Here is a 115,343-nt window from a genome sequence, read left to right as displayed (position 1 = left end):
TGAATCGGTTATTGGTATTGGAGGTGTGGCCAGAAAGTCACCCTTTATCATGCAGACCTTGGCCAACGTTTTGAATATGCCAATTAAAGTAGCCGAATCTGATCAGGCACCTGCTTTGGGAGCAGCCATCTATGCGGCCACGGCAGCTGGGGTTTACGAATCCGTAATTGAAGCAAGCAAGGTTATGGGCAGTGAATTTGAAGCGGAATATTTCCCGCAGGCTTCCCAAGTGGAAACCTATGCCAAATTGATGGAGTCCTATAAAGCACTCGGTCAATTTGTGGAAGAACAAACGAATAAAAAAGCTTAAAATGTCAAAATATAAGTCGCTGAAAGAAGAATGTTACGAGGCCAATATGGAGCTCAATGCTCTAGGCTTGGTCATTTATACGTTTGGCAATGTAAGTGCAGTCGACCGGGACAGTGGTGTTTTTGCCATTAAACCCAGTGGTGTACCCTACGAGAAACTGAAACCATCGGACATGGTGATTTTGGACTATGACAACAATGTAGTGGAGGGTGATTTACGGCCATCGTCTGACACCAAAACCCATAGTTACCTCTATAAAAACTGGGAAAATATTGGTGGAGTTGCCCATACCCATGCCATGTATTCGGTTTCTTGGGCGCAGGCGCAGAAGGACATTCCCATTTTTGGAACCACGCATGCAGATCATCTTACCCAAGACATTCCTTGTGCACCACCAATGACCGATGAGCTGATAGAAGGCAATTATGAGCACAACACTGGAATCCAGATTTTGGACTGTTTTTCATCCCGAAACTTGGATTACAATGAAGTGGAAATGGTTCTCATTGGGAATCACGGTCCTTTTGCCTGGGGCAAAAACGCAGCCAAGGCCGTGTACAATACTAAAGTATTGGAGACCGTGGCCCAGATGGCTTATTTGACGCTTCAGATAAACCCCAATGCCCCTAGATTAAAAGACTCTTTAATAAAAAAACATTATGAGCGTAAGCATGGTAAAAACGCCTATTACGGTCAATGACAATCAATAAGTAGATAAATGAAAATAGCTGAAAAGGAGATTTGGTTTGTAACAGGAAGCCAACATTTGTACGGCCCTGAAACACTAAAACAAGTGGCCACAAACTCAAAGAATATTGTGGATGGATTGAATGAATCTGGGAATCTGCCCATTTCTTTGGTTTTTAAACCTGTGGTGACCACTCCAGATGAAATTACCGCTGTATGCCGGGAGGCGAGCAATGATGTAAATTGTATTGGGGTGGTGGCATGGATGCACACCTTTTCTCCATCAAAAATGTGGATAGCCGGACTTACCGTGTTGAGTAAGCCATTATGTCATCTTCACACCCAGTTCAATGCAGAAATTCCATGGGAAACCATTGATATGGACTTCATGAACTTGAATCAATCTGCCCATGGAGATCGGGAATTCGGTTTTATGATGACCCGTATGCGCAAAAAACGGAAGGTTGTGGTAGGACATTGGAAAGATGCGCGCGTGCAGCAAAAACTGGCCGTTTGGTCAAGAGTAGCGCTAGGCTGCCATGAACTTCAAAATATGAAAGTGGCCCGTATTGGGGACAACATGCGTGAAGTGGCCGTTACGGAAGGTGACAAAGTAGCCGCTCAAATGCGTTTCGGAGTTGCTGTGAATGCCTACGATTCGTCTGATATTACTAAAATTATTGATACGTTAGATCAAAAGTCAACTGACCAATTGCTTGAAGAATATGAATCAAGCTATACCTTAACGGATGCCCTTAAAAAGGGAGGCGCTCAGCGAGAATCTCTTGTAGAGGCTGCCAAAATTGAATTGGCACTGCGTACCTTTTTGGAGGATGGTGGTTTTAAGGCCTTTACCGATACATTTGAGAACTTGGGTGCATTGCGCCAATTACCGGGGCTTGCAGTTCAACGCTTAATGGCCGACGGGTATGGTTTTGGTGGAGAAGGGGATTGGAAAACCGCTGCCATGGTCAGTGCCATGAAATTAATGGCCAAAGGATTGGAAGGGGGTACTTCATTCATGGAAGATTACACTTACCACTTCACCCCAGAAAAAGATTATGTGTTGGGCTCTCACATGTTGGAGATTTGCCCGTCCATTGCCAGTGGAAAACCCTCCTGCGAAGTACACCCGTTGGGTATCGGAGGTAAGGAAGATCCTGTACGTTTGGTATTCAATTCTCCTGCTGGTGATGCACTTAATGCTTCTTTGGTAGATATGGGAAATCGATTCCGTTTGATCGTAAACGAAGTTGAAGCCATTGAACCTATGGCAGATTTGCCTAAATTGCCGGTTGCCAGGGTACTGTGGGATGCCAAACCCAACTTGGATGTGGCTGCCACCGCTTGGATATTGGCCGGTGGAGCGCACCATACGGTGTATACGCAGGCATTGACCACGGAGTACATGGAAGATTTTGCTGATATTTTTGGTATAGAACTTTTGGTAATTGATGCCGAGACACGAATTAGAAGCTTCAAAGATTTAATTCACGCCAATGAGGCTTATTATCATTTGTTTCAGCATAATATGTAGCACATAAAAACTAAAAAATTAACTGAACGAACTAAAATGATGAAGACAATTCAAGCTTCTTTACTGTATTTTGTTTTTCTTGCAGCACTATTAAATATAGGGTGTAAGGAAAATAAAAAAGAAAACCAATCTGAAACAGAAATGGTGAAGACGGAATCAGAGAAAAACCATATTGAAAAAAGTGCCTTTGGCGAAACACCCGATGGTCAAAAAGTGGAGAAGTACACCCTGAGTAATGACAATGGTATGGAAATCGATGTGATCACCTACGGTGGAATCATCACCCGTTGGACGGCTCCCGATAAAAATGGAAACTATGAGGATGTGGTCCTCGGGTTCAATGATTTGGAATCTTATTTTGGGGACGTTCCCTATTTTGGGGCGTTGATTGGAAGATATGGCAACCGAATAGCTAACGGTCAGTTTTCGTTGGATGGTGAAACCTACACTTTGGCCAAAAACAATGGGCCAAACCATTTGCATGGGGGTGTCAAAGGATTTGATAAGGCAGTTTGGAATGCCAAGACAGAAAACACTGATGATGGCGCTTCATTGGTGCTTACCTATACCAGTGCCGATGGTGAAGAAGGGTATCCCGGAAAGCTCGATGTAAAAGTGACTTATACTTTAACAGGAGATGACCAATTGGATATTCATTATGAAGCGGTGACTGATAAGCCCACTGTGGTGAACCTAACACAACATAGTTATTTCAATCTTTCCGGAGATTTCTCCCAAGATATTTTGAATCATGAGGTAACCCTAAACGCTTCTGCCTATTTACCCGTGGATGCAGGGTTGATTCCCACAGGCGAACTTCGTCCTGTTGAAGGAACTCCGTTTGATTTTACAGAACCGAAAGCGGTTGGAAAAGAAATTAATGCCGATAACGAACAAATTAAAAGAGGCGGGGGTTACGACCACTGCTGGGTACTCAAAGAAACTGAGGAAAACTTGGGCTTCGCAGCATCTGCCTATCATCCAAGAACAGGCCGTTTATTAGAGGTCTATACCGATGAACCAGGAATTCAATTCTATACAGGTAATTTCTTGGACGGTAGTTTGACTTCAAAAAATGGAGGAACCTATGGAAAGCGTTCAGGACTTTGCTTGGAAACCCAACATTATCCAGATTCTCCAAATCAGGAAACATTTCCAACAACACGATTGAATCCTGGAGATACCTATAGCTCCCACACTAGTTTTAAGTTCTCAACCAAATAAACCACTATCATGCAGACATTGGATACTTTTGATTGGATTTCCATATCCATCTATTTTGTGGTGCTTTTAGGGATTGCGGTTTGGGTTATCCGAAAAAAGAAAGAAAACACCGAAGACTATTTCCTTGCGGGTAGAAATGTGGGGTGGTTCGTAGTCGGAGCATCCATTTTTGCCTCTAATATTGGGTCAGAACACGTTGTAGGGCTTGCTGGAGCAGGAGCAGGTGACCGTTTGCCCATGTTGATTTATGAAATTCAAGCCTGGGTCGTATTGATTTTGGGATGGGTCTTTTTACCATTCTATGCCAGGGCTGGGGTGTTTACCATGCCTGAATTCTTGGAAAAACGTTTTGATGCCCGTTCCCGATGGATTTTATCCGTGTTTTCAATTGTAGCCTACGTGCTCACCAAAATTTCTGTTACCATTTATGCTGGTGGAGTTGTAGTTTCCGCTTTGTTGGGGATCGATTTTTGGACCGGTGCCATCGCTACCGTTGTATTAACAGGAATCTATACTATTTTGGGTGGAATGCGTGCGGTGGTTTATACCGAAACGCTTCAAGCCATTATACTGATCATTGGTGCTGCAGCCCTTACTGTAATTGGATTGGATGAAGTAGGTGGTTGGGAAAGCATGAAGCAGACCGTTACACCGGAATATCTGAATATGTGGCGCTCCGCTTCGGATCCTGATTTTCCATGGCCACCACTTTTGATTGCAAGTACAATTACTGGTATTTGGTATTGGTGCACGGACCAATATATTGTGCAACGCGCACTAACTGCCAAAAATATTAAGGAAGGAAGACGAGGAACCATTTTTGGAGCTCTGTTGAAATTAATGCCCGTTTTCTTGTTTTTGATTCCTGGGGTTATTGCCTTGACCTTGAAAATGAGAGGACAATTGGAATGGGACACTCCAGACCAAGCCTTCCCTGTATTAATGAGTAATTTATTGCCATCCGGGTTACGAGGATTGGTTGCTGCGGGTCTTTTGGCAGCCTTGATGAGCTCTTTGGCTTCCGTATTCAACTCGTGTTCTACCTTGTTTACCGTTGACATTTATAAAAAATTACGCCCCAATACTCCAGAAAAGAAATTGGTAAGAACAGGACAGATTGCTACCGTAATCGTTGTAATCATTGGTATTATCTGGATTCCTATTATGGCCAACATATCAGGAGTACTCTATGAATACTTACAGAGTGTACAATCGTACATTGCACCACCCATAACGGCGGTATTCCTTTTGGGTATTTTCCACAAACGAATTAATGCCCAAGGTGCATTTGTCACCTTGGTTGTGGGATTCATTGTTGGTGCCCTTCGAATTATATTGGAATTGGTCAAAGGCTCACTGGACCCCAACAGCTTTTGGTTTATGTTGGGAGATATGAACTTCTTGAGCTTTGCGTCATGGTTTTTCCTTTTCTGTATCATTTTGATATTGGTGGTGAGTTATGCCACTGCTGCGCCATCTGAAGAAAAACTGAAGAACTTGACATACGCTACCATTTCTGAGGAAGAAAAACAAGCAAACAAAAACAGCTACAACTGGAAGGATATAGTCATATCCATTTTAATTGTGGCCATTGTAATTTATGTAATGGTTTGGTTCAATGGAAAGTAGGTAGGTACTGTTGAAAAGAGATTAAAACCAGAAAAATAAAAGAATCTCCCTGAAAAACAGGGAGATTCTTTTTTGTAATTACCTAGATCATTATCTGCAATACGTCCTGATGTATTGATCGGTAAAAATATATGACTTGTTGTAATCCACTAAAAATCGGCCCGTACTGAATTGGCAGTCAAAGCTGAGCACATCACCTTCTTTAATTTGATTAAAATCCAGATTTGGCGCCTCTGTAGGATTGCAGGTAATGGGTTTTGAGAAATCCTCCAAAAGATTTTTGGCAATGGAATTGGTTTCGCTTTTTAGCTCGTTCAACAATTCGGAGGAAATGGATTGTTGCTCCAGCAATTCACTGTCCACAAATTCTATATCCCGGCCAATGGCTTTTCCAGACCGATGGATTTCACCATTATCAATGTTAAATTCGGTTTTAAAGAACGTGTGTACGTAGGCTATTTTTACATAGTTGGCATCCTCTTCTAAATTGGACTCCAAGTACGAGGTACTCAATTTTGGATTGTTGCCTTTGGTTAAAAAGGAATCAATGGGAACCTCGCGTTTGTCATACCAAATTTCATGTTTTTGGTATTCATAGCCCTCAAAGGATTCGCCACGATCATCTTTTTCGTCCATGCAGCGAGCGTACATCACCACCTCTTTTGCTACATAATGGAACCCGTTTCGCTCTCTAAAAAAAGGAATCTTATATTCGTCTTTCAGTATCCATTTTCCTTGATATTTGTAGCAGGGGTAGTAGCAATCTTCGGGGAGTTCCTTTAATTTCACATAAGGCTTTATGTAATTGTTCTCAAAGCCCCATTTCAACATTTCGTAACGAGTTTGTTGCGATGGCAGCTGCTGTTTGGGTTCGTTTTTTTGCTTTCCAATAAAGTAGTACAGGGTAATCCCCAATCCCAATACCATAGCCCCAAGAATCCACATCAAAATTTTTCGAGTAGGGTTTGATTTTATGGCTCCGTCCCCTAATTTGGTTAATTTTCTGCGAAGTTGGTGCACATCCAAAAGCCGTTGTACGTTACGAAGTGCCCGCGTCAACTCACCTTCCGATGCCGTGTTGTTTATTAATCTGGAAAATTGCGAATCACTATAAAACAAATCCCGGGCAATCTTGGAATTGCTCGTAGATTCAAACTTGTTGTTTTTGGCATCATAGTGCCCATAATGATGTTCAAGTTTCGAGATAAATTCAGCATGAATTTTATTTATCTCTTCTTCTTTGCTCATTTACGTTGGTTGAAAATTGATAAAAATCGATAAAAATTATTAAAACAACAATAATATTAATGAATTGTTATATAATTGTTAATCGAAGGCACATAATAATATCAAAATATCAATTCTTTGATTTTTTCAGTTTTTCACTTCTAACTAATCAAACTTAAAACATTTAAAATGAAATTCAGACTAGAGCATGCATTTTTGCTACTTGCAGTCCTTTCCACTCAACTTGTACTTTCACAAAAGAGCATTTCTGGAACCATAACCGATGAGAATGGGATGCCCATGATCGGGGTTTCCATTGTTGAAGAGGGGACGACCAACGGAACAGTATCCGATTTTGATGGGCTGTATTCCATTACCGTTAAAGATGAATCCTCCCAACTAATGTTCAGTTATATTGGCTATACTCCGGTGACTCGCGCTGTTGGTTCGGGAAATACCTTGGATGTTACCATGGTGGAGAGTGCTGAGGCCCTTGATGAGGTTATTGTTACCTCACTTGGCTTTAGGGAACGGAAAGATGATCTGGGATATGCCAGTTCCACAGTTTCTGGAGACAAGATTAGTGAGTCTGGTGAGACAAATGTGCTCAACAGCCTTTCTGGGAAGTCCTCCGGAGTGCGAATCACCAGAAACTCGGGCGACCCTGGTGCTGGGGCCTATATCCAGATAAGGGGTTTGTCATCCATTACCCGGAACAGCCAGCCCCTTATTATTGTGGATGGTGTGCCCATTAGCAACGATGTTCGTGGAAACAGTGACAGCGGTGGTGTTAACCAAGAGTCGCGGTTAAATGACATCAATCCCAACGATATTGAGTCCATTACTGTGCTTAAGGGTGCATCTGCTGCTGCATTGTGGGGTACGCAGGCCTTGGGAGGTGTGGTCAACATTACCACCAAGAGCGGAAAGTTCAACAGTAAACTTTCTGTGAGCCTAAAAAGCACCTATTCCTATGATGAGATTAATAGAAAATATCCCTTGCAAGATCAATTTGGGCAAGGTGATAATGGGATTTATAACCAAAGAGCCCGTGATTCTTGGGGTGATAAGTTATCTGAAAGATCGGGTGGCTTGGACGAATTGGATACCTCGGGCGAGTTTTATATTGACCAAGCTGGTAATGTCTACTATCCCATCTTGACCAAAAACTCAAGGGAGACCTTCCACAACTCAAATTTTGATCAAATCTTTGACAATGGGCATTTTTTTGAAAACAACCTCAGCATTAGTGGAGGTAACCAAAAAAGTTCCATGTTCTTCAGCTTGGGGGATTTGGATCAGCAGGGAATTATAAGGAACAATTCAGATTATAGACGAACCACCTTGCGGTTCAATGCGCGGCACAATTTCACCGATGCCATCAGCTTAAAAATAAGCTCATCCTACTCTCGCACCAAATCCAATAGAATTGAAAAAGGGGCCAACAGTTCCGGTCTGTACCTAGGATTGTTGCGGAACCCTGTGGGGTTTGACATTACAGGGTATCGTGGGGACTATTATGCCAATAGCGATGCCACTCCGGTGTCTAACCGGCATAGATCGTATAGGGAACCTTTGGGTGCCGATGGAACTGCTACTTACAACAATCCACTATGGACTATCAACGAGCAGGAAAACTTGGCCAAGGTCAACCGTTTTATCACCAATGTGGAATTGACAGCAACACCCAATGACTGGTTGACTCTGATTGGTAGGGTGGGGTTAGATCACTACAGTGAAAAAAGGAACGAATTCTTTACTCCAGGGTCTGCTTCGGGAGCCTTCAGTTCTGGATACATCAGCCAAGAATTGGCCACCAATACCATATTTAATATGGACTATATTGCCAAAACCGCTTTTAATTTGACAAGCGATATCAGTGGTGATTTCTTGCTGGGATTCAACTTTAATGATAAATCAAGGGCGGTAAACGGATATGTAGGAACAAATTTTGTGCAGTTCTTGGATGTGGATAGTGGCATTAGGGATGTGGATAACATCTTGCCAGAAAATATTGCAACAACCAGCACCCAAGGTCAAGAGCGTACCGTAGGTATCTATTCCTCTGCATCTTTTGCATTGTATGACATGTTATTTTTAAATGGAACTGTGAGGGCAGAATCGGCCTCTACTTTTGGAGATGCGGACAACAAAGCCTTTATTTTTCCTTCTACCTCTATAGCATGGCAGTTTTCACAACTTGAACCCTTTAAAGAGAGCACGGTATTCTCCTTCGGTAAATTAAGGGCTTCGTATGGTGAAGTTGGGGTGCAGCCCGCACGATACAATACCTCCAATGTGTATGTGTCACCCACATTTGGTGATTCTTACGGTGGTGGTCTCAACTTGGGACTGTTCGGCAATGGGGCTTTTGTGCCAAGTTCCAGTCGTGGGAACAGCAACCTTAAACCAGAGCGTAAAAAGGAAGTTGAACTGGGTGTGGACCTACGTTTTTTCAGGGATAGATTGTCCTTGAGCGGGACATACTTTGCCAATGTTACCGAGGATGTTTTATTGGAGTTTCCACAGGCAAATTCAACGGGATATACCTCGGTCTATACCAATGGCGCAGAGATTGAGAACAAGGGATATGAATTTGACTTAGGTTATCGCCTAATTGATACCAAGAATTTTTCATGGACAGTGGATGCCACCTATACCCAAGTTCGAAACAAGGTGACCGATCTTGCGGGAATTGAATCCTTGAATCTGGGAGGACTTTCAGCAGTGAGTTCAAGAGCAGTGGAAGGTCAACCATTAGGCGTTCTTTGGGGCTCCAGAACACTTCGGAATGAAGATGGCTCCATCGTCTATGACGAATACGGGTTTCCTGAACAAGACCAGTTGGAAGGTGTCATCGGTGATCCAAATCCGGATTGGCAAGGGTCCATTGCCTCAAGCATTTCCTATAAAAACCTCCGCTTGTCTGTTTTGTTCGAGACCTACCAAGGAGCCGATATTTATGCAGGAACCAAATCGGTTATGCGCGATTTGGGAACGTGGTACGATACAGCCAATGAGGTCACCGCTACCCGAAACTATTTTACATGGGATGGTAACATCATCAACATTGGGGAGACCTTTCGAGGAAATGTGGGCGATTTTGGAGCTGGCCCCGTGGCACTTACCGAAGCATGGTACAATGGCGATGGAGGATTTTTCAGTAACGGAAATGATGAACTTTATATTGAGGACGGATCATGGACCCGGTTGCGGGAATTGAGTTTGGCCTACACCCTGGACAATAATTGGATCAAAAATTCCATCGGACTTCAATCTGCCGAAATATCACTTACTGGTAGAAACTTATTTCTTTGGACAAAATTTGAAGGGAACGACCCGGATACCAACCTTTCTGGTATAAGTGCGGCAAGGGGAATTGAATATTTCAACAACCCAAGTACAAAATCGTACCTCGTTAGCCTAACCCTAAACTTCTAATTGAAAAAAACACGACAATGAAACGTTATATATCCATTTTCATACTTTTTGCATTACTGGTGTCTTGTAGCAAATTGGTCGATGACCTGAACAATGACCCCAATAATCTTACTGAGAGTTCCTACGGAACGGTCCTAACCGGGGCCCAAGTGGGTAATATCCTATTCCAGACCGGTGAATCAGCCCGAAGAGCTTCCATATTTGCAGGTCAATATAAAGGGATAGATAGACAGCATGAAGGGTTTTCCCAGTACTCGGTAACCACCAGTGATTTTGATGCACTTTGGAATGATGCCTATGTAAATGCCTTCAGAAATGCACTTGTGGCCGAAGAGGTATCCCTAAATGAAGAAGTTGGTCCAGTGGCCCAGGGCATAACTTTGGTCCTTCAGGCTCAGATTGCGGGGACCATTGCTTCGCTTTATGGGGACATCCCATTTGGGGAAGCGGGAAACGTAGCCATTACCGATCCAATTTTTGAAGGACAAGAAGCCGTTTATGGTAAGATTCAGACGTTGCTGAACACGGCAATTTCACTTTTGGAGCAAGGTACAGGAAGACCAAGTTCTGGTTCTGATATTTATTTGGATGGAGATGCCCAAGCTTGGATTGAGGCTGCATATACCTTAAAAGCACGCTTTTTTATGCACACCAAGAATTACCAAAGTGCTTTGAACGCAGCATCCAACGGAATTAGTTCCATGGATAACAGCATGTACGGACCGCATGGTACCGCCGCGGAAAATTTTAATCTCAACTATCAGTTTTTTGCAGTGGAGGTTCGTCAAGCCGATGTAGTGGTTTCCGATTTTATGGCAAGTTTGATCGACCCCAATGCTGGAAATCCCATTCCAGCAAACTATAGAGGCAATGCAAAAACAGATGAAACAGGGCGATACAATTTTCTATTGGCTACTACGAGCACTGGAATCCAGCCCAATATTACTGATGGATTTGCCTCGCAGGATGCTCCGGCACCTTTGGTGACCTATGAGGAAAACTTGCTCATCTTGGCCGAAGCAGGTTTCAGGGTCAACGGTTTTGCTTCCGGTCTTTCCAATTTGAATGATTTTAGGGCATTTATGAATACAGGGGGGTATCTTTTTAATGCAGACCCAGCCCAAGTGTTATACGAACCTTATGTGGCTGCGGATTTTGAAGCAGGTGGAATGGAAAACCCAGATAATATTAGCAGGGACAATGCTTTGTTGCGTGAGATTTTGGAAGAACGCTATGTTACCCTTTTTGGGCTGATTGAACCTTTCAATGATACCCGAAGAACAGAGGGTGAAACCGTAGTAAGGGTGCCTATAACACCTAATACCGGAAGTCAGTTGCCACAGCGATTTTTGTATCCGCAATCAGAAATTGACCGGAATACCAATGTTCCAAGCCCAATTCCCAACTTTTTTGATGAAACCCCTGTTAACCAATAGGATTACATAAAATATGAAACTAAAACACATTCAAAATTGTTGCATTGCGCTCTTGTTGCTGGTGGTATTGATGCCAGTGAACCTCAATGCTCAAGAAAAGAAAGAAACGGTCAAGATATTGTTTGTAGGCAACAGCTTTACCTATTTTTGGAATATGCCGCAATTGGTGAGCGCCATGGCCGAAACCCAAGGAGTTTCCATAGCAGCCTACCAATCCACCGTAGGTGGAAGCAACCTGGAACAACATTGGAAAAGAGAAAAAGGTACCAAGACACGGGAGCTGTTGGAAGAAAAAGAGTGGGATTTTGTGGTTTTTGGGGACCACAGTTTAAGCACCATTGAAGCTCCGGAACGTTTCAGGGAATATGGGGCCAAGTTTGCAGAACTGGTTCGTTCCAAAGGAGCCGAACCCATTTTTTATATGACATGGGCGTACAAATCCAACCCTTTGATGCAAGAAGCCATTACCAAAGGATATATGGACCTTGCCACCAAGCTCAACGCCAAAGTGCTTCCCGTTGGGCCGGTTTACATGAGAGCAAGAGAGTTGCGGCCCGACCTAGAATTTTATTTTGATGATAAACACCCATCCCCTGATGGGACCTATTTAATTGCGCTTACCATTACCAAAATGCTAACAGGAGAATCGGTAAATACCATCCCAGATCGGCTTACCACATTGGACATTAATGACGAAAAACTGTACTTGTGTTTTGTGCTGCCACCGACAGGGGATTTTTTGAGACAATTGGTAGAGGAAATGAATTTTGAATCCTTTAAAACCCAAAGATGAACTTTTCGAAAAAGCATATCTTTTTAATGGCCGGACCTTTGGCCTTTCTCATATTACAAGGGTTCAATCCCCCGGCAGGGATGCCTGACAGTGCATTTAGTATGTTGGGCATTACATTATGGATGGCCATTTGGTGGGTGACTGAGGCCATCCCAATCGGGGTCACGGCACTTTTACCCATCATATTGTTTCCGTTGACTGGGGCGGTTGATTTATCTACCACCACAGCCTCCTTCGGACACAAATATATCTTCCTGTACATGGGTGGGTTTATGTTGGCCATTGCCATTGAAAAGTGGAACCTCCATAAACGGATTGCCCTTCATGTCATCCGACTGATCGGAACTAACGTATCAAAAATCATCTTAGGGTTTATGGTGGCCACCGCATTTTTGTCCATGTGGATATCAAACACGGCCACTTCGGTGATGATGCTGCCCATTGGCATGTCTATTGTGGCGCAATTAAGGGATAATCCTGCTACCATTGAGGACGAAAACCTGATTTTTGGTAAGGCCTTGATGTTGGGCATTGCGTACAGTGCTTCCATTGGGGGTATTGCCACTTTGATCGGTACCCCGCCAAATTTGGTCTTTGCCGGATATGTGGAGGAGGTTTACGGTATTGAGATAACATTTTGGCAATGGGCCAAATGGGGATTGCCTATAGCCATTCCACTATTGTTCATCGCTTGGATTTATCTCACCCGTTTTGCCTTCAAATTCAAACAAAAAGAATTTCCCGGAGGCAGACAGGAAATCAATCAGTTACTGAAACAATTGGGCCCTATGAAGAAGGAAGAAAAAATCATCTTGGGCATCTTCATCCTTACTGCGTTTGCATGGATTGGCCGCTCATTTATCCTACAACCCTTTTTTCCCGCCATTGATGACACCATAATTGCCATGTGTGCGGGAATATTGTTGTTCACAATTCCAGGGAGTGATAAAAAAGAACCCTTGATCAATTGGGAAGACGCTGTAAAATTACCCTGGGGCATTATTCTTCTTTTTGGGGGAGGTATGGCATTGGCCTCTGGGTTTGAATCGACCGGATTGGCCGCTTGGCTGGGCAACCAGATGACCCTTTTGCAAGGTTTGGCGCTTATTGTATTGGTGGTGGTAATCATAGCTTCGGTCAATTTCATTACCGAAGTAACCTCAAATCTAGCAACAACGGCAATGTTGCTCCCAATTTTGGCACCTATTGCAGTTGGATTGAACATTAATCCCTACATCTTAATGGTAGCCACAACGGTAGCGGCTTCCTGTGCTTTTATGCTTCCTGTGGCAACACCTCCCAACGCTGTGGTGTTTGGATCGGGATATTTGAAAATATCAGATATGGCCAAGAGCGGTATTTGGATGAACATTTTTTCCATTGTCTTCCTTACCCTTATGGTGTACTATATGTTGCCTCTTGTTTGGGATTTCCATCCCAGGGAGTTCAGCGACTTTATTATGAATAAAATTACCAAATGACAAACTAAAAATTACTAAACATGAAAAATCATAAAAACCCAATATGGAGCATAGTCATTGCACTGGTGCTATTGTTTATGGGATGTAATGACGATGATGAAGGCACTGTGTTTGAAGACAATGTCTTAACGGTACTTACCACCAATATTACCGAAACGGATTTTGAAACACCTGTGGAGGATGTTCCGGTGGCATCTTCCATTGAAATCATCTTTTCCCACAGTCTGGATACAGATGCCATAACATCCGCTTTGGATTTTACATCAGGTTCGGGCACTGTTGATTATGACATTGAATTTTCAAATACCAATTCCACAGTAACCTTGGTTCCCACCACATTGGATTATGAAACCAGTTATACGATTTCATTGACTGAAGGTACGTATGGAACCAACGGAGAAACATTGAGTGGTCCTTTTTCAATAAGTTTTTCTACAGCGGCATTTGTTCCACCTACTTTATCCCTGTCCAGCGATATTGCCGAATTGGAGGAAAATAGTGCCACAGCAACCATCACGGCAACCTTGAACAAAGAAGCCAACAGTGATGTAACAGCAACCATTGTTTTTGATGGAACGGCGACTAAAGGTTTGGATTACAGCATTTCAGGAGAGGAAAATATCACCATTCCCCAAGGTTCGTTATCCGCTTCAATTTCCATCACTACTATTTTGGATGGAGAAAATGAAGGCAATGAGACCATAGATATTTCATTGGAAAATGTAACCAATGCTTTGGGTGATTCCGAAGGAATATCCCTGATAGTCATTGAACAATTGCCAGCCCTATCTTTAAAGGGAATTATGGCGCTTACCTGGGATGGTTCCGGAACCAATGATGGTAAGGCCATTCACTTGGTGGCCAATCAAGATATAGCCGATTTGAGCCTTTATGGATTGGGAACGGCCAATAACGGAGGCGGAACGGATGGCGTTGAGACGGTACTTCCTGCCATTGCAGTCGCAGCAGGGGATGATATCCTTGTCGCAAGGGAAATTGCCTTGATCTCCACGTATTTCGGTGGATGTATTGATGAGTTTGAACATGTGCTCCAGGCAGAATCGGCCATCAACCAAAATGGCGATGATGCCATTGAACTTTACCAAGGTGATGTTGTAATAGAAACCTATGGTGATATTAATGTAGATGGCACTGGCGAATCTTGGGAATATTCGGGTTCTTGGGCTTACAAGTTTGATGGCTTTTGGACCACAGGTGGAGTAGATTGTTCCGTAGGCTCCACTACGGTGGATACTTTGGGCTGTCCGTATCCTATCTGTTCCGAGGCACTTAGCTTAAAAGGGGTATTGGCCCTATTGTGGGATGGTAGTGGAACCAATGGAGGCAAAGCTGTTCATCTAAAGGCCAATAAAAATATCCCAGATTTGAGCATTTACGGCATTGGTGTTGCCAACAATGGTGGAGGTACCGATGGAGTGGAATTTGTTTTACCGGCCATTTCCGTTGAAGAAGGGGATGACATCCTGCTGGCTCGTGAACAAGCGACCATCGCGGCCTATTTTGGAGGTTGTATAGATTCTTTTGAACACATCATAGAAACCGAATCCATGAATCAGAATGGTGATGATGCCATTGAGCTTTTCAATGGAACCACCGTAGTGGAAACCTATGGTGATGCCAATGTGGATGGTACTGGGGTGAGTTGGGAATATTCAGGCTCTTGGGCTTATCAAGATGGTGGAATTTGGACCGTTGGAGGCCTGGATTGTGCTGTTGGGTCCACCACAACACAAGAATCAGCATGTGTGTACCCGGCCTGTAATTAATGATATTTAACAGCTTATTTTCTAAAAATGAATAGAAAGAAATTGATAAAAAGTATTCAACTGTTGTTTTTGAGCAGTTTGGTCCTATATTTTACGGGATGTAACGAAGACGACGCTGTCTCTGGTTCCTTGAAGGTGATTTCGGTAAAGTTGAATGATGCTCCCCTTGAGAACAATATGCAGAATGTTCCCTTGAGCAGTACCTTTGAGATTGTATTTTCGGCCATTGTGGACCCCAATAAGTTTGAAAGTGCATTTTTCTTGATGGCCGGGGCCGAAAATATCCCCTACACCGTGGAGTATCTAAATCAATCCACCAAAGTCTTGATCAATGTTGAGGATATGGCCTTAGCAACGGAATATACCATTGGTTTGGACTCAGGAAATATAGGTTTGGAGGGAAAAGTACTGACCACGGGTGTTGCCTATACCTTTACCACGGCAGCTGGAAATGTTAAGACACCCTGCTTGTCCGCATCGGAGGATTGCATCCAACAGTTGAGTTTTATGGATAATGCTGATCAACCCTTATCCTTTGAGGTTTACGCCAACCATGATTTTGTGGACGACCCTGAATTTGTTTGGGATTTTATCGACAAGGTAGTGGTTGTGGTACATGGCGCGGAACGCAATGCCGATGAATACTATGGATATATGCTCAATGCATTGGAGAGTGTGGATATGGAATCAACCACCTTGGTAATTGCACCCCATTACCAAGATGATTCAACAGCACCGACAGATGGTTTGGTCTGGAACGATTCTAGATGGCGCGAAGGTGCAAATGCAGGAAATGCCAATGCTTCCATTAGTTCATTTACGGTTTTGGATACCTTGGTGAATCGCTTTTCCAATTTGGACAAATTTCCAAACCTGAAGACCGTTCTTATTGCCGGTCATTCGTCCGGGGCAGCCTACACGCAGCACTACGCCTTGGCAAACCAGGTTGAAGACGCACACCCAGCTCTCAATTTTCAATATGTAGTAGCCAATAATCAATATTTCTATTATCCAGATGGACAGCGTTATGATGAAGGTGCTGGAACGTTTTATGAGCCTATGGATTGTGCCGGATATACGTATTGGCCCTATGGATATGAATTTGCAGTATCGTATTTGGATGGTGTTGATGCCGCTACCTTAACAGCGCAACAGGTCTCCAGAAATACAATTTATTTACTGGGCAGTGATGATATATCCACTACGGGTACACTGAACACCACCGATTGTCAGGCAACTTTGTTGGGTTCAAATCGATTTGCACGGGGAGAAAATATGTTCACATATATGGAAACCTTTTATACCTCAACCCATAACCATAGAAAAATTATTGTGCCCAATGTGGCGCATGATGCCAATGGCATGTTCAATTCCTCGGAGTTTAAGCAATATGTTATGGAATTTGAGTAAAATCCAAAAGGATTTTGTTATTGATTTGTTTGAGTTAGTAAAAAAAGGATGGCTTTTGGCCATCCTTTTTTATTCTCAACCCATACTGTATTTTATGACTTTATTTTCTTATCCAAAAGGATTTGAAGCTCACTTTTCTTCAACTGGTCGTTAAAGGTCTTGATTTCCACGTTCATGAACCTCTTGAATCTGGCATCAACATCTTTTAACCTTTTGTTGAAAATTGAATATACATCTTCTTGTTGGTCCGTGGGTTTAAAATCTACGCCGTATCCCGTAATATCACTCGCCAATGAGCTCAATCGGCCGTAAAGTTTCATGGGGGACCTAAAGGCATCTTCGCGGGCACCTGTTAAATGAATGTCGTACAATGTGCCCGCTATCGACTCTGCCAAAACCCGAAGCTCTTCTGCTTTTTTTGAATCAGCCTTATTTTTTAATTGAGGGATAACCTCGTTCAACTCGGCACGTATCGTTTCAATATCATTGATCATGGTCACAGCAAGATTCATAGCATCGCGCAGTTCCAACGAAAAGGCCACTTGTTTTTCAATATCTTCCAGACTACCTTCGGTAGACGGGTCTTTTAATACTTCCACTTCTCGAATGTATTCCTTGTCATCTACAATCAATTTGACTTTGTAAACACCGGGAACCGTTTTTGGCCCATATTGTCCGCGCATCAAATCCAAGTCCCAGGTCACTAAGGGTCGCCACCCTTCTCCGTTGAGCTGCACCCATGGTCTTCCAGGAGGTGTTGACTGCAGTTTGGGTTTATAGGTGGGTTCATATCTTAGGTCCCACATGACGCGGTTCACGCCAGCCTCTTTCTTTCCTTCCAGCGTCCTGATAAGGTCATCGGTTTCGGATAGAATCTGAATTTCAACCTTCTCATGGTCATCATCTGCCAAATAATAGTTGATATCAGCACCGTAGGCTGGATTTGTACCAGCATTCAGACTGGGTCCATCCGTTTTTATACTCTGTTTATCTTGAAAGCGGTAGGCTTGGCGCAAACTGAACAAATGAGCGTCCTTGCCCTTGGCATCCATGTCGTATTCCCGCAACGGTGCAATATTGTCCAAAATGTAGTAGCCCCTTCCATAGGTTCCCACTACCAAATCATCAAAACGTTCTTGGATTTCCAACCAATAGACTGGGGCAGGGGGAAGGTTGTTTCGCAAACGCATCCAACTTGCTCCATCATTGGTGCTGATGTAGATTCCATTGTCGACCCCAAGGTAGAGCATGCCCTCCCTTTTTGGGTCCTCTTTAATGACGTGTGCAAAACTGTGCACGGATTTTGGAACGTTGCCGCTCACCAATTTCCAGCTTTGGCCATAATCCGAAGTCTTATAAATATAAGGATCAAAATCACCCATCTGATGAAGATCTACGGCGATGTAAACTGTACCTTTTGTAAAGTGGGACACCTCAATATTGGTCACTGTGCCCCATTTAGGTAAACCGGTAATGTTTTGGGTCACATTGGTCCAGGTCTCACCGCCGTCCCGTGTCAAATTTACTTGCCCATCATTACTTCCAGTCCAGATAAGGCCCGGTTCCAATTTGGATTCCACAATGCTAAACAGTGTCGCTCCATCAAAGGTCATTAAGTTATCTGTTGCAATTCCACCAGAACTTTTTTGATGCGATTTGACGTTTAAGGTCAAATCGGGACTAATGACCTGCCAACTTTGTCCATTATCATCACTTATGTGTACAAATTGACTTCCTACATATACACGGTGACGGGTATGGGGCGAAAACGCCAAAGGAAAGTTCCAGTGCCAGCGGTATTTGAGCTTACCGGGTTCCCATCCGTACCCAGCTTCAGGCCAAACCCGAACGTCCTGGGCATGACCGGTTCTGGCATTGTAACGTTGCAAACCACCGTCGTAACAACCAGACCAGACAATATCATTATCAAAAGGGTCCGGTTGTGCGAATCCACTCTCACATCCACCTACACCTTCCCATAGACCCAGAGGAATATAACCTTGCAAACTATTGCTGGGACCTTTATAGGAATACCCATCTTGACGGTTTCCATAAACGTTATAGGGTATTTGGTCATCCACTGCGGCGTGATACATTTGCGCAATGGGAAGGACCACTCGTTGAAAACTTTCACCATGATTCAAGGTGATACTGGCACATCCATCATGGGCCACCATCATACGGTCTGCATTGATGGGGTCCAACCAAATATCATGATTGTCACCACCGGCAGCATATCCTCCGGATATGGTTTTTCCGCCATCCTTGGAAGTACTGAATTTTACACTGGCAAAATAAAGTTCGTCAGGATTGGCAGGAGAAACAGCCATTCGGGTGTAATACGGAGCCCGTTCCGCAATGTCATGGTTACGGGTTTGAAGTGTCCATGTATTTCCAAAATCCTCGGAGCGATAAAGGGCAGGGCTGTCAATTTCAAAAAGTGCGTATACCACATTGGGCTGGGACGGGGCAATCGCCACTGCCGTTTTACCAACAGGATTATCTTTTCCTCCGGGCAAACCATATTTGGATAGGGATTCCCAAGTTTCACCGCCATCTGTGGTGCGATAAACTCCTCCGCCGGGGCCGCCACTGTTCAATCCCCATGTATTGATGTGTATGGACCACATCCCCACTAAAAGTCGGTCTGGGTTTTTTGGGTCGATGGCCAATTCTGCCGCACCCGTGTTTTCATCCACAAAAAATATTTTTTTCCAGGTTTTTCCACCATCAGTGGTTTTGAAGACGCCACGGTCTTGCTGCGGTCCATAGGTATGGCCCAATGCTGCGGCATATACAATATCAGGATTGGTAGGGTGTACGATTACCCGCCCGATACGCCCTGTTTTTTCCAATCCCATTTTTTTCCAGGTCTTTCCGGCATCTTCAGATTTGTAAATACCATCACCCATAGCATGGGCAGGACGAATGACAAAGGTTTCTCCTGTTCCCGCCCAAACAATATCTGGATTTGAGGGAGCAATGGCCAATGACCCGATGGAAGAAACGTCTTGGTCATCAAAAATGGGCTCCCAGTTGATACCTCCGTCAGTAGTTTTCCAGAGCCCACCGGAGGCAGCTCCGATGTAATTGATCATTGGGTCACCGGGTACACCTGCAATGGCAATGGCGCGATTGCCTTCGGGACCGATAAAACGGAATTCCAAATCATTGAAGACGGTTGGGTCGGTTTGGGCAAAAGAGGTCAAAAAAAGAAATAAGAAAAGGGGAATCAGGGGAAATTTAGGTTTCATAGTTGGTAATTCTGACTTAAAGCTACATAAGATAGTCAATAAGGCACTATAAATTACGGGCTTCCTTTATTTTTAGAGGCTTTTCGGAAAAATGGTAAAACTGTTCAAGATTTTTGAAACTGAACTCATAAAAACCAATAATGCCCTATTTTTCCATGAGGCTGCCAATAAATGGAATTGATATTATATTACCCTTCCTCCATACCTGCGTAATGTGCATCAAATTATTTATCTGAAGGAATGGGGATGTCAGTTACATTGACTTCCTTAACGGTTCGCCCTTTGGCGATTAAAAGTCTCAAGTCTTCCAAAATTAAATACAGACAGGGTACAATAACCAATATGATGGTGGTGGCAAAAACAATCCCGAACCCCAAAGAGATGGCCATGGGAATTAGATAGAAAGCCTGGCTTGATGTTTCCAAGATAATGGGAGCGAGTCCACCAAAAGTGGTCATTGTGGTCAAGATAATGGGTCGAAACCTTCGCAGACCTGCTTCGTGGATGGATTTGTAGATGGGGTCACCTTCTTTTCTACGTTTGTTGGCATAGTCTATCATAATAAGAGAGTCGTTGACAACAACCCCGGATAAGGCGATTACTCCCATTAAACTTACCAGTGATAGATCGTATCCCAACAAAATATGACCAATAACGGCCCCAACAATTCCGAATGGGATGGCGAACATAACGATCAAGGGTTGCGAATAACTACTGAAGGCAATGGCAAGCAGTGCATAGATCAGGAGCATTGCAATGGCAAATCCAGCCCGAAGAACACTCGTACTTTCACGCATGTCGGCTTGGCTACCCTCAAAACTCCAAGTTATTCCGGGAAAATCGGCCCGAAGCTGGGGCAACGTTTCTTCTTGAACCTTGGCTATGACCCTTCCCACAGAATTGGCAGGTTCCACATCCATACCCACATTGACCACTCTTCGGCCATCGCGGCGGTTGATGTTGGTGAACGCTTCCTGTTGTTCAATTTCTACAACATCAAATAATGGGACTTCGACCCCATCTGGTGTTCGAAGTAAAAATTTTTCCAGATTTTTGATGTCTTTTCGTTCGTGCAAGGGCAGCTTCACCCGAACTTCAATTTCGTCCATCCCACGCAATTGCCGCATGGCCAGAGCACCAAAGAAGGCATCCCTGACCTGTCTTCCAACTTCATCCGAAGTAAGCCCAAGATTCCTTCCTTGGGGCAACAGCTTAAAATTGAATTGTGTTTTTCCTTTGTTGTAATTATCGGTTACATCACGGGTATTGGAAAAAGCCTGCATCCGGTTTACAAATGCTGTACTGGCTTCCTCCAACACATCAATGTTAGAATGGCTAAGGTCGATGCTGATGGCCTGACGGGCTCCGCCGGGACCTCGTTCAGCTTCAAAGGTGATTTGGTCCACACCTTCAATATCCCCAATATTGTCCCGCCAAAGGGCAATGACCTCACCGGCGGTAATATTTCTTTGATCTGGGGGAAGCATCACGATTTCAACATCGATAAAATTCTGTCCCCGAACGTTGGTTTTGATGCCTTCGGCAACTTCATAAAGATTATGCTCCTCGAACATACGTTGCGTGGCTTCCGAAATGTCATGAGCAACCTTAGCGGCTTGGTCTGGGGTGGTGCCAACGGGCAATCGAACACCAGCTTCAATTTCATCGGCGGCAACCTCAGGCATCATGATCATACCCATGTGACCACTGTAACCGTAGCCACCTACAATCAATAACAAAGTCACGGCGATGCTCAGCGTAATGTATCGATGTTTTAAGCAGATATCCAACAAGGGACGGTATCGTTTCTCTATGAAATTGTCAAAGCTCTTTGCAAAATTTCGTTGCCACCCTTCCAATTTCAACACCCACTTATTTTTGTTTTTCTTCTCTTTTAAATGGCCCAAGTGTGAAGGGAGTATGAACAAAGCTTCAAGCAGGGAAACAGCCAAAATAACAATGACCACAGCGGGCAAGGGCTGCCAGAACTTTCCAGTTTCTCCGGGCATGAAGAGCAGGGGAACAAAGGCAATGATGGTAGTGATGATACTAAAAATAACGGGTAATGAGACATCTTTGGTCCCGGCAATGGCGGCTTTCATGGGGCTCAACCCTTTTTGACGGTATTCATACACATTTTCCCCCACAACAATGGCATCATCCACCACAATCCCAAGTACCACCAAAAACCCAAACATGGAAATCATGTTTACACTTACTCCGATTAAGGGTAGAATGATCATCCCACCAATAAAGGAAATGGTCATACCGATCATGACCCAAAAGGCCAATCGATATTCTAAGAACAATGTCAGAATGATCAATACAATGACGATGGCGAGGATTCCATTTTCAGTGAGTAGCGACAAACGTTCTTGATAATCTGCTGCGCGGTTGCTATCGGTACGGAAGTTGATTCCCGGTGGCAGTTGGTAATCCTTTAAAATGTTTTCCACCACCTTGGCAATTTCCAAGGGTGATTGGTCACCAATCCGGAAAATTTGAAGTTCCACATAATTGGATTGGTTGAATTGACCATGAAATCCAGTTTCTTCAAAACCATCGGTAATTGTGGCAATGTCTTTTAAGTACACTTTAGCCCCTGATGGCGATGACACTATGGTGATATTTCCAAATTCTTCCGCCCATTGTTTTCGTTCCTGCATGCGCAGGAGAATTTCACCACTTTGGGTCTGAACGGCACCGGCAGGGACATCGTTACTGCTCTGTTGGATGATGTCGGCCACTTGGCCCAGTGTCAGGTTGTATTTTTGCAGGTTATTTCTTGGGATTTCAACACGGGTCTCAAAGTCGGGAACATTGTTAAGTTCCACTTGGGTGATTTCGGGATTACTAAGCAAAATGGTACGTAAACGTTCCGCGATTTGGCGCAAGGTCCAGATATCGGCATCCCCATAGATACCAATTTGGAGAACATCCCGTTGCCGGGAACGCAGGCTAACTTCGGGCCGTTCAATATCATCCGGAAAGGTGCGGATACGGTTTATGGCCTGATCAATGTCCTGAAATGCTTTCATGCGTTCAGTGCCAGCAACCAATTCTATGCTGACCTCTCCGGATCCTTCATTGGCCTGAGAGACAATTTCCTTGATGCCCTGCACCCCACGAACCGCTTCTTCAACAGGTTGGAGTACTCCTTGTTCCACCTCGGCAGGAGATGCCCCAGGGTAGGCCACTGAAACCTCCACAAAATCCAACTGAAATTCAGGGAACACCTCTTTTTGAATGGTATACATGGTAAACAGACCACCACCAATCAACAACAGCATCAATAAATTGGTGGCAATTGAATTACGGGCCATATAGGCTATGGCACCTTCCTTTCTCGGCGATTTTTTGTTGTCTTTATTCTCCTCCTTCATCCTATTCCTGTGTTTGAGTGGTGGGTTCATTGCTTTTGGTACGGAGATCAATGCCATCCGTTACGGTACTGAGGTTCGTGGTCACAATCATTTCACCTTTGTTCAAACCTTCACTGATGTAGGAATGTGTATCATCGGTCAATACAATTTCAACATCACGAATTTCCAACTTAGCATCTTTCATGACCCATACGGTTTCATTGCTTCGAACAAAATCCCGGTTCAGACGTACTACATTTTCAACAGGGTTAGCCTGAATATGGACTTCAACAAAGGTTCCTATCATTAGTTTTGGTTGATTCTCCATGGCTTTTGTGGTGGATAAGGGGTCTTGGACTTTAACTAGAACCCGAGCCAATCGAGTTTGCCCCTCAAGGGCACCAATTTGTTTGTCCAAATACCCTTCACGATAGGTATTGGGTGGCCAAGCTGTTGGATTTTCAATTCGTACATGGGAACCTTTTTCAGTATCGTCATTGGGGAAATCCAGCCATTGTATTTTGGAAACGGGAACGGCAGCGGCTACCCAATAATGTTCTGTACCTACAATTCTCCCCAAATCGTCTCCTTGTGAAACTTGGGAGCCCTTGGTTACGTTTTGACTTAAAATATGGGCATCAAAAGGGGCACGGATGGTAGTTCGGTCCAGATTAAGTTGCGCTTGGTCAACTGAAGCTCTAGCTGCATTGATGTTGGCCTTTACAGCATTGAGTTGCGGTTTTCTAAGGACCAATTGCCGTTCCTCTTCAGAAAGAGGATTGCCTCCAAAAAGCGAGTCGTTGGCTATGAGTTGAAGGTCTTGTTCTGCTATTTGTTGTCTTCCCATTTCGGTGGCCAGCGTCGTTTCTGACTGCAACAATTCACTTTTTCTGAGCTCCAGTGTGTTTCTGTAATCCGAAGGGTCAATCTGCAATAGCACTTCATCCTTTTTGACAAATCCACCAGGGGTAAATGCGGGATCTCTCCGTATAATTTGCCCTGACACCAATGGACTTAGGATGACATCTTCAACTGGTTGAACGGTACCTGTGGCCACGATGGTGGGTTCAAAAGTGCCATACTCCACTTGGATTACATCAACCAGAATGGCGGTTTCGATGGAAGCACCCTCTCGTTGTGCTTCGGGTTCGGTGGAAAAAATAAGTGTTGTGATCAGCGCACCACCTGCCAAGATGGCCAAACAAATCCATAGTATTTTTTTACTACTCATACAGTTCTTTTACGTTTCGGTTTTGATTTTCAAGACCTCTGCCTGTTTCAAAACTTCCGGCCAGTGCGCGGTACAACCCAACCCGAATCTGAATATGTTGGAGTTGTGCCGAAACAAAGTCCCTGCGTAGCTGCTGTTCTTGGTCTAGACCTACCAATACGTCCAAATATGGACTGAAGCCGTTTAAGAATTCCACCCGCAATTGCTTGTTGCTTTTTTCCGCAAGCTCCAATTGCCGCTGAATGTTCTCCAACCGTTGCTTCTGCATGATATCCTGTACAAGAGCATTTTCTACTTCATGAAAGGCAGTTAGGGTAGTTTGTCCGTATTGGTAAAGGCGTTGTTGTTTTATGGCGAGGGTCCTGTCCACTTCGGCATTTAACTGTCCACCGTTGAATAGCGGGGCCAATATGTTTCCGGCCAAGGAATAGGCCCAATTATCAAAAAGATTTTCAAAACTGTTGGAACGCAGTTGCCCTCTTGCACTTACTGAAATTCTCGGATATTTGCTACGAACCGCTGAAGCCCAATCTTGATCGGCAGCCAGTAATAGGGCATACGACTGTTGAAGGTCAGGTCTTCTCCGCACAAGTTCAAGCGGTAGACCTGTTTCTGGCAGTTCTGGGACCTTGGGCAAGTCAATTTTATGAAAAGGTAAACTATCTTGTGGTTGCTTTCCCAAGAGTACGGCCAACTGATTTTCCAAGACTTGCACATTGGTTGAAAAAATGATTTGCTGTTCTTTGGTGCTCTCGAGTAATTGACCTTGTCTGAGAATGTCCACAGCCCGTATTTGTCCTCCTGTAAATCGGGAGCGGATGAGTTTGATAATGGCTTCGTTTGTTTCAATCTGATTTTCGGTGATTTTTAATTGTTGCTTGGCAGCGACCAATTGGTACCAAGTTGAAGTGATTTCAGCGGAGAGTGAGATGGCTGCGGCTCGGTAATCGAAAAGGCTGGCTTCGGCCCTAAGTTTTTCAGCTCTAACGGCGGTCCCGATTCGGCCCCAGAGATCTAGTTCGTAGTTGGCCAAAAACCCCAACTGCGTATTTTCTCCTCCCACAAAATCGGGTTCGGGTAAATTAATGGCCGATTGTGCCGATGCATTGATTTCGGGCCATTTACTGGAAGCTTGCCCCTTTACCACCGCTTTGGCGGCCATAAATTGTTGCCAAGTTGCCGCCAAATCCAAATTAGATTGCATGGCGCTGTCAATCAATTTATTCAAATTTTCATCTTGAAAAGCATGCCACCATTTGTCTTCAATAATAGCGGAACCAGTTTGGGAGAATTCCTTTGGTTCTTTAATGGGAAGTTCAGTATTTGAGAATTTAGGCGCGCAATTCACCATCAGAATCAAGATAGAGGCGAAAAGTAGCAATGGTTTGTATTTGGCTAATCGTACCAACACGTGTTTTTAAGGAATGGTTTCTATTTCTTTAAAATAATTTTTTTGGTGAGAAACTATATTAACAAAAACATAATTGTTTATGTAGTAGGAGTGGTTTTGGCGTGGAAGAGTAGAAAATCAAGTAAGTATTTGCATGTTTTGAATGTGTTTTTTTGATTTTTTGCGAGAATCCAAAAGTTTTAACAGGACTTGTCAAATAAATATGGGGTAACCAAGTTTAATGCATACAGACATAAACCCCAAATCTAATCTTTATGAAAAAGCTTGAAAAGATTATCCTTTTGACTTTATCACTGACAGGTGTTATTATTTTGCAGTCCTGTAGTTCTGATGATTCTCCCACACAGATTTCAGATACCTATATTCGATTTTCCATAGATGATACTGATTATGATTTTTTAGACATTATTACCGCAGAATCCCTATCCATTACCTTCAATGGAAATAATGGTGAAGGATTGACCGATGTTGGAGATACCCGAATCAGTCTTTATTTGCCATTGGATATCACTACCGGAGATTTTGATATTGAGGGAGGTGCATTTGGTGGGGATTACAAGATTTCATTTACATCAGAACCCATGGGATTTGATTTTAATTTTGCCCAAAGTGGAAATATCAATGTAACCAGTGTTTCTGAGGATTATGTTGAAGGAACCTTTACTGCTACAATTACTTCAGAAACAGATGTTACCATAACGCTTACGGATGGTGAGTTTAGGGCACTGATGATAGATTAGGAACTAATAATAACCTAAAGCACAAAAAATTTTGGGCTTTTTTTGTTGGAGTATTATGTAGGTGTATTCTATTGGTCAAAACCCCAATAAATAGGGGTGTTACTGGCCTTCGTAAATTTATGCTCACTGAATAGGTGACTTGTTATAATTATTTCCCAAAATAGGATAAATATATGGTTTTACTATTTGATGATTTTGTAGCCAAAAGGAGACCTGTATTTGGTTTGCTTTACTCCTAACCCTAAAAATTGGCCTTTATTGGGATATCATTCGTTCCATAAATCTGTAATAGGGCCATAACCACATGGATTCAACGGCATTTGATCATAGGCCTTAACCTCTTGGGAATGCACTCCGTATAATCTTTTGGCCGTTTCTTTAATGGCATTTACCATGTGTTTATATGGGCGGTCGGTCACATCGACTAGACCACAATTATAATTCTCGCCATCATAAGATCGGCCTGTAACATCTTGATCGGACCTCATCCAAAAACTCAGCCTCTTCAAACGGAATCAATTGCGCTGCCATTTCCAAAACAGATAGAATATAGACATCCGGTTCCACAATGGCAGTATGGTTTCCGGAATTGGGATTGTCCAAGGCCAAAATACAGACGTTAAGTAGTGACTCCACTTTAAAAAGCGGGTCGCAATAGCCTTTGACCCGTAAATGGGTGGCACTAAAATCCTTTTTCTGGGGTGTCAACGAACCAAAATAAGTTTCCAAAGAGAGGTCTAGGTTTTCTAGAGCAATGGTTTTTACTTTTTCCATACAAGATGATTTGGGTTTTATTTTTCCAAAGGAAATGCATAATGTTGAAAAAGATGTCATACAACAAGTTGACACTTGTTTTCTTACTAAAATATTGGGAAGCATTCTTGGGCTAAGTGCTCAAAAAGAGTGCAACCAATCTGATTTGGCCAGAGCTTGACTCGATGGAGTCTCATGACTGAAAGCAAAACCTTTTGCAAAATGGCAGAAGTACCTGTGGAACTACTTAGTGTATTCCTTAGTGAAAAACCAGTTGCAACCGCCTTGGGGGTAAAGCTATCCAAGTTGATAGATTTTTGAAATACAAAAAACCACCCGAAGGTGGTTTTCAATGTGGAGCCGGAGGGACCAGAACCCACCTCTTAAAACCCCTGTAAATAAAGACTTTCTAGCCCTTCGAAATTTTTCGCTCACCGAATAGGTGACTTTCTTACCGATTTAGGGCAAATTGCGGAAAAACCCTATTTTTTTTAAGGGAAATCTGTAATCTAATTTGAGTTTCATTTGTTAAATTCAAATGCTTCAAAATTACCTCCTAACACTATTCTGATTGCTTTGACAAAAATCCCCTTGAAAGGGAAAATAACCAAAATAGATAGTGGTTTACCTTGTCAATGTGGTTTACGTCGAATAAGCAAATCTGATCTAAGAAAAATTCTATGGCAATTGGAAATCATGTATAAGTCGAATCGAAACCTAAGTAATTTTGAAAAAACAACAATTAAAAAACTTATTACTGACTACCTCTTCCCTACTATATGGTTTCATCGCAATAAGTCAATCTGAAGTAGTCCATTCTGGAAATCTGGAGGGGTTAACATACGATTACGCTACTAAGAAATTAGAAGGTTCGCTACCTTTTGATGAATTCACCTATTTGCTAATCAAAAAAGGGGGTGGTGATTTTTACGATAAGGCCTTTTTGTATGAGATTGAATACGTGAAAGAATCAAAAAAAGAAAAAGATACTGTATGTCCGTTCCCTACTGATTCTTGTGGTGAGGAAGCACAGATTATTGAGGATAGCTCTGATAAAGATCCAAAAAAAGTAAGAAGACCAAAATACAAGGAGGTAATGTCTAATAAATGGCAGACTAAGATATTTTATTCTGAAGAAGAACTAAATTGCTTTATAAAGGAAAAGAAAAGAAATCCTTTCGAACAAAAGGGAAAAATTAAAAAAACCTCTGATGGAAAATATGAAATAGAATTTCGTACAGGTTATTATGCTCCTTTACAGAACCTAGGGTTCAAACAATTTGGAGAAAATGGAAAATCCATTAAAGCCATCATCTCTCCATTAAAGCCAGGCAAGCTTTATGAAATTGTTGTAAACAGAAAACTCAAGGATAACGAAATCTCTTTGGTTTATGAATACCTTGATCTATATAGAAAAGGCAGTGTGCCGAAAGTCAATGGACAGGTAGACCTTTGCAAGGCAAAGGATTTTTATGATAGTAGAATTGTAGTCTTGGAAAGTAGATTGGTTAGAAGAATCCACAATCTTACCATTTTTCCCGAGAAGCATAAAGATTTTGTTGATTCCATAGTTCGTAAAAAACTATACACTTCAATTAATGAGGATTTACTGCCGCAATTTATAATTCCAAATGAGCATATATATCCAAGTGACAATCTGATAAGTGAAATAGGCGCTAAAATAAAGGCGGAAGAGTTGGATTTTAAGATCTATACGAAGTGGATGTCTTTGTTTAGGAAATCTGATGAGAACAATGATAAAGAGATTTTAAAAGTACTTAACGGAACTAACTATCCAAAATCAAAATCATTTGACTATCACACTATTTCGAAAAATTTGAAAAAGAATAGCGACAGTCTGGGTTTGCTCAAATTTGAATTGGAAAAGTTGTTGATATTAGACAATTCAGATACCGTTAACGATTTTTACAATGATTTTTTTGAAACCTTTTATAAAGCGGTTACTGACAACTATGAAACTGTCGACAGTTACGACAAGAAAGTTAAGAAAGAGTTTAACAGATCACTTGGCGTATCGGAATTATTGAGTATCAGTACTAGGGGAAAAACATTAAAAACAGCAAACTCCAAAGTTTTAGTTCCGGATTTTGGATTTGTAAATGCTTTTGCACACAATCAAACAGGTGAGATTAGGTATTTTGCGAGACCATATTTTGGTTTAAACATTCACTTTCGAGGGATTAATAAAGAGCAAAGATTAGGGGAAATTATGGATAAATCGTTTCGTCATCGCTTTTCAATAGCAATTGGAGTTACTATTGGAAAGATTGAAGCACAAGGATATACAGATCTTTTTAATGGTATCAGCCCGATGACTGGATTAAACATGCGTGTTTCTAGACAAATTCGATTTGGACTTGGAACGCTTTGGTTGAGGGAAAATGAAGCTAATCCAATAATTGATGAGTCTAGAGTGCAGTTTGCTCCTTACGTCAGTATGTCTTTAGATTTTGGGTTGTTCGAACAAGCAGGTAAATTGGTAGGTAATGTTTTTTAAAATGAAAAATTTAGCTTTTTTAGGATTGCTCCTTATAATAGTTTTTAATTCATGTACCGATGAAGTTGTTTTTTCCGATCTAGTGGAAATTGAGCAAAGTCGAATGGAATGGATTGCAAATGGTTCCGATACCTTATCATTTTCAATTACGTTTAATAGTGAATCAGTTATTGATAAAATCTCCGCAGAGGCAACAATTAGCAATGGGACTTTTGTTGAAAACGATATGACCACGTTAACTTTTGTTCCTAAGAGAACTCCAGACAATACCATCGAAAGCAAGATCATTGTAAAGTCTTCTACAAACAATTCGGAAAGTACCATTGAGTTTAATATTAACGAGTTCAAGGAAGAGTTTACGATTATGTCAAATCCTTCGACTCCTTCAAAAATTGAGTTATCTGCGTCTGCATTTTCGGTTCAAAGTGAATTTGGGGATGAAATAAACCTTACGGGTACCGTTAGAAATTCAGGGAACAAGATGGTTAGTCAAGGCGTTGGAGTACTGCTGGAAGATATACTCGAAGATGGACAACCGGTAAACGGAAGATTCAGAAATGCCGCATTAAATACTAATTCTAATAGTCAGATTTCGGCGATTTATACAGTTGGCAATATCTTATCATATCAGGATATCTATATAGTGGCAACGGTCTTGGACGAGAACAAGAACAAAACAGAAATAATTGATAGTGTTCAAATATTTGTTAACCCAAAGGAATAAAAATGGAACAAGAGAAAATTAAGAAAGCAGTAGAACTTATAAATGAAATTTTAAAGGAGGCTAACAGAGAAGAGTTACAAGTAGATAGAATACTATTGAAAAACCGAAATATGGATTTGGAAAATATAAAGGCCGCAGCGGCCTGTTGGATTGATCCAGTCACTGGCAAGATTAGCTGTTAATCAGTGTTCCTATACTGGACTTAATATTAAAATTGTCCAACTATGATTTAATCTTTGGATGGTGACGATAAAGTTGGTTTTGGTAAGGTTCTCGGTAACCACTTTTTGACCTTAATATTCTTATCCAAATTATATTTGTTTTGATTGTTCTTGAAATAGGAGGTATGAACTTTCAACCCCACTAATTAAATGTCCAATATTATTTGGGCTTGTGCTCATATATATTTTGTGCTCAAAGAATAGCTGACTTTTTAATATGAAAAGATAGATATTCATGGCTGTACTAAATTCAACGCTTATTTGATTCGATGCAACCTTTTGTCAATTAAAGCAATGAATTTCCTTTTTTGTTTTTCCTTTAAAAAACTTTCATCAATAAGGAAAGGCCATTTTTTTGTACCACTTAAAATTCTGGCCCAAAGGTTTTCGATGGCTTTTATGGGAATATGTGCTTTGGCCATTGCCCCATTAAAATCTGACTTTGTGATTTTCCTTTTTTTACCGTTCAAGGTCAAGGCCAGTTCCTCTGGGTCGTCAGGGATTACCAATTGTGCCGAGATCATGTCGTAGGCAGGGGCAAGGGAGTAAGAATCTCGATTGGTTGATATGAGGGAGAAGTTTTTTAGGTGCATATCATTGTTACCGATCAGGAATGAAACAATGACCTGTTCGTAGAATCGGACGATATCAAATATAGGGTTCTGTGAATAAGCGATGATGGCCTTGGCAATCCGCTCATAAGAGCCTCTATATTTGTGTTCAGTAAGGCGCTCAGTGAACTGGCATGCATCTTCCATAGCAAATTTATTACCCTCTGAATCCCTATCTATTCTTCGGGTCAGGTAGGCCAGATGTCCATCCTTTAACCGAATCAATATAAAGGGCACTGTATCAATTCCACAAGCCTTAGCCATCAACATTGAAAGGGCTTCCGTTTCGGGCATTTGGGGGTATTCGGAAAAGGGTGGTTTTAATATGTACCTTCCATTTAAGGCCCCCACTATAGTGAGCCTGGACTTGTTTTCATCTGTGAAACCCAATGAAAGCTTAGGCTGTACCCCGGTAACTATGACACGTTGTGCCACATTTTCTCTGGCCAGTTCCTCAATCTGTGACAGCTCATAATCCAATTCAAGTACTGGTGTGTCGTTTTGCCAAAAAGCCTTTAGACAGTCTGGATGATATAAACTCCCTTCAGGGAAAACAGGTTTTTGACAGGCCAGACAGTTGCTCATTTTTCCAATACACTTATGTTGCCGATACAATCCTTACAGGTGGCCAATAAAAGTCCCATCCTATCACGGGGATTCAGTTTCCAATTTTTATGTGCAATATCCAATAACCATCCTTCCGGGATCAGACCATCAAAAAAGGGAAACAAATAATCTGAATGATAGGTTTTGTTCCTAAGGGGCAACGTCAAAGACACGGCAATGGGATTTTCTGATTCCAGATAATCCTGTGAATAGGTAAAGTGGTATCCTTCCTCGTCCTCTTTTAGGGTTCCTGCTACGTTATTGTTCACCCAGATTTCTCCTTGTCGCATCACTTATTGGTGTAGGGGTTAATTCATGTCCAAAAAATAAAAGGACCTGATTGATTTTGTCCGTCATCAGATTGGGTTTTCCCTGCTCCAATTCACGGACAAAACGTAGTCCCACCCCTGTGGTGTCGGAAAGTTCGAATTGGGTCAGGTTAAGGTCCTTCCTTCTCTTGCGAGTGAACTGTGCTATGGGATTATTTCTATTCCATTTCCTCATTACTATACCTTTTCGGGTGCAAAATACGAATAATATTTAAAATTACACCTAAAAGGGTATAAAAAATATTGTTTTAAGAATATTATACCTTTTCGGGTATGCAACAAGCACGGAAAAAGTGCATTGTTTGGTCAAACTTGAAAAATGCACACATGTGAGGATAAATCGAATTCCCTGCCTATTCCCAACTTTGGATTCTACTTGTATTAAATAAAAGGATTCCATTGCTTTTAACACTTCACGGATTGGACCCACAAGGAAATTTAAGGCAAAAGTGGAATCCTTGGTTGCTGAGACAGCCCATTATGATAGGTTCAGCAAGTTGTTGCTCGACAGAAAACAGAAGAACATTATTACCAAACATAAAAGGGGTATCCGGCTTCGGTTGGAGGACATGGTCTATTATGGGAGGGAAGTGTACTTGGTCCTCGGGATACGGAATAGCTCGGGAATCGATTTTGAGGTGGACCGTTTGGAAGTCTTTCGCATCAATGGGAGCGCCAAACGAAGGGCCTCCTATCAGGAAATCCCCTAGGAACCCATCCATAAGTATGGGGTGCCGAACAGGGTCAAGAATGGGGAGATGGTACGGTTTATCCATGTCCTGCCCAAGTTTGTACTCGGTGATAGAGAACGTTTGAAATTGGTTCTGGAAGAACTGCACGGTGCTAGGCGGGTGGAGTTGAGGCAATAGGTTTTTTGTAATATGTTAAAAAGGGACCTAAAAGACGAGCTTATTGTTGTGTGTTGGATGTAAGCGTTTGTGGTCGGTGAATTGATTGTTCAGGTTCAAATCTGCAGGTATTTTAAGTTAAACAAAATTTGGCGAACATTGGATTGTTTATCAAGAGCACTCAGCCATAGTCAATTAGCTCCTGCTTCAAGTCATTCGTTACAATGTTCCATATTGAAATGGGCACTATCCATGATGTTGGCATATACCATTGATTTTTATTCGGTGTGCTCAAAATTTCTATTTAATTTCTCCAATTTTATTTTTTAAGCAGGTTTATCTCAATATGAGGAATATAAAGGAAAAGTTAGCCTAGAGTTCAATTGGATTTGGCTTATATTTAAAGATATTTTTCCAATTCTATGGATTTTAGAATTGATGAATGCTTTTTTATATAACGTTTTAAAAATCCTCGATTTTATGATGAAATGGACACTATCGGTATTGTTCCTTATCGCTGTCAAGGTTTCGATGGCCAATGTCACCCTACCTTCGGTATTTTCAGATCATATGGTCCTCCAGCAACAAGAAGAGGTGAAAATCTGGGGATGGGCCAGCCCGAATGAGGTAATCACCATATCTCCCTCATGGACCCAAGAAGTTTATGCCACCAAGGCCGATAATCAGGCGCATTGGGAACTGCTTTTGAGAACACCTGCGTATGGCGGCCCCTATAGCCTAAAAATTGTGGGCAACAATGCGATTTTATTGGAAGATATTCTAGTGGGAGAGGTTTGGTTGTGTTCTGGACAGTCCAACATGGAAATGTCCGCCAGTTGGGGAATTGACAATGGGGATGATGCGGTGGCTCAGGCCCAACAGCCACAGATCCGGTTTTTTAATGTTCCAAAAAAGTCAGCGAATACACCCCAGGACAATGTGCCTGGCCATTGGGAGGTTTGTACCCCTGAAAGTATGAAAACCTCCAGTGCGGTGGCGTATTTTTTTGCTAAAGAACTAGGGAAGGAGTTGAGGGGTGTACCTGTCGGACTGATTGTGTCCGCCTGGGGAGGAACACCCGCGGAGGTCTGGATGCCCGAAGAAACCATTGAAAGCAACAGTGTGATTGCATCGGCGGCAAACCAATTGACCCCAGTGGTATGGGGTCCCGTGGAACCTGCAAGGGCATACAATGCAATGATCCATCCTTTGGTGGGATTTGGATTGGCCGGAACACTGTGGTACCAAGGTGAGGCAAACACTGGATCACAGGTTTATGACAAGACCCTTGGGAGCTTGATTGAGTCTTGGAGGGCATTGTGGAAAAAGAATTTTCCTTTTTATTTCGTTCAGATCGCCCCTTATCAATATGGAGAGGGCAATGATAACGGGGTGGAGATCAGGGATGCACAAAGACGGGTGCTTGACCAAGTTTCCAATACCGCAATGGTGGTGATCAGTGATGTTTCCCCAGTAGATGACATTCACCCGAAGGACAAAAAATCAGTTGGTGAAAGACTTGCCAAGGTGGCCTTGAAAAAACATTACACCACTATTGATGGTTTGGTTGAAAGTCCCTTGTTCAAGCAAGTTACTTTCAATAGGAATAAGGCCATAATTTCCTTTAGGCATGCAAAAGGTCTTTATGTTAAGGATAAGAAATCCATGTTCGAGATAGCGGGCCATGACAAGAAATTCTTTCCAGCAACTTTTGTTGTCCAAGGGGAAACGATTGTGGTTTCGTCCAAAAAGGTCAAAGACCCCAAATATGTCAGGTTTGCATGGGGCAATACCCTACAGGCCAATGTTTTCAACAGGGCCAATCTGCCTGCATCAAGTTTTACCACGTTGCGGTGAAACCTTTTATTAGCTTAAAGACGAAGAGGAACATAATCCGGTCATTAAGCGACCACAAATTGTAAAGATTCACATTGGGACATAAAATGGATGTTAAGAAATACACAAAGCGGTTCTTTCCAGTGACCCTTGCAGTATTGATCTTTGGCATTTTTTATGTGATTTTGTTCTTCCCCAAGAGAAACCGAGAGATGATTCGTGTTGCGGATGAATATCAAATGTATTGCGGCAGTTGTCACATCGCTCCCGAACCGTCAAATATTCCAAAAGCTATTTGGGAAAAGAACGTGCTGCCCGAAATGGCCGCACGGATGGGATATCGCTATGACGATTTCAACCCCTACAAGTATTCTATAGAAGAGAACCATTATGTTCGATTGAGCAATGCGTATCCGGAAGAGCCCATTTTGGACAGTGTGACATGGGAAAGGTTGCGGGATTATATTCTTAGTCAGGCTCCGGATAGTGTTCCCAACCTACCAATACGAAAGGGAAGATCTTCAAAACTTGTTCAATTTGATGCCGTACCAAGGAAATTGGACATGGGTCCTTCCGGTGGCATCGTCAACATTGGATTTGATCCTGCAAGTGGAAGGGTGTTCATCGGGGATGTGTTCGGTCAGGTTCATGAATGGCAGAAACCATCGCCCATGGCTGAATTTTTTGAATCACCAGTGGTTTTAACTGTCCTAGGGCAGGATACCCTTTATATCACGGAAATGGGGAAAATGGGGCCAAGTGAGATTCCAAAAGGGAAAATGTACCATGCAAGTGGCGGGGCCATCCCCGGAATGGAAAAATTGCATAGACCTGTTTACAGTCAAGTGGTTGATTTGAACGGGGATGGCCAAAATGAAATACTTGTTTGTGAGTTTGGGCACCTTACCGGTGAACTTTCCCTATTTGTAAAAAAAGATTCAACATTCGCCAAGAATACATTAATGCAGTTGCCAGGGGCCATAAAAGTGGATATATTGGATATTGATGGTGACGGGAAAAAAGATATCATAGCGCTGTTTTCCCAAGGCAGGGAGGGAATATACGCTTTTGTCCAAAAAGACGACTTACAGTTTGATGTCGAACGGTTGATTGGGCTTCCCCCCGAATATGGCCTTAGTTGGTTTTCCGTGTTGGATTACAATAAAGATGGTCATTTTGATATTGTCACGGCCAATGGGGACAATGCAGATTATTCCAATTTTCTAAAACCATACCATGGGATTCGATTGTACTTGAACAATGGTGCAAATCAATTCACCGAAGAGTGGTTCTATCCCATTAATGGTGTGACCCGGGTTTTGGCGGATGATTTTGACCTGGATGGGGACATTGACTTTGCCACGATGTCATTCTTCCCAGATTTTGAAAACAATCCAGAAGAGGGATTTGTTTACCTGGAAAATCAGGATGCCATATCCTATAGTTTTATACCCTATGTCACCGAAAAGGCAAAGACCGGGAATTGGCTTGTCATGGATAAGGGAGACTTTGATAAAGACGGGGATGTTGACCTTATGTTGGGAAACTTTAATGTGTTGAAGAGTCTATCATTTAGGGAAGAAAATGATTTTGACATTTTATATCTTGAAAATAGGACGATCCACAAGCAGCTGTAATTGAACTGACAGCCAAAATACATGCTTCCCTCAGGTCAACAGGTTTCCATCTTGATCCCATTCCGCTGTGGTGTTCCGTTGGCTTTGGTCCACGCATTTTGCCAACCACTCCTCGTCGTAGGAAATACCATGCTGGGCCAAGATATGGTCTGGCACTCCATCCCATACATTGGGTGTGTTGCCCTGATACCCCAATTCCTCAATTCCAATTTTGGAAGTGTAATATCCCGTCAAGGTAAGATTTCGCAACAGGGAAAAGAACTGTTTTTCGAGAGGTTGCTCTTCATCTGGTATCACCGGGTCCGGATAGGCAATCGTATCCAAGAGGGCTTCCTGTTGCTCCAATGTTGCCAATTTAAATGGGGTATTATGGTCAACATTGCACCTATGGTCCAACCACATCAAGCCCCCTCTCAGGGGAATCTGCATTTCTGGGATATCCTTGGACATGAACTCTATGAATTCCGGAACGTTTGCATCCGTTGCACTTTGCAATCCTTGGTCTTGATCGGCGGGGAGAATCAGATCACAAAGTATGGCGATGGTCTCCATCTCATGCGCATTGAAGAATGTTTCCCCAAAGAGTTCATCGTCATGGGCTTTTTCCTCTGGTGTCCTTCCATAAGTGTATTTTGGGGACTCAATGATCTCATTGTCCACACTTATCATATCGGGTTTGCACCCATGGGCCGCCAAACCTGTTGCAACACCACCAAATATGATTGATTTTAAACTTTTTCTCCTGTCCATTTCTAGATGTTCTGCTGTTTGAGTTGTTCCACAATATAGTCTGAGGTTCTCCATGAGAGCGCCAAGATGGTCCATGTTGGATTCTTGTCCGCTTGGGACACAAAGGGTCCCGCATCCACAATAAACACGTTGTCCACATCATGCAATTGTTGGTGGCTGTTGACCACGGAGGTCTTTTCATCATCACCCATACGGGTGGTGCCCACTTCATGGATTATCATACCGGGGGCCTCGATACCAAAGTTTTGCTCTTCACTAGGTCTTTCGCCCAAGGGTTCTGCCCCTATATTGTGGAAGATTTCTTCAAATGTGTCATGCATGTGCTTTACTTGCCTGATTTCATTGTCGGTCCATTGATAGTTGAACTTGAGAACGGGTATGCCGAATTCATCAACTTTTGTGTCGTCAATTTCGCAGTAGTTGCTTTTTTGTGGTATCGATTCCCCCCTTCCCGACATGCCCACGATGGAACCATAATACTTTTTGACATCCTTTCGCAAGCTATTTCCATACCCGCCTACCGTGAGGCCAAAGAATGTATTGAATTCGTTTGGATCGAAACCAAAACCATATGCCGGCATCTTCATGCCTCCCCATATCTCTAGATGGTATCCCCTTGGAAAATCCAAGTTCTTATTGTCCAACCACCAAGGTGTGTAGATGTGCATGCCCCCAACACCATCCTCATTGTAGGTAGGTTTTCTGTTCATGAGATCGGGTACAAAACTAGCTCTGCCTGTCCCGGTTGAATCATGGAGGTACTTCCCGACAATGTCACTGCTGTTGCCCAAACCATTTGGATGTTGCCTGCTCTTTGAATTTAAAAGTATTCTTGCGGTGCTGCAGGCAGATGCGGCCAACACCACTATTTTTCCCCTTAATTTGTATTCCTTCCTGTCCTCCTTGCTGATATAGGAAACCCCTGTGGCCTTCCCCTCTTGGTCCGTGGTTACCTCACGTACCATACAGTTCACAAAAAGGTCTATCTGGCCACCATTCTTTTGGGCCGGGAATATCAAACAAGTGCCAGAGGAAAAATCAGCATAGATCTGGCAGGCCCTTGAGCATTGCCCGCAGTAGAAACAGACCCCCCTGTCGTTATTGATTCTCTTGGTAAGCATGGACATCCTGGATGGATACACCGGAATGTTCGATTTTTTTGCACCTTTTATAAAGAAGAGTTCATGTAACCTTGGTTTTGGGGGAGGAAGAAAGAACCCATCAGGGTCGTTGGGCAAACCTTCATTGGTCCCGAAGACACCGATCAGTTTATCCACTTTGTCGTAATAGGGTTTTACATCCTCATATCCAATGGGCCAATTCTCTCCCAGACCATCATGGTCCTTTCCTTTGAAATCCCGAGGACCAAAACGGAGCGAAATCCGTCCCCAATGGTTGGTACGTCCCCCCAACATCCGGGAGCGGAACCATCTGAAATTGCTGTTCTCGGCATTCGTATAAGGTTCCCCCTCTATTTCCCATCCCCCATAGGCTGAGTCGAAATCACCAAATGGTCTCTTTGTGTTCGCGCCCCTCCTCGGAGACTCATAGGGCCATCTCATTTGGGTTCTTTGTTCAGGGTCTGCCGGATCAAAGAAGGGGCCGGCCTCGACAACGGCCACCTTCAATCCAGCCTCAGAGAGAATTTTGGTGGCCATTCCACCTCCTGCACCAGAGCCTACAATGATGACATCATAGACAACTGAAGATTCTATTATCTGCACTAATTGTTTATTTTTTTGCCAAAGTATAAAAATATGAAGGGAACTAATGATGATTTCTTTGTATCTGAACAAAAAGGTTAATAGAATGACAAAATAGTTGTAAGAGAGCTGATGGACAAGCCATACTTTTCCACAGGAACAACTCCCGTTCACAACGTATTGGGTAACGATCTTGTGAAAAACTGGTCTGCAATGGTTCCAGTAGTTTGAAAATTGGTGGGTCACAAGACTATGGGATGGCTTAGATATTCTCTGTTTATTGCAAAAGTTTGGAGCCGGGTTTTTAATCGATAGGGACGTGGGCGATTCAGGGATCAACGGGGAATGGCTCTGGCAAAATGTGAAATAGAGCTAGGCTCCCAAACGGTTTGACGCTTTCAACGATGCGGGGTTGGGATGAACCGATGAACAGAAAAACTTTGTTATTTTTATTGGGGACGCAACAGCAAATTGGTTCGGGTGTTTCCGATTTGATAAGGAAATGGAAAAAAGGAAAAGCACAGTTATAGGGGGCTGTTCACTGCTTTTTGGTTACCGGATTTATAGGTGCCGTGTTGCCAGCCTTAAAGGAAAATCCCAGGGAACGGTAAGGTCATTCGGTATGGGAATGCCATATGGTGCTTCCATGATATTGCGGGGTACTGGTTCAAGGCCAGAACAATAATTGATAATCAACGAACAGATGAAGAAAAATAGGAGAAGTTTCATAAAAAAAAGTGCCTCTATGGCGGCCATGGCCTCCTTAGGGGGTATTGCATATGCCCGTTCAGGACACCAAGCACAAAAAAATATAAAGCAAACTGCAGAATTGAACGGGCTTTCAAAGGATGCAGGGATAGAAATGAGCAACGCGTACTTCTGGGGAATGGAAGCCCATGCCTATTTAATAGAATTGGCGAAACAAATGGGTGCTTATGGTGCAGTGGCCGGGATAGATGGAAGACTTTTTAGGAATCCTAATGGAAAACCCTGGGAGTATGAATCCATAAAAGATGTGGTGGATGCCTGGAAATCTGTCGGGCTCAAGTATAATGTGGTAGAAGGCCCCCCATCTTTGGGCAATAAGACAAAACTGGGCTTGGAGGGAAAGGATGAAGAAATAGAGAACTTCATCACCTTTATGAAGAACGTAAAAAAAGCTGGGGTGGATGTGATCTGCTATAATTGGATGCCGGTCATTAGTTGGGCGAGGACCGACATGGCCAGACTGGGAAGGGGCGGAGCCCTAATGACCGCCTTTGATTATGATGCGGTAAAGGACAAACCTTTGACCGAGTATGGAGAATTCACCAAAGAGACGCTATGGGACAACCTAGGGTATTTTTTAAGGGCAGTGGTCCCCGAGGCAGAGCAGATCGGTATGAAGTTGGCCTTACACCCAGATGATCCACAAGTACACAGCATACAGGGAATCCCCAGGATCATGAACACTGTGGAGAATTTCGATCGGATGTTGGATATCATTGCAAGCGATTACAATGGAATTACCATGTGCCAGGGAAATTTTTCTCTAATGGGGCCTGATATCCCAACATTGATCAGGCGATGGGGAAATGCGGGTAAAATACACTTTGTACATTTTAGAAATGTCAGGGAACTCAGTGGAGAATTGCCCAGTACCAAATTTACCGAAACTTTCCATGATGAGGGAGATATCGATATGTATGAGGCCATGAGGGCCTATTATGACATTGGTTTTAAAGGTGCGATGCGCGCTGACCATGTTCCAACCATGGCGGGGGAGGAGAATAAAAGACCTGGATATATGGATCTTGGGAACTTGTTTGCCATTGGGTATATGCGAGGTTTGGCTGAATCCGTGAGCAAAGAAAAAAGGGAGGTCGGCTAGCATCAAATAATGAAGACAATTGGCGATTGTATGCTGGTCATGGGTATATAGGTTCTTTCAAAGGTTTTTTAGTCCGACACCTATACTTACTATCCATTTTTTGATAGGGATCGAAGTCAGGTTAATTCCTTATTTGGGATGGGATATCCTTTATCAAAGGTTGGTTAGTAGCTAGGTTTTCAGGGCCTATTTCTTTTCAGGGCAATCCCACGCATCAATTCCGATAAAATTTCGACCATAAATTGTAAATATTTAACCTCTTCCAAGATTACGGGAATTACATTTAGCCTTGTCTTTAAATGATGCGACCCCTCCAAAATTCTGGACAAGTGTGCATCGAAACCTTATTTAAAAAATCAGTACTATCGTGAAAAAATTAAGATTGAGTATTTGCATTGTATTTTCCACCATGGGTTGCTTTGCCCAAATTGGGGATTTCGAGCAGGCCTTGGACATCGGTGATCCGGCCGTAACGGGATCTTCCACATATGATGAGGCCACCCAGACCTATACCTTGACAGGAGGGGGCAGTAATATTTGGTTCAACCATGATGAGTTCCATTTTCTCTTTAAGAAAATAAAAGGGGATTTTATCCTAACGGCCAATTTTGAACTTGTAGGAAACGAAGATGGCAACGGCCATCGAAAGACGGGGTGGATGATACGGGAATCTACCGAAGATGATGCCGTAAGCATCAATTCCTGTTTGCACGGAGATGGATTGGTGGTACTGCAATGGCGTTTGATGAGTGGGGCCTATATGCGAGATCCCGAGGATGAGATATTTTTCCCCAAACAGTATTTTGGGGAGAGTATCATACAATTGGAACGTTTGGGAAATTCCGTTACCATGCGGATTGCCCATCCCGGTGAACCCTTGGAAGAAATGGAGACCCTGACCATGCCCGATTTAAAGGATGAGGTTCTGGTTGGGCCCTATGTGTTGGCCCATGATCCTGAGGATCGTCAAACGGCCAAAATATGGAATGTGCGGATTTCCAAACCCGTTGCCCCTAATTGGCACCCAAACCATTTGGTGGAAACAGCATCACATGAAGGAGTGGTCAGGGGAAGCAGGGTGGAAACCGTTGATATAGAAACCGGAAAAAGGAACGTTCTACACATATCGGATCATGGGTTGGCCTCCCCAAGTTTTTCAAAGGATGGAAAAGCCATTTATTTCCTTGATGGGAATAGAAGTTATTCCGTTCCCGTCAATGGACGGGGCGCCCCCATAGTGGCGGAAGATAGAATGGACGGGCCAGAAAGAAAGGGCAAAGCCAAGTTTGTATATTATAATGAGGGGAAAAGATCGACCAATCAAATTTGGCGAAAACGGGCCAATGGCAATGAGCCTGTTCAATTGACACACGGTTTGGACCATTCTTGGTACCCACATCTATCACCAGATGGGAAATGGGTGGCCTTTCTGTCAATGCCACATGATGCCAAACCTGATGAACCAGTGCGGTTCCAGAACGTAAGTATCAAAATCATGCCAACTGGGGCGGGGGCGCCGAAGACCATTGCACATTTCTATGGGGGTAAGGGCAGTTTTGATCAATATGCGTGGTCCCCTGACAGTAAATCCTTGGTTTTCGTGAGCACGTCACAATAGTGAAATGCTGCATGGCTGTACGTTTTATAAAACTATGGAACGAACCGGCGGCCATTTGGTCAACAAAAAGCAGCCTTTGGGTTAAGGCTGCTTTTTTGTATTCAATGGGTTGCATTATTGCTTGGCAAGACCCTATCTATAAATTGCCCAAATATTCCATATTGTGACGCATACTTTCCAAAGGGGTTGTTGCATATTCTTCCTGCTCAATGAAAATATGTTTTACACCGGATTTCTCTGAATTTTTTAACATAAGGGGAACATCCAGACCGCCCTTTCCAAATTCGGTGCTCACCTTTTCTTCCATGTTCATATCTTTGAGGTGCCATAGGGGAAAACGACCTTCATATCGGTTGAAATAATCCAACGGGTCCTTGCCCGCCACCACGGCCCAACCCAGATCGAGTTCCATGTGCACAAGGTCGGCATCCGTATTGTCCAAAAGTACATCATATAGGACCTCTCCATTGTGGGATTCAAACTCATATTCATGGTTATGGTACCCAAACTTGAGTCCTGCCGCCTTGCAGTCTTCTCCCGCCTTATTGAAGGCATCGGCCACTTTTTTGTAATTGTCGGATGTTTGTCCATTGGTGGGCATGGTGGAACAGATAAGATACTCCTGTCCGGAAGCTACGGCCTCCTCAATGGTCTGTTCCCACTGGTCATCCAGATGGATATGTCCACTCACCAATTTCATCCCCAAAGCCTCGCAGGTGGATTTCATATCTTTTGGGGACAGTCCATAATAATGACCCTTATTGCTCCTTGCGGTCTCAATTTTTTTGATTCCTATTTTGGCTATCTGTTCCAAAGTACCTTTCGGATCTTTCACCATTTGATCTCTAAAAGTGTACAGTTGGATACCCAATTCCTGTTTTACGTTATTTCCACCCATTGCGCAGGCAGAAGGCAGGAGCAGGGCTCCCAAAGTAAAGGCCCCTGATTGCCATAAAAATTCTTTTCGTGTAATCATCCTATTTAAATTTTTGTTGTTATTCAATTCCTTTGCCGGTAGCGGCATAAAAAATACCACCATAGAGATGTGCCAAGAACCATGGGTTTTGATATGTTTTTTCAATATGCCCAAGGGCCGTGTAAAATGCACGACCTCCATCAAATTCATGGTACCATGCTATGGGATGAAAATCGCCCATTCCCCTGCCAACACGGTCGACTTTTTCACCGGAGGCAGTCAGGTCCCGATCGGCCCAAATCACCTCTGGGTCATAGGTATTTTCATCTACACTGATGAGATAGTTCAATCCACTCACATTTTCTTTGCCAAATTCATACCACTCGTCCGTCCACAACAGGGTTTCGGGAAAGTGTTCAAGGCCGGGGAAATTATGGTCGACTATTTTTAGTTTGGCAGTTTGTTGGACGGGATGGATGTGGAACATACGTCCTACCAGTTGGGTGTACCATTCCCACTCATACTCTGTATCGGATGCGGCATGGATGCCCACATATCCCCCGCCTGATCTGATATACCTTTCAAAAGCAGCCTGTTCCCCGTTATCGAAGATATTGGCCGTGGTACTTAAAAAAATGACCACGTCATATTCTTTAAGGCCTTCATCCGTAATATTTCTGGCCTCTTGTTGTCGGTGGAGTTCAAAATTATGGGTCAGTGCAAGTTCTTCCAAGGCCTGAATACCATTGAGAATGGATTCATGGTGCCAACCGGCAGTTTCTGTGATCAATAGGGCCTTGAACTGTTTTTGTGCCACAGTGCTTTCAGTAAAAAAAAGGAATACAAACAGAAGTGTTCCAAAATGAAAGAACAGACATTTCTTTTTGCTTTTGCAATTGAGTTCAATAGGGAAATTTGTTTTTTTCTTCATGTCTTAGAAAATTTTGTTTTTGATTCGCTTGGAAAAATGAGAAGGAAAGCTGGTGACCTTCCTTCTCATGCAATTCAAACTTGGTAATAACTAAACTAAAAAAAAACTAACTTAAACTCTCATTTACCCGAATTGCTAACAAATGCTATATGCTTACTGTCAGGTGACCAAGAATTTACATTGATGGTTCCTTGGCCTCCATACAAATACGCAATCACTTTTGGTGCACCTCCCGAAGTTGGCATCAACCGTAACATTACCCTTTTGTATGATGGGTGTGCGTTCAACGTAATGTCAGGCATAAAAGAAATAAAGGCGATCCATTTTCCATCCGGGGAAATATGGGGGAACCAATCGTTATATTGGTCAAAGGTCAACTGTTCTTTTTGACTACCATCAGGTTTCATTCGCCACAACTGCATGGTTCCGCCATTTTTGGACCCGTTGTAGTAAATGTATTTTCCATCAGGGGAATACTCACATCCGTCAACATGTTCCAACTTCCCATTATTGGTGAGCTTCACCTCATTTCCGCCCCGAATCGATTTTTTGTAGATATCATAGATGTCAGATCCATTGCGCCTGGCCACATATACCAAGTCCCTGTTGTTTGGGGCCCATCCGTGGAGGTAGGAAGGGGGGGTCGTTGTCACAGGTTCAGGTTCCCCGCCCTCAAGTGGTAAATAAAATACATTGGAGCCATTGCCATCGTTGTGGCTAATGCCCAACAACTTCCCATTGAAGGAAATACAATGGTCGTTGTTCAATCTGTCCGCCGAGCCGGTATTCAACTTTTCCAGTTCGCCTCCGGACACTGGTATGGTATAAAGTGATCCTTCCATGTTGAACAACAGTTCATCGCCGTTTGGCATCCAGTTGGGTGCCTCAAAACGACTGTCCTTTTCAAAGATGACCTTACGTTTGCCATCAAAAACATTCATAGTTTCCAATCTACACCCGATCCACCCTTCGGCACTTGGATCATAATCTTCGGCAACCGGCTGGTCGATCCGCACATTCCATACGTTGGCACTTTCAATGACATCCTCAACATGGGAACAAATAACGATTCCCAACAAGACTTCTTCCGGCATGAACTCCAACTTTTTTGAGCTTATGAGTTGAAGGGGTTCTCCCTCATGGGCAGCCCTGACAATAAAGGTATTGCCCCGCCTTTCCAATTGGATGATATCGTAGTAGGATTTGGCGGCCCAAACATCATCAAAGGGATTTTGCATGGCCGCTCCTTTTCGTTCCCTCCACTGACCAGCGGTCAGGCCATCACCGTGTAAAAATCCCCCAACCATGACCGAATTGTCATCTTCCGAGGCACGGGCCATCCAACCAATCTTTCGATGCACCTCGTTGATGCCTTCAAATTTGAAGTTGCCCGTGGCAATGAAATCACCCTTGACCTTATTGTACAGGTAACGGTGCTCGTCGCGTTGTCCCCATATGTTATATCCAGCACCTTTAATGGTGTAGGTTTGGGTGGCATCATTATATGCGGCCGAACCGGCCAATTTAGGATTGCCGATATCTTTGTTGTATTGGAAAATGCCTATTGGATTTTCTTGAGCCATTGTGATTAGGGATAATAGGAACAACGAAAGTAAAGTAATCGTATTTTTCATGAGTTTAAGAGCGGATTTTAGTGAAATGATAAATTCTTGATCAGTTAAAATTTAGATAGGACAATATTAGGGAGCCCCGTCACTTGTTAGGTAGAAAAGCTGTTATTAAAGGTTGAAATTATATCTTTTGTGAATGCATTGGTCGGGATACATGCCCGAGATTTTGGAACATGTGAACCCTGTTCCATTCGGAGTATTCTTCAGTGAAGGTTTTTACATGTTATTGCTTTTTTGGATCAAGGAACAGGGAATGACTGTGAAAGTAATTCCAATGGTCCTTGGTTGTTGGCAATCACTACGCTGAATCCATTGTCCTTCTTTATCAAGCCAAGGGTCTTAACGTCATATGCCATGTTTATCCCACTTTTGGAATAGGGCATTGGGCTAAAACCACATTCACCATCACCCAGTAACAGTAGGCCTATTGAGGCATCGTTGCGAGGGGTCTCGATTTCTGACGCGTACAGATTGCCTCCGATGATCACATCGAGAAGGCCATCATTGTTGAAGTCCTCGATCAAAATATCGTTGATGGGAGATAATTGGGCCATCAAAGGAAGTTGCTTTGATTCGTAGCTGCCCTTCCCCTTGTTTTCCAGTAAGACACTGGCGAAGGACTTTACGGTAAAATGTTGGGACTCCTTGAGATTTTCCTTGCCATATACTTCTTCCAAAGAAGCTTGGGCAAACGAATTGTAATCCTTGAACTTAAGTTGGATTGCCGGTATTTGTTCTGAGGAGCATTGCCGTCCCCTTACCGGGTATAGAACTCCTTCATTGTGATATCCGAGGGCAATATCCGTGTTTCCGTTCTCATCAAAATCATTGGCGTATAACTCAAAGGAGGCCTCTGGGGTCGCCTGATATTTATAGTTCAATCCGAGATTGCCGACAATGATATCGACATCACCGTCCTTATCGAAATCCGCACCGTCGATACTGGACCACCACCCTGTGGTATCCGCAAAACCAAAATCCGATGTCCTGTCGATGAATCTTCCATTTTCCTGACTATAAATGGTCAAGGGCAACCATTCCCCCACCACAATTAGGTCCGTGGTGCCATTTTCATCAAAATCATTCCAAAGCGCATCGGTGACCATGCCGATATCAGCCAGCCCAGGGGCCAGTTCATCCGTGGCATCCACAAATTTTGGAACACCTTGGTCCATTTGGTTGACCAGCAAGTAGCTTCGACCTGGATTTGGATAATTTTGTGGTGAGATCCTTCCCCCCACAAAGAGATCGATATCCCCATCATGATCAATGTCCGATGGAATTACACGGGAACCGCTTCCCGTGATCTTTGGCAGGATCCCTTCCGATTTCTGAAAAGTACCATTGAAGTTCAAGTATAGCCTGTCCTGGAACATTTCCTCATCCGTAAACCCATTGCCTCCACTGACAACATACAGATCCTGGTTGCCATCATTATTGGCATCAAAGAATAGGGCACCCAAGTCCTCATATTTTTTGTCCTGTTCCCAGATTCCATGTGTCAAAACAAAAGTTTCATCAGGTTGCTGTACATACATGGCCGCTGGAAATCCGGCGCCATTTCCTACGAAGATATCATCAAGTCCGTCCCCATTGATATCGGCAACGGCCATGGCGGGACCAAAATTTGATAATTTGTGCGGAAGCAGTACTTGTTTGCCAAAATCGTTGTAGGGGTTTTCACTGTGCCAGAAAATCGTGTCAAATTTCTGAAGGGTCAATTGGAACATCTGTTCCATCGTGGCTTCAGGTCTTTCCTGTTTTTGATTTTCACCTTTGGTGAAGGTTAGGGTCTGGTCCGCATTGATGTCCACGGAAACTTCCCGGGAACCATCGCTCCAATCCACCATCAATGAATCGATCTTGTTGCTCTTCCCCAAGCCGAAATGAAGCACTGGCTCCATAAAGGATTGGAACCCTTTGGTTGGATTCAAATGGAAAAATTGGGTCAGGCCGCCACTTATGACCGTTACCTTGGTACCAATACCCATGTGGTTTGGTTGATCTGATACCAGTTTAACCCTTAGGTAATGCCCATCCTTGATTTCTGAGGTATTGTTCTGGAACACACGACACGTATCATCTATATTGTTCACCACCAAATCCAAGTCTCCGTCATTGTCCAGGTCACCATAGGCGGCCCCGTTGGAAAACCCTTTATAGGTCAGGCCCCAATCCTCGTTTACTTTTTTGAACTGTAGCCCATTGGTATTCTTGAAAATATAGTTGTCAATTTTTTCTGAGGGCATCTCATTGACCAAATCGACCAAAGAGGCCTTATTGAGGTCAACATGGTCTTTTTCAAGGTTCTTAAAAAAGTCCTTGTTGTTGATTTCCCTACGGGTTCCGTTGGTGATGAACAAGTCTTTCCAACCATCATTGTCAAAATCGGCTATCAGGGGACCCCAGCTCCAATCCGTGGAGGAAATGCCGGCCATCCATCCAATGTTGCTAAAAATAGGAAGACCATCGGCATCCATGCCTTGGTTGAGCTGAAAAGAGTTGTACATGTACTGGTAATGGAACCCATGGTTGACCGTGCTCCAAAAAAGACCGACATTCATGCTGGCCATATTGGCCTTTGAACGCCGATTGTCCTCCGGGGCCATATCCATTTGGACGAGGTCCAATAATCCATCATTGTTCACATCTTCGGCGTCCGTACCCATCCCGTAAAACGAAACCTGTTTTGTGGCTTCGCTCAGTTTATCGGTAAAAGTGCCATCCCCATTATTGATATAGAGGTAATCCGGGGTACTGAAATCATTGGAAACGTAGATGTCGTCCCATCCGTCGTTGTTGTAATCCGCAATGGAGGAACTCACCGAGAGACCAAAATTCAGTAAACCGGACTTTTCAGTAACATTGGTAAATGTACCGTCGCCGTTGTTGGTGTACAAATGATCGCTCTTTGCCATATCCGCCCGGTTTATCATCATTCGATATACCGTATTGGCCGTTTTAAAGTCCGTTATGGGATAATTGATGACGAATAAATCCAGATCCCCGTCTTTGTCATAGTCAAAAAATGTGGATTGTATGGATTGGCCATTGTCGTTTATACCATATTCTCCAGCTCTTTCCGAAAAAGTCAGGTCCCCATTGTTGACATAGAGTTGATTGCTTTTGTTCCCATTTTTCCCTGAAACACTAAGATAGATGTCCAAGTGGCCATCATTGTTGATATCCACAAGGCTCACACCTGTATACCACCTGGAATCACCGCTGATTCCTGCAGTTTGGGTAATATCCTCGAATTTCATTCCTCCCTTGTTCAGGTAAAGCTTGTTGTCCACCATATTTCCGGTTAGGAAAATATCGGCAAGGCCGTCATTGTTGATGTCACCAATAGCAGTGCCACCACCCATGTACATGTACTGGTATGTGAAGTAATTTAAGGAATCGCTCTCTGTTAATTGGTTGGTGAAGGTGATTCCGGTGGATGCACTGTCAAGCAATGTGAACCTTTTTGTTTCGCTCTCAGGATTTTGATTCGTGCAAGCTGACAGAAAAATGGATATTGCCAGAAAGAGAAGGCTTTTAATCAGGGTCTTGGTCATAATATGGACAAAAAGTTTTTAAGTGATTCACTTTCTAAACTATCTATGTTATTTGTAAGGAAGTTTTTGGAAATGTCATGATTTGGCCAATACCATCGCTTCTAAACAAATTTCATAGCCTCTGGATCCCAATGTATTATTTTTTGCTCAAAATAACTTTTGTTGGCCCCTAGGGCAGCGGCAGCGGCACGGAACCCAAAAACAGCATCTTCCACTACGGTACTGCCCGTGCGCATGGAATCGAAAAAGTTAGAGAAATGGTCCTCATGATCACTATAGTTGTTGCTGATCCTGAACTCCATTTCGCCGCTTTCCGCAACATTGGCCGGAGGAGTGGGATATTTTTGTTTGTACCATTTTTCGAATTCCCGTTGATTGGCCTCGTCAAACGTATCGAATGAGTCCCAACCATCGTATCCGGGTTGATCGGATACTTTGCTCCGGGTGACCCTGACGGAGTTCCCGCCTACGGTCATGACCCCTTCGGTGCCCACCAATCGGATTCTTCCCCCACCACCTCCACCATCAATGAAGTTTACACGGATCTGCATATTGAACGCAGGGTGGTTTTTGCTCTCAGGATAATCATAACACCCAATCATGACATCGGGCACATCACGGCCATCCTTCCAATAGCGAAGGCCTCCGGTAGTGTACATTTTGGAGGGGCCGGAGGAGCCGATAACATAGTGGATACCGGAGAATAGATGGATGAACAGGTCTCCGGCCACACCGGTGCCATAGTCCTGATAGTTTCGCCACCTAAAAAAACGTATGGGGTCAAAGGCAATCTTTGGTGCATCTCCCAAAAAGCGGTCCCAGTCAATGGTTTCCGGTGAGGCATCCAATGGTATGGAATAATTCCAGGCACCAAGGTTCGATTGACGGTCGTTCCAGGTTTCGGCCAGTACCAATTCCCCTATTGCTCCATCGTCGTACAGTTCCTTTGCTTTTTTATAGACCAAAGAACTTACCCGTTGACTGCCCACTTGGAACACTTTGTTGTTCTTCCTTTGGTTTTCAATGACGGCCCATCCTTCCTCGATGTTGTGTACCATCGGTTTCTCACAATAAACAGCTTTGCCGTGGTCCATGGCATCCATGGAAATCCGATCGTGCCAATGATCGGGCGTGGCTATGATAACGGCATCAATATCGCTCCTTTTTAAAACTTCTTTATAATCATTTGTGGTGAATATATCCTTGCCAAAGACTTCTTTGGCATGTTTTCGCCTCCCTTCGTAGAGATCACAAGCTGCCACTAGTTTTGTTCCCGGTGTAGCCAAGGCTGCACGGGTATCGTTGAATCCTTGGATGCCCATTCCAATGGTCGCTATTTGGATGGTATCGTTAGGAGTATATTTTCTTTGGGGCTCATTGATGGCAAAATAGGGCCTGTCCTTTGAATTTCCCAACATCAAAGTGGGTGTTGTCCCTGCCAACAATGCGGTTCCCGATAGCTTTTTTATAAAAGACCTTCTTTGGTTTGAACTTGCTTTTTTCATTGTTCGTTGTTTTTTTGGAATCAAAATTTTAGTTGCCCTTCATCATGAAAATGGCCACTTTTAGAACCCTTCAAATTCCCAATAAATATTTATCGATAAAACCAAAGGGTGCAATTCCCGACGAGCACCCTTTGGTATAAAAATGAAGGTAGTGATACTTGTTTTTATTGCCATTCTGGATTTTGCTCCAATACACCATTGCTCAAATCTATGGCTTCTATGGGTATTGGAAAAACACTGTGCTTCGGCAATACAGGAATGCCAAGGTCTATACCCGGAATGGTTCGTTCTTCATTGGGGAAGTAAGTGTTCATGGTGGATTCCAGTACTCCCCAACGTGCCAAATCAAAGTACCTGTGGCCCTCCATGCCCAATTCAAGTCTTCTTTCAAAACGAACGGCTTTCCTTGCAAACGCTTGATCGGGAAATGAAACATAGGGTTCCACTTGATAATTTGTTGGGTTCACGCCTTCCACGGTGGGGACATAGGTCATGTTTTTGGCCCTGGTCCGGACTTGGTTCACATAGTCAAGTGCAGTATCCAGATCACCGGTTTCCACTGCTGCCTCGGCGGCCATCAACAATACATCCGCAAAACGTATGATATTGTAATTTATTCCAGAGCGATCTTGGCCCCATGGCCCTCCCGTGGACCGTGCTTCTGGCTCCGAGGCCCTGTAAGTGTTTTTGGCCGCTAAATAAGGCCCCCCTGCGGATTGCACCCTTACCCAATCGAAACCTGGATTTCTTCCAAATCCGTTGAAATCAATGTCCCGTCTCCCAACGGTATAGTCCAATCTGGGATCTAAAGGTCCACTATGCACCGTAAAGGGCTCATCGGAAGCAATGCCCTGGTCATTGGTGACATCCGTTTGGTTCCATGTATCCAATAGAGGCAGACCGGATGGATCTGTTTGAAAGGAGTTTACAAGGTCTTGCGAGGGCTGATAAAAGCCGCAGCAGGTATTCAAGGGTCCACCTCCCGGATGGTTTAGGGCACCTCCCCGGTTTCCATTGAAGGAATCTCCACTATCGTTGAAAAATTGGATGCTAAAGACGGCCTCCACTCCATTTTCCCCACGGAGGTTGAAATTGTCCACATATTCAGTATGGAGCCCGTAAGGCCCATTGTTAATGACATCCTGGAACACGGCTAATGCTTCGGTGAATTTTTCTTGATAGAGATAAACTTTGCCCAAATACGCTTTGGCGGCCCAACTATTGGCCCTTCCCACTTCGCCACTTACCTCTGGTAGGTCGTCTATGGCTGCCTGGAAATCCTCTTCGATTTTATCCCATATTGGGCCGGGGTTCGGTTTATTGGGGTCATTGAGGTCCTCTTCGCTCAAAAATGGAATGTTCCGAAAGGTACGTTGCAGTTCAAAATTAAAATGTCCCCTTAGAAACCTTGCCTCGGCTATCTGTTGGGTAAGATCCACACCTTCGATGGCTGCGGCTTGGGCAAGGACGGCATTGGCGCGGTTGACCCCAGCAAACGGTCCGACCCATTCGTCCCTGATGTAGGGATTGTTGGTGGCCCAGTCGAAGTGTTCCAACAAATAAAGTTCATTTTGGTCCCCATTGGTGGCTCCTTTGTGGGCATCGTCCGACACTACATCAAACCACCAGTTATCACCACTTGATCTGTAATCCTGGGTAAGACCGAACCGAAATCCATCGAGCATGGAATAGGCCCCGATCAAAAGAAGATCGACCCCCTGTTCGTTTGCCAATGCATCGGAATTAAGACTTCCCTTGGGTGCAATGTCCGTGAAATTCTCAGAACATGAAAGAAGTATTAAGAAAACGCAAAGTGTTTTGACTATTGTTTTTTTCATTTTAGTGAGTTTTTAAAGTTATGTTCAGAAGTTGAAGTTCAAGCCTAAAATATATGTTCTAGGTTGTGGAAATCGTCCATCATCAACTCCTATGGTTAGATCACCTGCAGGGGGATTTGGATCATCTCCAGCGGCAGTTTGACCAATTTCAGGTTCGGATCCGTTGTAATCCGTTATTGTGAAAAGATTTGTTCCTTGCACATAGACCCTGGCATTGGTGATGCTCAAACTGGGAATTTCAAAATTGTACCCGATTTGAATGTTCCGTAGACGTAGGTAGGATCCATCCTCTACAAAGTAGGAGTTTGGTTGGGATTCATTGTTTCGGATACTGGTGCTGAGAGCCGGAAGGCTGGCATCAGTATTGTTAGGTGTCCAAGAATCCAAAACCCTTACACTTCTATTGCTATTAAGGAATGTTGGGAAATCGCTCTCGATTTTTGCGAAATGGTACAGTTCGTTTCCATGAACCCCTTGGAGGAATAGGGTCATGAAGAAATCCTTGTAGCTCAAATTGGCATTTATCCCATAGGTGAAATCTGGATGTGGATTTCCTAGAATGGTCCGGTCATCATCATTGATCACGCCGTTTCCATCAATATCGCGGTACCTAAACCTACCAACACCGTCCTCAGCAGTGGCAAATCCCTGATCAGGAGCATTGGACACTTCATTGGTGTTTTGGAAAATTCCAATAACGTCACGTCCAAAATAGTAGGAAATAGGCTGTCCACTACTACTTCTGGTAATGGTTCCAGATCTAAATACAGATCCATTCAAAAATGCATCGGGGTTGTTACTGTTGACCTTTACAAGCTCATTCTTATAGGCTGATACGTTCAATCCAATATCCCATTTTAGTTGGGATGTTTGGTCAGGGTTGAAATAGTTGATGGAGAAATCAACCCCTTTGTTGTTCACTTCGCCCGCATTAATGAATGCTGGATTGGCATCAATGGATGTTGTTGGCAATGGGCTCGCTATGATCATATCCTTTGTGGTGTTGTTGAAGTAATCCACAGATATGCTCAGGTTGTCATCAAAGAACCTAGTGTCCAAACCAATGTTGAACTGATTGGAACGTTCCCATTTTAAATCCTGGTTCCCCAAGGAGGATAGAATGGCACCCGTTGCCACGGAAGCACCACTTATGGGATAAAACCCTACCTCCTGTTGTGCCTCTAAAATGTTGACATCGGGGTTAGGCACTGGAATATCTTGATTTCCAAGTTGGCCATAGGATGCCCTTAGTTTTAAGTAAGACAGCCAAGAATCATCGGGCATAAAGTTTTCCTCACTGACGACCCAACCAACGCTGGTTGACGGAAAGAGACCGGTATTGTTTCCTTCGGCGAAACGAGAGGTTTTATCATGCCTCAATGAAATTGAAGCCAAGTATTTGTTCTTGTAGGAATAATTGGCATTGAACAGGAAAGAGAACAATGTACTGGCCTCCCAACGACTGTCTATTATGGAAGGCGTTCCCGTTCCAGCTCCCAAAATGAAGAAATCAGTGTCCTCCAAAAGGAAATTCTGCACTCGGGTCGAGGTTATCCTAAAATCTTCCTTAACGGCCTCAACACCGCCCAATAGCTGGATGTTGTGTTCACCAAAATCTTTATCCCAACGTAAGGTGTTGCTCCATATCCAGGAAATGGAACGGCTCTGGGTCTCTGTGAGTGCATTGGTCTTTGGTTCAGGAGCTTCTGGATTGGCCCTTGCAATATCATTTGACAAATTGTCCACCACGTTGAATCCAAAAGTCGATTTGGCGGTAAACCCATCCAAGAACTTCACTTCGGTATAAACATCCCCAATAAGGCGTAATGCCCGATCGAAATTATCCTTCCCACGAATCAATTCCGCTACAGGATTGGACACGTTGCTCAGACCCGCTGCGGTTGAAGGTCCTCCACCGGCAAAGTTCCCAGCTTCGTCATATATGGGGACCAATGGGGGCATGCGTTGGGCATTTCCCACTTGGTTCTGGGCAAGCTGATCGGTGAAAGAGGCGCTTAAATGTTCCCCAACACGAACATTGTCCAGAATGTCGAATTCTGTATTGATCCGGGTAACGATTCGCTCAAAACCGGTATGCAATTGTATCCCCTCCGTATTTTGATATCCCACGGACATCAGATAACGGCTTTTTTGATTGCCACCACTGACGGATAGGTCATAGTTTTGGATAATACCTGTCTGAAATATCTCGTCCAACCAACGGGTATCACCACTCCGGGTAATTTTATTGTCATTCACGTCATAGGGCATGGTATCCGTTCCCCGTATGAATTCTGGGATTGTGGCGGTAGGGCCATTGCCATATTGGGGATGGGTCGGGGTGACACCGTCATTGTTGAAACTTTCCCAAAGAACGTCACCCAATTGTTGTGCATTGAGAACATCCTGTGTTTTGGCTACAGTTTGAAAGCCTACATAGGAGCTAAAGCTGATGGAGGGCTTTTCATCCCTGGATCCCGATTTTGTGGTAACAATGACAACACCATTGGAAGCTCTTGCCCCATATATGGCAGCAGAAGCATCCTTGAGGACGTTAATGGACTGTATATCGTTGGGGTTTATCTGACTCAAGATATTGGCATCCGTGGTCTGCATGCCATCAATGACCAATAGAGGGCCATTCTCATTGGTGGTACCAAAACCCCTGATGCGGATCAATGGGGTACTGCCCGGTTGTCCTCCGCCAACGACATGTACACCCGATGCTCTACCTTGGAGTGCCTGTCCCGCATTTTGGATCGGGACATCCAAGGCTTCCTCCGTATCGACTTGCACCATTGCTCCTGTGACCGTGGCCTTGGATTGTGTGGTATAACCTGTAATGACAACCTCATCCAATTGCCTGGCATCTTCCTGTAATGTGACATCAATGGTCGAATTTCCATTAATGGCGATTTCTTGGGTGGTAAACCCAATGTATGAAAAGACCAAAACAGCATCGCTGCCGGCCTCAATGGAATAGTTACCATCAAAATCCGCTGTGGTGCCATTGGTGGTGCCCTTGACAATCACATTGGCGCCAGGTAAGGGCATTCCACTGGCATCGGTCACGGTTCCGGTAATGGTCAGCTGAAGAACAGAATTTTTGGGACTTTCGACCCGATTTTCAAAATTGGCCCATGTGATCTGCGTACATAGACAAATAATCATTGATAGGAGCCAAATGGTTCTGGGCAACCTTTTTTCTTTGGGCCCTATCCGATGATAGACTTTTCTTTGATCCATAATGATTTCAGTTTGTTAGTTAATTAAGGTTAAAAATGAAGTTCCGTTGCCAATCCACCAGATAGGGTTCCAGAGGGTTGGAGGACTTTCATAGCGTTAGATAATGTGAAAGTAACCTTACTTAATTCGGATTAGGTCGAATAACAGTTTTAAGAAGTCGAATTATTATCATGATTCATTTTAAGTATTTAAAACATTGATAATGAGGTGCATGAAGTAAATATTTGGAATTCCTGAATAGGTGTTTGTGGTGTGGTAAGGTCAATATCCATAAGAAAATTTCTATACAGGAGGAATTTTTGAAGGAAATTTCCCATACGTTTTTCGTTCCCCATTTCTTGCTCCCCTTAGAAAATTATGTATGGAGTGAGGGGTATTTGTGAGGATTGTTCTTGGATTATCATTGAACGTTTTAAGGACGCATTCAAGAAATGTATCCCATAGAGCGATATTCATTGATCGGGTTCTTGCCATTAACGCTGATAGTGTTCCTGACTAAATGGAAATTTCTGTAAAGGAAAATACAATTATACCCGGTCGTCCAAGACGTTGTATTTCTACAAAGCGGAACGAGGTAGCCATAAAGGAGAATGCTGTTCACCTCAATTAAACTAGATAGGTCCCTTTTCAAAAGGGATCTATAGTTTTATTGTGGATTGATGGATGGGGTTATTCTTATGGCCCAAAGTCTAGGTTTGATCCAATATCGATTGGTAGACTAAAGACATAACATATAGGCCACCAACGCCTCTTTTTCTTCCTTTTCAAGGTCCAGTTCAAGTACAAGGTTGAAGAATTCCACGGTGTCTCCCAGTGTGGGACAACGTCCATCGTGGAGATATGGAGGGGAATCCTTGATTCCTCTTAGGGGAAAGGTTTTGATGGGGCCTTCGGGCCTTCCGTGGTAAAAGCGTTCCACTTGAAGGTCATGCATGTAATCATCAACGAAAGCGGGGCCGGAATGGCAATTGATACATTTGCCTTTTCCATAGAATATCATCTCACCCTTCAGTTCCTGTTCTGTTGCTTTTTCTGGAATTAGCCTGCCCATCGGGTTTAGTTTGGGCGCTGGTGAAAAATCAAGGATGCTGTTAAAGTCGCCCATGCGGTTGGTAACCTGTCTTTGTTGGGAACGTGGACCAATATTTTGCTGCATTCCAGGATCTCCGTCAAAGTATTCCTCAACTTCCGCAAAATGGTCCATACTGCGTATGGATCGCTTTGAAGATAGTTGCATCAGTTGGTAGTTGCCCCTCATGGTAGGGGTGTCCGTGCGCAACCTAGCCATATTGGGTCGTGAATCAGGGGCCAATTCAAAGGCCCCGTTGGTATGTCCATTCACATGGCAGGAAAAACAGGAAACCCCAACACTGGGCTCTGGGGTAACCCGGTGGGTCGTATGGTTGAACCATGTGGTGGCAGTGGGCCTCAACAATTCCTTTAGGCCCTCCATTTGTTCCGGTGTGAGCAAACCGTTGAAAACTTCATAATAATTGGCCAATGTAATTTCCCTGCCCTCCGTAACATCACCAAGCTCTTTATGGGTGGTAAGATACATTGGGGGCGGAAATTCAGGCAGATATGAATCCGGAAAATCGTGATCGACATCAATTCTCAAATGTTCTGGGTGGGCCTTGTTCCACATATCGGGAAACACCATATGAGCCACTGATTGCAATGGATGGGCCAGTGGTTTATAGGGAAATAGATCTTGGTCCTTTATTTCTTCCGGTGTCATTGCTCCAAGTTCTTCCCATGAGGAAACGCCCTTAGCCAAACGGGCCACGGGTCCATCCATAATTTTTTTTCTTCCGCTTGACATATAGGCACCATGTATTGCCTTTCCACTAAAATTGTAACGCGAGGCCATATACTTTTTAACATCACGCATCAATTCTGGCTTTTGTTCCTTGTGAAAGGAAATCCATTCATTCCACGACATGGGCAATTGGGGGGAGCCAAAGGATGTTTTGCCCTTTCCCCCGTAATTCCAAAGGTCAAAGGGTGTACGTTCCCCCTTTTTAACATCCGGATAGGGTAGGAGTTCCTTGGAATCGGAGCTTGTGACAGATGTGCGTTGGCCTTTTGTTTCCGTATAAGGCAGGTGTTCCCTAAAATTGGAGCTTGTGACAGATGTACGCTGTCCTTCTGTTTCCGTATCGATCAAAGCGGCCCGACTCTGGAGCATATGTAGGTCGGAGGTTTCGGCCAAGGCTTGGACACTTTCCGTAGGGGAACCTTTAAGCCACTTTCCGACAGCCAAAAAAGCAATAATTATAAGTAAAATTAGAATAATAAAGTCCTTTCTGTTTTTCAAAATAGGTTTGTCCTTCATTTTTTTGTTTATTTATTGTCTATACCAAGCAACCTTGCATTTTCGGATCGTAGCAAATGGAAACTACCAAAGGGGAATAATTCGAAATCCGTTCTGTTGACTGTATGATAATGGATATATTCATCCCATGTTTAGTTGGTCTATGATTCACGATCGACACTAATGGACTTGGCAGGGTAAGGCATAATTTTTAAGCATTGGTTGATAAATCCAGCCAAATCACATCTGGACCGTCCATTTGGTAAAGAATTTTGATTCTTTTGCCCGTGGGCCCAAACACAACATTGTCTGGCGAGTACTGAGCAATTGGTTCAGGTTGCTAGCAGTTCCCATTGGAATTTGATTGCATGAAAGTAGGTCGGCTTTTGTCAAGACAGGTTGAAAATTTGTTTTAAGTGGTCGAATAACTATCTGGGAGCGGTATTTATGGTCCGGGATCAACGGGTCTGAGGGCAATTAAGGCACTATCTTTGATATTTATACCCCAAGCCAAAGAACAAGTAAAAGCCATCATTCCAAGGAAATCAGATTTCACAACTTCAGGTATTTCTATGTTTTGAGGACCTGTTCTATTGAAAACGCCTACATAATCGCAGCGATTTTCAAAAGTTGTTTCCGATAGTTATTCCTTATCTTCTCCGGAAGGAATAGTTTGATCTTTTGATTGGTTTTTTCTTTTGTTGGCAACAAAGGAAGATGGATTTTCACCATAATATTTTTTGAACAGGGTTCCGAAATACTTGGCGTCGGAAAAGCCGACATTATAGGCTACCTCACTGACATTGTAATCATGTTCCAGCAACATTCTTCTCCCTTTTTTTAATCGGATTGTCCGCAGAAACTCATTTGGGGAAACATCCATTAGGGCCTTCAATTTATGATAAAATGATGTTCTGCTCATCCCCATCGCCTCGCACATGTCCTTGATCGTAAAATTGGGGTCGCTGAGGTTATCCTCCACCAATTGGGTTAGATTGGCTATAAATTTATCATCCAATTCATTGGAAAATTGAATCTCCTCCTCTGCTTCAGTGAAGAGCAGGAATTTACGTTTTAAAACCTGCCTGTTGTGCAAGAACCCTTGTATCTTGCTCAATAAAAGTTCATAGTCATAGGGCTTTACTATATAGTCATCGGCCCCACACTCCAAACCTTGCATAATGTTTTCCTTTGATCCCAGTCCAGAGAAAAGGATAATGGGCACATGACAGGTCTCAATATTTTTTTTGAGGGCCGTACAGAATTGAAATCCGTTCATTTTTGGCATTAGTACATCACAGAGAATAATGTCGGGCAGGTTGTTCTTTATCATTTTTTGGGCAGCAAGGCCATTGCTGGCCGTAATGACATGATAATCATCCATCAACCTGTTCCTACTGTATTCCATTAAATCTTGGTTGTCCTCCACAACCAATACGGTTTCCTTGTTGATCGAAGTGGATTGCTCTTGATCTGGCAGCATCATTTCAAGGAATGCGCCTTTATGGTCATCTGCATCGGTCAATGGTTTAAGCGGGAATTTCACAGCGAAAATGGAACCCTCGGAAGATGATTTGACCAAAGTGACATTACCGTTTATCAATCGGGCTAAATCGCGGGCCAGAACCAATCCCACTCCTGTACCGATACTTCCCGATGTTTCGACATTATGTGCCCGGTAAAACAGTCTGAATATTTTCTTTCGTTCCGCCATTGGAATCCCGATGCCCGTATCCTTGACAAATATTTCACATTTTTTGTCCTTGACCCTGAGTTCAACAACCACTCGACCACCTTCCAAAGTATATTTTATCGCATTGGAAAGAAGGTTGCCAACAATCTTATCCAAAATGCCCTCATCCGATTCGATAAGTAAAGAGGTCAGCTCGGTCTTTAGTTCCAAGGAAATATTCTTCTTTTCCGCTAAGATCGTAAAGGCAAAGATTTTGTCCTTTACCAACCATATCAAATCCATGGGTTGTGGGTTAACGGTATTTTTATTGGTCTCTAACTTTCTGAAGTCCAGAAACTGGATCAGTTGCATATGTACCTTCTCGGCATTTTTGAGGGCAATGTCCAGATTTTGCCGTATTGGGGCACCTATTGACATATTTTTGATTAGATCTTTGAGAGGGGCCTTTATAAGGATCAAGGGCGTCTTGATCTCATGGGCCATATTTGCCAAATACTTTAGCTTGCTTCTGGAATGTTTGGTCAATATCCACAATCGGTAGGAATACATGATCAATCCCAGCAAAAAGAGGAAAAGTATGGTGTATAATCCGTAGGCCCAAGGAGTCATCCAAAAAGGGGGATTGACAGTCAAAGCAATTTGCTTTACCGGTGCAAGGAGTTCATCCTTTTGTCCAGTGATCTTAAGTTTGAACGTATACTCCCCTGGATTTAGATTGGTATAACTTGCAACTGTGGATTCGGGGTTACTTATCCAATGCTCGTCGAAATTTTCCAACTTCCAGTGGAAGGTGCCTTTATCAAAATGCATGAAATCAATGCTGGTAAATCCAAATGAAAAGGAGTTTTGGGCGTAATCGAGCTCAATGGCCTCTGTATGGTTCAAAAGCGTATCTAGGGGTGAGTTGGTTCCTGGAAGCACTTGCCTATGGTTGAGATAGAAGTCCGTGAATAAAATGGTTTTCTTGGATTCAATGGGTCTGATTTTCAGAGGATTGAAGGTAATGACCCCTTCGCTGGTCCCAAAATAGACGTTTCCATCAGCATCGGTCAGCGCGGCATCATAATTAAAATCCACCGATGTCAATCCATCGGATTTTGTGAAATTGTTGACATTGAAGGATTTGTCGATTTGTGACAACCCCTTTGATGTACTGGCCCATATGCCATTCATGCTATTGGTCAAGGCAAATATGCGATTGGAGAGAAGTCCGTCCCCCGTGGTAAGCCTTCGAATACTTTCCTTGAACAAATTGATGGTGAAAAGGCCTTCATAACGGGTGCCCACCCATAGGAGTTTGTTCTCATCCATCGCCAAACTTGAGATCATTGCGGATTTTAATTGGGATGTGTTGACGAAGGGAAGGTTTTTTAATTGACCCGTATTTGTATCCAAAAATTTAAGCCCCGTGGATGTGCCAATGGCCAATAAGCCCTCTCCAACACTCATGAGGGTCTGTATATTGCCAATTTCTGTGGGATAATGGTCCAATAGTCCTGTTTTAAGGGAATAATGGTAAATGCGCTTAGTTTCATCTTCACTGAACCAAATACTGTTACCGGAGTTAATGTATATTTTGTTTGCGTTCACAGCGGTGAGGTCAGCATTATAATTTTTTGTACTCTTGTAGTTCAATTTTTGGGTTTCCTTGAAAACGACTGTGGAATCCGTATATGAAGCGGCCCAAATATTACCGTACCGATCCACTGAAATGGATCTCGAGTTTGAAATATGGTTTTCCCCGTTCAGATCAATTTCCAAATGGCTCCACTTATCCAATGTCTTATCCCATATACTGATGCCCTTGTCGGTTCCGAATCCAATAATATCGGGAGCCACGTTGAAGAGTTGAAGCACAACATCATTCCTAAGGGAATTTTTTTTGTACAGATAATGCCGTATGGTCTTGAAATTTAGGTTGCCAGGACTGTATACATTCAATCCTCCCCTGAATGTGGCTACAAAAAACACATTCGAACTGCTACGGTAAACATCGTGTACGGATGCCGAACTCAGGGACTCGGTGTCGTTTTGATGCGGGGTGATCTTTCCAACCTCCCTTCCTTCGATTATGTCCCATATCAATAGGCCCTCGCCATCGATTCCCACAATAATTTCATGGGGGGAAAAACGCACAATGCTCCGAACTTTAAGCCCTTTATATTCGGTGAGTCCAGTGGGCATGGAGAACTCAAAGTTGATCAGGTTGAAAGAGCACAGCCCCAACTTGTTCGACCCTACCCATAATCGATTGTTCTCTTTGTCAAAAAACAATGAGGCTATCTGCGAACCCCTTAGGCCGGTATTTTTATTTTGGGTCTCATCCAAGAGGTTGAACAAAATGTTCTTGTTTGGATCCAGTACATAAATTCCGTTTTCCGTTCCAAGATAATAGTTGTTCGTATCATCCTGTATGATTGAAGAAGTCCTGGATTCCACCCCCTTTATTTTATTGGTAAGCTTTGAGTCAGGATCAAAAATATAAACACCTTTATAGGTGCCGATCCATAATTTGTTCATGTGGTCGATGTAAAAATCATTTACCTCTTGCTCTGGGCCTTCCCTTATGGTGTGATATAGGACAAATTCATCCTGTTGGGATTCATATCGATATAACAGTCCACCCAGGGTAATGAGCCAGATCCGATTGTTTAAATCTATGTTGATATGGTATTCCACATAGTTGGCGGTCCGATATTCATATAGTTTGGGCAGATTGTAATGCTTAAAATCCTTCCCGTTGAAACGGTCTACCCCTTCTTCGGTGGCAATCCAGATAAACCCTTCATTGTCTTCAACCGATGAAAAAACTGCATTGCTGCTCAGCCCTTCACTTACTCCGAATTTTTGAAAAGTGATATTCTCTATATTTTGGGAGTACAACAATGGGGTTAGGGTAGAAAACAATGTTAACTTTAAGAAGAGTAAAGCTCTCTTCCCATATATTGAGGTTGCATTGATACTGAACATAATTATTGATGCATAATGGATTTGAAATCTTTTTGAACTTCTGAAAAATAAACGTACCGGAGACTTTTTGCAAACCTTTCCCTACGACCAAAAAGCCATTTTTCCACGGTATAAGGCAATGTTAAAGATATATATTAAATTGAAAATCAAGAAGGTCATCTGTTTTGGCATTGACTATCTCAAAGGTGACCAAGGGTGGAAATATGCGATAAAACCAATCATTGTGTGATTCTTTGCCCTTGATTTTTCCTGTCGCTGTTTTCTAAAAACGGGACATCCTTTTTTACCTCAAGACCTTGAATTGACAAGAAGCGTTGTTCAATTCGAGGGAAGATGGATCCTTACAAAATCATAGAACCGTAAAATAATGATGATCGAGACAAATTTGTACCAATATCCACTATTTAAGTGGACATTTTGTTTTATTAAGGTTATTAGGACTGAGCGGTTCGTGTTGATTTTATTGGTGTGTCTTTAACACACCAAAATCAAACGCTTTGGACGATGACTTGTAAGCTACATCCCCATATCCATGTTGGATTCCTTGTTGTTTAACAAACATGGATGTCATGCAAAAATTAGGTTAGGCAAGTAAAAATCGTATTAACAAATGATTAAATTTTGTTAATCTTCTGATAATACATGTTATACATTTGGGATATCTAAAAAAAATGTTCCAAAAAATGCGAATATGATGTTTTCATGAAAACTTCAGGCACTTTTTTTGGTCATAGAGTGATTAATTTAATAGCTAACCTGATAACTCAAAAAGATTATGAAAGAACCTTTTTCTAAAAAGTTTATTTTTCTGCTGGCTTTAGTGGTATGTGCTTCGGGGTACTCCCAACAACGTATTACAGGTACGGTCTCCGATGCAGATGGAGTGCCATTGCCAGGCGCCAATGTTGTAATCAAGGGGACCACGAATGGCACGACAGCGGATTTTGATGGAAATTATGCCATTGACGATGTACAATCTGGGGCCACATTGGTGTTTTCCTACATTGGCTACACTACACGTGAGATTCCGGTCAATGGACAAAGTATTGTCAATGCAAGCCTACAGGAAGACCTTGAAAACTTGGATGAAGTTATAGTGGTGGCCTATGGAACAACTACCAAAAAAGATCTTACCGGGGCCGTCGGTGTCGTCAGTGGGGAGGATTTGGCAAAGTTTCCTACATCCACTATCGATCAGGCCCTTCAAGGTAGGACAGCAGGGGTACAGATTGTATCCAACTCGGGTGCACCCGGTGCTTCTGTTGCGATTAACATACGGGGTACGGGAACGTTTACGACCTCTACGCCTTTATATGTGGTCGATGGATATCCTACCCAGGACATATCCTTTTTAAACCCAAACAACATACAATCCATATCAGTTCTAAAGGATGCTTCGGCTGGAGCCATTTATGGTGTAAGGGCGAGTAATGGGGTTGTGATCATCGAAACCAAAAAGGGTACATCGGGCAGGGTGACCTTCGAAGTGGATACTTGGTCAGGTTTTAGGTTTGAGCCCAAATTTTTGGATGTATTGGATGTGCAGACCTTTGCTGACTTTGCAGTAGGACTCTCACAGGAGAATAATGGCCCAGATGAGCCCAATGAACAATTGACGCCCTACCCCGGATGGAGTGACCCAAGCAGTCTTACCAATGTGAATTGGCAGGATTTTGCCTTTAACAGTGGCTTTAGAACCTCCACGAATATAACCGCAAGGGGAGGTGGCGAGAATTCACGCTTTTCCTTTACCGCAGGTCTAATTGACGAGGATGGTGTTGTAGTCGGCTCATCGTACCGCAGATACAATGCAGGTTTGAACGGTCAGTTCGATGTGACCGATAAATTTAGGGTCAAAGGGGATATCAAATATGCGTACACTGAAAGTGTTACAAAATTGAACCAAGGTTACTATAATATCGTAAAATTGTTGGGTAATGTGCCCCATTTGGCCGATGCCGATGCGGTTAACATGCAGGGAGGTACCAACGGTACAAATCTGCCGTATGATGGCAATGGCAATTACGGTGGGTATCCAGATATCGCGCTGCAAACCTTCCGTGGAAGTGAAAATGTTATTGGAAGGGCCCTTCAAAATGACCAAGAGAACGGCAATACAAATGTCTTTGTCAACCTTGGACTCGAGTATGACATTGTTGATGGATTGATGGCAAAACTCAATCTTGGTGGCAATTCAAATACATTCTATGCCCAGGACTTTTTCCCAGAGTATTATCGTAGCTCGGTGGCCGTCGACCTTCGTGGGGATGCCATTTTTGATGTCCAGACCAACTACAGCAATGAATTCTTGGGAGAGGCCCTTTTGGAGTATAAAAAAGAATTTGGAAAACATTCCGTTAGTATTTTGGGAGGTATTTCCGCGCAAAGAAACTATTTTAAACGTGTACGAACCCGGGCTGCCGGTTTCTTGAATAATGAGATACGTGATATTTCCCAGGCCTCTGATGTGCAGGCTTTGGAAGGATATAGAACCCGAAGGACATTGGCCAGTCAGTTTGGTCGGCTGAACTATAATTTTAACAGTAAGTACTATGCCACGGCGACCATCAGAAGGGATGGTGTTGGAGATACGTTTGGGCCGAACAACCTTTGGGGTGTTTTCCCCTCTTTTGCCGCTGGATGGAACATTGACGAGGAAGGCTTTATGGACAATAGTGTATTTGATGTTTTGAAACTGAGAGGTAGTTGGGGTGAAACGGGTAGTTTCTTTGGAATAGATCCATTTCAATTTGCTGTATTCTATTCAGCCGGAAATGCCAATAATGATGCCAACTACGATTTTGGTGGGACAACATCCCCAGGGCTTTATCCCTTGGTATTGCCTAACCCAGACTTAAAATGGGAGGCGCAGATACAGACCAATGTTGGACTGGAAGCTGAACTTTTCAACCGAAGTCTTTACCTTACTGCGGATTGGTTCAAGCGTGAAGCGTCCGATTTCCTTTTCAGGGAACCCATCCCCATACAAAATGGTTTTGGCTTTAGGGCCGTAAACTCAGGAAGTGTGGTCAACAAAGGGGTTGAACTTTTGGTGGGTCATCGAAAAAGTCAAGGGGACTTCACATGGGATATTTCAGCAAATGTGACCTTTTTGGACAATGAAATAACAGAGTTGACTTCCCAACAGGATTTTGTGGTGCTCAACTCAGAATTCGTCCCCAGTTTCAGTACCGCCAACTTTTGGTTCGGTCTGACCCGATCTGAAGTGGGTGGAGAGGTTGGATCATACTATGCTTTTAGAGCTGATGGCCTCTTCCAGACCCAAGAGGAAGTGGATGCGGCCAATGCCAGCGCCCAAGCCGCAGGATTTGATTTTTACCAATCTGAAGATACATCGCCTGGAGACCGTAGATTCAAGGATTTGAATGGTGATGGGCGTGTTGACGGTGATGATAGGGAAATCATTGGTAGTCCCATCCCTGATTTCTTTGGGGGTCTGAACATGAATTTCAGCTATAAGAACTGGGATATAGGTATCGATCTCTATGGTTCCTATGGTAGTGAGATCATGAATTTTGTGAGGTTGGAGCTGGAAACGGCAGGTGGCTATGGATTGGGTGATGCCTTTACCAATATTGGAAGGGAGTACTATGAAAAAAGATGGACCGGCCCGGGTACCACAAATACCTATGCCAGGGCAATAGGAAACGATAGTCAAATACAGAACGGTAGAGCGTCTGATTATTTTATGGAAGACGGCTCATTTCTAAGGTTGCGAAATTTAAGGGTGGGTTATAATCTGCCAACTACTTTGATTGAAACTTTGGGCATGAGTAGTGCCAGGGTGTATCTGAGTGGTCAAAATCTTATTACACTGACGGGTTATTCAGGCTATGATCCAGAGGTGGGACAAAATGCCGATATAAATGGCGTAAATAATGTCCAGACCAGAGGTATCGATGCCGGGCAATATCCTATTTCACCTTCTTTCACCGTAGGTGTTAATGTACAATTCTAAAAAAAAATTGAGTTATGAAGAAAAATAAGTTTTTAGGAATTTTAGCTCTGATCATGGCCATTGGAACCATGATTTATAGCTGCGACGATGAAATGTTGCAAGACCCGAAGACAGATGGGGTCAGTGACGCAACTGTTTTTACATCAGAATCAACAGCCATTGCAACCGTTACGGGCGTTTATGATGCTTTTCAAGGTGCATATGGTGGTCCTGATGGAATACCAAATGAATACAATACCAAAGCCATCCATACCATTGATAGATTGACCCAAGATTGGAAGGGTAACGCTACGGATGAGGAATACAGGGATTTTGAATTGAACCCTGACAATGAAATATCCAATAAAATGTGGCCGGTGCACTACTATGGAATTGGTCGGGCCAATGTGGTTTTGTACAATCTTCCGCCGGCAATAGACGCGGGTTTTATCAATGAGGACCTTGGAAGCAGGTTGATCGGCGAGGCCTTGGTCTTGCGAAGCATATTTTATTATTACTTGACTGCTTCCATGGGAGGAGTACCACTCATATTGGAACCCAATACCGGTAATTCCGATTTTTTTGCCCCTCGAAACACCGAGGAGGAAGTATGGAATCAACTGGCTTTGGATTTGGAGGATGCAGCTCCAAGATTGCCATGGAGCTATGATATGGAAAAAGGAAGGGTTACTCGAGGTACGGCATATGCCATGTTGGGAAGTGTTTACATGTGGTTGGGCCGTTATGATGACGCCGTTGACGCATTTGAACAATTGGAGGGACACTATTCCCTTGAACCAAACTATCTTGATATACATGCTCTTGCCAATAAGAATGGCGTTGAGTCGCTGTTTGAAATCCAATTCAATGATGAAGGAAATCTGGGGTGGGAAAGAAATGAGGAAAAAACGTTTCTTCAATCCTTTAATATGCCCAATGAGATCAATGGGGGCTGTTATGGGGGAATTCCAACTGAAGCATTGTATGAATCATTCGAACCGGGTGATTTAAGGAGGGATTATACCATCATTCCCCCAGGAGGGGAACACCCAGATCCGTTAATCAACATTTCGGATTATCCAAATGTTCAGGCCAATTATGGTGGAATCAATACCTGTGGAACTGTGGATGAACCTTGGTTGGGCACCGATGGCTCTGTGGGAAGAACAGGCTATTATGGCGTAAAAACTTGGCGCAATCCACTCATAAGTGGTTGGAATGGTCCAAACATCTTTGGTGGTCAAAACCACATCTGGTTACGCTATGGAGAGGTTTTGATAAGTCTAGCCGAAGCATACCATAAAAGTGGCAACGATGCCATGGCAATGCAAACATTGATGCGGGTAAGAAATCGTGCTTGGGGAGGCTCTGCCCCAACTCCAACAGGAGATATGATGGATATTATTTTGCAGGAATACCGTCATGAGATTGGAGGGGAATTCTCCCTTTGGCTCTGTCTAAGAAGGACTGGAGAAGTGGATTCATATATGCAAGATGTGTTCGGTATTACCATTCCCCCTGGGCGTGATCTTTTACCGATTCCCAGGACACAGATTGATGTTAACCCAAATTTGGAACAAAATCCTGGGTATTAAACCTGATTTTTATTAAAAATTCAACAAGGACTTTGGATAGAATTCAAAGTCCTTGTTAGCTTTGGAAAAGCCGTTCGGTTAAACCCTATTTTATGAAAAGGATACTTTTTCTTTTGGTTTTGGCATTGACCCTTTTTTCCTGTGGGGAAAAAGAACAAAATAAGGCCAATCTCCAGTTCACCTTACTTTCACCTGCGGATACCGGAATCCCATTTTCAAATAATATCAAAGAAACGGATAGCCTCAACTATTTCACTTATCCCTATATGTACATGGGAGGAGGGGTTTCAGCCGGGGACATCAACAATGATGGCCTGATTGACCTTTTTTTTACGGCCAATATGGAATCGAACCGTATCTATCTTAACAGAGGGAACTTCAAGTTTGAGGATATTACCGAACAGGCCAATATTTCGGGTGATGGGAGATGGTATACCGGGAGTACCATGGTGGATATCAACAATGATGGCTATTTGGATATCTATGTAAGTGTATCGGGAAAGGGAAAAAACCGTCAAAATGCACTATATATCAATAATGGGGATTTGACCTTTTCTGAAAAAGCAGCTGAGTACAACATTGACCATAATGGCCATACGACCCAAGGCACATTTTTTGACTATGACAATGATGGGGATTTGGACCTGTACCTGGCCAACTATCCGCCAACACAGTTCAACAGCCCTTCGGAACTTTATGCCTTTAGAATGAAGAACCCAAGGATAGAGGCATCCGATATCTTGTTCAGAAATGATGGAGATGGTTCCTTTACGGATGTGACCGAGGAGGCCGGTATATTGAATTTTGGACTTTCCCTGAGTGCGACAACCGGTGATTTCAACAACGATGGTTGGCAGGACATCTATGTTTCAAACGATTTTGATTCACCCGATTATTTCTATGTGAACCAACAGGATGGAACTTTTAGGGAGGTTTCCCGAAATGCCCTGAACCATACATCCCAATATGGTATGGGAACCGATGTTGCAGATTACAATAATGATAACCTTTTGGACATTGGACAGATGGATATGACCCCTGAGGACAATAAAAGATCAAAAGCCAATATGGGCAGTATGAACCCAGCCCTTTTCAACAGGATGGTGAGGTATGGATTGCACCACCAGTACATGCAGAACAGCCTTCAACTCAATCGTGGTGTGGATGGCAACGGAGAGTTAAGGTTCAGTGAGGTTTCTCGTATTTCGGGATTGGCCACAACGGATTGGAGTTGGGCCATCCTTTTTTCAGATTTGGACAATGACGGTTGGAAGGATGTCTTTGTTTCAAATGGAACTCGAAGGGATATCAACAATAAGGACTACTTTAAAAAGTTGGATAAGAAATTGAGGTTCAATAAAGCACTCACATCCGACGAAATTGAAAATATCCCCTCTGAAAAAATAAGCAACTATGTTTTTGCCAACAATGGCAATTATACATTTGAAAATGTTACAGGGGAATGGGGCATGGACAATAAGACCTTTTCCAATGGGGCATTGTATGCCGATTTGGACAGTGATGGTGATATGGATATGGTCATCAACAACGTTGATGAACCTGTATCCATCTACAGAAACAATAACCCACGCGACCATAATTTTTTGAAGGTTAAACTCGAAGGAACTTCAGAAAATAGGAATGGATTGGGTTCACGGGTGTTCGTAAAGTCCAATTTTGGGGATCAAATGCAGGAATTGACCCTTACAAGGGGCTTTCAATCTTCAGTGGCACCCGAGTTGGTTTTTGGCTTGGCCGACCAAGAGTTGGTGGAAATGGTGAAAGTGATTTGGCCGGACGGAAAAGTGTCCCGTATGCAGGCACAGAAGGCGAATCAAGTCCTGACCTTTGACTATAGGGATGCACAAATGGATGAGGGTAGGGCTGAGCCTAGAAAAAAACTCTTTAGTACCCTTACTTTAGACAAATTGGCCATTGACTTCAAGCATACAGAAAACGCATATGATGACTATGACAAAGAACCGTTGTTACCGCATCAGACGTCAATGCTCGGACCTGGTATGGCCGTTGGAGATGTTAATGGCGATGGGCTACAGGATTTTTATATCGGAGGAGCATCGAAACAGGCGGGAGCCATGCTCCTGCAGACTGATGAGGGCACATTTATAAAAGCAAGTGATAAAACATGGGCTTTGGATAAAGAAGCGGAAGATATGGATGCGGTCTTTTTTGATTCGGACGGTGACCAAGACCTTGACCTTTATGTGGTGAGCGGTGGAAATGAGTTCGCAGACGGTGCAATGGAGCTCCAAGACAGGCTCTATATAAATGATGGAAAGGGGAATTTCACAAAATCAAAAAATGGTTTGCCTCAAATGTACACCAGTGGGTCAAGGGTGAAACCCGCTGATTACGATGGGGATGGTGATTTGGATTTGTTCGTGGGTGGGCGATTGACCCCCGGAAAATATCCATGGCCCGCCAAAAGTTATCTGCTTGAAAACAAGGGAACCTTTTTTGAAGATCAAACGGAAAACCTGGCTCCGGATTTTGGGAATTTGGGTATGATCACCGACGCCGTATGGACCGACTTTGATGCCAATGGGACCATGGATATCATTATTGTTGGGGAATGGACACCCATCCTGTTTTACTCCAACACCACGAAGGGTTTCATTAATGTGACCGAAAGTACGGGCTTGGAAAATACTGAAGGATGGTGGTTCAGTTTGGCACAAGAGGATTTTGATAATGATGGTGACATGGATTATGTGGCCGGGAACCTAGGTTTGAATTATAAGTATCAGGCATCCCCAGATGAGCCGTTTGAGGTCTTTGCGGATGATTTTGACAATAATGGAAGTAAGGATATTGTATTGAGCTACTACAATTTCGGTGAGGTTTTTCCGGTTCGGGGAAGATCCTGTTCTTCGCAACAGATTCCTTCGATAACCCAAAAATTTGAGGACTATAATTCCTTCGCCTCAGCTGATTTGGTTGATATATATGGGAAGGAAGACCTTGATTCGGCGGAAATCCATTATGCCGCGAAAACCTTTGCAAGTAGTTATATCGAAAATTTGGGCAATGGAAGGTTTTCCTTGCACAAGTTGCCCAATGAGGCGCAATTCTCATCCGTGAACGGTATTTTGGCAATGGATATTGATGACGATGGTTTCAAGGATTTGGTCTTGGCGGGAAACCTTTATGTCTCTGAGATAGAGACCCCAAGGAATGACGCATCCTATGGCACATACCTCAGGGGTGATGGCACCGGAAAGTTCCATGCGTTGCCAAACATGGAAAGTGGACTTTTTATCGGTGGAGATGTGAAGGACTTGGCCTTTATGGAAGTGGATGGGAAAAAATTCATAATCGCAGCAAAAAACAATGACTTTCCGCAATTTGTGAGGTTGGTCAAAGGCAAATGAAGCTCATTTATACTTTAAAATGGGATTGAACAAACAAGTGGGGTAGAAATACTGGTTTTTTTTATCGCAAAATGATTAAAAAGTATCAAAACCTACAAATGTTAAAATTTATATTTGTAATTGAATTGTTAAAGTGAATTTTTTTTGTACTTGATACTTTGATATTCTCTTTAAAATACGGTGAATAGGCTAGGAGGAAAAAGAATGAAAAACATGTGTTCCGGTTCAAATAAGGTTTTTTATGGCTTACTATGTTTTCTTGTGCTGGTTATGCAATCCTGCAGTTCCTATAAAAAGTTTGTCGATCAAAATACCTCCCTCACCGACAAGGCCCTTACTTTAGATGCTAAGTTGTTATATCATAAAGTCAACAACATAAAGAAAGTAGGGTATGCTTTTGGCCATCAAGATGCCTTGGCCTACGGGATTGGATGGAAAAACAAGGGAAATGTCTTCAAAAGTGATGTCCATGAAGTTACCGGTGACCATCCCGCCATTCATGGTTTTGAAATTGGGCATATAGAAAAAGGCAGGGTCCAAAATTTGGACACGGTCAATTTTGACCTGATGAAAAGCCTCATTCGAAAGGCCCATCAAGAAAAGGGAATTGTGACCATTAGTTGGCACCCCGATAACCCTGTTTCCCAGAAGAGCGCGTGGGATACCACCGAAGCTGTAAAGTATGTGCTCAAGGACGGGCCATTGCATCCAAAATATAGAGGGTGGCTTTCCCGGGTAGCGGATTTTTTAAATGACCTAAGGGATAAAAAAGGGAACCTGATACCAGTGATATTCAGACCCTATCATGAAATGAACGGCAGTTGGTTCTGGTGGGGGGAGGGCAATTGTACTTCAGCGGAATATCGGCAGCTTTGGCGCGAAACTGTTAACATCTTAAGCAACGAATTTGATGTACATAATGTGTTGTATGCCTACTCGGTAAATACTTTTCGGACAGTGGAGGAATACTTGAAATATTATCCTGGGGATGCCTATGTGGATATTTTGGGAGTGGATATATATCAGCATGGTACCGTTGAGGACTTTGTTGAGGCCCTAAATACAGATCTTGCGATATTGAAGAAAATAGGAAATGACAAAAATAAACCCTTCGCACTTACGGAGGCCGGGTTGAACAAGGTTCCTATTGAGGATTGGTGGACACGGATTTTGGATAAAAACATTGCCCAATATGATATTTCTTGGGCCCTGTTTTGGCGGAATGCATGGCCAAGCCACTATTTTGTCCCCTACACAGGAGCAACAAGCAGCTCCGATTTTGTGAAATTCAAAGAGCTTCCCCATGTATTGTTTTTAAAGGATATCAAAAAAATTAAATGAAGGTTAATTTCTGAATATCTATCATAAATCCCGACTATGAGAAATAATGTGATCATCCCAAATTTCCCGACAAAATATCATAAACTCTTTAAAGAACATCAAAAGTTGGTGGATAGAAAAAATGTGATGGACGTAAAGACCAATGGAATTTATAATAGGTACAAATATCCGATCATCACAGCTGAACACATTCCCATCCACTGGCGTTATGATCTGAACATGGAGACCAATCCGTATGGTCTGGAAAGGATCGGTGTCAATGCCGCCTTTAACGCGGGGGCCATTAAATGGAACGGAAAATACGTTTTGGCCATAAGAGTGGAAGGGGCTGACAGAAAATCCTTTTTTGCATTTGCCGAAAGTGATAACGGTGTCGATGGTTTTACATTTTGGGACAAGCCCATGATACTTCCCCAGAACGAGGAACCTGATGTCAATGTCTATGATATGCGTTTGGTGAAACATGAGGACGGTTATGTCTATGGCATTTTTTGTACGGAAAGAAAAGATCCAAAGGCTTCCGCAGGTGATACATCCGCAGCAGTGGCCAATGCAGGTATCATACGGTCAAAGGACCTAAAAAACTGGGAGCGGTTGCCAGACCTCATCTCAACGGCGAAGCAACAGCGCAACGTGACACTGCATCCAGAGTTTGTAAATGGAAAATATGTGGTATACACACGACCGCAAGATGGATTTATCCTTACTGGGTCAGGTGGGGGCATAGGACTTGGCTATGTTAATGACATGACCGACCCTGTGGTCAAGGACGAAGTCATTATCAGTAACAAGGAATACCATACTGTCTATGAATTAAAGAACGGACAAGGACCATCGCCCATCAAAACCCCTGATGGATGGCTCCATTTGGCCCATGGAGTTCGCAATACCGCTGCCGGATTACGTTATGTGCTATATATGTTCATGACGGAACTTGAAGACATTACTAGGATAGTCCATAGACCCGGTGGATATTTAATGGCCCCCAATGATCAAGAAATTATAGGCGATGTCGGGAATGTACTTTTCTGCAACGGATGGGTTGTTGAAGACGATGGAAAGGTCTTTATCTATTATGCTTCGTCCGATACCCGGATGCACGTGGCGACTACGACAATCGATATTTTGGTGGATTATTGCAAGAACACCCCCGAGGACAAATTGCATTCCAATAAATCGGTCGAGGCCATTATTGATTTGATCGATCGAAACGAAGGATTGTACTAGTTAGAAGGACATATCCAAAAAAAAAAGGTAGCAAAGACCCCAAAATGGAATCCCATTTTGGGGCTTTTTAAGGGTCAGTGTTTAGGAAAAATCAGTAGTTGTTCTAGTCGTCGATCAGGGAGATAAAACTTGCCCCTTCCAATTCCAACATGGCCGAGCCGTTTCGAACAGATATCGTCTTGGTAGTTTCATAGGATTTCTCTTGGTTCGTTGTAAAGACCTTTAACCGTTTGATACGATTAGGAATTCCGGTAATGGTGGCATTTCTTGTGGCCCCTTTATTGACAAGATGAACGGCCAATTTGTTCTTCCTTGTACTTATAAAAGCGGCAGGGGTTACAAGGTCTTCACAGGAGGTTATTGGAATCGCATGGAGCCCCTTGGGGGTGCTTCCCAACTGTTTTAAATTGAAGAATCTCTGAGTGGGGTAGAGGTCCTGGGAATCGTTGCCAAAGATTCCTCCCCCTGACATGGGGGAGTAATCCGAGGTCAATTGCCATTGTAGAATGGTCAATGGTTGTGATATGTTCAATATTTTCAGATACACATCAATTTCATCCAGTGCATAGGTCGGTTCTTCAAAAATTTGCGGATAGCGCCAAGCCCCGGCATCTATGCTCCCCTCTCCGACAAATAACGGCACATCCACCCGCTTGGAAATGTCCGACCATTTCAAGAGATTTTCATCGGTCCATCCTCTCCAAGAGTGGAAAGAAACCCCTCCGATGTAGGGTCTTGTCTCCGGATCTGTGGATGCGATGGTGGTAAATTCCCATCCATTGGCATCGGCCGTATCCCCCAAAAGAAACTTGGTGTCCACTCCCCGTGACCTGAAGTAGGTCCCCAACTCCTTTATCAATATATTGTGTTCTTCCGCTGTTTGGCGGACATCTATTCCCAAATCTGACTCATTAAAAGAAAACATCACCGTTTCCACACCATAGACTTCTTCCAAATATGCTATATAGTCCGTTATGGATTTATAAATGATCATTTTTTTGCTTTGGTCCAACGCATTGCCCCGTGTTCCATCCGGGTTGGCCCCGCGTACCCTTTCTCCGATGATGGCCCAATCGGGGGGGAACCATGCTGCCAATATTACCGGGATTCCCATTTTGTCCAAGCGTTGTGCCATTTCCATGGCTTCCCTTACTTTTGGATGAAGGTTTCCATTTTTGGCCTCCTCAATGGGATTTTTGGAATGATCAGGGTGCCATTGTCTCCAAGGCATCTCAACCCTAGACCATGAAACCCTTAGATTATCCAGGCTATAGTCGATGACCTGAGGGTCCATTCTAGGGTTCTGTAACCTAAAATTGCCTCCAATCCCATCAAATTTCTCCCCTAATTGATCAGGAAATACTTCGAGCTCAATGGGGGATGTATCTATCACACCCGATGCGCTTATCGTGAAGGTATTGCTATACTGGGTATGGGCAGGTATTTGTCCACTGGCCAACCCAAAGTTGAGCTCTATTTTTGGGTGAATGGAATCCAGGGCACGAATGCTCACCTCAGTTGGTTTTTCAAACAAAATGTTCAATTCCCGTGTTGGGGAAGTTACCTTCACTGACGTGGATGGGGCCTTATAATCAGCACCATCAAATGATTTATTGATATCGGCTAAATGGAATTGGGATGGGGTTTTGATGGCAAATTCGGTATCCGACCCAAATTCCTCGGGCAATTCAATTCTAAAGTAAGCGCCATTGATCAAAGTGTCAACGGTTGAGGAAAAATCAATCTGTACCACAGTCGATTCCTTTTGATCGGAATGCAGGGTTTCCTTCCATAGGATGCTGTCCATGGCATATGAAAAAATCTTTTTACCCTGCTCTCTTTGAAAGTCAATGCGTTGACGCTCCTTTCGGGTAGCCCTTTCTTCAGAATTCCGATCGACCAGGACCAAACTGGACCTGAACTCCATCAATTGGTGGTCAATTCGAATGCCCGTGATGTTTCCCCAAGTCGTAAATTCGGTCTGGGAGAATCCTGATAATGGAATCAATGCGACAATAAGTAGTCTAAAACAGTATTGTTTAGCGCTCGTTGGTAAACTGTATCTCATCTTTTGTAATTGTTTTATCATAACCATAGACCTCTTTGACCCGTTCCGGGGAGTTGGCGGTTTCGATCCAATTGGACCAAACCATGAACCAGGACCATTTGGGTTGCGCTTCCAAAACCAATGGTCTCGGTAATTGGCCAACCTCACCCAAGGCAATGGGCTTTCCCTTGGCGAGTTTTACCAATTGATCATAATCTTTTTGTTCATAATCGCCATGGTAGACATCGGTGGCCAATATATCCACATACTTGTGTCCTGGATAAAAATCCTTGTAATCATAGGCTTGGTCCCCAGGTATGTCCCTTGGTCCGTTGGCATTCCAAACCCAGATCAAATTGTTCAATCGGTGATGGTTCACCAATCTGTCATAGAGCTGTTTCCAGAGCTTGACAAAACCATCTTTCCCCTTTTTATTGCCCCACCAAAACCAAACGCCGTTCATCTCATGATAAGGCCTCCAAAGAATGGGGACCTTGGCCTCCTGTAATTTTTTAAGGTGTACGGCCACTTGGTCCACCTGCTGCGTCCACCTTTGGAACAACTCGGTACCAGGGGTCAGCATATCGTCCCACTCCTTCTTACTGATTTCCCCTTGTACGCTTTCTCTCCAAGAAAAGGGTGGGTCATGTTTTGGTTGCCCTACGTGCCACATCAGGGTTACAATGGCCCCTTCGTGATATTTATCAATGGCCTCTTTTACGATCCGCTCTCCAGGATTATCCTTTCCATTCCAGTAAAAATCCGTTCCCCAGACCGCAGGGGCCTTTCCAGAGATTTCCTTGGCCTTGTTGTAAAAGGAGCTTGGGTTTTCATTATAACTGTGCTGTCCGGCCAGGATTTTCCCATCCAAGGAATGGATGTAATCCAAAAGCACTTTGACCTCTTCCGTGGCATTCCCATTGACCGGGCCGTATTGGGCCTTTACTGTGGACAATGCCAAAAGAAACATGGAAGAACATATAATTTTTGTCATTTTTTATGTCGTTTAATTTCAAGGTTTATTTAGCAGTTCGTCCGCGGCCAAAATCAGAAATAAATAATCAGTGGTACCCCCACCCAGCACATATTCGGTCTGTTGCCAAAGAAATGGCCATTCCAACAGTTCGGGAAAATCAGGGCGAATCAAGGCGGTACCAGAGCCGATGCCACCAGGGATAAAGGAAAAATCACCTCTATTTACCCCATAGGCTTGAGTCAGGGAACGAGACCCGACACCGGAGGCAAATGAGGAGGTATTGATACCAGGGTGTACCCCCAGGATGAAATTCATGGCATTGAGCATATAGGTTTTTGGGAATATTTGGGGAAAACTGGTATGTAGAAAATACTGTCTCACTCCAAAGTTTTGGATGCCCCATCCCGCACCCCAAATATTGGGCTCATAAGGTATTCCATAAGGCGTTTTGTTGCCCAAATTCTCCACTTCCTTAAAGTAACCATGTACGGAATCCGTGATTTTCTTATGGAAGGCCGAGTCGTCCACAAGGGGCAGCACAGGGCCCACTATCCATCCCATCCTTGAAATGGCATTGGCGATCGCATCACCGTGTTCCACCAAATAATCAGCATATTTTTTATCCTCTGTGGTCTGTAAAAGTTCGGCGGCCAGTCCGACTTTCAAAAGGGGGTTTTCCACTTTGGTCAAATTCCATACCTCAAGTGCTATGGATGAACAATCCTCTGCCAAAGTATCGTTGTACCCCTTTAGGGCCCTTGCAGTCGCGGCCAAGGCTGCAGCGGTTCCCAACTCCCTGAACGGGTTCTTTTCCGTGAACACCCATCGATCATCGGGAGCTCCGGACTGACCCAGGGCAATTTTATTGTCTTCCTCCTCATTTGAAAATATTTTGTTGTCACTGTGGTTCACGGGGTCCCCAAGCAGTACATATTGACCCAAGGTGGGTACGATGATACCTCGGTAGAATCGGCCCATGCTCTTGTATCCCCCAACGATGGACAATGCCCCGTGTTCAATTTGCTGCAAAATATCCGGCTTCCCATCAGGGGTCAATAAATCCACGGTCCTATTGGACTGATTTATGGCAGTGTTGTCATAATCGACGGCAAAGATCTCGTAAATCTGGGAAAGCCCATGGATGGTGGAGGCCTGGGATTCTACCCGGAGGTCATAATCCCCCGCATCATGCCAACCCCCTATATTGATCCCAGGGACATGCTCTCCCGATAGGTATTGGGTCAGGGTCTCAGGCCCTTGGAGATACCCATCGAAATGATTGGTATTGATGGGGGCCATCCGGGCATCGTCCATGTGACAGAGTCCATGCCAAACCTTATATCGGTCATTTACCCGCATGTGGCACATCTGTACCGGTAAAAAGTACTCCAAGGTGGGCTGCCAAACATGGCGCTGATAAACGGTGCTGCTTATTTGAAACGGATGACTAGTATATTGTCCGTAACCAATTTGGTACATTCCGGGTTCTTTGATCTCCGAAAAATCAAATTGGTAATACCGATATCTTAAAAAACCGCCCCAAGACTTTGGGGTCTTGGACAGGACCTCGTTGAGCTCCCCATTTTCTCCAACCTGGAACAAATGGGCTTTCTCAACGGTTTCATCGTTTTTGTCCGTTTCGATCACGGCAATTTTTTGCTGTGAAGGATGGTACCCCACTTGGGATACCTGTACAACAGGACTATAAGTGAAATTTTCCAATGTTTTGGGTGTAACCAACCACTGCACGGCATTTTTTGTGGCTCCGGGAGCGATCAGTGAACGTACAATGAACCATCCATTGCTGTGTTGGGCACGCCCATCCAAAAGTTGGAGCGGAGATCCGTTCATGTTTTTAATGACCAGGGTCTGACCCGGTTCTTCAGGTGCGATGACCAATTTCTTGCCCATGGCCATGGGTTCGAGTTCATAAATGCCATGTGCATTTTTTGATCCTGGACCATTGGCCTGGCGATTGAACAATCCAAAAGATCGGTCCATATAATACGACTTACCGAAGAGGACCCCGGGAAACAGTTCCAGATTCATCCCTACCCTTCCAATCCATTCTTCGGGCAGGGGTTCTTCAAGATCAACAATTATTTTAAAGGATTTACCGGATGGCACCACTTTTAAGGTGTATGCGAAATTCAGGTCAGGGTAATCAATGGGGTTAAACCCTTTTTTGTCCTTGGATTCGTCGGGATATGCCATCCTAACGCTGATTTCCTGTTTTTCACGATCTACGTTCCGCTCACCCACTTTAGGAACGGGTTGCCATTGTCCAGGTGCGGCTTCAAGTCTAAGGTCACCATTGGTGGCCACCCGAATGCCATTTTGGATGATGCCAACACCCCCTTGATGGCTTTCTGGGTAAAAATCATGGGCAAGCATCACATTGGCGCCCCTACGCTCCAGGTATTCCAAATCGTTGATGATAAAATCTTGGTTTTGGAGGTCATTGGATTTCTGGGCATGCACCATTGCAATGGTGAAAAATAGAAAAACAAGTGGGAAAAACTTCATGGTTGGCCAATAATTCAGGTAAAATTATGGGATACGCCATCCAACTATCAATATTATTTTGTCAATATAGAGTATGATATTTTCAATAATATTTAAAATATGAGGATTATTATATCTTTATTGTCAATAATCTTCTATATGAAAACTATTCGGACCCTATCTTTTTTTGCCATAATATTTGTTTTGGGCTGTACCACCGAGAAAAGAAACACCCCTGTCAATGACGATATGGTATTGGAATTCCAAACCGCTGCCAACGATCAATTACTGGATAAGTGGTATCCTCTGGTGCTGGACACAGTGGATGGTGGCTATTATAGTGAAGTGACCTTTGATTTTAAGTTAGGGGAACGGCATGACAAGATGATCGTTACCCAGGCCCGGCATATCTGGACCACTGCTACCGCAGCAATGCATGATGGTGATAAGGAAAAGGAATATCTTTCCTATGCGGAACACGGATTCAAGTTTTTGCGCGATCACATGTGGGACGGAAAAAATGGCGGGTTCCATAATTTGGTGACCAAAAAAGGAAAGCCCATAGTCCGTCCAGGTGAAGCCAAAACAGCATATGGAAACTCATTTGCAATTTATGGGTTGGCGGTTTATTATGCCGTTTCAAAAAATGGGGAGGCATTGGATTTGGCCAAACAGGCTTTTCGCTGGTTGGAAGAGCATAGCCATGACAGCATATATAAAGGATATTATCAATCCATGGACATAAATGGAACACCTATTGTACGAACTGGAGATTTTCCATCGACTTCGGATATCGGGTATAAGGACCAAAACAGTTCAATACATCTCTTGGAGGCGTTGACGGCCCTTTACAAAGTATGGCCTGATCCATTGGTGGGGGAACGGGTCGGGGAACTCCTTGTTTTGATACGCGACTCCATTACTACCAATAAGGGGTACATGAACTTGTTCTTCGAGGCGGATTGGACGCCCGTAACTTTTGTTGATACACCCAAGGATACCATTCAAAAACATTATTACCTTGACCATGTTTCCTTTGGCCATGATGTTGAGACCGCCTATCTTATGCTGGAAGCTTCCGAGGCACTTGGCGGTCTACAATTCGACCAAACTTTAAAAAAGGGAAAAATAATGGTGGACCATGCCATTACGAATGGTTGGGACAACAAACATGGGGGCTTCTATGATGGAGGATATTATTATGCAGGGGATGAAAAACTGAGCATCGTAAATTATGATAAAAATTGGTGGTCGCAAGCAGAAGGCTTGAACAGCCTCTTGATGATGGACACTTACTTTCCAAAAGATTCAATAAATTATAGAGCATATTTTGACAAATTATGGCAGTATACCAATACGTATATCATGGATCCCGATCATGGAGGGTGGTATGAGTGGGGAATTGATACCAGACCTGAAACCAAATTTCAGCCCAAAGGCCATATTTGGAAAGGGGCTTACCACAATTATAGGGCACTGGTCAATTGTGCAGGCCGACTTGAACAAAACAATATGGATTGATATTTAAGTGACCGGCCACGGTTGTCCAACACTGGGATCCACCATTAACTTTCAACTAAAAATGGAAAATGAGCATCTTTTGAAAAATGTACACAGGGAGATAACCCCCCTTGCGCCCGAGGACAGTTTTTTGGTATTTGATCGGTTGAAGCAAGATTTTGATTTTCCGATTCATTTTCATCCTGAATTTGAACTCAATTTTATAAGCAATGGAAAAGGGGTGAGGCGGATTGTTGGGGACAACCTTGAGGAGATTGATGACATTGAACTGGTCCTGGTGGGCCCCAACTTGGTGCACGGGTGGGAAATGCATAGGTGCACATCAAGGGAAATCCATGAAATAACCATCCAGTTCCATGAGGATCTTTTTGATGATAAGTTGCTTTCAAGGGCCATTTTTAAACCTATAAGGGACATGTTCTATCGTGCAAATCACGGAATTCTTTTTTCCAAAAAGATTTCAACGGACACAATGCCCAGGATCATACGCCTTTCCAAAACCGCAAATATTGACTATTTCCTTGAACTCATCTCCATTTTACACGACCTGGCCAATTCTAGAAACCAAAGATTGCTCTCCACCAATGTATCACAGTTGAATGATTTTGAGAACAGTAAAAAAATAAAAAAGGTATATGAGTATATCCAAGAGAACTTTGACCGAAAAATTTCCCTTGGTGAAATTTCGGAATTGGTAAATATGAGCGTAGTTTCCTTCAATAGGTTCATCAAGAAAAGAACCGGAAAGACATTTATTGAATATATCAACGATACCCGTATCAGTTATGCTTCCCGGTGGTTGATAGAAACCGATCTGAGCATCGGTGAAATTGGCTACAAGTGCGGTTTCAACAATATGGCGAACTTCAACAGGGTCTTTAAGAAGGTAAAAGGTACAACCCCAAGCTCCTATAGAGCAGAATTCATAGGTATAAGAAGAGTGTTATGATAGCATTACGCGGCCATAATAGGGCCACTTCATTGGTTTTCGCCATTCTGCTGACATTGAATCTATTGGGGTGTGACGTGGACAACAAGGATGAAAGATATCTTTACAGGTCCGGAGATACCATTTTTTACTATCAAGGCAGGGTTTTAAAAAAAGATTCACATACCACTCTAATAAGCTCCGCTTCCGGTGTTGAGTTCAATGCTGAAGGGGATACCTTAGAACTGTTTCTCAAATCGAATAACGACTCGCATAACTATTTTACACTGTCCATTGACGGAAAATACAAGGATAGGTACCAAATTGGTAGCGACTCCATAAATAGAATAGCCATAGCATTGCCTACTGTTGGACCAGAACCTCATGGAGTAGGCCTTTATAAGGCAACGGAAGCATCCAATGGTTCCATTCTTTTTTACGGAGCAAAATCAAAAAAAATAGGTGTGGCCACAATAAGAAGGTCGACCAAAATGGAGTTTATAGGAAATTCCATTACTTGTGGTATGGGTGCAGATTTGTCAACTGTGCCCTGTGGGGAAGGGGAATGGTTCGATCAGCACAATGCCTATCTTGCCTTTGGGCCAAGAGTTGCGAGAGCACTCAATTCTGATTATTTACTAAGCTCTGTTTCAGGCATTGGGATGTACAGGAATTGGAATGACGAGAACCTTGCAGAACCCATTATGCCCGAGGTCTATGACAATCTTTTTTTGAACACTGATACTTCCCATAAGTATTCCTTTGATGATAAGCCGGACATCATTTGTATTTGCCTGGGCACCAATGATATGTCTGAAGGTGATGGCACAAAGCCCAGATTGCCCTTCAACAAGGAAAAATTTGTACAGAATTACACAAAATTCGTAGAGCATCTGTTTGGGAAGAATCCAGAGGCAAAAATGGTACTGCTCACATCCCCAATGGTTTCAGGCGACAAGGGAAAAATACTTTTGGAATCCCTTAAAGAAGTCAAAGACCATTTTGGGAACGACCCAAAAATATCTATTTTTCAATTTGAGGAAATGCAGCCGAATGGGTGCACCTCCCATCCTGATTTAGAAGATCACAAAACAATGGCAGATCAATTGGAACCCTTTTTAAAAAAAATACTGGAATAATTTATGGAACCTTATTTAGCTGATAGTAAACGTTATGACACCATGCCGTACAGAAGATGCGGAAAAAGCGGTTTGATGCTCCCCGCAATATCTTTGGGGCTTTGGCATAATTTCGGATATGTAGATTTATTTGAAGAGGGTAAAAAGATACTCCATGCCGCATTTGACAAAGGTGTGACCCACTTTGATCTAGCCAACAACTATGGTCCCCCGCCAGGATCTGCAGAAGAAAACTTTGGAAAGGTCATGAAGCAAAGCTTCTTGCCTTACAGGGATGAGATGATTATCTCCAGCAAAGCTGGATGGGGAATGTGGCCAGGTCCCTATGGTGATTGGGGATCCAAAAAGTACTTGGTAGCAAGTTTAGATCAAAGCCTAAAACGCATGGGTTTGGAGTATGTGGACATATTTTATCATCACAGACCAGACCCGAAAACCCCTTTGGAAGAGACTATGACTGCATTGGACCTTATAGTGCGGCAAGGAAAAGCACTTTATGTGGGGATTTCGTCCTATAACCACCACGATACTTTGAAGGCTTCAAAAATTTTAAAAAGTTTGGGCACTCCTTGCCTGATCCACCAACCCCGTTACAGCATGATGGACCGCTGGGTAGAGGATGGTCTTATGGATGTTCTGGGCGATGAAGGTATTGGGTGCATTCCATTTTCACCCCTGGAACAAGGAATTCTCACGGACAAATACTTAAAATCAATCCCTAAAAATTCCAGGGCAGCCAAAAGCACAGGTTTTTTGCAGAAAGACACAATCACCGATAAAGTGCTTACGAAAGTGAAAAAACTGAACCAATTGGCCGGCAACAGGGGGCAGAGTTTAGCACAAATGGCAATTTCTTGGCTGTTAAAAGATGAGAGAGTGACCTCGGTACTGGTAGGTGTGAGCAGCACAAAACAACTGATAGACAATTTGGGCGCTTTACAAAACTTGCACTTTACCAATGATGAACTGGAAAAAATAGAGACAATCTTGAAGTAAAGAAACCCAAAAAAAATGAAGTTCCGTTCTTTGATTTTTCTATAGTACGTATACATTGATTTATTTCGAACAACTTTTCTTGAGATTCATAGACAATAGCTAAGATTGCTCCAATTTAATGAGGGGCGCCTTACTATAGTTAAGAATTGGGCGGTAGCCGGTACATTTCTGGCAGGTCATCTGCAAGAATCACCTCTGGTTTGGACACAAACTCCATAAAATCATTGGCACTGGGCAAACCGGGTACAGGTGTGCAATACGTGTCTTGATAATTATACCAAAACATGGTAAAACCAATCTTAACATCGTTATGTGTCAAGGCTTCAAAGAGGTTATTGGTAAAAAAACCTGGAATGGCCCCGTTTTCGCTTAAAGTGACAAAATACCCTGTCTCGGTAAGTGAAGCTATTTTAACCCTTTCCTCTGCCAAGTCGGACACAATCTTTAGTTTTTGGTTCGCCCTTTCAACACCGGCTTGGCCTTGATTATTGAAATCCCCATAATTGTCCATTCCCATGATATCCACAAAGTCATCCCCGGGATACCGTGCCAAGTATTCGCTTTCTGAAAAAAATCGGTTATCTGGTGAAAACGCAAAGAGCATGTTGTTCACAGACAAGGTGTTTTTAAGGTATGTTACCGTAAACTGCCAAAGCTGTATATATTCTTCGATGGTGCAAAAGGATTGCCCCCACCAAAACCAATCACCATCAAATTCATGGAAAGGCCTGAAGATGATGGGGACCAATGCACCATTGGAACCCACCAAGCTCTTGGTGAACGATGCTATTTTTTCAAGCTTTTGCTTATAGTAGTCATGGTTTTCACCTCCCGGCAAGATACTTTTCAGGGCATTTTCCCTTTGAAATTGGGTCATTTCACTTGTATAGAAATGTTCGCCCTCAAAAGGTTCACGAAAGTGCCAACAGAAAACATTGACCAAACCCATATCAAAAGCCCTGAGGACGTCATCCCTGATCTGGTTTTCTTGTTGGAAAAACCAATTGGAAGGGGTTCCATCGTTAAGGTCGTCTGTAATGAACATGAAGTCCGACCCCAATAGTCCGGGATCACTTCCGGTCATTTTTTTGATGTCAGAATCCCCGGCATTATCTTGATAGAAGCTGCTGAATGCATCTTGCTGACCTACAATAAAACTATTTTGTGAAAGCAATTTTAAATTGTAAAAGAGCGCAACAGTCTCTTCTGTGGCATCCGGGTTTACCATGAAACTTCTGGTCTCCTCGGGTTCAAAGTCAAGTTCACCGGGTGGAAGTGGATTTTCCGGGGTTGGGTCTTCTTCAATGGGTTCAGGTTCATAAAAACCGGAATCCGAATCTTTGGAACAACCGCTCATTGTCAGCAAAATAATTGTAACCAAAATAAGAAAGTATTGTTTAGTCATGGTCCGATCATTGGCTCATTAAAATACAGGCACGGGTAGTATGGTAGGGGGCTTTCCACATACTCACCTTGTCCTCTTCTTTATAGGGCCGTCCTTCAGAATCGACCCTAAAATGCCATTCTCCATGCGCTTTATCGATCAAGAACTGTTTTGTGAATTCCCATATACCAATGGATTTTTCAATATAATCAGGATTTTGGGTCAGGGAATGGCCATATTTCAACCCGATAAGAGCCTCCACTTGGGGCCACCAATGTCTATCGGTGTCCAAATGGTTTGATGCTGTGTCCCTTTCATTCATTACGGCCCCATCATGATCCAAAGCTTCCAACAAAAAAGTGTCGATTACTTTAATGGCCGTTTCTTGGGTCTGTTGAACCAAGCTTTCATCGTTTAATGCTTTGGCCGCCTCAATGACCAGCCAGGCCGTTTCTATATCGTGCCCAAAGGAAATGGTAGTGCTCAGGAGGCTCCATTCTTTATCAAAAAAAAGATCATAGTGGTTTGACTTATTCAAAAACTTAAATTGAAAAAGGACAATCAACTCCCGCAGTGCATCTCTAAGCTTTTGATGGTCATACACTTTCAATAAACTGGTGTAAGCTTCCAAAACATGCAGATGAGTGTTCATGGTCTTGGCAGCGTTCATATCCTTATCGCTCAAACGCATATCGGGTATGGGGGTCCAATCCTCGTAAAAAGCTTCATAATATCCCAAATTATGCCTGTCCCTTGCATAGGTTTCCAAATTTTCAAAAAGGGAAACGGCCCAATCCTTTGCTTCTTCCTTTTGGGAAAACAGGTAATACTCGGAGAGCGCATAAATGGCAAAGGCCTGGGCATACACTTGCTTTCTTGTATTGAGAGGATTTCCGTTATGATCTACTTCCCAAAAAACACCTTTATGGCCTTTATCTTTGAAATAGGTCTTTAAATAGGTGTAGGCCCTATTACAAATAGATTCGTGTTTTTTTGATTTCAGGTAATTGGACGCAGCTGAAAAGGACCAGAGGATACGGGTATTCAGAATGATTCCCTTGGATGCTTTCGGCACAAGCTGGTTGTAAAAATCACGTTGCCCTACAAAGCCTCCGTATTGATCATCAATGCCAAAAGTTGACCAATACGTCAAAATATTGTCCAATTCACTGCGCAATTCATCTTTAAGTTCTTTGTAATCTTTGGACATGGGACGATTTAAACTTTAAACATTTCCTGTTTCTAATCAAGTTGTTCCCCAAGGGTGTCCCACCAGAATTTTTTGAGCAAAAGGATGCACAAGATCAATACGGCCAAAAGAATCAGTACCGGAATGTTTTGTCTGAATATCAAATACATGGGAAGCATTACCAAGACCGTTTGTGCCACAATACCTGTAAGTACGTTGAACATATCCCTTTTAAAATGGGTGTTTTTCTTGAAGCCTGGGTTTTCCATGCGAATATTGTCGCTTATGGGTTTCCAGAAGCCCCAAGGCCTAACATTGGTATAAAACGAGCGCAAAACCTTTTCTTCAGTGGGCGGTGCGGAATAGGTTCCAATCACACATCCCAGTATGGAAGTTATCAGCAAAATCGGAAAGTAATACAGGTCTAGGGTTGCCGAAAAGACATAGGGAAGTATCAATGCTGGTACCATACCCGCAACCATTCCCCAAAAGAAACCATGGCCATTGAAACGCCACCAATGCCATTTTAAAATGTTGGCCACCACATAACTTCCAAAAAGAGCGGAAACCAACCATTGTAAGACCGAATTGACGTCTTCGACGAAGAAACCTAGGAAGATACTCACCAGGACAACCAAGATCCCAGAGCCATAGTTCATGACCTTTACTTGTTTTGGGGTCACTTCCGTTTTTTTATGGTTAAGGTATATGTCATTGATCAGATAGGCCTGCGCCGCATTCAAGGTTCCTGCGAAAGTGGACATGAAAGCCGCCAAAAGTCCGGCCAAGAGAAGCCCCATTAAGCCCACAGGCGCAAATTCCTTTATGGCTGAGGGCAGGATCAATTCAAAATCGACCTCACCCGTGGCGGTGATCAAATCCAGTTTTTCATAATAGATCAAAGCAAGGGCTGCAAATCCGGCAATCATCAAGTAGCGAATGGGCATGAGAATGACGGATACAAAACCGCTCATTTTGGAAGCTTCCTTGGGGTTTTTGGCAGAAAGAATCTTCTGCATGTCATAATTGGGGGCTGGGCCAGCCAAACTCACCAAGATTCCCTTGAAAATCATCATCATAAAAAATATGGTAAAGAGGCCATAACCATCGGACCTTATTTTTTCATTTACCTGAGGAATGATATTGGACCAATCAAGGTCCAGTTCCCAACCGAAAAAGGGAGTTCCCCATCCATCGGGAACGTTCAAGGGGTTGTTTCCTATGGCTACAAACCCCAAGTAACCGATGACTATTGCAGAAATTGTCATGATACCGAATTGCAGCACATCGGCCCAGACAATTCCGGACATCCCTCCTAAAAGTGAATAAAAAACGGCGAACAAGGTAAACACAACACCATAAAAGTGGGGCACATATGCAGCCGGGACGTCAAATGGAACATAATTTGCCAAAACTTCCCATGGAATAAAAATCTCCATGAATTTTCCCAATCCAATAAACCCATACGCCAAAAAACCGAGACAGCTCAAAAGGGCAAAGACCACCACAATGGTATGTGACAGTTTTCCACCTTTCCCGTTTCCAAAACGTGTCCTAATCCATTCAGCCCCGGTGGTCACATTGGACCTTCTCAGCCATTTGGACAAATACACCATTAAAAAAACTTGGTTGAAGATAGGCCATAGCCACGGAATCCATGCACTTTTAATCCCATATACGAACATGAGGGTCACCAGCCAAATGGTTCCAGATATATCAAACATGCCCGAAGCATTGGAAAGGCCTAACATGTACCATGGTATGGAGTTCCCGGCCAACAAATAGTCTTCCTTGCTCCTTTGGGCCCTTCTTCTTAGAATTAATCCAATGAAAATGGTCGCTAGCAGATATGTTGCAATGATTACGACATCTATGGTCCTAAGCATTCCTGTAAATCTTGGTTAAAGGGTATTCCATACCTATGAATTTGACTTTTATACTATGCGGTCCAAGCCTTCCTGAGAAATTATTTTAGCTAAATCGATTTTGTCAAGGGGTCACCAGGTTTACTACAATAACACCTTTAAAAACTTACACCTTTTATGTATTCTAAACTTAAAACGGCCAATTATTGTTTATTTATCACTGAAAAGAATTAAAAAAAGTGAGATTTATAATCCAAAAATAATTATTGGAATGCAGAACTGTTGATACTAATTTGTCATACTAGGATAGTATTATGGCATCCTGATTTCTCCCAATTCAAAAGGGGGCTGAGGTAGCGTATAAGAAAAATTGAAAAAATGATATAAATAATCTTGATAATTTCCAAAAATATCAAGATTTAATGGGTAATTGACAAAATAATATTAGAAAAACCAACATCGGTACAATACTTTTGATATTGAGAGAAATGATAAATATGGCTTGGACAGTAATTGTAATGAGTTCTAAATAGGGAGGACACAAGAACAGCAAACCTTCAAGTTAGTTTAATCTTTTTTGAGTTAGTTTTTTTTATTCAAGAGAAAACCCCGTGAAATCGGGGTTTTTTTCTTTACAAAACATTCAACATGAACAATTTCAAGTCTATTTTTTATCGAAAATTAAGAAGCATTTTCATTATTGGTCTTTTTTTGACTGTCACATTCTCTTGTGGTCAAAAATTTAATGGGCTTGCCAAAACCCCTCCTATGGGTTGGAACAGTTGGAACACTTTTGCCACAGATATCGATGAAAGTCTTGTAATGGACACAGCGGATTTATTTGTCACCCTTGGCCTAAAAGATGCGGGTTATGAGTATATTGTTTTGGATGATGGATGGATGTCCAAAGAGCGTGATGAAAATGGTGATTTGGTAGCAGATCCACAAAAATTTCCAAACGGTATGAAGGCATTGGCCGACTATGTTCATGGCAAGGGCCTCAAATTTGGGCTTTATGGTTGTGCAGGCTCAAAAACATGTGCAGGATTTCCAGGGAATAGGGGACATGAATACCAAGATGCGCGTTCTTTTGCGGCATGGGGAGTGGATTTCTTAAAATATGACTGGTGCAATACTGAAAATCTGAACGCACAAGGTGCTTATGAAACCATGAGAGACGCTTTGGCCAAATCCGGCCGCCCAATTCTTTTTAGCATTTGTGAATGGGGCAACAATCGACCATGGGACTGGGCGGAAAATGTGGGGCACATGTGGCGGGTGTCTGGAGATATTACAAATTGTTGGGATTGTGAGGTGGATCATGGTGGTTGGTCATCTTGGGGGGTATGGAAAATTATCAATATGCGAAAAAATATTCGACATGCAGCTGGACCCGGTCACTGGAACGATTTGGATATGATGGAGGTGGGCAATGGTATGACAGATGCAGAGGATAAAAGCCATTTAGCCATGTGGAGTATTATGGCATCTCCCTTGATTTTGGGCAATGATCTTAGAAAAGTCAAACCCAAGACCATTGAAATATTGACAAATGACCAAGTAATAGGAGTCAATCAGGATCCTTTGGGAATACAAGGGTTTAAGGTATCAGATGATGATGGCATTGAAATTTGGGCAAAACCTTTATCCAATGATGCTTGGGCGGTGGTTTTTGTGAACATGACGGACCAAGTTTTCGAATTGCAATATGACTGGCATCTGGGGAGTATTGAAGATAAGCTGAATGAACTTAGACTTAAAATTGACACATATCACTACACCATAGAGGACTTGTTCCAACATAAAAAACTAGGTGATACTTCAAGAAAATTAAATGCTGCTCTGGATAGCCACGATGTGTTAATGGTGTTGCTTGAGAAAAAGAATAGATTTTGAAAAAATACATCACTTATTGCCCTTGTCATAGCTCTGCAATTTCTTTTTGAAGTATTTTCCTTGCCTTGAAGGCGTATAGCTGTCATCGGTATAGAGTCGTGGGGCCCATTGTTTGTCAAATACCCAGACCACATATGAAATCCCTCTTTCATCGCAATAGTTTGTAATGGCGTCCCCATAGGATTCATCGCTTATCACTGGAATATGGGCTCCAGGATCCTCTGGGCCAGAAAAACCCATTTCGGTCAGTATTACTGGATAGTTTTTCTTGACAAAGCCCCAATCCATCGTCCATTTTTCCTCCCAAGGCTTTTCTCTTTTTTGGGGATAAGGATGGCTTACATAGCCAATTCCTTCAACATCCAAAGGAGAGAATTTTACAGGTGTAAGGTCATAGGCCCAATTAAAGCCTGCCATAAGGGGGATGCCCTTGCCACCATTGGCCCTGATGATAGTAATGATTTCTTTGTTGATTTTTTTCCATTCTTCCCAGGTCACTGTCCCAAACCTATTGTTAAATGTCGTAGGCTCATTGTAAAGCTCATAAAATGCAACTATGGGATTTTCCCCATAACGTACTGCAATGGTCCTCCAAAAATTGAAGGTTTCTTTCATATCGGTATCGTACATATCGGCCAAATAAATGCCTGTTTTAAGGTTGCCTATACTGTGCCAGTCTATAATTACATAAAGCCCTTCTTCACTCGCCCATCGGATTCCTTCATCCAAAAGCTGTAAATATTCTTCCTCCCCCCTTTCCCTGACTCGCGCCGGATGTATTGGAAATCGAACGAGGTTTGCACCCCATCTCTTAATTTCCTGAAAGTAACTTTTGTTCCATAAACCATCCTTTTCCAGTTTATCCGGATCACTTGAGCTCATGCCCCTGAAAACAATGGTCTTGCCATCTTCTGTTACAAAATTGTTGCCATCGACTGATATACGCCCCATTGGTTGTTGAGCATTTATGAATGTACAATGCACCAAAAAAATGAAAAAATACTTTCCAATAAAATTTACCATGACCTTATGTTTGAGCGATTAAAATATTCAAAAAAACCTTCAATTTTCAATACGTTTTTGTCAATTTCCCGTAGAATAGATAGTTTATTGAACTGGAGAAAAACAATGTCGGCCAAAAAAGGTATTTTGGTTAAACTTTCATGGTCTTTGTCGCGTGATGGTTTCAATAAATATTAAGATCATGGTAATGTAATATCATGAAATTCCGAAAACGTTTTATATATCTCTTTTTTGTGGTAATGGCTATTGGGGCGGTATTGCTTGTCGTGAAGTTTTATAATTCGATATACGTTAGCCCCTATATTTCCATAGAACCCATTGCTGTTCATGGCAGTGGTAAGGGGTTTGCCGGATCAAATAGGTGCATTGGCTGCCACAAGGATATTTACCAATCCCATATGGAGACAGCACATTTTTTAACATCCCGAGTGGCTGATAGCGCATCAATAGAGGGAAGCTTTGCCCAAAACAATAGCTATTTGCTCAATGATGAGATCATTTTCCTTATGAGATCAAAGGAGGATGGGTTCTATCAGGAAGCCTATTCCAGATCGGATAGTACCTTGATTGATTCCAAAAAAATGGATATAGTGATTGGATCCAGTACCAAAGGGCAATCTTATCTTAACTGGCAGGGAGATGAGCTTTACCAATTGCAGGTGTCCTATTTTAAACCTTCCGAAAGTTGGGTCAACAGTCCAAACTATCCAAATGGTATTTTTGCACCGAATAGACCCATTCTGCAGCGTTGCCTTGAATGTCATGTCACTTTTGCAAAAAGCAGGAACACGTTCAACAAACCCCATTCCTACGACAGGTCACAACTCATATACGGCATTGATTGCGAACGTTGCCACGGGCCTGCGAACGAACATGTAAACCACCACCTGTCCAATCCCAATGAGACGGAAGCCCAATTTATATTATCGTATTCCGATTTAACACAAAAACAAAAACTGCAATCCTGTGCCCTTTGTCACTCAGGAACCCACAGGCACAGGGAAGAGATCCCCTTTTCATTTATGACCGGTGATACCCTAATGGATTTTCCCAATCCTGAATATGACAGGAGCAGTTTGGAGTCGTTGGATGTGCATGGAAACCAATATGGCCTGCTTTTGGCAAGTTCATGTTTTAAGGGAAGCAAGAGCATGGACTGTACCAGTTGCCATGACCCTCACAAAAATCAACGGGGCGATTTTAAGGGGTTCAATGCCAAATGTATTGCCTGTCACCAAGGGACCGGAACGGGTGGGGAAATCTCCTGCAGTTTGGGAGTGGACTTGAGAAAATCCAAGGACAACAATTGTGTGGAGTGCCATATGCCACTAACACCATCCAAATCTATGTCGATTTACGATTCAAAGGATTCCATGCTCGTTCCCGTAGAGATCAGGACACATTTAATAGGAATTTACAAATGACAAAGAGCAGTTACGCTAATAGAAATATGAACTCAAATTTAAACAAGACTATGCATAAATTGACTTTTTGGATCGGTGTATTATCGATGATCGTTATAATGGGATGTAAATCAAAAAAGTACGAAAACAATTGGGAGAATCTTTTTAATGGTACGGATCTATCGGGTTGGGACACCTATATTGGGGCAGAATTTTCAGGAGGTGATTGGGAAGATTGGACAAAAGGGGAAAGATTGGGTCTCAATAATGACCCGGATAAAGTGTTCAAAGCGGATATTTTGGATGGAGAACCTGTTATTCACATATCAGGAAAACGTTTTGGAGGACTTTCAACCCATCGGGAATTCAAAAATTACCATTTACAATTGGAGTTCAAATGGGGTGGGCATACATACCCTCCCAAGGAAAATGCTCCCAGGGACAGTGGGCTACTTTACCATGCCGTTGGAGAACATGGTGCAGATAGTGGATTTTGGATGCGTTCCCAAGAATTTCAAATACAGGAAGGGGATACCGGAGATTATTGGGGGTGTGCAGGTGCAACTTTCGATGTACCGGTAAGGGTTGAAGAAAATAATTTCATCTATGACCCAGTGGGGGAGTTGCTACATTTTTCACCTGACAATGAACGTGGAAGACATGTGGTAAAGTCTACTGATGCTGAAAAACCTTCAGGTGAGTGGAACACTATCGATTTGTTTTGTTTTGAAGGGACTGCCATTCATGTAATCAATGGAAAGAAAAACATGGTACTCTACAATTCTTCCCAAATCAATACCGTGGGCAATGAAATGCCGTTGGTGAAAGGAAAAATCCAATTACAGTCGGAAGGTGCTGAAATTTATTTTAAGAATATACGAATCAGGTCTTTAAAGGAGTTGCCCAAAAAGCATTTAAGATAATTGCTCTCAAATTATTTGATAATGTCGAATTTCAGACCTCGTGGACCAAAAGAGACTATTAAGTATCTCATAAAGGTGTTCTGCCATTATAGGTTTCCGTGTCCTTTACGATTATGAAAAAGCTTACGGCCTTTTCATTTCTTTTCCAAATCAATATCTTTTTTACTTTTCTCCAAATTGGAATAACTTATTGGTCAACGCTCCGTTTTTAGACAAGAATCTCTTGTTTCACGCTCTGGAATTCATTTCCAATGTAGATTTGTATGCCTACAAGGTCTTGGGTTCATAGCTCAAAATTGGGTGTTTCCCTTAATGATCAGATTGCAAAAAGAAAAGACTAATGAAATTTAAGTTTTCATATCAGGGTAAATGGAAGCCTTGTCTTAATGTGTTTGTCAATTATCGAGGCCTTAACACCTCGACCCACGGAACATTTCACCTGGTAACTGAGATTTTTAAAAGTGCAAAGGAATTTTCAAATTTGATCGGCAGCCCCCTAAATTTAACCATCACTCCTGCAAATTTTTTATCAGAATTACAAAGGTAGGATGATTCTTTGTACCAAGTCCCTATAGCCTTAATCAATGTCAAAATCCACTCTGTTCCAATAAATAATATATTTCGAACAGTTTTATTGCGTGCTTAATGAAGTAATGAGAGCTATGGCATTTTATAAGGAAGTTGAATCGTTATTTCAATCCGTAGACAGCTAAGTCATAAACGAGTTGTAAATCTGCCGCAGTGCCACCCACATTCCAACCCCAACTGCGATTGGAGATGAAGCCAGATCCTGGACGGGAGTTATATTTTTTCATCCAACAGGTGACGTTGCCAAATTCATCTTTCGAGAGAGGAACTATATCTCCTGTAACTTTCACTACCGCTCCGGTGGCCTTGGTATGTAATGGAATTCCCATGTTCGTTCCAATTTGTGTGGCCTGGGCATAATAATTTCCACTTTCATACGGACTGATAAATTCCACCCCCAGAAGCTCAGGACCGGTTTCTATGTCCCGAGAATACCCCCGATTTGGTATAACCGTGAAAAAATTGACCATTGAACCAAACCATAAGATTTTCCCACCTTTTTCTAAATACTGCCTTATTAAACTGGTCTTGAGTGGAGCTTGTACCCCTTCAGGTGGTATAACCGGATAAGCAAAAACTATCACGGAAGGTTCTTCATCATTTATTCTTTGCCTGAGGAATTGAATTAGTGTTTCGGATGAGTTCAGGTGATCAAAACCCTTTGATTTCAAATAATCCAACATTTGAAATTCGGCTATAACACCTTGCGTAAATGGTGGTTCGAAAGTATCTGGTTGATAAACCGTGAAATGTGGCTTAATAGTTTTGTCTACCGCATAAAAATAACTGTCATCTGAACCAAAAAAGATAGTTTGGCCATCGTATTGGGGTGCTGAGTAGATATCCCCACCGGATTGGAATGTACTTATATCTTTTCCTGTATTTTTATCAATTTCGTACAATTGCCCACTGGAACAGCCATAAAACAGACTGTTACCTACAATTAGGGGCTTAGTATAGACATGGCCATTATTTGGATGATTCCAAAGTTCTTTTCCCGTTTGTAGATCATGGGCAGAAACCAAATTATTTGTTGACCAACCCATGTAAACTGTATTACTGTCCACAGTATTCGCCATAGCCCACGTACTTCCCGTTGTGTACCGCCATTTTTCCCGATGGGTAGCCAAATCCACACCATACATTTTACCATCACGTGAACCGAATACAAGGATGCCGTCCTTGATGCTTGGCGTGTCAAAATTGCCACGACGAATCTCTTTAAAAGGGTCTTCAGGGGCGTTGGCGGCCCCTTCTGTCATAAAACTCCAACGTTCTTTTCCATCCTTAAGATTTAGAGCATATAAATTTCCATTATTGGCAGGTTGGTAGATGGTCTGATGCTGTACCAAAGGAGTGGCCCTAAGTCTTTTTCCGGCATCAAAGACCCAGATTTCTTTGCCGTTCTTTTTGTTCAGGGCATACAAATGGCCATCACCGGATGGCATTAGGACCATTTCATTTTTTACCACTGGTCCGGCAGTGTTGTTTTTCCAGCCACCGATATTTTCTACAATGGTAGGATTAAATTTAGTTTCCCAAATCATTTGCCCATTTGAAATGTTGAGGGCATAGGCATGCTCTGCGCGGCTGATGGCATAAAGATTCAGCCCATCCACAGCCAAAGGCCCATTGATCGCTCCTTCTACTTGGAATTTCCAAATCATCTCACCGGTATTTTTGTTGAGACCAAATACCTCGCCAGCAGAGTTGGCAAAAAATATTCGTTCCCCTGCGATCACGGCAGTGGAACGAATAGGAGCCAATGTCTTAAATTTCCATTTGGCTCGATAGTTGATTTCTTGAGAAAAACACTGTACTGAGATGAAAATCAAATACAAAAACATATTTTTCATGATGATCTATTGATTTATGCACAAATGTGCTGGTTAATTTATTGAATTGCTTTGTCCATTGGGAAAATCACTATATTGGAGAAAGGCAATGGCTTTTTTTGATCTCGATAATGAATGTACGTTATTGCCAATTTCAGGGATGTCCGACATCACCATTGTTCTGAACTCCCACTTCACCAATTCAAGATTATCTGTGGCAGATAAACTTTAAAAATTTGTTCCATAAATCAATTTTCCCATTTTAATATACCCGACATCTTAATAAGTTGAATAGCTATATGAATTTTATTTTTTGTGTTGCTCTGTAACATCAATTGGGGTAAGCATATTATCGTCTGAAATTTTATCCAAAAAATTAAAACTTGGGTCGATTACAGATTTTATGGGTTTTGAATTGACTATAAGAGAAAAACTATTTTGGCCGCTCGCAACCTGGACTTTTTTCGACTCGGTCATTGCCTCTGTTTCCACTTCAAGGGTTATCCATTCCGAACAAGGAATTTCTGACTTGTCCTTGGAATATTTATGTACTTCTACTTTTAGGTTGAGCTCATATTTATTGTCACCTATAGAACGATAAGTAGCGCTTTTTAGAATATTATCATATATAATCACTTTCTCGAAAAGGTCAGATATCCGATACTGTGCCGAATCAGGCGCATGAGATTTGAAATATCCAAGCAAATGTGATGTGTTGGTGAGATAACCGTCATTTTTTTGTATACATTGAGCTATTGCCTTGTTTAAATTCGCTTCGCCAATGTACTCTTGTAGTGCGTACATGACCAAGGCACCTTTATCATAGTAGATGTAGCTTTGATTTTCAACATCCTTTAGCGGCACTTCATTTATATCATTCACACGGCCTTTTAAATACCGGCGCATACTATAATCAAACCATTGCCTAACCTGATCTATGCCATACTTATTTTTGATGACCATCAGGGCCGCATACTGGGCAAGGGTTTCATTGACCATTCGGTTACCTTTCACCTGCTGTCTCACCAACATTTGTGAACCAAACCATTGATGTGCTGTTTCGTGAGCAATGGCGAACACGGGAATGCTTTTTGTTCCTTCTTTTGGGACAGCTAAAAAACCACTGTTTTCATACACAGCTATAGTCTGTGGATAAGATCTTGCACCATGTCTGAAACCTGGTACTTCAATAAGTTTAAAATTATTGGAGTGATAGTTTCCAAAGTTTTGATGGCAGTATGAAAGTGTTGCCTTAATGACATCCAACATCATATCAATATTTCTATGGTGAGATGCATGATAAAAAATCTCAACCAGGACTTGATGGGCACTATCCAGTTGAATGTGAGACTTTTTAACGGCATATTTTCCTGAGAACAAAGCATATTCTTTTGATGTAGGTGTATCGGTTTTATAGTGATAGTAGCTTCTATCACCCTCATTCCATGCATTGATCAATTGGCCTTTTGTTACGGCTGTCTGACCTTTCGAAGTGCTTAAAACCGCTTCAAACGATATATTGGTATCTGTCACTTTTTCAAGTTCTGATTCAGGGTTGATGCTGGGATATATTCCATTTTTAGGTGCTAAGCCAAACTCTTTTCTCAGTTCATTATCAGTCAACTCAGCTTGTGAGGAATAGCTGATAATACTGGGCATCAGGTCACCTCTATCTATAAAGGTTCCATTGTTCACTATATCTTGATAGTGCAACCCAAACCCAGTTCTACTTTTTCGCAGTTTGAATTGAAACGAAGCTGAGTCTTCCGGTTTCAAAGAAGGGTTGAAAGCGTACATATAGCGTCTGGATGCTTTATCGACCAAAATGGGGGCTGTAAGTTGTTTGTTGATTTTAACCTGTTCAAGGTCAACATTAGAGTCTATTGTAACATGAAGCGTGTCAATGTTTCTTGTTGTACGGTTTTTTAGTATGTACCTGCCCTTTACCGCTATTGATTGTTTGGAGGGAAAAATATTGGACTCTATTTGAATATCTGTAATCTCGGGCTGCGGGGTGTTTTCAAATTTTTTATATCTTTTTTCATAATTGGCCCTCGTTACATTCAATTTGTTTTCTGACGGAAATTCTTCCCAAACATTAATGTTCAAATAGATAAAGGCACCAACCAGCAAGGTGCTGAAGGTCAAAGTACCCAGACTATATTTTACATTGTTTTTAATAGTGGCCAAGTTGGGTAAGCCCGTTCCTCGACTCCATAATACACTGCCTATTGTGGCCAGGATTCCCGCCACTAAAATCCAAAAAAGCAAAAACCATAAATAACCTTCCCAAAAATGGCCATATCCATTTAGGTTGGAATATGGCACAGCTGGTAAGTACTTGAAATGGTACAAAGGAAAATCCAATCCTGCATTCCGAATAAGTGTCATCACGGACCAGTAGAGAATGGCTATGAAGATGCTTAAAAATTTGTTTTTGACGAGAATATGAAAAAATAGGCTTAGGAACCCAAAAAGAAGGTAGTCGGGGAGTAGGACAAGAAATAATTGCTTTAAATAAACATCCAATTGATAGTTGTAATATCCAAGAAATGTTTGTACCGATACTCCAATGAGTAAAAAAGCGCATAAAAGGGCAAGGCATATCAAGAACATGGCCACTATGATGGCATTCATAAATGTCCAGTTTGGAATAGGCAATGAGTCGAAAAGATCCGAGACTCTCAATGCTTTGCGCTTCCAAATCATTTCGGCAGAAATGACGGTCAATAGTATATACATGAAGAATTTGAAAACTTGGTTGGTCCTATCGATCAATGGGAAAGTAGTTGGAATTTGATCCGAAGGAACAAAGGAAATGGTAAGTGCCATTAGGAAAACTACACCTAGCCCCAATAATAAACCATATTTGCTTTTTACAGTGCTTGTGAATTCAAACCAACCTAAACACAATGTTTGCACTAAATGTTGTTTAAAAGTGAATTCAGTGGTTAGAACAGGGTGTTCAACAGCTTCTGAAAATGCGGCTTCTTTATCGTCCTTTGACTTGCCTTTATTAGAATATTCGAAGCGGAATTTCCAAATGGTAAATCCTAAAATTGCCGTTCCCAAGACCATCCAAATGATTCTGTTGATCACCATTAAATGATTGATTGGAATAGCTAAAGTATTCTTGTCATTTATATTCCAATATTGTGTGATTTGGTACAAATGAATTGTGCCAAAAGGGTCTATCAGTTCAGGAACAATGGATTGTGAATCCATAAACTCACCACTAATCAAAAAGCCCATAAAGGACAATATGGCTATGCCATAAGCCGGGATAATACTACGTGTAAGTGTGACCAGAGAAAAAGATATGGCACTAATAAAAAAGAGGTTAGGGATGACCATCAACCCATAACCTTTTAGATAGGTCAGTATATTTAAGGATCCTGTCAATACTTGATTATGAAACAAATAAAGATGGGTAAGCAAAGCCCCTAGACCAATGGCTGAACTCAGAAATACCAATACCGTGAAAGCACCAAGAAATCTTCCAAGAAGATAGGATGTCTTTGAAAGAGGTAGCGCGTAATAAAATTTATCGACTCCCAATTCCACATCCTTGTTCACAGCATTGGCACTGATTCCAATTACCAAAAAAGTAAGCCAAAGGGAATATCGATTTAGAAGGCTGTAAATAATTATCGGGGCATTTCTGTAAATTTCTCCCGATGGACCTCCTTTTCCTGAAGGTTCGTAAATATCCTGAACGGCTAAGAGAAGAAGAACAACAAAATAGAGATAAGTACTTGGTTTTTTAAACCAAGATGACACTTCCTGTCTAAAAATTCGGAAAAAAGTATCCATTCTACTTCCTGATAAAAAATAAATCTTCCAACACTGGTTCGGTGCTTTCAAAAGAAGCATCGGGACTACTTTCTGAGTGAACATAGGCAATGATTTTCCCTGAAATCAGTTCATGCCGAATCACGTTTTGAGTGGATTGTAAATCTTTAAATTCTGATCGTTCCACTTTTTTCTTCCAAATTTTTCCTGATAAGGAATGAAGTAATTGGACAGGTTTCCCCTGTTCTATTACCTTTCCTCTGCTAATCAGGGCCATATTGTTACAGAGCCGCTGAATGTCCTCCACTATGTGGGTGGAAAGTAATACTATTGCCTTTTCACTTACTTCGGATAGTATATTGTAAAAGTTGCTCTTTTCCTGAGGGTCAAGACCTGCCGTAGGTTCGTCAACAATGATCAGCTTGGGATTTCCAATAAGTGCTTGGGCTATGCCGAACCTTCTGGTCATCCCACCAGAAAATGTACCTAGTTTCTGGTTTTTTACTTTATAAAGATTCACCTTATCGAGATAGTATGAAACAGCTTCATCCCTTTCTTTTTTTTTCTTAATTCCTTTAAGAAATGCTATCTGTCGCAGTAAACTAAGAGGAGTGGATTGTGGATATAGTCCAAAATCCTGTGGAAGATATCCGAGTATTTTTCGTACCCCATCTTTGTCACGTATTACATCTAGGTTATCCAAATTTATTTCTCCAGTATCTGCTTCTTGAAGGGTTGCCAACGTTCTCATGAGCGTTGATTTTCCTGCACCGTTCGCCCCCAACAAACCAAACATGCCCATGGAAATGGATAGGTTGATGTTATCCAAAGCACATACTCCTCCCGAGTACCGTTTTGATAGGTTCTTAATTTCCAGTAACATTAAATATTGTTTTATTCTTCTATATATTCTAATATGTCCCCAGGTTGACAATCCAGGGCTTTACAAATGGCACTTAGGGTGCTGAACCGGACCCCCTTTGCTTTCTCAGTCTTAAGCATGGAGAGATTTGCCATTGTTACTCCTACTTTATCGGATAGTTCGGTCAAACTCATTTTTCGTTTGGCCATCATTACATCAAGGTTTACTACTATGCGCATAATGATGGGTTCAGATGATTAGACGCTGTTCTTCCTGGATTTTCACCCCAATCCTAAAGACTTCCGATATCACCAATAGCAATAGGCCAAATAATAATACCGGATAATCCAAATGGGTATTGATGTTCGCTTTTAGCATTCCTGCATCTATTTTTCCATTTAAAAACCGACCCAATTGAAAAATAAAAATGCTATTGAAAATAGATGCCCCTAAAGTGAACAATGCGATGATCCTCAGCCGACTTGCATTGGAAGTGGTAAAGGGTGCCTTTTCCAAAAGCGACTTACAAATTCGGATCACCAATAGAACAATAAACAGCCCTACTGACTGGAATAGGATTTCCCTGAATGCAAATAATCTTATTAGTCCTCCAGGATCATTTAGAAAATGCATCTTGCCCAAAGCACTGGTCATTAGAAACTCATACCTAGAACCATCACTTAACTCTAACCATCCAGGCTGATCCAAATAAAGGGGCACATCAGAAATAGCCAATGAATAGTTGAAAGAAAAGAATGTGTTAAAATTTAGGCCAAAAAGGGAATAGATGATGGTAAGTCCCAATACAATCCACTGAATACTCCAAATGACTCTCAGAAACCTATAGAATAGCTTGATTAATTGCCCGTGCTTTAATGTTTCCATTGCCTTTTTATTTGTTCTTCACAGTGTAATATTAATATAAATTTATTAAATAAAACAATAAAAAATTAAATAAAACGATAAACATATTTCGTTTTATCACCAATAGCTTACTCCTTCACTCTTACTATGAACTATGAACTAATACTATAATAAATCAATTTCTTACTTACTTTTGTAGAGTACATAAACAGCCTTGTTATACTTCACTTGACCCCCTCCATTCTGTATACTTCGCAAAAATTGGACGGGTTGGAACTTGACAATACACTTAATCTGAAAATAATTGAATTTGGTTACTTTAACCTAGTGTAAATACGATGAAGGGAAGACTCAAGTCATGCATGGAAATGTTTTAAGAATGACCTAATCATAGACCAAAATATAAACATCTGGTTTATATCAGTTATTGTTAGGTGTCCATGTTCCTTATTCGCGATTGCTAGAATGCTTCTAACTTATTTTTCAAAACAGCCATGTCCTCACTCACTTTCCTATCAATAATCTTGGCATAATGTTGAGTCGTACGAAGGTTTTTATGTCCCAGCATCTGCCCAACGGTTTCAATGGGAACTCCATTGGAAAGCATTATGGTAATGGCAAAAGTATGTCAGGTCAAATGCAAGTTTATCGTTCCTTTTCCGACCAAACATGCTCTCGGACCTCATCCAAAAACTCAGCCTCTTCAAACGGAATCAATTGCGCTGCCATTTCCAAAACAGATAGAATATAGACATCCGGTTCCACAATGGCAGTATGGTTTCCGGAATTGGGATTGTCCAAGGCCAAAATACAGACGTTAAGTAGTGACTCCACTTTAAAAAGCGGGTCGCAATAGCCTTTGACCCGTAAATGGGTGGCACTAAAATCCTTTTTCTGGGGTGTCAACGAACCAAAATAAGTTTCCAAAGAGAGGTCTAGGTTTTCTAGAGCAATGGTTTTTACTTTTTCCATACAAGATGATTTGGGTTTTATTTTTCCAAAGGAAATGCATAATGTTGAAAAAGATGTCATACAACAAGTTGACACTTGTTTTCTTACTAAAATATTGGGAAGCATTCTTGGGCTAAGTGCTCAAAAAGAGCGGAACCAATCTGATTTGGCCAGAGCTTGACTCGATGGAGTCTCATGACTGAAAGCAAAACCTTTTGCAAAATGGCAGAAGTACCTGTGGAACTACTTAGTGTATTCCTTAGTGAAAAACCAGTTGCAACCGCCTTGGGGGTAAAGCTATCCAAGTTGATAGATTTTTGAAATACAAAAAACCACCCGAAGGTGGTTTTCAATGTGGAGCCGGAGGGATTCGAACCCTCGTCCAAACAAGCAATAACCATGCTTTCTACATGCTTAGTATCTGCTTCATTTTCGATGCATACCTGACCAGATACGGCCCAATATACACTTAGCTTCTTTAGGTTTTAGTGGTACCGCCAAAGCAAACGGACACCCTTGTGTTGACTTTTTTGGTGCCCCTAAAAAGGTCGCCGTCAACAAGGGCTACCAAGGGACATCTCGCTTCCCTACCTTGTAGGGACGAGGCTAATCCTACTATAATTCAGATTATGCGGCAAGAGCGTAATTATTATCGCCAATTAAAAGTGTGAAACATGAGATTAACGAGCTGTATCCCAGCGCTCGGCATGCTTACATCGCCATTGGTCTTGCTGTCAAAACCGGTCGGCCCCATAATGAGTTAGGTAAGCTTTGCTTACCGTAAACGAATTATGCCCTGAGCGAAGTCGAAGGGCCTAAACGAATACTCATTTTTTTATCAAAGAACTTGTCCTGCACTATGTACTTCGACTACTTTCAGTATGAACTCTGTCGAAGTGTGGGCGTTACCAAAATATTGCTTCGCAACATTTCGGCCGGGCTTTCGGCTTTATCTTTTTCTGTTTCTCGACTTCGCTCTAAATAACAGAAAAAGGATATCGCCTCTATCCCTAACGCGGGCGGCAAAGGTAACTTATATCTTCAAAAGATAAAAAGTTTGCGCCATCTGCCCAATACCCTTATTTTGGTCAACAATTATACCAAATCGGTTTTATGAAATTCGGAATCATCAGGGAGCGCAAAAATCCGCCAGACCGCAGAGTGGTCCTGTCCCCAGCAGAGTGTCAAAATGTCCTTTCCACATTCCCCAAAGCAGAAATTTTGGTCGAAACTTCACCCATTCGGGTGTTTTTGGATGAAGAATACAAAGAAAAAGGTATTCCAGTGGTGGAAAATATGGAAAGTTGCGACATACTTCTCGGGGTTAAAGAAGTCCCTATTGATGCCCTGATTCCAAATAAAAAGTATTTCTTCTTTTCACACACCATAAAAAAACAGCCCTATAATCGTGATTTGTTACGTGCCATTTTGGCCAAGAACATTGAACTGTACGACCACGAGGTTATCACAGGTCCCAACGGACAGCGCTTGGTGGCCTTCGGTAGATATGCAGGAATTGTGGGAGCCTACAACGGCATGCGAACCTATGGACTAAAATATGACCTGTTCCAACTGCCCAAGGCCGAAACCCTAAAAGACCAAAAGGCATTGATCAAGGAGCTCAAAAAAATAAAACTCCCAAACATTAAAGTACTCCTCACAGGAAAAGGCAGAGTAGGCAATGGGGCCAAAGAAATGTTGGATGCCATGGGACTTAAAAAAGTCAATGTAGCAGATTATCTGAAAGAGGATTATTCAGAACCGGTGTATTGCCAAATAGATGCTTCCGAGTACAACAAACGCAAAGATGGGATACGGGGCAACAAATCTGATTTCTTTCAGAACCCCCACCAGTACATATCCAATTTTTTCCGGTTTGCAGAAGTAACGGATTTCTACATTGCAGGACACTTTTATGGGGACGGAGCACCCTATTTATACACTCGCGAGGATGCCAAGCGGCCCGATTTCAACATAAAAGTAGTGGCCGACATCAGTTGCGACATTGATGGCCCAGTAGCTTCCACCATTCGCCCATCTACCATTGCTGACCCCATTTATGGGTATGATCCTGCTACCGAAAAAGAAACTGATTTCAAGAATGAAAAGGCAATTGCCGTAATGGCCGTGGACAATCTTCCTTGCGAGCTGCCCCGCGATGCCAGTGTTGGCTTTGGCGAAGCCTTCACCAAACATGTGATCCCTGCCTTTTTTGACAATGACGCGGATGGTATCTTACAGCGTGCAAGAATGACAAAAAATGGCAAGTTGATACAGCGTTTCGCCTACCTTCAAAAGTATGTGGACGGCGAGGAATAATACCTTTTGTCGATGTATTCCATTTGAGGGTTAACGATATGTTATTTTTTAGTATATTGTTCGTCCTAGTGTAACGAGAACGTGAAATTCAATTGGGTGATTTCTGGAGAAAATGACCAGGCTGTCAAAAAGGCCTGCATTGATATGGAATATCGATTGCGTCCCAAAATCACCAAGTTTCTTCTCAAAAAATTGGATGGCGATTTTTCAGGTGACTTTTCCTGCTTCCATTTCGATGTTGACATGAAAAACCATTGGGTTTGGATTTCAAACAAAACCCCGCAACGTTTTATCGAAAAAATCAAGGCCGATTTCGACCAAGAAATCAATGGTGGGTCAACCTTGTTTTCAGTGGCTTAATTTTTTATTCAATTGCAATTTCCCATGAAACAATGGGGTGGACCTTTGGAGCAACATAAGCACCCAATGCCTTTAGGGTTAGGTTGAACGATGTTACAGATTCCAAAGTTTTTATTTGTAGCGTTTTTGTGCCTTCGGCAGGGACCGTAAAAACAGGGGAACTGGAATAGAAAGTGTAGGGCATCTGGTTCTCAAAGATCAAATCACTGCTCGATACATTTTTGAGTGTTATTTTTAAAATGGAGGTTCTGTCAATATACGATACGTCTTCAATTTCTATGCAGGCTTTGATCAAGGGCAATATATTTTCTTCTTTCCCCACTAAAAGCGAGTTGAAAACAGCCACGGTTCGCCCAGCGAACAAAGCTTCCTTTAGGCTTGCTTCGGTTTTTTCTTTGGCAAAGACCAAGGTAATGGGCCGGTCATGTCCTTTCTCCACATAGTCCCAATCAATTAATCCATGAATGTCACTGGTACCCATAATGGTGAGGTTGTTTTCCAAGGCAATGGCCAGCGATTCTTCCGCATAATCCCCTGTATTGATGACCTCAATGCCATGCAGTTCCCCATTTTTAATGCGCTCCTTTTGAAAATCACTCAAAATAGGAGTTCCCTTGGGCGATTGGGCATACCAAGCAGGATGGTTCCAAAAAATAAAACCGCCTTGTTTTTTGGCTTCGGCAAAAACGGGTTCCGCTTTTTCGTTCAATAATTTGTTGGCATCCTGAATAAAAACTGCATTATTATGGCCCATGGGGGCACTCCGTGTTATTTCGGAACCATGGACAATCAATAGGTCATGGTCTTTGGCTTCGGCCAAGGCCAAATTAAAAGAACGATTTCTATCTGGGTGGGGGATATCCGCTGCATGGGGCTGATATTCCAAATGTTCGGTAAGCGAAATCACATCCAAATTGTCCCGTAACGCTTCCATCACCCGAATGGTGGGCCAAACATTTCCGTCCGAAAAAACGGTGTGTTGGTGTAAATCGGTCTTTAGCGTTTTGTAACCGGGAACATCGGGAAAGGTTATGGCCCTGGAACTGATATGGGAATGCTCTTGGGCAAAAATAAGAGTTGAGGCAAAAAACAGCAGTAAAAACGGTTGGAATTTCATGGTCGTGGTTTTTTCAAATGTAATAAACCAATGCATGCCATGGATTTGTTCAAAAAATATTTTTAGTTAAGAAACGGTTAACTGAACTCAATTTTCGATTTTTACCGAATGAATCCAGCTGAAACCTACATTCTTAGTCAAAATGAACCTTTTAGAAGCATCTTATTGTATTTGAAGAGTGTTATTGAACATGTGATTCCTGGTGCCGATATGAAATTCAAGTGGGGCATTCCCTGTTTTTACATTGAGAAACAGCCCATCTGCTATTTAAATGTTTCCCAAAAAAAGAGGTATGTGGATATTGCATTTTGGAATTCGGCCCATTTGACGCTGCACCTTGACAAAATGATCACTGAAAACAGAAAGGTGGTTAAGTCGTTACGCTACTTTACCTTGGAAGAAATTGACGATGCCATTCTTATTGAGGTGCTGCGGGAAGCCTATTCACTCAAGCACAAGGGCTTTTACAAAAGATAAGTACTACGCCTTTGTTGAAGGTGCGATTTCTGTTTTCCCACTTTTCAATTTAAATAGGGCCACCCATAATGTCACCAACCCCAAAACAAGCCATAAAAGGTCTATCAATAAAACCTGTTTTAGCCCTGTATCAAGAGCAACCCACATCCAATTTCCAGATGAGATACCATTTGCAATTGGAATGAACATTGCCAATATGCTCCCTGAAATCAAAGTCCATTTGTTGGTGAAGCCAATGTTCTTTTTAAAAATGAAAAAGAGCGATACTACCAACCAAATTGGAAAGTAGGTACGATAGAGAAAAGGTCTATCCACCTGTTCTGCAAATTGCACTATTATAAATTGCAATGCCGTTACGGGATAGAGAGCCAGACAAACGGCCATATAAATGTTGGCAACCTGATAATTGAACTTGCGCCGCTTTTCGGGGATGTTCTTTTTATCGCGAGCTACCAGCCAGATCATAATTCCCGATAGAATAACGAAACAGGACACCAATCCAAGGATAAAGGAGATAATCCGAAGGCCATCCCCGGCATAATCGCCAAAATGAAGGCGAAACATCATATTCTTGACGCCATCCAAATACGAATTATTGGTCATGGGCACTTTTTCTTCCACAATGGAACCGTCCGCCATTTTATAAATACGATGTCCCAAACCGTTCAATTTTGAGGAATAACCCAAGTATCCGCTGATGGCCACATGCATATTGGCATCCCCATAGTTGAAAATATGGGCTTCTTTCAACCTAAAATCGGGCCAATCTTTTTTGGTCTCCTTGATGAAAGGATCAATGGCAATATCCTTATTTAATGTTTCATGCTGATAGGCATAGATGGGATGGTTGTATTCCAAATCTTCAAACAATTTGTTCTGGTCACCTCCATACAAACCTAATACCAATGGTGCCACCAAAACACCCTTCAACAAAAAGAAAGCTCCGGTAACGGCATATACAAATTGGAAAGGAAACCCTATAACACCTAAAGCGGTGTGGGCGTCGGTCCAAATGGTTTTGATTTTGGCCCAAGGCCGAAATACATAAAAATTGGAAACAATTTTGGTCCAATGTACCAAGATTCCTGTGAAGATTGCAAAGAGGAAAAAGAAAGCCACCAATCCAGATAAATAGCGTCCATACGGGTAGGGGATTTGGTCCAAAAAGTGCAGTCGGTACAAAAATTCGCCCAAATGGTAGGAGTCTACATAGGTTCCCGTGGTTTTGTCCTCGGTATCCAGATAGAAAAAGGTCCTGGTCTTATCTTCTTCCTGTGTCAACGAATCCTTGGATGCGCCAAGATTTATATTAACACGACGCTCATTGAAATAATGGCTGATTTCCACGTCTCTACCTTGCAGATTGTGGTCTTTGGAAATATCACTCAAATATTCATCCATACTCCCCACAATGGCATCTTGTTCTGAAGTTTGGTGACCGCGTTGCCAATTGGCAATTTCATCCCTAAAAAATGAAAAAGAGCCTGTAAAGAAAATTACATAAAGAGCCACACTGATGACGATACCACTAATAGTATGGGTATGAAATAAAATATTGTAGATACGGTTTCCCATAGTTTAAACGATAGGGTTGGTTTGGATTCCAAAATAGAATATGACAAAGAGGACTAAGCTGGTCAATAGATAGATGCCCCATATTTTCCAGCCGTTTTTGCCCAAAAAGGCCGCAACCATCAATACAGCCCAGAGAATAAAGGCGGAAAATGTGCTGGTGATGATCACGGCCACATGGTTAAACCAACTGGCTACGGCCATGTGGAATAGTACGGCTACGATCAATCCACCCAAAATGGCTGCAGATATTTTGGCAAAGCGTTGCCAAGTAGATTGGGTCAAGTATTTTTTGTTGGCTGGCATACGACTAAAACAAAACAATTTCACAAATGAGAAAAAGGATGAGGACCATCACAAGGGATTTATAGGATAACAATTGTAAAGGGGCCAGTAAAACAATCAAACTGGCAACCGTCATCAAAAGGATGAAAAAAGTAAAGACACCTGCGCCGAATCCCCATAACCAAATACTTAGCCCCAATGAAATTATCAAAAGGGCCAAGCTAGAATATTGTACTGCAGAGCGATGGTCAGCTACCCATTTTTCAAAACCCAGTACCCCTGACCCCGTCATTTTCTTGGAGGTGCTATATAGGAGATAAAAAGCAACGAAAACCAAAAGTGAAATACCAGTGACCATAGTTCTTTCTCTCGATTATTTGATGCAATACGTGGCGCAGTGCCAGATAAATTCGTAATCCTCCCCGTTGTAGGTGCCGGGAACTTCTTCCTTGGTAGTGGTCTCCACAATGTATTTGGTATCCCAGGGCAGAGCAAAGGAAACTTCACCATTATCATCGGTATGCAGGATCTTGGACCAAAGGTCTGCCACATACACTTGAAGTTCGTTTTGGGCCAATGGTTTTCCTTTATAAAGTACTTGGAGTTTGACTTCATCCCCATCATTGGCCAGTTGTTTTACCACAATTCCTTCGGGGTTGATGGTTTTGGTATCGGCATCCGAATTGCCTACCTGTACTTTGGCTGTAGAGTGATAATGGGTTTTAAAAATACCGAAATCGTACTGGGTGTAATCAATCACATCAATCTCATTGTTGTTCAGTGCGATGGTATACACTCCATTTTGGTTAGGCGTAAAATAGGCTGCATAATGGTCTTCCTTGGCAATGGTACTGAGTTCGGCCTTTGAGCCATCGGGAGCAATGACCCACAGTTTGAATTTTGCCACCAGGGGAAATGCCTCGCCCTCCACTTTTTCAATAACACCGTAGGTATATTCACCGTAGTGCACGCGTACTTCATGTTTTTCGCCGGATTCACCGGAACCCTTGGTTTCCAACCATAGGTAGTGGGCATTGGCTGAAATCATTCCAAAAAAGAAAAGTAATAAGGGTAAAAATGTGTTTTTCATGTGTCAAGGTTTTAAGGCCCACGGAAAACATGGGCCTTGTTAAATTTTTCTGATTAAAAAGTATAGGCTACGGTTAGTCGGCCATTGATTCCCGGCTCGGACTGCCAATACAGGTATGATCCATAGTTGGCTCCGGAGTACAGGTATTCGTCCAGAATATTGTTGATGTTGAACTGAACTCTAAAATGACTGTTTCTCCAGGACAAAGCACCGTCCATTCTAAAATAATTCGGCAAATCCGATTGATTGTCGGCAGCCCAGGCCCAAGTAGAGCGATCTACTTGATATTGATAGCCGAGCGATACGCCAAATCCATTCAAACTGGAAAATTCGGAAAAGTTATAGTTGAACCAACCGTTGGTCACGTGCTTGGCATGCCCTGCTACCCTTGTGCCCACTATATCTGGGTTGGGATCTTCGGTTACCTCCACTTTGGTGTTGGCATAGTTCAGAATAACATTGAACTCAGGTGTAATCTGTCCTTGCAGGTCAAACTCAATACCCTTGGATTGAACCTCACCCAAATACATGGAATAGTTGGGATTTTCTGGATATGACGTTAAGATGTTCTCCTTGGTAATTTGGAAGGCTCCCAAGGAAGTCCGTAGACGTCCATCAAAAAATGTTTTCTTGACTCCTCCTTCAATGTCATTGGCGTCCACTGGGTCGTTTAGCGGCTCTAAGTCAGCACTGATTCCAGCTTGTGGCAAGAAGGATTGGTCATACAATCCATAAATTGCCAAATCAGGTAATAGATCAATGCTAAGACCAACACGAGGGGTCACCACATCGTCATTTTCTTCTTTACCTTGGGTATAGAGATTTGTATACCTTCCGGCCAAGGTCAATCGGATTTTGTCTTCCAAAAATCCAATTTCATCTTGCAAATAATAACCTCTAAGGGTGTTGGCGCTGTAAGGTTGACCGCCTCTTCGGTATTGCACTTTTGTAGATCGGTCAAAATTGGGCATGGCCACTTCGCCATATACAGGATTATATATGTTGAAAGGCACTTCTGTGTCAACAATAAAGGTGTTGTAGAAGTCTGCCCAATAGTTTTTCTCACTAAAATCCAATCCACCAAGAATTTTGTGTGATACACCACCGGTTTGGAAAGCTCCATTAATGTACAGTTGGGCATATTTGCCAGCGGATAGTGCATCCCATTGAGTAATGGTCCTTACGGCATCCCCTGTGTCGGAATCCAATTGACCCAACCAGGCAGAATTTCCTTCTTGGTCGTAACGTAGATAGGCTAGCTGACCTTCAACACTCCAGTTATCTGAAAATTCATGTTTGGCATTCAGGAAAAAGGTAACCTCCTGAATATCGGTTTTGGGGTAGTTGCTATCCACAAAATTGAAGTCGCGAGGTAAACTTGCGTATCCATCGGCCACGGAAGCAAAGATGTAGGCCGATCCCAAGAACGATTCCGCATCTTGAAGGTTCATTTCGGCAGTGATGGATGTTTTGTCTGAAAATTTATAGGTCAGGGTAGGGGCAATGCCAAATCTATCGGTCTGCTCGTTGCCTCGATGGCTGTCTGTGGTCTGGTACATGGCATTAAAACGATAGAGCAATTTACCATCGTTGGATGCTTTTCCACCAACATCCACCGTACCACGATAAAAATCAAAGCTACCTGCGGTAAAAGAAGCATTGGCAATGAATTGTTCAGTAGGTTTTTTGGTAACCACATTGTAGAAACCACCGGGTTCTCCGGCGGACATCATAAATCCTGCAGGTCCTTTAACGAACTCAACACGTTCCACCGTATTCATATCCTCGGCAAGAGGACCCCAGCTATCCTGGACGTTTACACCATTTCGGAAAGCGGGCAAACGAAAACCACGCATATTGATTCGGGCAAATTGTCCCCAGTGTTCCAACATGGTCACGCCACTTACATTACGGGTCAACCCGTCCATAATGGTGGTTACCTGCTGGTCTTGTAACAGTTCACTGCTGATTACCTGCACATTTTGGGGTAATTTCACCAGCTCGGTCTTTAGTCGTAATGAAGTTGAAGGCTGATTCTCAACGTATTTGTTCTGATGTCCTTCTACGACCACTTCGTTCAATTGTTCTTGTCGTTCGGCAAGGATGACTGTGGTAACCGTTGTGGTCTGGTTGGCCGATACATTGGCGGAAACGGTTTGTGTTTCATACCCGATCATGGAAAAAGTAAGGGTATAGGCGCCAGGGGCCAGATCCTGAATTATATAATTTCCGGAAGCGTTTGTTGATGTGCCAAGGCTGGTATGGGAAATGGCAATATTTACATTGTTTAGTGGGTTGTTCCATTGGTCGGTCACTTTTCCTTTTAAGTTTCCGGTTTGCGCTTGCGAAGTGTATATGACAATCAAGCTTAGGATAAGTAGTATATTTTTCATTTGTTATTTGTAATTGGTCTAAATAAATTTTGATTGCAAATGTATATCCCAACACGTATTCCTCCAAAGAATATTTAGACTAATTATAAATAAGAATCAAGAAAGTTTGTTATATTACTGAAAAACAGTAAATTACTGTATAAATTTTAACAAATGAAGTGGGGTTAGAGCGAATTAACAGTCTTTCTAATAGCCGTTAAATCCGTCAATAATTTTTCCAATAAACTTAAATCCAACATATTGGCGCCATCACTTTTGGCATTGGCCGGGTCAAAATGAGTCTCCATAAAAAGCCCATCAACCCCGGCTGCGATTCCAGCGCGTGCCATGGTACCAATTAAAGCAGGTCGACCCCCAGTAACCCCAGAAGATTGATTGGGTTGTTGTAGGGAATGGGTAACATCCAGAACTACAGGGGCGTATTGCTTCATAGTGGGGATGCCACGAAAATCCACAATCATGTCCTGATAACCGAACATAGTGCCACGATCGGTGATGATGGCCTGTTCGTTGCCGGTTTCGGTTACTTTGGTCACGGCATGTTTCATGCTTTCGGGGCTCATGAACTGCCCTTTCTTTAAGTTGACAACCTTTCCAGTTTCAGCAGCAGCCACCACCAAATCGGTCTGGCGGACCAAAAAGGCAGGGATTTGGAGCACGTCCACATACTCCGCGGCCATGGAAGCATCGGAAATCTCATGGATGTCAGTAATGGTAGGAACCTTAAAGGTTTCTGAAACCTTTTTCAAAATTTTCAATGCTTTTTCATCTCCAATCCCAGTGAAAGAATCAATACGACTGCGGTTAGCCTTTTTAAAACTCCCTTTAAACACATAAGGAATTTCGAGTTTGTCCGTAATGGAAACCACTTTTTCAGCAATCCGTAGCGCCATTTCTTCACCTTCAATGGCGCAGGGACCGGCCAAAAGGAAGAAATTGTTGCTGTCTACATGTTTTATCTGGGGAATGGCTTCTAGTCGCATCAACTTAAATTTTCCACAAAAATACTATTTTGATGATCTATATGTTATACTAGTACCAAATTAACCTACAATGCATCGTTTTCTTTTCATTGGCTTTCTATTCTACTGCCTTGGAATCAACGCACAGTATGGCAAAAACTGCGAAATACGTCAGTTGAAGCTAAACATTTTCAATCCTGGGATTGAATACGAAATGGGCGTAGGGGTCAACAGTACTTTAGATATTCGGGTAGCTTGGCAGGTGGCACTGGAACCTACCAGTTCAGAACCCTATGATACTTTGGATTTCTTTCCTGCCATTACGGCCCAATACCGCTATTACCACAATTTTAATGGGCGATACCACAGAAGACGGTCCATTTATGGGAATTCAGGGAACTACATAGCTCCATCGGCTGCTATTTTTTCACCGGAAGATCGTATTGTGGATGGCAATTTGGTAAAAGGTGTACACGGTTATGGCGGATTGGTCTATGGTATTCAGCGTAGCTATAACTCGGGTTTAAGTTTCTCCATTGATGCCGGTGCGGGATATTATGTGGGACCGTTTAAAGGAACCATTCTTCCCGTAGTGAACCTAAGTATTGGCTGGATCATCAGTGAAAAAAGATGGTGTGTGGGTCTCTAAGTTTTGAAACCCCTCAAAATCAATAAGATAAAAATAACATTTCGTTGTGTGTGCTAGAAAAAAATAGCAGTATCTTTGCGGGCTTAAAAATCAGGTTATGTCCAAGATTAAAAACATTGCTATCATTGCGCACGTTGACCACGGCAAGACCACCTTGGTTGATAAAATTATGTACCACTGCCAGTTGTTTCGAGATAACGAGAACAAGGGCGATTTAATTTTGGACAACAACGATTTGGAACGGGAGCGTGGAATCACCATTGTTTCCAAGAACGTTTCCGTAGTCTACAAAGACACTAAAATCAATATCATTGATACTCCTGGACACGCC

At 42.7% G+C, this 115,343-nt stretch carries 77 protein-coding genes, 1 other RNA gene and 1 pseudogene (2 of these 79 running past the window's edge); 37 read left to right on the top strand and 42 right to left on the bottom strand.

Annotated features, from left to right (window positions below; genetic code table 11):
• The 5 genes in view from FG28_RS02570 to FG28_RS02550 are tightly spaced (at most 39 nt apart) and all read left to right on the top strand, a layout consistent with a single transcriptional unit that may run on beyond the window.
• Positions 1-310, top strand: partial view of a ribulokinase gene (locus FG28_RS02570; RefSeq protein WP_036379669.1) — the end only. 1,367 nt of this gene lie to the left of the window's left edge; 310 of the gene's 1,677 nt are visible here — the last part of the coding sequence; its start codon lies beyond the left edge, outside the window; its stop codon occupies positions 308-310.
• A gap of 1 nt (position 311) precedes the next feature.
• Positions 312-1,010, top strand: a complete 699-nt coding sequence (locus FG28_RS02565) for an L-ribulose-5-phosphate 4-epimerase (RefSeq protein WP_036379667.1) — start codon at positions 312-314, stop codon at positions 1,008-1,010.
• Between the two features lie 18 nt (positions 1,011-1,028).
• Positions 1,029-2,534: an L-arabinose isomerase gene (gene araA, locus FG28_RS02560; protein WP_036379665.1), complete on the top strand. Its 1,506-nt coding sequence runs from the start codon at positions 1,029-1,031 to the stop codon at positions 2,532-2,534.
• A 39-nt stretch (positions 2,535-2,573) separates the two neighbouring features.
• The gene (locus FG28_RS02555; protein ID WP_036379664.1) at positions 2,574-3,758 is read left to right on the top strand and encodes an aldose epimerase family protein; all 1,185 of its coding nucleotides are present in this window, start codon (positions 2,574-2,576) and stop codon (positions 3,756-3,758) included.
• 9 nt (positions 3,759-3,767) lie between these two features.
• Positions 3,768-5,387 (top strand): sodium:solute symporter, encoded by a 1,620-nt coding sequence (locus FG28_RS02550; RefSeq protein ID WP_036379662.1) that lies wholly within the window; start codon positions 3,768-3,770, stop codon positions 5,385-5,387.
• Positions 5,388-5,477: 90 nt separating this feature from the next.
• Here the strand turns inward: FG28_RS02550 and FG28_RS02545 are convergent, their stop codons facing one another.
• Positions 5,478-6,635: a hypothetical protein gene (locus FG28_RS02545; RefSeq protein WP_197062544.1), complete on the bottom strand. Its 1,158-nt coding sequence runs from the start codon at positions 6,633-6,635 to the stop codon at positions 5,478-5,480.
• Between the two features lie 168 nt (positions 6,636-6,803).
• On the opposite strand from FG28_RS02545, the gene FG28_RS02540 reads away from it, so the two are divergent.
• From FG28_RS02540 to FG28_RS02515, 6 genes are read left to right on the top strand one after another with little or no spacing between them, the layout of a single operon-like run.
• Entirely contained in the window at positions 6,804-10,055 is a 3,252-nt protein-coding gene (locus FG28_RS02540; RefSeq protein WP_036379661.1) for a SusC/RagA family TonB-linked outer membrane protein, read from the top strand.
• Positions 10,056-10,072: 17 nt separating this feature from the next.
• Positions 10,073-11,491, top strand: coding sequence for a SusD/RagB family nutrient-binding outer membrane lipoprotein (locus FG28_RS02535; RefSeq protein ID WP_036379659.1), 1,419 nt, complete (start codon positions 10,073-10,075; stop codon positions 11,489-11,491).
• Positions 11,492-11,504: 13 nt separating this feature from the next.
• The gene (locus FG28_RS02530; RefSeq protein WP_036379656.1) at positions 11,505-12,284 is read left to right on the top strand and encodes a hypothetical protein; all 780 of its coding nucleotides are present in this window, start codon (positions 11,505-11,507) and stop codon (positions 12,282-12,284) included.
• Positions 12,281-13,765: a DASS family sodium-coupled anion symporter gene (locus FG28_RS02525; RefSeq protein WP_036379653.1), complete on the top strand. Its 1,485-nt coding sequence runs from the start codon at positions 12,281-12,283 to the stop codon at positions 13,763-13,765. The genes FG28_RS02530 and FG28_RS02525 overlap by 4 nt, the downstream gene beginning before the upstream one ends.
• Positions 13,766-13,785: 20 nt before the next feature.
• Positions 13,786-15,552, top strand: a complete 1,767-nt coding sequence (locus FG28_RS02520) for an Ig-like domain-containing protein (RefSeq protein WP_036379650.1) — start codon at positions 13,786-13,788, stop codon at positions 15,550-15,552.
• Positions 15,553-15,579: 27 nt separating this feature from the next.
• Entirely contained in the window at positions 15,580-16,962 is a 1,383-nt protein-coding gene (locus FG28_RS02515) for an Ig-like domain-containing protein (RefSeq protein ID WP_036379648.1), read from the top strand.
• A gap of 92 nt (positions 16,963-17,054) precedes the next feature.
• On the opposite strand, the gene FG28_RS02510 is transcribed toward FG28_RS02515, so the two are convergent.
• From FG28_RS02510 to FG28_RS02495, 4 genes are all read right to left on the bottom strand, one after another.
• On the bottom strand, positions 17,055-20,216 hold the full coding sequence (locus FG28_RS02510) for a glycosyl hydrolase (RefSeq protein WP_036379646.1): 3,162 nt from the start codon (positions 20,214-20,216) through the stop codon (positions 17,055-17,057).
• Positions 20,217-20,440: 224 nt separating this feature from the next.
• Positions 20,441-23,599, bottom strand: coding sequence for an efflux RND transporter permease subunit (locus FG28_RS02505; RefSeq protein WP_036386077.1), 3,159 nt, complete (start codon positions 23,597-23,599; stop codon positions 20,441-20,443).
• A gap of 1 nt (position 23,600) precedes the next feature.
• The gene (locus tag FG28_RS02500) at positions 23,601-24,809 is read right to left on the bottom strand and encodes an efflux RND transporter periplasmic adaptor subunit (protein ID WP_036379644.1); all 1,209 of its coding nucleotides are present in this window, start codon (positions 24,807-24,809) and stop codon (positions 23,601-23,603) included.
• Positions 24,802-26,220 carry a TolC family protein gene (locus FG28_RS02495; RefSeq protein WP_051947161.1) on the bottom strand — a complete coding sequence of 473 codons (1,419 nt, stop codon included), beginning with the start codon at positions 26,218-26,220 and terminating at the stop codon, positions 24,802-24,804. Before FG28_RS02495 ends, FG28_RS02500 begins: the two co-directional genes overlap by 8 nt.
• A 254-nt stretch (positions 26,221-26,474) precedes the next feature.
• On the opposite strand from FG28_RS02495, the gene FG28_RS02490 reads away from it, so the two are divergent.
• Positions 26,475-26,960, top strand: a complete 486-nt coding sequence (locus FG28_RS02490; RefSeq protein ID WP_036379643.1) for a hypothetical protein — start codon at positions 26,475-26,477, stop codon at positions 26,958-26,960.
• Between the two features lie 266 nt (positions 26,961-27,226).
• On the opposite strand, the gene FG28_RS21035 is transcribed toward FG28_RS02490, so the two are convergent.
• The gene (locus FG28_RS21035) at positions 27,227-27,355 is read right to left on the bottom strand and encodes a hypothetical protein (protein ID WP_262491869.1); all 129 of its coding nucleotides are present in this window, start codon (positions 27,353-27,355) and stop codon (positions 27,227-27,229) included.
• A 55-nt stretch (positions 27,356-27,410) separates the two neighbouring features.
• Positions 27,411-27,734 carry a hypothetical protein gene (locus FG28_RS02485; RefSeq protein ID WP_036379642.1) on the bottom strand — a complete coding sequence of 108 codons (324 nt, stop codon included), beginning with the start codon at positions 27,732-27,734 and terminating at the stop codon, positions 27,411-27,413.
• A 706-nt stretch (positions 27,735-28,440) separates the two neighbouring features.
• Between FG28_RS02485 and FG28_RS02480 the strand changes: the two genes are divergently transcribed.
• Genes FG28_RS02480 through FG28_RS02470 form a run of 3 tightly spaced genes read left to right on the top strand, consistent with a single transcriptional unit; the run spans position 28,441 to position 31,137 of the window.
• Positions 28,441-30,231: a hypothetical protein gene (locus tag FG28_RS02480; protein ID WP_156102185.1), complete on the top strand. Its 1,791-nt coding sequence runs from the start codon at positions 28,441-28,443 to the stop codon at positions 30,229-30,231.
• 1 nt (position 30,232) lies between these two features.
• Positions 30,233-30,955: a hypothetical protein gene (locus tag FG28_RS02475; protein WP_156102184.1), complete on the top strand. Its 723-nt coding sequence runs from the start codon at positions 30,233-30,235 to the stop codon at positions 30,953-30,955.
• 2 nt (positions 30,956-30,957) lie between these two features.
• Complete coding sequence (locus FG28_RS02470) at positions 30,958-31,137, top strand: hypothetical protein (RefSeq protein WP_036379635.1); 180 nt, start codon at positions 30,958-30,960, stop codon at positions 31,135-31,137.
• A gap of 296 nt (positions 31,138-31,433) precedes the next feature.
• Here the strand turns inward: FG28_RS02470 and FG28_RS02465 are convergent, their stop codons facing one another.
• Genes FG28_RS02465 through FG28_RS02455 form a run of 3 tightly spaced genes read right to left on the bottom strand, consistent with a single transcriptional unit; the run spans position 31,434 to position 32,897 of the window.
• On the bottom strand, positions 31,434-32,372 hold the full coding sequence (locus FG28_RS02465) for a HipA domain-containing protein (RefSeq protein WP_036379634.1): 939 nt from the start codon (positions 32,370-32,372) through the stop codon (positions 31,434-31,436).
• Positions 32,369-32,683, bottom strand: a complete 315-nt coding sequence (locus FG28_RS02460) for a HipA N-terminal domain-containing protein (protein WP_036379632.1) — start codon at positions 32,681-32,683, stop codon at positions 32,369-32,371. The genes FG28_RS02465 and FG28_RS02460 overlap by 4 nt, the downstream gene beginning before the upstream one ends.
• The gene (locus tag FG28_RS02455; RefSeq protein ID WP_036379630.1) at positions 32,652-32,897 is read right to left on the bottom strand and encodes a helix-turn-helix transcriptional regulator; all 246 of its coding nucleotides are present in this window, start codon (positions 32,895-32,897) and stop codon (positions 32,652-32,654) included. The genes FG28_RS02460 and FG28_RS02455 overlap by 32 nt, the downstream gene beginning before the upstream one ends.
• Before the next feature lie 283 nt (positions 32,898-33,180).
• On the opposite strand from FG28_RS02455, the gene FG28_RS19985 reads away from it, so the two are divergent.
• From FG28_RS19985 to FG28_RS02440, 3 genes are all read left to right on the top strand, one after another.
• Entirely contained in the window at positions 33,181-33,432 is a 252-nt protein-coding gene (locus tag FG28_RS19985) for a hypothetical protein (RefSeq protein WP_197062543.1), read from the top strand.
• Positions 33,433-34,050: 618 nt separating this feature from the next.
• Positions 34,051-35,427: a sialate O-acetylesterase gene (locus FG28_RS02445; RefSeq protein WP_231562590.1), complete on the top strand. Its 1,377-nt coding sequence runs from the start codon at positions 34,051-34,053 to the stop codon at positions 35,425-35,427.
• 86 nt (positions 35,428-35,513) lie between these two features.
• The gene (locus tag FG28_RS02440) at positions 35,514-37,043 is read left to right on the top strand and encodes a VCBS repeat-containing protein (RefSeq protein WP_036379628.1); all 1,530 of its coding nucleotides are present in this window, start codon (positions 35,514-35,516) and stop codon (positions 37,041-37,043) included.
• A gap of 30 nt (positions 37,044-37,073) precedes the next feature.
• Here the strand turns inward: FG28_RS02440 and FG28_RS02435 are convergent, their stop codons facing one another.
• Positions 37,074-37,793, bottom strand: coding sequence for a gluconate 2-dehydrogenase subunit 3 family protein (locus FG28_RS02435; RefSeq protein WP_036379625.1), 720 nt, complete (start codon positions 37,791-37,793; stop codon positions 37,074-37,076).
• A gap of 2 nt (positions 37,794-37,795) precedes the next feature.
• Positions 37,796-39,517 carry a GMC family oxidoreductase gene (locus tag FG28_RS02430; protein WP_036386072.1) on the bottom strand — a complete coding sequence of 574 codons (1,722 nt, stop codon included), beginning with the start codon at positions 39,515-39,517 and terminating at the stop codon, positions 37,796-37,798.
• A gap of 682 nt (positions 39,518-40,199) precedes the next feature.
• On the opposite strand from FG28_RS02430, the gene FG28_RS02425 reads away from it, so the two are divergent.
• Positions 40,200-41,366, top strand: coding sequence for a mannonate dehydratase (locus tag FG28_RS02425; RefSeq protein ID WP_036379623.1), 1,167 nt, complete (start codon positions 40,200-40,202; stop codon positions 41,364-41,366).
• 367 nt (positions 41,367-41,733) lie between these two features.
• Positions 41,734-42,984, top strand: a complete 1,251-nt coding sequence (locus tag FG28_RS02420; RefSeq protein ID WP_197062542.1) for a PD40 domain-containing protein — start codon at positions 41,734-41,736, stop codon at positions 42,982-42,984.
• Positions 42,985-43,120: 136 nt separating this feature from the next.
• Here the strand turns inward: FG28_RS02420 and FG28_RS02415 are convergent, their stop codons facing one another.
• The 9 genes from FG28_RS02415 to FG28_RS02375 form a co-directional block, all read right to left on the bottom strand.
• Positions 43,121-43,960: a sugar phosphate isomerase/epimerase gene (locus FG28_RS02415; protein WP_036386068.1), complete on the bottom strand. Its 840-nt coding sequence runs from the start codon at positions 43,958-43,960 to the stop codon at positions 43,121-43,123.
• 19 nt (positions 43,961-43,979) lie between these two features.
• On the bottom strand, positions 43,980-44,831 hold the full coding sequence (locus FG28_RS02410; protein ID WP_081894193.1) for a ThuA domain-containing protein: 852 nt from the start codon (positions 44,829-44,831) through the stop codon (positions 43,980-43,982).
• Between the two features lie 119 nt (positions 44,832-44,950).
• Positions 44,951-46,465 carry a TolB family protein gene (locus FG28_RS02405; protein ID WP_036379621.1) on the bottom strand — a complete coding sequence of 505 codons (1,515 nt, stop codon included), beginning with the start codon at positions 46,463-46,465 and terminating at the stop codon, positions 44,951-44,953.
• A 236-nt stretch (positions 46,466-46,701) separates the two neighbouring features.
• Positions 46,702-49,920 carry an FG-GAP-like repeat-containing protein gene (locus FG28_RS02400; RefSeq protein ID WP_197062541.1) on the bottom strand — a complete coding sequence of 1,073 codons (3,219 nt, stop codon included), beginning with the start codon at positions 49,918-49,920 and terminating at the stop codon, positions 46,702-46,704.
• Between the two features lie 203 nt (positions 49,921-50,123).
• Positions 50,124-51,527, bottom strand: a complete 1,404-nt coding sequence (locus FG28_RS02395; RefSeq protein WP_036379616.1) for a Gfo/Idh/MocA family protein — start codon at positions 51,525-51,527, stop codon at positions 50,124-50,126.
• A gap of 164 nt (positions 51,528-51,691) precedes the next feature.
• Positions 51,692-53,365 (bottom strand): RagB/SusD family nutrient uptake outer membrane protein, encoded by a 1,674-nt coding sequence (locus tag FG28_RS02390; RefSeq protein ID WP_036379614.1) that lies wholly within the window; start codon positions 53,363-53,365, stop codon positions 51,692-51,694.
• Between the two features lie 24 nt (positions 53,366-53,389).
• Positions 53,390-56,611: a TonB-dependent receptor gene (locus FG28_RS02385; protein WP_051947158.1), complete on the bottom strand. Its 3,222-nt coding sequence runs from the start codon at positions 56,609-56,611 to the stop codon at positions 53,390-53,392.
• A 718-nt stretch (positions 56,612-57,329) separates the two neighbouring features.
• Positions 57,330-58,946 (bottom strand): hypothetical protein, encoded by a 1,617-nt coding sequence (locus FG28_RS02380; protein WP_036379612.1) that lies wholly within the window; start codon positions 58,944-58,946, stop codon positions 57,330-57,332.
• Positions 58,947-59,568: 622 nt separating this feature from the next.
• Positions 59,569-63,588 (bottom strand): response regulator, encoded by a 4,020-nt coding sequence (locus tag FG28_RS02375; RefSeq protein WP_081894191.1) that lies wholly within the window; start codon positions 63,586-63,588, stop codon positions 59,569-59,571.
• Between the two features lie 775 nt (positions 63,589-64,363).
• Here FG28_RS02375 and FG28_RS02370 point away from each other — a divergent pair.
• The 5 genes from FG28_RS02370 (at position 64,364) to FG28_RS02350 (ending at position 75,101) form a co-directional block, all read left to right on the top strand.
• Positions 64,364-67,567 (top strand): TonB-dependent receptor, encoded by a 3,204-nt coding sequence (locus tag FG28_RS02370; RefSeq protein ID WP_036379608.1) that lies wholly within the window; start codon positions 64,364-64,366, stop codon positions 67,565-67,567.
• Between the two features lie 14 nt (positions 67,568-67,581).
• Positions 67,582-69,141, top strand: coding sequence for a RagB/SusD family nutrient uptake outer membrane protein (locus FG28_RS02365; RefSeq protein ID WP_036379605.1), 1,560 nt, complete (start codon positions 67,582-67,584; stop codon positions 69,139-69,141).
• A gap of 92 nt (positions 69,142-69,233) precedes the next feature.
• The gene (locus FG28_RS02360; protein ID WP_036379603.1) at positions 69,234-72,533 is read left to right on the top strand and encodes a VCBS repeat-containing protein; all 3,300 of its coding nucleotides are present in this window, start codon (positions 69,234-69,236) and stop codon (positions 72,531-72,533) included.
• Between the two features lie 270 nt (positions 72,534-72,803).
• The gene (locus tag FG28_RS02355) at positions 72,804-73,874 is read left to right on the top strand and encodes a glycoside hydrolase family 26 protein (RefSeq protein ID WP_036379602.1); all 1,071 of its coding nucleotides are present in this window, start codon (positions 72,804-72,806) and stop codon (positions 73,872-73,874) included.
• A gap of 36 nt (positions 73,875-73,910) precedes the next feature.
• Positions 73,911-75,101, top strand: a complete 1,191-nt coding sequence (locus FG28_RS02350) for a glycosidase (RefSeq protein ID WP_156102182.1) — start codon at positions 73,911-73,913, stop codon at positions 75,099-75,101.
• A 103-nt stretch (positions 75,102-75,204) separates the two neighbouring features.
• On the opposite strand, the gene FG28_RS02345 is transcribed toward FG28_RS02350, so the two are convergent.
• From FG28_RS02345 to FG28_RS02335, 3 genes are read right to left on the bottom strand one after another with little or no spacing between them, the layout of a single operon-like run.
• Positions 75,205-77,169, bottom strand: coding sequence for a hypothetical protein (locus FG28_RS02345; RefSeq protein ID WP_036379598.1), 1,965 nt, complete (start codon positions 77,167-77,169; stop codon positions 75,205-75,207).
• Positions 77,141-78,142, bottom strand: a complete 1,002-nt coding sequence (locus FG28_RS02340; RefSeq protein WP_036379595.1) for a glycosyl hydrolase — start codon at positions 78,140-78,142, stop codon at positions 77,141-77,143. Before FG28_RS02340 ends, FG28_RS02345 begins: the two co-directional genes overlap by 29 nt.
• Before the next feature lie 18 nt (positions 78,143-78,160).
• A complete protein-coding gene (locus tag FG28_RS02335; protein ID WP_036379592.1) occupies positions 78,161-80,650 on the bottom strand; it encodes a glycoside hydrolase family 9 protein in 2,490 nt (829 codons plus the stop codon).
• A 138-nt stretch (positions 80,651-80,788) separates the two neighbouring features.
• On the opposite strand from FG28_RS02335, the gene FG28_RS02330 reads away from it, so the two are divergent.
• The 4 genes from FG28_RS02330 (at position 80,789) to mgrA (ending at position 85,213) form a co-directional block, all read left to right on the top strand.
• Positions 80,789-82,150, top strand: a complete 1,362-nt coding sequence (locus FG28_RS02330) for an AGE family epimerase/isomerase (RefSeq protein WP_036379590.1) — start codon at positions 80,789-80,791, stop codon at positions 82,148-82,150.
• 61 nt (positions 82,151-82,211) lie between these two features.
• Complete coding sequence (locus FG28_RS02325) at positions 82,212-83,099, top strand: AraC family transcriptional regulator (RefSeq protein WP_081894474.1); 888 nt, start codon at positions 82,212-82,214, stop codon at positions 83,097-83,099.
• Positions 83,096-84,217: an SGNH/GDSL hydrolase family protein gene (locus FG28_RS02320; RefSeq protein WP_051947155.1), complete on the top strand. Its 1,122-nt coding sequence runs from the start codon at positions 83,096-83,098 to the stop codon at positions 84,215-84,217. The genes FG28_RS02325 and FG28_RS02320 overlap by 4 nt, the downstream gene beginning before the upstream one ends.
• Before the next feature lie 3 nt (positions 84,218-84,220).
• Positions 84,221-85,213: an L-glyceraldehyde 3-phosphate reductase gene (mgrA, locus tag FG28_RS02315; RefSeq protein ID WP_036379587.1), complete on the top strand. Its 993-nt coding sequence runs from the start codon at positions 84,221-84,223 to the stop codon at positions 85,211-85,213.
• A 139-nt stretch (positions 85,214-85,352) separates the two neighbouring features.
• Here mgrA and FG28_RS02310 read toward each other — a convergent pair whose 3' ends face one another.
• From FG28_RS02310 to FG28_RS02300, 3 genes are read right to left on the bottom strand one after another with little or no spacing between them, the layout of a single operon-like run.
• Entirely contained in the window at positions 85,353-86,618 is a 1,266-nt protein-coding gene (locus FG28_RS02310) for a glycoside hydrolase family 26 protein (protein ID WP_036379585.1), read from the bottom strand.
• Positions 86,619-86,625: 7 nt separating this feature from the next.
• Positions 86,626-87,807, bottom strand: coding sequence for an AGE family epimerase/isomerase (locus FG28_RS02305; RefSeq protein WP_036379583.1), 1,182 nt, complete (start codon positions 87,805-87,807; stop codon positions 86,626-86,628).
• A 32-nt stretch (positions 87,808-87,839) separates the two neighbouring features.
• Positions 87,840-89,672 carry a sodium:solute symporter family protein gene (locus FG28_RS02300; RefSeq protein WP_036379580.1) on the bottom strand — a complete coding sequence of 611 codons (1,833 nt, stop codon included), beginning with the start codon at positions 89,670-89,672 and terminating at the stop codon, positions 87,840-87,842.
• 747 nt (positions 89,673-90,419) lie between these two features.
• Here FG28_RS02300 and FG28_RS02295 point away from each other — a divergent pair.
• Positions 90,420-91,547 carry an alpha-galactosidase gene (locus FG28_RS02295; protein WP_231562589.1) on the top strand — a complete coding sequence of 376 codons (1,128 nt, stop codon included), beginning with the start codon at positions 90,420-90,422 and terminating at the stop codon, positions 91,545-91,547.
• A 9-nt stretch (positions 91,548-91,556) separates the two neighbouring features.
• Here the strand turns inward: FG28_RS02295 and FG28_RS02290 are convergent, their stop codons facing one another.
• Positions 91,557-92,498 (bottom strand): glycoside hydrolase family 5 protein, encoded by a 942-nt coding sequence (locus FG28_RS02290; RefSeq protein WP_197062539.1) that lies wholly within the window; start codon positions 92,496-92,498, stop codon positions 91,557-91,559.
• A gap of 269 nt (positions 92,499-92,767) precedes the next feature.
• Here FG28_RS02290 and FG28_RS02285 point away from each other — a divergent pair, with 269 nt between their 5' ends.
• Positions 92,768-93,994 carry a multiheme c-type cytochrome gene (locus FG28_RS02285; protein WP_081894187.1) on the top strand — a complete coding sequence of 409 codons (1,227 nt, stop codon included), beginning with the start codon at positions 92,768-92,770 and terminating at the stop codon, positions 93,992-93,994.
• Between the two features lie 50 nt (positions 93,995-94,044).
• Entirely contained in the window at positions 94,045-94,896 is an 852-nt protein-coding gene (locus tag FG28_RS02280) for a DUF1080 domain-containing protein (protein ID WP_036386058.1), read from the top strand.
• Between the two features lie 689 nt (positions 94,897-95,585).
• Here the strand turns inward: FG28_RS02280 and FG28_RS02275 are convergent.
• The 8 genes and pseudogenes from FG28_RS02275 to ssrA form a co-directional block, all read right to left on the bottom strand.
• Entirely contained in the window at positions 95,586-97,340 is a 1,755-nt protein-coding gene (locus FG28_RS02275) for a PQQ-binding-like beta-propeller repeat protein (RefSeq protein ID WP_036379572.1), read from the bottom strand.
• A 285-nt stretch (positions 97,341-97,625) separates the two neighbouring features.
• Complete coding sequence (locus FG28_RS02270) at positions 97,626-101,132, bottom strand: M1 family aminopeptidase (RefSeq protein WP_036379570.1); 3,507 nt, start codon at positions 101,130-101,132, stop codon at positions 97,626-97,628.
• Position 101,133: 1 nt separating this feature from the next.
• The gene (locus FG28_RS02265; RefSeq protein ID WP_036379569.1) at positions 101,134-101,994 is read right to left on the bottom strand and encodes an ABC transporter ATP-binding protein; all 861 of its coding nucleotides are present in this window, start codon (positions 101,992-101,994) and stop codon (positions 101,134-101,136) included.
• Between the two features lie 11 nt (positions 101,995-102,005).
• Positions 102,006-102,212, bottom strand: coding sequence for a helix-turn-helix transcriptional regulator (locus tag FG28_RS02260; protein ID WP_036379568.1), 207 nt, complete (start codon positions 102,210-102,212; stop codon positions 102,006-102,008).
• Positions 102,213-102,222: 10 nt separating this feature from the next.
• The gene (locus FG28_RS02255) at positions 102,223-102,858 is read right to left on the bottom strand and encodes a DUF2975 domain-containing protein (protein ID WP_081894182.1); all 636 of its coding nucleotides are present in this window, start codon (positions 102,856-102,858) and stop codon (positions 102,223-102,225) included.
• Between the two features lie 439 nt (positions 102,859-103,297).
• Positions 103,298-103,465, bottom strand: a pseudogene (locus FG28_RS20405) (tyrosine-type recombinase/integrase); the annotation flags it as partial.
• 17 nt (positions 103,466-103,482) lie between these two features.
• Positions 103,483-103,809, bottom strand: coding sequence for a hypothetical protein (locus FG28_RS02250; protein ID WP_036379566.1), 327 nt, complete (start codon positions 103,807-103,809; stop codon positions 103,483-103,485).
• A gap of 331 nt (positions 103,810-104,140) precedes the next feature.
• Positions 104,141-104,540: a transfer-messenger RNA gene (gene ssrA, locus FG28_RS20400) on the bottom strand.
• Positions 104,541-104,901: 361 nt separating this feature from the next.
• Here ssrA and FG28_RS02245 point away from each other — a divergent pair.
• Both FG28_RS02245 and FG28_RS02240 read left to right on the top strand, forming a co-directional pair.
• Positions 104,902-106,107 (top strand): NAD(P)-dependent oxidoreductase, encoded by a 1,206-nt coding sequence (locus FG28_RS02245; protein WP_036379565.1) that lies wholly within the window; start codon positions 104,902-104,904, stop codon positions 106,105-106,107.
• An 81-nt stretch (positions 106,108-106,188) separates the two neighbouring features.
• The gene (locus FG28_RS02240) at positions 106,189-106,467 is read left to right on the top strand and encodes a hypothetical protein (RefSeq protein WP_036379563.1); all 279 of its coding nucleotides are present in this window, start codon (positions 106,189-106,191) and stop codon (positions 106,465-106,467) included.
• A gap of 4 nt (positions 106,468-106,471) precedes the next feature.
• Here the strand turns inward: FG28_RS02240 and FG28_RS02235 are convergent, their stop codons facing one another.
• Positions 106,472-107,584, bottom strand: coding sequence for an Sb-PDE family phosphodiesterase (locus FG28_RS02235; protein ID WP_036386057.1), 1,113 nt, complete (start codon positions 107,582-107,584; stop codon positions 106,472-106,474).
• 108 nt (positions 107,585-107,692) lie between these two features.
• On the opposite strand from FG28_RS02235, the gene FG28_RS02230 reads away from it, so the two are divergent.
• Complete coding sequence (locus FG28_RS02230; RefSeq protein WP_036379560.1) at positions 107,693-108,061, top strand: DUF1801 domain-containing protein; 369 nt, start codon at positions 107,693-107,695, stop codon at positions 108,059-108,061.
• Between the two features lie 3 nt (positions 108,062-108,064).
• Here the strand turns inward: FG28_RS02230 and FG28_RS02225 are convergent, their stop codons facing one another.
• The 5 genes from FG28_RS02225 to kdsA form a co-directional block, all read right to left on the bottom strand.
• Positions 108,065-109,636, bottom strand: coding sequence for a PepSY domain-containing protein (locus FG28_RS02225; protein ID WP_036379558.1), 1,572 nt, complete (start codon positions 109,634-109,636; stop codon positions 108,065-108,067).
• A 3-nt stretch (positions 109,637-109,639) separates the two neighbouring features.
• A complete protein-coding gene (locus FG28_RS02220; protein ID WP_036379556.1) occupies positions 109,640-109,939 on the bottom strand; it encodes a hypothetical protein in 300 nt (99 codons plus the stop codon).
• A gap of 352 nt (positions 109,940-110,291) precedes the next feature.
• Positions 110,292-111,008, bottom strand: a complete 717-nt coding sequence (locus tag FG28_RS02210) for a DUF4198 domain-containing protein (protein WP_036379552.1) — start codon at positions 111,006-111,008, stop codon at positions 110,292-110,294.
• Between the two features lie 53 nt (positions 111,009-111,061).
• Entirely contained in the window at positions 111,062-113,401 is a 2,340-nt protein-coding gene (locus FG28_RS02205) for a TonB-dependent receptor (RefSeq protein ID WP_036379551.1), read from the bottom strand.
• A gap of 164 nt (positions 113,402-113,565) precedes the next feature.
• Positions 113,566-114,384, bottom strand: a complete 819-nt coding sequence (gene kdsA, locus FG28_RS02200) for a 3-deoxy-8-phosphooctulonate synthase (RefSeq protein ID WP_036379549.1) — start codon at positions 114,382-114,384, stop codon at positions 113,566-113,568.
• Between the two features lie 70 nt (positions 114,385-114,454).
• Here kdsA and FG28_RS02195 point away from each other — a divergent pair, with 70 nt between their 5' ends.
• Together FG28_RS02195 and typA are read left to right on the top strand one after the other, a co-directional pair.
• Entirely contained in the window at positions 114,455-115,012 is a 558-nt protein-coding gene (locus tag FG28_RS02195) for a hypothetical protein (RefSeq protein WP_036379548.1), read from the top strand.
• A gap of 97 nt (positions 115,013-115,109) precedes the next feature.
• Positions 115,110-115,343, top strand: the 5' end (the start) of a protein-coding gene (typA, locus tag FG28_RS02190) for a translational GTPase TypA (protein ID WP_036379545.1). The gene runs 1,566 nt beyond the window's last position; only the first 234 of its 1,800 coding nucleotides appear in the window; its start codon is at positions 115,110-115,112; the stop codon falls past the right edge of the window.

It is taken from the genome of Muricauda sp. MAR_2010_75 (genome assembly GCF_000745185.1).
GTDB lineage: Bacteria > Bacteroidota > Bacteroidia > Flavobacteriales > Flavobacteriaceae > Flagellimonas.
This window is presented reverse-complemented; position numbering and strand designations above follow the sequence as displayed.

What these genes read in the sequence shown, in the direction of transcription:
- FG28_RS02565 (WP_036379667.1), top strand. Translation starts at nt 312, where the DNA reads ATGTCAAAATATAAGTCGCTGAAAGAAGAATGTTACGAGGCCAATATG.
- araA (WP_036379665.1), top strand. Translation starts at nt 1,029, where the DNA reads ATGAAAATAGCTGAAAAGGAGATTTGGTTTGTAACAGGAAGCCAACAT.
- FG28_RS02555 (WP_036379664.1), top strand. Translation starts at nt 2,574, where the DNA reads ATGAAGACAATTCAAGCTTCTTTACTGTATTTTGTTTTTCTTGCAGCA.
- FG28_RS02550 (WP_036379662.1), top strand. Translation starts at nt 3,768, where the DNA reads ATGCAGACATTGGATACTTTTGATTGGATTTCCATATCCATCTATTTT.
- FG28_RS02545 (WP_197062544.1), bottom strand. Translation starts at nt 6,635, where the DNA reads ATGAGCAAAGAAGAAGAGATAAATAAAATTCATGCTGAATTTATCTCG.
- FG28_RS02540 (WP_036379661.1), top strand. Translation starts at nt 6,804, where the DNA reads ATGAAATTCAGACTAGAGCATGCATTTTTGCTACTTGCAGTCCTTTCC.
- FG28_RS02535 (WP_036379659.1), top strand. Translation starts at nt 10,073, where the DNA reads ATGAAACGTTATATATCCATTTTCATACTTTTTGCATTACTGGTGTCT.
- FG28_RS02530 (WP_036379656.1), top strand. Translation starts at nt 11,505, where the DNA reads ATGAAACTAAAACACATTCAAAATTGTTGCATTGCGCTCTTGTTGCTG.
- FG28_RS02525 (WP_036379653.1), top strand. Translation starts at nt 12,281, where the DNA reads ATGAACTTTTCGAAAAAGCATATCTTTTTAATGGCCGGACCTTTGGCC.
- FG28_RS02520 (WP_036379650.1), top strand. Translation starts at nt 13,786, where the DNA reads ATGAAAAATCATAAAAACCCAATATGGAGCATAGTCATTGCACTGGTG.
- FG28_RS02515 (WP_036379648.1), top strand. Translation starts at nt 15,580, where the DNA reads ATGAATAGAAAGAAATTGATAAAAAGTATTCAACTGTTGTTTTTGAGC.
- FG28_RS02510 (WP_036379646.1), bottom strand. Translation starts at nt 20,216, where the DNA reads ATGAAACCTAAATTTCCCCTGATTCCCCTTTTCTTATTTCTTTTTTTG.
- FG28_RS02505 (WP_036386077.1), bottom strand. Translation starts at nt 23,599, where the DNA reads ATGAAGGAGGAGAATAAAGACAACAAAAAATCGCCGAGAAAGGAAGGT.
- FG28_RS02500 (WP_036379644.1), bottom strand. Translation starts at nt 24,809, where the DNA reads ATGAGTAGTAAAAAAATACTATGGATTTGTTTGGCCATCTTGGCAGGT.
- FG28_RS02490 (WP_036379643.1), top strand. Translation starts at nt 26,475, where the DNA reads ATGAAAAAGCTTGAAAAGATTATCCTTTTGACTTTATCACTGACAGGT.
- FG28_RS21035 (WP_262491869.1), bottom strand. Translation starts at nt 27,355, where the DNA reads ATGGTAAATGCCATTAAAGAAACGGCCAAAAGATTATACGGAGTGCAT.
- FG28_RS02485 (WP_036379642.1), bottom strand. Translation starts at nt 27,734, where the DNA reads ATGGAAAAAGTAAAAACCATTGCTCTAGAAAACCTAGACCTCTCTTTG.
- FG28_RS02475 (WP_156102184.1), top strand. Translation starts at nt 30,233, where the DNA reads ATGAAAAATTTAGCTTTTTTAGGATTGCTCCTTATAATAGTTTTTAAT.
- FG28_RS02470 (WP_036379635.1), top strand. Translation starts at nt 30,958, where the DNA reads ATGGAACAAGAGAAAATTAAGAAAGCAGTAGAACTTATAAATGAAATT.
- FG28_RS02465 (WP_036379634.1), bottom strand. Translation starts at nt 32,372, where the DNA reads ATGAGCAACTGTCTGGCCTGTCAAAAACCTGTTTTCCCTGAAGGGAGT.
- FG28_RS02460 (WP_036379632.1), bottom strand. Translation starts at nt 32,683, where the DNA reads ATGCGACAAGGAGAAATCTGGGTGAACAATAACGTAGCAGGAACCCTA.
- FG28_RS02455 (WP_036379630.1), bottom strand. Translation starts at nt 32,897, where the DNA reads ATGAGGAAATGGAATAGAAATAATCCCATAGCACAGTTCACTCGCAAG.
- FG28_RS02445 (WP_231562590.1), top strand. Translation starts at nt 34,051, where the DNA reads ATGATGAAATGGACACTATCGGTATTGTTCCTTATCGCTGTCAAGGTT.
- FG28_RS02440 (WP_036379628.1), top strand. Translation starts at nt 35,514, where the DNA reads ATGGATGTTAAGAAATACACAAAGCGGTTCTTTCCAGTGACCCTTGCA.
- FG28_RS02435 (WP_036379625.1), bottom strand. Translation starts at nt 37,793, where the DNA reads ATGGACAGGAGAAAAAGTTTAAAATCAATCATATTTGGTGGTGTTGCA.
- FG28_RS02425 (WP_036379623.1), top strand. Translation starts at nt 40,200, where the DNA reads ATGAAGAAAAATAGGAGAAGTTTCATAAAAAAAAGTGCCTCTATGGCG.
- FG28_RS02415 (WP_036386068.1), bottom strand. Translation starts at nt 43,960, where the DNA reads ATGATTACACGAAAAGAATTTTTATGGCAATCAGGGGCCTTTACTTTG.
- FG28_RS02410 (WP_081894193.1), bottom strand. Translation starts at nt 44,831, where the DNA reads ATGAAGAAAAAAACAAATTTCCCTATTGAACTCAATTGCAAAAGCAAA.
- FG28_RS02405 (WP_036379621.1), bottom strand. Translation starts at nt 46,465, where the DNA reads ATGAAAAATACGATTACTTTACTTTCGTTGTTCCTATTATCCCTAATC.
- FG28_RS02395 (WP_036379616.1), bottom strand. Translation starts at nt 51,527, where the DNA reads ATGAAAAAAGCAAGTTCAAACCAAAGAAGGTCTTTTATAAAAAAGCTA.
- FG28_RS02390 (WP_036379614.1), bottom strand. Translation starts at nt 53,365, where the DNA reads ATGAAAAAAACAATAGTCAAAACACTTTGCGTTTTCTTAATACTTCTT.
- FG28_RS02385 (WP_051947158.1), bottom strand. Translation starts at nt 56,611, where the DNA reads ATGGATCAAAGAAAAGTCTATCATCGGATAGGGCCCAAAGAAAAAAGG.
- FG28_RS02380 (WP_036379612.1), bottom strand. Translation starts at nt 58,946, where the DNA reads ATGAAGGACAAACCTATTTTGAAAAACAGAAAGGACTTTATTATTCTA.
- FG28_RS02375 (WP_081894191.1), bottom strand. Translation starts at nt 63,588, where the DNA reads ATGTTCAGTATCAATGCAACCTCAATATATGGGAAGAGAGCTTTACTC.
- FG28_RS02370 (WP_036379608.1), top strand. Translation starts at nt 64,364, where the DNA reads ATGAAAGAACCTTTTTCTAAAAAGTTTATTTTTCTGCTGGCTTTAGTG.
- FG28_RS02365 (WP_036379605.1), top strand. Translation starts at nt 67,582, where the DNA reads ATGAAGAAAAATAAGTTTTTAGGAATTTTAGCTCTGATCATGGCCATT.
- FG28_RS02360 (WP_036379603.1), top strand. Translation starts at nt 69,234, where the DNA reads ATGAAAAGGATACTTTTTCTTTTGGTTTTGGCATTGACCCTTTTTTCC.
- FG28_RS02355 (WP_036379602.1), top strand. Translation starts at nt 72,804, where the DNA reads ATGCAATCCTGCAGTTCCTATAAAAAGTTTGTCGATCAAAATACCTCC.
- FG28_RS02350 (WP_156102182.1), top strand. Translation starts at nt 73,911, where the DNA reads ATGAGAAATAATGTGATCATCCCAAATTTCCCGACAAAATATCATAAA.
- FG28_RS02345 (WP_036379598.1), bottom strand. Translation starts at nt 77,169, where the DNA reads ATGAGATACAGTTTACCAACGAGCGCTAAACAATACTGTTTTAGACTA.
- FG28_RS02340 (WP_036379595.1), bottom strand. Translation starts at nt 78,142, where the DNA reads ATGACAAAAATTATATGTTCTTCCATGTTTCTTTTGGCATTGTCCACA.
- FG28_RS02335 (WP_036379592.1), bottom strand. Translation starts at nt 80,650, where the DNA reads ATGAAGTTTTTCCCACTTGTTTTTCTATTTTTCACCATTGCAATGGTG.
- FG28_RS02330 (WP_036379590.1), top strand. Translation starts at nt 80,789, where the DNA reads ATGAAAACTATTCGGACCCTATCTTTTTTTGCCATAATATTTGTTTTG.
- FG28_RS02325 (WP_081894474.1), top strand. Translation starts at nt 82,212, where the DNA reads ATGGAAAATGAGCATCTTTTGAAAAATGTACACAGGGAGATAACCCCC.
- FG28_RS02320 (WP_051947155.1), top strand. Translation starts at nt 83,096, where the DNA reads ATGATAGCATTACGCGGCCATAATAGGGCCACTTCATTGGTTTTCGCC.
- mgrA (WP_036379587.1), top strand. Translation starts at nt 84,221, where the DNA reads ATGGAACCTTATTTAGCTGATAGTAAACGTTATGACACCATGCCGTAC.
- FG28_RS02310 (WP_036379585.1), bottom strand. Translation starts at nt 86,618, where the DNA reads ATGACTAAACAATACTTTCTTATTTTGGTTACAATTATTTTGCTGACA.
- FG28_RS02305 (WP_036379583.1), bottom strand. Translation starts at nt 87,807, where the DNA reads ATGTCCAAAGATTACAAAGAACTTAAAGATGAATTGCGCAGTGAATTG.
- FG28_RS02300 (WP_036379580.1), bottom strand. Translation starts at nt 89,672, where the DNA reads ATGCTTAGGACCATAGATGTCGTAATCATTGCAACATATCTGCTAGCG.
- FG28_RS02295 (WP_231562589.1), top strand. Translation starts at nt 90,420, where the DNA reads ATGGGTTGGAACAGTTGGAACACTTTTGCCACAGATATCGATGAAAGT.
- FG28_RS02290 (WP_197062539.1), bottom strand. Translation starts at nt 92,498, where the DNA reads ATGGGGCGTATATCAGTCGATGGCAACAATTTTGTAACAGAAGATGGC.
- FG28_RS02285 (WP_081894187.1), top strand. Translation starts at nt 92,768, where the DNA reads ATGAAATTCCGAAAACGTTTTATATATCTCTTTTTTGTGGTAATGGCT.
- FG28_RS02280 (WP_036386058.1), top strand. Translation starts at nt 94,045, where the DNA reads ATGCATAAATTGACTTTTTGGATCGGTGTATTATCGATGATCGTTATA.
- FG28_RS02275 (WP_036379572.1), bottom strand. Translation starts at nt 97,340, where the DNA reads ATGAAAAATATGTTTTTGTATTTGATTTTCATCTCAGTACAGTGTTTT.
- FG28_RS02270 (WP_036379570.1), bottom strand. Translation starts at nt 101,132, where the DNA reads ATGGATACTTTTTTCCGAATTTTTAGACAGGAAGTGTCATCTTGGTTT.
- FG28_RS02265 (WP_036379569.1), bottom strand. Translation starts at nt 101,994, where the DNA reads ATGTTACTGGAAATTAAGAACCTATCAAAACGGTACTCGGGAGGAGTA.
- FG28_RS02260 (WP_036379568.1), bottom strand. Translation starts at nt 102,212, where the DNA reads ATGCGCATAGTAGTAAACCTTGATGTAATGATGGCCAAACGAAAAATG.
- FG28_RS02255 (WP_081894182.1), bottom strand. Translation starts at nt 102,858, where the DNA reads ATGGAAACATTAAAGCACGGGCAATTAATCAAGCTATTCTATAGGTTT.
- FG28_RS02250 (WP_036379566.1), bottom strand. Translation starts at nt 103,809, where the DNA reads ATGGAAAAAGTAAAAACCATTGCTCTAGAAAACCTAGACCTCTCTTTG.
- FG28_RS02245 (WP_036379565.1), top strand. Translation starts at nt 104,902, where the DNA reads ATGAAATTCGGAATCATCAGGGAGCGCAAAAATCCGCCAGACCGCAGA.
- FG28_RS02235 (WP_036386057.1), bottom strand. Translation starts at nt 107,584, where the DNA reads ATGAAATTCCAACCGTTTTTACTGCTGTTTTTTGCCTCAACTCTTATT.
- FG28_RS02230 (WP_036379560.1), top strand. Translation starts at nt 107,693, where the DNA reads ATGAATCCAGCTGAAACCTACATTCTTAGTCAAAATGAACCTTTTAGA.
- FG28_RS02225 (WP_036379558.1), bottom strand. Translation starts at nt 109,636, where the DNA reads ATGGGAAACCGTATCTACAATATTTTATTTCATACCCATACTATTAGT.
- FG28_RS02220 (WP_036379556.1), bottom strand. Translation starts at nt 109,939, where the DNA reads ATGCCAGCCAACAAAAAATACTTGACCCAATCTACTTGGCAACGCTTT.
- FG28_RS02210 (WP_036379552.1), bottom strand. Translation starts at nt 111,008, where the DNA reads ATGAAAAACACATTTTTACCCTTATTACTTTTCTTTTTTGGAATGATT.
- FG28_RS02205 (WP_036379551.1), bottom strand. Translation starts at nt 113,401, where the DNA reads ATGAAAAATATACTACTTATCCTAAGCTTGATTGTCATATACACTTCG.
- kdsA (WP_036379549.1), bottom strand. Translation starts at nt 114,384, where the DNA reads ATGCGACTAGAAGCCATTCCCCAGATAAAACATGTAGACAGCAACAAT.
- FG28_RS02195 (WP_036379548.1), top strand. Translation starts at nt 114,455, where the DNA reads ATGCATCGTTTTCTTTTCATTGGCTTTCTATTCTACTGCCTTGGAATC.